110 protein-coding genes and 1 riboswitch (2 of these 111 cut by a window edge) are annotated in these 115,343 nt (G+C 35.7%); of the genes, 53 read left to right on the plus strand and 57 right to left on the minus strand.

Annotation, left to right across the window (positions count from 1 at the left end):
- Positions 1 to 869: the 3' portion of a YafY family protein gene (locus tag KBP46_RS20225; protein ID WP_062674073.1), read on the plus strand. It extends 85 nt beyond the left edge of the window; the window shows 869 of its 954 coding nt (coding positions 86–954); its start codon lies beyond the left edge, outside the window; it ends in the stop codon at positions 867 to 869.
- A 160-nt stretch (positions 870 to 1,029) separates the two neighbouring features.
- On the opposite strand, the gene KBP46_RS20230 is transcribed toward KBP46_RS20225, so the two are convergent.
- Positions 1,030 to 1,521, minus strand: coding sequence for a DinB family protein (locus KBP46_RS20230; protein WP_062674075.1), 492 nt, complete (start codon positions 1,519 to 1,521; stop codon positions 1,030 to 1,032).
- A 169-nt stretch (positions 1,522 to 1,690) separates the two neighbouring features.
- Here KBP46_RS20230 and KBP46_RS20235 point away from each other — a divergent pair, with 169 nt between their 5' ends.
- From KBP46_RS20235 to KBP46_RS20260, 6 genes are all read left to right on the plus strand, one after another.
- The gene (locus KBP46_RS20235) at positions 1,691 to 2,275 is read left to right on the plus strand and encodes a hypothetical protein (RefSeq protein WP_216444011.1); all 585 of its coding nucleotides are present in this window, start codon (positions 1,691 to 1,693) and stop codon (positions 2,273 to 2,275) included.
- Between the two features lie 345 nt (positions 2,276 to 2,620).
- The gene (locus tag KBP46_RS20240) at positions 2,621 to 5,041 is read left to right on the plus strand and encodes a TonB-dependent siderophore receptor (protein WP_216444012.1); all 2,421 of its coding nucleotides are present in this window, start codon (positions 2,621 to 2,623) and stop codon (positions 5,039 to 5,041) included.
- A gap of 180 nt (positions 5,042 to 5,221) precedes the next feature.
- Entirely contained in the window at positions 5,222 to 5,791 is a 570-nt protein-coding gene (locus KBP46_RS20245; RefSeq protein ID WP_041461407.1) for a cob(I)yrinic acid a,c-diamide adenosyltransferase, read from the plus strand.
- Positions 5,781 to 6,428, plus strand: coding sequence for a thiamine diphosphokinase (locus KBP46_RS20250; protein ID WP_216445509.1), 648 nt, complete (start codon positions 5,781 to 5,783; stop codon positions 6,426 to 6,428). The genes KBP46_RS20245 and KBP46_RS20250 overlap by 11 nt, the downstream gene beginning before the upstream one ends.
- A gap of 179 nt (positions 6,429 to 6,607) precedes the next feature.
- Positions 6,608 to 7,483 (plus strand): tyrosine-protein phosphatase, encoded by an 876-nt coding sequence (locus tag KBP46_RS20255; protein ID WP_216444013.1) that lies wholly within the window; start codon positions 6,608 to 6,610, stop codon positions 7,481 to 7,483.
- Between the two features lie 122 nt (positions 7,484 to 7,605).
- Positions 7,606 to 9,000, plus strand: coding sequence for an arginine decarboxylase (locus KBP46_RS20260; protein ID WP_062674083.1), 1,395 nt, complete (start codon positions 7,606 to 7,608; stop codon positions 8,998 to 9,000).
- Positions 9,001 to 9,082: 82 nt separating this feature from the next.
- Here KBP46_RS20260 and KBP46_RS20265 read toward each other — a convergent pair whose 3' ends face one another.
- Entirely contained in the window at positions 9,083 to 9,742 is a 660-nt protein-coding gene (locus KBP46_RS20265; protein WP_120232041.1) for an HAD family phosphatase, read from the minus strand.
- Positions 9,743 to 9,954: 212 nt separating this feature from the next.
- Between KBP46_RS20265 and speB the strand changes: the two genes are divergently transcribed.
- The 3 genes from speB (at position 9,955) to KBP46_RS20280 (ending at position 12,642) form a co-directional block, all read left to right on the plus strand.
- Positions 9,955 to 10,812 carry an agmatinase gene (gene speB, locus KBP46_RS20270; RefSeq protein ID WP_123279304.1) on the plus strand — a complete coding sequence of 286 codons (858 nt, stop codon included), beginning with the start codon at positions 9,955 to 9,957 and terminating at the stop codon, positions 10,810 to 10,812.
- 70 nt (positions 10,813 to 10,882) lie between these two features.
- Complete coding sequence (locus KBP46_RS20275; protein WP_123279305.1) at positions 10,883 to 11,725, plus strand: methylated-DNA--[protein]-cysteine S-methyltransferase; 843 nt, start codon at positions 10,883 to 10,885, stop codon at positions 11,723 to 11,725.
- A gap of 308 nt (positions 11,726 to 12,033) precedes the next feature.
- On the plus strand, positions 12,034 to 12,642 hold the full coding sequence (locus KBP46_RS20280; protein ID WP_123279536.1) for an alpha-ketoglutarate-dependent dioxygenase AlkB: 609 nt from the start codon (positions 12,034 to 12,036) through the stop codon (positions 12,640 to 12,642).
- A gap of 173 nt (positions 12,643 to 12,815) precedes the next feature.
- On the opposite strand, the gene KBP46_RS24165 is transcribed toward KBP46_RS20280, so the two are convergent.
- From KBP46_RS24165 to KBP46_RS20300, 5 genes are all read right to left on the minus strand, one after another.
- Positions 12,816 to 13,607, minus strand: coding sequence for a CocE/NonD family hydrolase (locus KBP46_RS24165; RefSeq protein ID WP_367397904.1), 792 nt, complete (start codon positions 13,605 to 13,607; stop codon positions 12,816 to 12,818).
- Complete coding sequence (locus tag KBP46_RS24170) at positions 13,577 to 14,674, minus strand: CocE/NonD family hydrolase (protein WP_367397886.1); 1,098 nt, start codon at positions 14,672 to 14,674, stop codon at positions 13,577 to 13,579. The genes KBP46_RS24165 and KBP46_RS24170 overlap by 31 nt, the downstream gene beginning before the upstream one ends.
- 237 nt (positions 14,675 to 14,911) lie before the next feature.
- Positions 14,912 to 17,680, minus strand: coding sequence for a TonB-dependent receptor (locus tag KBP46_RS20290; protein WP_216444014.1), 2,769 nt, complete (start codon positions 17,678 to 17,680; stop codon positions 14,912 to 14,914).
- Positions 17,681 to 17,776: 96 nt separating this feature from the next.
- On the minus strand, positions 17,777 to 18,196 hold the full coding sequence (locus KBP46_RS20295; protein ID WP_062674092.1) for an SH3 domain-containing protein: 420 nt from the start codon (positions 18,194 to 18,196) through the stop codon (positions 17,777 to 17,779).
- A gap of 6 nt (positions 18,197 to 18,202) precedes the next feature.
- A complete protein-coding gene (locus KBP46_RS20300) occupies positions 18,203 to 18,691 on the minus strand; it encodes a BON domain-containing protein (protein WP_062674094.1) in 489 nt (162 codons plus the stop codon).
- 220 nt (positions 18,692 to 18,911) lie between these two features.
- Here KBP46_RS20300 and KBP46_RS20305 point away from each other — a divergent pair, with 220 nt between their 5' ends.
- A complete protein-coding gene (locus KBP46_RS20305; RefSeq protein ID WP_047434424.1) occupies positions 18,912 to 20,162 on the plus strand; it encodes a dicarboxylate/amino acid:cation symporter in 1,251 nt (416 codons plus the stop codon).
- 6 nt (positions 20,163 to 20,168) lie between these two features.
- Positions 20,169 to 20,891, plus strand: a complete 723-nt coding sequence (locus KBP46_RS20310) for a phytanoyl-CoA dioxygenase family protein (protein WP_216444015.1) — start codon at positions 20,169 to 20,171, stop codon at positions 20,889 to 20,891.
- 46 nt (positions 20,892 to 20,937) lie between these two features.
- On the opposite strand, the gene KBP46_RS20315 is transcribed toward KBP46_RS20310, so the two are convergent.
- Both KBP46_RS20315 and KBP46_RS20320 read right to left on the minus strand, forming a co-directional pair.
- A complete protein-coding gene (locus KBP46_RS20315) occupies positions 20,938 to 21,708 on the minus strand; it encodes a hypothetical protein (RefSeq protein ID WP_216444016.1) in 771 nt (256 codons plus the stop codon).
- 19 nt (positions 21,709 to 21,727) lie between these two features.
- Positions 21,728 to 24,529 carry a GH92 family glycosyl hydrolase gene (locus KBP46_RS20320; protein WP_123279310.1) on the minus strand — a complete coding sequence of 934 codons (2,802 nt, stop codon included), beginning with the start codon at positions 24,527 to 24,529 and terminating at the stop codon, positions 21,728 to 21,730.
- Positions 24,530 to 24,622: 93 nt separating this feature from the next.
- On the opposite strand from KBP46_RS20320, the gene KBP46_RS20325 reads away from it, so the two are divergent.
- Positions 24,623 to 26,965 carry an outer membrane beta-barrel family protein gene (locus KBP46_RS20325; protein WP_216444017.1) on the plus strand — a complete coding sequence of 781 codons (2,343 nt, stop codon included), beginning with the start codon at positions 24,623 to 24,625 and terminating at the stop codon, positions 26,963 to 26,965.
- Between the two features lie 137 nt (positions 26,966 to 27,102).
- Here the strand turns inward: KBP46_RS20325 and KBP46_RS20330 are convergent, their stop codons facing one another.
- A complete protein-coding gene (locus KBP46_RS20330) occupies positions 27,103 to 27,558 on the minus strand; it encodes a hypothetical protein (protein ID WP_062674104.1) in 456 nt (151 codons plus the stop codon).
- A 150-nt stretch (positions 27,559 to 27,708) separates the two neighbouring features.
- Between KBP46_RS20330 and KBP46_RS20335 the strand changes: the two genes are divergently transcribed.
- Together KBP46_RS20335 and KBP46_RS20340 are read left to right on the plus strand one after the other, a co-directional pair.
- Positions 27,709 to 28,815, plus strand: coding sequence for an Mrp/NBP35 family ATP-binding protein (locus KBP46_RS20335; protein WP_062674106.1), 1,107 nt, complete (start codon positions 27,709 to 27,711; stop codon positions 28,813 to 28,815).
- A gap of 47 nt (positions 28,816 to 28,862) precedes the next feature.
- Entirely contained in the window at positions 28,863 to 29,111 is a 249-nt protein-coding gene (locus KBP46_RS20340; RefSeq protein ID WP_002977212.1) for a NifU family protein, read from the plus strand.
- A gap of 131 nt (positions 29,112 to 29,242) precedes the next feature.
- On the opposite strand, the gene KBP46_RS20345 is transcribed toward KBP46_RS20340, so the two are convergent.
- From KBP46_RS20345 to ppk1, 6 genes are all read right to left on the minus strand, one after another.
- Positions 29,243 to 29,635, minus strand: a complete 393-nt coding sequence (locus tag KBP46_RS20345; protein ID WP_216444018.1) for a DUF3060 domain-containing protein — start codon at positions 29,633 to 29,635, stop codon at positions 29,243 to 29,245.
- 92 nt (positions 29,636 to 29,727) lie between these two features.
- Positions 29,728 to 30,555 (minus strand): Sir2 family NAD-dependent protein deacetylase, encoded by an 828-nt coding sequence (locus KBP46_RS20350; protein WP_123279313.1) that lies wholly within the window; start codon positions 30,553 to 30,555, stop codon positions 29,728 to 29,730.
- 92 nt (positions 30,556 to 30,647) lie between these two features.
- A complete protein-coding gene (locus KBP46_RS20355; protein ID WP_216444019.1) occupies positions 30,648 to 33,686 on the minus strand; it encodes a choice-of-anchor I family protein in 3,039 nt (1,012 codons plus the stop codon).
- A gap of 285 nt (positions 33,687 to 33,971) precedes the next feature.
- Positions 33,972 to 34,625, minus strand: coding sequence for an NAD-dependent epimerase/dehydratase family protein (locus KBP46_RS20360; RefSeq protein ID WP_062674115.1), 654 nt, complete (start codon positions 34,623 to 34,625; stop codon positions 33,972 to 33,974).
- Between the two features lie 333 nt (positions 34,626 to 34,958).
- Positions 34,959 to 35,843, minus strand: a complete 885-nt coding sequence (locus KBP46_RS20365; RefSeq protein WP_062674117.1) for an exopolyphosphatase — start codon at positions 35,841 to 35,843, stop codon at positions 34,959 to 34,961.
- Positions 35,840 to 37,912 (minus strand): polyphosphate kinase 1, encoded by a 2,073-nt coding sequence (gene ppk1 / locus KBP46_RS20370; RefSeq protein ID WP_062674120.1) that lies wholly within the window; start codon positions 37,910 to 37,912, stop codon positions 35,840 to 35,842. Before ppk1 ends, KBP46_RS20365 begins: the two co-directional genes overlap by 4 nt.
- Before the next feature lie 241 nt (positions 37,913 to 38,153).
- Between ppk1 and KBP46_RS20375 the strand changes: the two genes are divergently transcribed.
- The 4 genes from KBP46_RS20375 to KBP46_RS20390 all read left to right on the plus strand — a co-directional run bounded on the left by KBP46_RS20375 (position 38,154) and on the right by KBP46_RS20390 (position 42,731).
- Positions 38,154 to 38,858, plus strand: a complete 705-nt coding sequence (locus tag KBP46_RS20375) for a hypothetical protein (protein ID WP_216444020.1) — start codon at positions 38,154 to 38,156, stop codon at positions 38,856 to 38,858.
- Between the two features lie 201 nt (positions 38,859 to 39,059).
- Positions 39,060 to 40,955 (plus strand): molecular chaperone DnaK, encoded by a 1,896-nt coding sequence (gene dnaK / locus KBP46_RS20380; protein ID WP_216444021.1) that lies wholly within the window; start codon positions 39,060 to 39,062, stop codon positions 40,953 to 40,955.
- A 490-nt stretch (positions 40,956 to 41,445) separates the two neighbouring features.
- A complete protein-coding gene (locus KBP46_RS20385) occupies positions 41,446 to 41,808 on the plus strand; it encodes a hypothetical protein (RefSeq protein WP_216444022.1) in 363 nt (120 codons plus the stop codon).
- A 14-nt stretch (positions 41,809 to 41,822) separates the two neighbouring features.
- The gene (locus KBP46_RS20390) at positions 41,823 to 42,731 is read left to right on the plus strand and encodes a LuxR C-terminal-related transcriptional regulator (protein WP_216444023.1); all 909 of its coding nucleotides are present in this window, start codon (positions 41,823 to 41,825) and stop codon (positions 42,729 to 42,731) included.
- 218 nt (positions 42,732 to 42,949) lie between these two features.
- Here KBP46_RS20390 and KBP46_RS20395 read toward each other — a convergent pair whose 3' ends face one another.
- Positions 42,950 to 44,788, minus strand: coding sequence for a hypothetical protein (locus KBP46_RS20395; RefSeq protein WP_216444024.1), 1,839 nt, complete (start codon positions 44,786 to 44,788; stop codon positions 42,950 to 42,952).
- 1,054 nt (positions 44,789 to 45,842) lie between these two features.
- On the minus strand, positions 45,843 to 47,357 hold the full coding sequence (locus KBP46_RS20400; protein ID WP_216444025.1) for a hypothetical protein: 1,515 nt from the start codon (positions 47,355 to 47,357) through the stop codon (positions 45,843 to 45,845).
- A gap of 848 nt (positions 47,358 to 48,205) precedes the next feature.
- Between KBP46_RS20400 and KBP46_RS20405 the strand changes: the two genes are divergently transcribed.
- The 6 genes from KBP46_RS20405 to KBP46_RS20430 all read left to right on the plus strand — a co-directional run bounded on the left by KBP46_RS20405 (position 48,206) and on the right by KBP46_RS20430 (position 55,929).
- Positions 48,206 to 49,648, plus strand: a complete 1,443-nt coding sequence (locus KBP46_RS20405; protein ID WP_216444026.1) for a LuxR C-terminal-related transcriptional regulator — start codon at positions 48,206 to 48,208, stop codon at positions 49,646 to 49,648.
- 828 nt (positions 49,649 to 50,476) lie between these two features.
- Positions 50,477 to 52,435, plus strand: coding sequence for a hypothetical protein (locus KBP46_RS20410; RefSeq protein WP_216444027.1), 1,959 nt, complete (start codon positions 50,477 to 50,479; stop codon positions 52,433 to 52,435).
- A 340-nt stretch (positions 52,436 to 52,775) separates the two neighbouring features.
- Positions 52,776 to 53,483, plus strand: a complete 708-nt coding sequence (locus KBP46_RS20415; protein ID WP_065119644.1) for an aspartate/glutamate racemase family protein — start codon at positions 52,776 to 52,778, stop codon at positions 53,481 to 53,483.
- Between the two features lie 175 nt (positions 53,484 to 53,658).
- Complete coding sequence (locus KBP46_RS20420) at positions 53,659 to 54,162, plus strand: hypothetical protein (protein WP_216444028.1); 504 nt, start codon at positions 53,659 to 53,661, stop codon at positions 54,160 to 54,162.
- The gene (locus tag KBP46_RS20425; RefSeq protein WP_216444029.1) at positions 54,129 to 54,479 is read left to right on the plus strand and encodes a hypothetical protein; all 351 of its coding nucleotides are present in this window, start codon (positions 54,129 to 54,131) and stop codon (positions 54,477 to 54,479) included. The genes KBP46_RS20420 and KBP46_RS20425 overlap by 34 nt, the downstream gene beginning before the upstream one ends.
- A gap of 340 nt (positions 54,480 to 54,819) precedes the next feature.
- A complete protein-coding gene (locus KBP46_RS20430; RefSeq protein WP_216444030.1) occupies positions 54,820 to 55,929 on the plus strand; it encodes a heparan-alpha-glucosaminide N-acetyltransferase domain-containing protein in 1,110 nt (369 codons plus the stop codon).
- A 77-nt stretch (positions 55,930 to 56,006) separates the two neighbouring features.
- Here the strand turns inward: KBP46_RS20430 and KBP46_RS20435 are convergent, their stop codons facing one another.
- From KBP46_RS20435 to KBP46_RS20460, 6 genes are all read right to left on the minus strand, one after another.
- On the minus strand, positions 56,007 to 56,360 hold the full coding sequence (locus KBP46_RS20435) for a dimethylsulfonioproprionate lyase family protein (RefSeq protein ID WP_123279325.1): 354 nt from the start codon (positions 56,358 to 56,360) through the stop codon (positions 56,007 to 56,009).
- Positions 56,361 to 56,379: 19 nt separating this feature from the next.
- Positions 56,380 to 56,799, minus strand: a complete 420-nt coding sequence (locus KBP46_RS20440) for a DoxX family membrane protein (protein ID WP_216444031.1) — start codon at positions 56,797 to 56,799, stop codon at positions 56,380 to 56,382.
- A gap of 155 nt (positions 56,800 to 56,954) precedes the next feature.
- A complete protein-coding gene (locus KBP46_RS20445; RefSeq protein WP_216444032.1) occupies positions 56,955 to 57,746 on the minus strand; it encodes an AraC family transcriptional regulator in 792 nt (263 codons plus the stop codon).
- 191 nt (positions 57,747 to 57,937) lie between these two features.
- On the minus strand, positions 57,938 to 58,705 hold the full coding sequence (locus tag KBP46_RS20450) for a GLPGLI family protein (protein ID WP_120232018.1): 768 nt from the start codon (positions 58,703 to 58,705) through the stop codon (positions 57,938 to 57,940).
- Positions 58,706 to 58,764: 59 nt separating this feature from the next.
- Positions 58,765 to 59,034, minus strand: a complete 270-nt coding sequence (locus tag KBP46_RS20455; protein ID WP_114822606.1) for a hypothetical protein — start codon at positions 59,032 to 59,034, stop codon at positions 58,765 to 58,767.
- 215 nt (positions 59,035 to 59,249) lie between these two features.
- Positions 59,250 to 59,825, minus strand: a complete 576-nt coding sequence (locus KBP46_RS20460; protein WP_123279328.1) for a hypothetical protein — start codon at positions 59,823 to 59,825, stop codon at positions 59,250 to 59,252.
- A gap of 84 nt (positions 59,826 to 59,909) precedes the next feature.
- Between KBP46_RS20460 and KBP46_RS20465 the strand changes: the two genes are divergently transcribed.
- Positions 59,910 to 60,422: a thioredoxin family protein gene (locus tag KBP46_RS20465; RefSeq protein ID WP_216444033.1), complete on the plus strand. Its 513-nt coding sequence runs from the start codon at positions 59,910 to 59,912 to the stop codon at positions 60,420 to 60,422.
- Between the two features lie 36 nt (positions 60,423 to 60,458).
- On the opposite strand, the gene KBP46_RS20470 is transcribed toward KBP46_RS20465, so the two are convergent.
- From KBP46_RS20470 to KBP46_RS20485, 5 genes are all read right to left on the minus strand, one after another.
- Positions 60,459 to 61,088 (minus strand): hypothetical protein, encoded by a 630-nt coding sequence (locus tag KBP46_RS20470; protein ID WP_216444034.1) that lies wholly within the window; start codon positions 61,086 to 61,088, stop codon positions 60,459 to 60,461.
- Between the two features lie 130 nt (positions 61,089 to 61,218).
- Positions 61,219 to 61,815, minus strand: a complete 597-nt coding sequence (locus KBP46_RS20475) for a hypothetical protein (protein ID WP_216444035.1) — start codon at positions 61,813 to 61,815, stop codon at positions 61,219 to 61,221.
- A gap of 137 nt (positions 61,816 to 61,952) precedes the next feature.
- The gene (locus tag KBP46_RS20480; RefSeq protein WP_216444036.1) at positions 61,953 to 62,348 is read right to left on the minus strand and encodes a hypothetical protein; all 396 of its coding nucleotides are present in this window, start codon (positions 62,346 to 62,348) and stop codon (positions 61,953 to 61,955) included.
- A gap of 51 nt (positions 62,349 to 62,399) precedes the next feature.
- Positions 62,400 to 62,531, minus strand: coding sequence for a hypothetical protein (locus KBP46_RS24070; protein WP_262486817.1), 132 nt, complete (start codon positions 62,529 to 62,531; stop codon positions 62,400 to 62,402).
- A gap of 82 nt (positions 62,532 to 62,613) precedes the next feature.
- On the minus strand, positions 62,614 to 62,970 hold the full coding sequence (locus KBP46_RS20485; protein ID WP_216444037.1) for a hypothetical protein: 357 nt from the start codon (positions 62,968 to 62,970) through the stop codon (positions 62,614 to 62,616).
- A 523-nt stretch (positions 62,971 to 63,493) separates the two neighbouring features.
- Between KBP46_RS20485 and KBP46_RS20490 the strand changes: the two genes are divergently transcribed.
- The 5 genes from KBP46_RS20490 (at position 63,494) to KBP46_RS20510 (ending at position 67,833) form a co-directional block, all read left to right on the plus strand.
- The gene (locus KBP46_RS20490; protein ID WP_216444038.1) at positions 63,494 to 64,507 is read left to right on the plus strand and encodes a nucleoid-associated protein; all 1,014 of its coding nucleotides are present in this window, start codon (positions 63,494 to 63,496) and stop codon (positions 64,505 to 64,507) included.
- A gap of 61 nt (positions 64,508 to 64,568) precedes the next feature.
- Positions 64,569 to 65,531 carry a hypothetical protein gene (locus KBP46_RS20495; RefSeq protein WP_216444039.1) on the plus strand — a complete coding sequence of 321 codons (963 nt, stop codon included), beginning with the start codon at positions 64,569 to 64,571 and terminating at the stop codon, positions 65,529 to 65,531.
- 320 nt (positions 65,532 to 65,851) lie between these two features.
- Positions 65,852 to 66,058, plus strand: coding sequence for a hypothetical protein (locus KBP46_RS20500; RefSeq protein ID WP_216444040.1), 207 nt, complete (start codon positions 65,852 to 65,854; stop codon positions 66,056 to 66,058).
- Between the two features lie 67 nt (positions 66,059 to 66,125).
- Entirely contained in the window at positions 66,126 to 66,980 is an 855-nt protein-coding gene (locus KBP46_RS20505) for a GLPGLI family protein (protein ID WP_123279334.1), read from the plus strand.
- An 82-nt stretch (positions 66,981 to 67,062) separates the two neighbouring features.
- Entirely contained in the window at positions 67,063 to 67,833 is a 771-nt protein-coding gene (locus tag KBP46_RS20510) for a cyclase family protein (RefSeq protein WP_216444041.1), read from the plus strand.
- 67 nt (positions 67,834 to 67,900) lie between these two features.
- Here the strand turns inward: KBP46_RS20510 and KBP46_RS20515 are convergent, their stop codons facing one another.
- The 6 genes from KBP46_RS20515 to KBP46_RS20540 form a co-directional block, all read right to left on the minus strand.
- Positions 67,901 to 68,653, minus strand: a complete 753-nt coding sequence (locus KBP46_RS20515; protein ID WP_120232010.1) for a succinate dehydrogenase/fumarate reductase iron-sulfur subunit — start codon at positions 68,651 to 68,653, stop codon at positions 67,901 to 67,903.
- Positions 68,654 to 68,665: 12 nt separating this feature from the next.
- Positions 68,666 to 70,582 (minus strand): fumarate reductase/succinate dehydrogenase flavoprotein subunit, encoded by a 1,917-nt coding sequence (locus KBP46_RS20520; RefSeq protein ID WP_216444042.1) that lies wholly within the window; start codon positions 70,580 to 70,582, stop codon positions 68,666 to 68,668.
- A gap of 11 nt (positions 70,583 to 70,593) precedes the next feature.
- Positions 70,594 to 71,250, minus strand: coding sequence for a succinate dehydrogenase cytochrome b subunit (locus KBP46_RS20525; RefSeq protein WP_216444043.1), 657 nt, complete (start codon positions 71,248 to 71,250; stop codon positions 70,594 to 70,596).
- Positions 71,251 to 71,266: 16 nt separating this feature from the next.
- Positions 71,267 to 72,697, minus strand: a complete 1,431-nt coding sequence (locus KBP46_RS20530) for an anion permease (protein WP_062674169.1) — start codon at positions 72,695 to 72,697, stop codon at positions 71,267 to 71,269.
- A 20-nt stretch (positions 72,698 to 72,717) separates the two neighbouring features.
- Positions 72,718 to 73,884 carry a porin gene (locus tag KBP46_RS20535; protein ID WP_216444044.1) on the minus strand — a complete coding sequence of 389 codons (1,167 nt, stop codon included), beginning with the start codon at positions 73,882 to 73,884 and terminating at the stop codon, positions 72,718 to 72,720.
- A gap of 150 nt (positions 73,885 to 74,034) precedes the next feature.
- On the minus strand, positions 74,035 to 75,084 hold the full coding sequence (locus tag KBP46_RS20540; protein WP_062674173.1) for a linear amide C-N hydrolase: 1,050 nt from the start codon (positions 75,082 to 75,084) through the stop codon (positions 74,035 to 74,037).
- A 375-nt stretch (positions 75,085 to 75,459) separates the two neighbouring features.
- Here KBP46_RS20540 and KBP46_RS20545 point away from each other — a divergent pair, with 375 nt between their 5' ends.
- The 3 genes from KBP46_RS20545 (at position 75,460) to KBP46_RS20555 (ending at position 79,275) form a co-directional block, all read left to right on the plus strand.
- On the plus strand, positions 75,460 to 77,658 hold the full coding sequence (locus KBP46_RS20545) for an ATP-binding protein (RefSeq protein ID WP_216444045.1): 2,199 nt from the start codon (positions 75,460 to 75,462) through the stop codon (positions 77,656 to 77,658).
- Positions 77,659 to 77,678: 20 nt separating this feature from the next.
- Positions 77,679 to 78,230 (plus strand): biliverdin-producing heme oxygenase, encoded by a 552-nt coding sequence (locus tag KBP46_RS20550; protein ID WP_216444046.1) that lies wholly within the window; start codon positions 77,679 to 77,681, stop codon positions 78,228 to 78,230.
- Between the two features lie 118 nt (positions 78,231 to 78,348).
- Positions 78,349 to 79,275, plus strand: a complete 927-nt coding sequence (locus KBP46_RS20555) for a malate dehydrogenase (RefSeq protein WP_034699354.1) — start codon at positions 78,349 to 78,351, stop codon at positions 79,273 to 79,275.
- A 164-nt stretch (positions 79,276 to 79,439) separates the two neighbouring features.
- Here KBP46_RS20555 and KBP46_RS20560 read toward each other — a convergent pair whose 3' ends face one another.
- The gene (locus KBP46_RS20560; RefSeq protein ID WP_216444047.1) at positions 79,440 to 79,781 is read right to left on the minus strand and encodes an enoyl-CoA hydratase; all 342 of its coding nucleotides are present in this window, start codon (positions 79,779 to 79,781) and stop codon (positions 79,440 to 79,442) included.
- 10 nt (positions 79,782 to 79,791) lie between these two features.
- Positions 79,792 to 80,175: a helix-turn-helix domain-containing protein gene (locus tag KBP46_RS20565; protein ID WP_062674179.1), complete on the minus strand. Its 384-nt coding sequence runs from the start codon at positions 80,173 to 80,175 to the stop codon at positions 79,792 to 79,794.
- 124 nt (positions 80,176 to 80,299) lie between these two features.
- On the opposite strand from KBP46_RS20565, the gene KBP46_RS20570 reads away from it, so the two are divergent.
- Positions 80,300 to 81,310, plus strand: coding sequence for an NAD(P)-dependent alcohol dehydrogenase (locus KBP46_RS20570; RefSeq protein ID WP_216444048.1), 1,011 nt, complete (start codon positions 80,300 to 80,302; stop codon positions 81,308 to 81,310).
- Between the two features lie 104 nt (positions 81,311 to 81,414).
- On the opposite strand, the gene KBP46_RS20575 is transcribed toward KBP46_RS20570, so the two are convergent.
- The 6 genes from KBP46_RS20575 to KBP46_RS20600 all read right to left on the minus strand — a co-directional run bounded on the left by KBP46_RS20575 (position 81,415) and on the right by KBP46_RS20600 (position 84,954).
- On the minus strand, positions 81,415 to 81,966 hold the full coding sequence (locus KBP46_RS20575) for a putative glycolipid-binding domain-containing protein (RefSeq protein WP_216444049.1): 552 nt from the start codon (positions 81,964 to 81,966) through the stop codon (positions 81,415 to 81,417).
- Between the two features lie 112 nt (positions 81,967 to 82,078).
- On the minus strand, positions 82,079 to 82,321 hold the full coding sequence (locus KBP46_RS20580) for a hypothetical protein (RefSeq protein ID WP_228432430.1): 243 nt from the start codon (positions 82,319 to 82,321) through the stop codon (positions 82,079 to 82,081).
- Between the two features lie 70 nt (positions 82,322 to 82,391).
- Positions 82,392 to 82,928 carry an N-acetyltransferase gene (locus KBP46_RS20585; RefSeq protein ID WP_216444050.1) on the minus strand — a complete coding sequence of 179 codons (537 nt, stop codon included), beginning with the start codon at positions 82,926 to 82,928 and terminating at the stop codon, positions 82,392 to 82,394.
- A 17-nt stretch (positions 82,929 to 82,945) separates the two neighbouring features.
- The gene (locus tag KBP46_RS20590; RefSeq protein WP_120232004.1) at positions 82,946 to 83,338 is read right to left on the minus strand and encodes a VOC family protein; all 393 of its coding nucleotides are present in this window, start codon (positions 83,336 to 83,338) and stop codon (positions 82,946 to 82,948) included.
- Between the two features lie 20 nt (positions 83,339 to 83,358).
- The gene (locus KBP46_RS20595; protein ID WP_216444051.1) at positions 83,359 to 84,144 is read right to left on the minus strand and encodes a hypothetical protein; all 786 of its coding nucleotides are present in this window, start codon (positions 84,142 to 84,144) and stop codon (positions 83,359 to 83,361) included.
- A 15-nt stretch (positions 84,145 to 84,159) separates the two neighbouring features.
- The gene (locus KBP46_RS20600; protein WP_216444052.1) at positions 84,160 to 84,954 is read right to left on the minus strand and encodes a hypothetical protein; all 795 of its coding nucleotides are present in this window, start codon (positions 84,952 to 84,954) and stop codon (positions 84,160 to 84,162) included.
- A 95-nt stretch (positions 84,955 to 85,049) separates the two neighbouring features.
- On the opposite strand from KBP46_RS20600, the gene pafA reads away from it, so the two are divergent.
- A complete protein-coding gene (pafA, locus tag KBP46_RS20605; RefSeq protein WP_216444053.1) occupies positions 85,050 to 86,696 on the plus strand; it encodes an alkaline phosphatase PafA in 1,647 nt (548 codons plus the stop codon).
- Between the two features lie 60 nt (positions 86,697 to 86,756).
- Here pafA and KBP46_RS20610 read toward each other — a convergent pair whose 3' ends face one another.
- Together KBP46_RS20610 and KBP46_RS20615 are read right to left on the minus strand one after the other, a co-directional pair.
- The gene (locus tag KBP46_RS20610; protein ID WP_216444054.1) at positions 86,757 to 87,887 is read right to left on the minus strand and encodes a tetratricopeptide repeat protein; all 1,131 of its coding nucleotides are present in this window, start codon (positions 87,885 to 87,887) and stop codon (positions 86,757 to 86,759) included.
- A complete protein-coding gene (locus KBP46_RS20615; RefSeq protein WP_216444055.1) occupies positions 87,884 to 89,500 on the minus strand; it encodes an AraC family transcriptional regulator in 1,617 nt (538 codons plus the stop codon). Before KBP46_RS20615 ends, KBP46_RS20610 begins: the two co-directional genes overlap by 4 nt.
- Before the next feature lie 154 nt (positions 89,501 to 89,654).
- Here KBP46_RS20615 and KBP46_RS20620 point away from each other — a divergent pair, with 154 nt between their 5' ends.
- The 3 genes from KBP46_RS20620 to KBP46_RS20630 all read left to right on the plus strand — a co-directional run bounded on the left by KBP46_RS20620 (position 89,655) and on the right by KBP46_RS20630 (position 94,217).
- A complete protein-coding gene (locus tag KBP46_RS20620) occupies positions 89,655 to 90,968 on the plus strand; it encodes a T9SS type A sorting domain-containing protein (RefSeq protein ID WP_216444056.1) in 1,314 nt (437 codons plus the stop codon).
- Between the two features lie 137 nt (positions 90,969 to 91,105).
- Positions 91,106 to 91,284: riboswitch (cobalamin riboswitch) on the plus strand.
- Positions 91,285 to 91,315: 31 nt separating this feature from the next.
- Entirely contained in the window at positions 91,316 to 93,142 is a 1,827-nt protein-coding gene (locus KBP46_RS20625) for a TonB-dependent siderophore receptor (RefSeq protein WP_123279350.1), read from the plus strand.
- Between the two features lie 19 nt (positions 93,143 to 93,161).
- On the plus strand, positions 93,162 to 94,217 hold the full coding sequence (locus tag KBP46_RS20630) for a DUF5074 domain-containing protein (RefSeq protein ID WP_216444057.1): 1,056 nt from the start codon (positions 93,162 to 93,164) through the stop codon (positions 94,215 to 94,217).
- Between the two features lie 158 nt (positions 94,218 to 94,375).
- On the opposite strand, the gene KBP46_RS20635 is transcribed toward KBP46_RS20630, so the two are convergent.
- From KBP46_RS20635 to KBP46_RS20685, 11 genes are all read right to left on the minus strand, one after another.
- On the minus strand, positions 94,376 to 95,794 hold the full coding sequence (locus KBP46_RS20635) for a CCA tRNA nucleotidyltransferase (protein ID WP_216444058.1): 1,419 nt from the start codon (positions 95,792 to 95,794) through the stop codon (positions 94,376 to 94,378).
- Positions 95,795 to 95,831: 37 nt separating this feature from the next.
- A complete protein-coding gene (locus KBP46_RS20640; protein ID WP_216444059.1) occupies positions 95,832 to 96,176 on the minus strand; it encodes a nuclear transport factor 2 family protein in 345 nt (114 codons plus the stop codon).
- 106 nt (positions 96,177 to 96,282) lie between these two features.
- Positions 96,283 to 96,831, minus strand: coding sequence for an L-threonylcarbamoyladenylate synthase (locus KBP46_RS20645; RefSeq protein WP_216444060.1), 549 nt, complete (start codon positions 96,829 to 96,831; stop codon positions 96,283 to 96,285).
- A gap of 299 nt (positions 96,832 to 97,130) precedes the next feature.
- A complete protein-coding gene (tnpA, locus tag KBP46_RS20650) occupies positions 97,131 to 97,559 on the minus strand; it encodes an IS200/IS605 family transposase (RefSeq protein WP_216444061.1) in 429 nt (142 codons plus the stop codon).
- Positions 97,560 to 97,799: 240 nt separating this feature from the next.
- A complete protein-coding gene (locus tag KBP46_RS20655) occupies positions 97,800 to 98,312 on the minus strand; it encodes a DinB family protein (RefSeq protein ID WP_062674210.1) in 513 nt (170 codons plus the stop codon).
- A gap of 84 nt (positions 98,313 to 98,396) precedes the next feature.
- Positions 98,397 to 98,849 (minus strand): GNAT family N-acetyltransferase, encoded by a 453-nt coding sequence (locus tag KBP46_RS20660; protein WP_216444062.1) that lies wholly within the window; start codon positions 98,847 to 98,849, stop codon positions 98,397 to 98,399.
- Positions 98,850 to 98,916: 67 nt separating this feature from the next.
- Positions 98,917 to 100,056, minus strand: coding sequence for a cystathionine gamma-synthase (locus KBP46_RS20665; protein ID WP_216444063.1), 1,140 nt, complete (start codon positions 100,054 to 100,056; stop codon positions 98,917 to 98,919).
- A 129-nt stretch (positions 100,057 to 100,185) separates the two neighbouring features.
- A complete protein-coding gene (gene gldC / locus KBP46_RS20670) occupies positions 100,186 to 100,509 on the minus strand; it encodes a gliding motility protein GldC (protein ID WP_034695059.1) in 324 nt (107 codons plus the stop codon).
- A 31-nt stretch (positions 100,510 to 100,540) separates the two neighbouring features.
- Positions 100,541 to 102,742 carry a thioredoxin-like domain-containing protein gene (locus tag KBP46_RS20675; RefSeq protein WP_216444064.1) on the minus strand — a complete coding sequence of 734 codons (2,202 nt, stop codon included), beginning with the start codon at positions 102,740 to 102,742 and terminating at the stop codon, positions 100,541 to 100,543.
- 9 nt (positions 102,743 to 102,751) lie between these two features.
- On the minus strand, positions 102,752 to 103,654 hold the full coding sequence (locus KBP46_RS20680; RefSeq protein WP_062674217.1) for an ABC transporter ATP-binding protein: 903 nt from the start codon (positions 103,652 to 103,654) through the stop codon (positions 102,752 to 102,754).
- A gap of 133 nt (positions 103,655 to 103,787) precedes the next feature.
- Positions 103,788 to 104,771 carry a gliding motility protein GldB gene (locus tag KBP46_RS20685; protein ID WP_174525199.1) on the minus strand — a complete coding sequence of 328 codons (984 nt, stop codon included), beginning with the start codon at positions 104,769 to 104,771 and terminating at the stop codon, positions 103,788 to 103,790.
- A 52-nt stretch (positions 104,772 to 104,823) separates the two neighbouring features.
- Here KBP46_RS20685 and KBP46_RS20690 point away from each other — a divergent pair, with 52 nt between their 5' ends.
- The 7 genes from KBP46_RS20690 to KBP46_RS20720 are packed head-to-tail and all read left to right on the plus strand — an operon-like array spanning position 104,824 to position 108,833.
- Positions 104,824 to 105,462 carry a leucine-rich repeat domain-containing protein gene (locus KBP46_RS20690; protein WP_216444065.1) on the plus strand — a complete coding sequence of 213 codons (639 nt, stop codon included), beginning with the start codon at positions 104,824 to 104,826 and terminating at the stop codon, positions 105,460 to 105,462.
- Between the two features lie 10 nt (positions 105,463 to 105,472).
- Complete coding sequence (locus KBP46_RS20695) at positions 105,473 to 106,000, plus strand: GNAT family N-acetyltransferase (RefSeq protein ID WP_216444066.1); 528 nt, start codon at positions 105,473 to 105,475, stop codon at positions 105,998 to 106,000.
- The gene (locus tag KBP46_RS20700) at positions 105,997 to 106,530 is read left to right on the plus strand and encodes a GNAT family N-acetyltransferase (RefSeq protein ID WP_062674222.1); all 534 of its coding nucleotides are present in this window, start codon (positions 105,997 to 105,999) and stop codon (positions 106,528 to 106,530) included. The genes KBP46_RS20695 and KBP46_RS20700 overlap by 4 nt, the downstream gene beginning before the upstream one ends.
- A gap of 12 nt (positions 106,531 to 106,542) precedes the next feature.
- Positions 106,543 to 107,334 (plus strand): NAD(+) synthase, encoded by a 792-nt coding sequence (nadE, locus tag KBP46_RS20705; protein WP_062674224.1) that lies wholly within the window; start codon positions 106,543 to 106,545, stop codon positions 107,332 to 107,334.
- Positions 107,335 to 107,359: 25 nt separating this feature from the next.
- Entirely contained in the window at positions 107,360 to 107,863 is a 504-nt protein-coding gene (locus KBP46_RS20710) for a ribonuclease domain-containing protein (RefSeq protein WP_216444067.1), read from the plus strand.
- A gap of 41 nt (positions 107,864 to 107,904) precedes the next feature.
- On the plus strand, positions 107,905 to 108,528 hold the full coding sequence (locus KBP46_RS20715; protein WP_216444068.1) for an archaemetzincin: 624 nt from the start codon (positions 107,905 to 107,907) through the stop codon (positions 108,526 to 108,528).
- Positions 108,525 to 108,833 (plus strand): barstar family protein, encoded by a 309-nt coding sequence (locus tag KBP46_RS20720; RefSeq protein ID WP_062674228.1) that lies wholly within the window; start codon positions 108,525 to 108,527, stop codon positions 108,831 to 108,833. Before KBP46_RS20715 ends, KBP46_RS20720 begins: the two co-directional genes overlap by 4 nt.
- Before the next feature lie 222 nt (positions 108,834 to 109,055).
- On the opposite strand, the gene KBP46_RS20725 is transcribed toward KBP46_RS20720, so the two are convergent.
- Positions 109,056 to 109,538 carry a cytidine deaminase gene (locus KBP46_RS20725; RefSeq protein WP_062674230.1) on the minus strand — a complete coding sequence of 161 codons (483 nt, stop codon included), beginning with the start codon at positions 109,536 to 109,538 and terminating at the stop codon, positions 109,056 to 109,058.
- 100 nt (positions 109,539 to 109,638) lie between these two features.
- Here KBP46_RS20725 and namA point away from each other — a divergent pair, with 100 nt between their 5' ends.
- The 7 genes from namA to KBP46_RS20760 form a co-directional block, all read left to right on the plus strand.
- On the plus strand, positions 109,639 to 110,691 hold the full coding sequence (namA, locus tag KBP46_RS20730; RefSeq protein WP_216444069.1) for an NADPH dehydrogenase NamA: 1,053 nt from the start codon (positions 109,639 to 109,641) through the stop codon (positions 110,689 to 110,691).
- Positions 110,692 to 110,721: 30 nt separating this feature from the next.
- On the plus strand, positions 110,722 to 111,000 hold the full coding sequence (locus KBP46_RS20735) for a DUF2752 domain-containing protein (protein ID WP_062674234.1): 279 nt from the start codon (positions 110,722 to 110,724) through the stop codon (positions 110,998 to 111,000).
- Positions 111,001 to 111,289: 289 nt separating this feature from the next.
- The gene (gene tssD, locus KBP46_RS20740) at positions 111,290 to 111,694 is read left to right on the plus strand and encodes a type VI secretion system tube protein TssD (protein ID WP_002977458.1); all 405 of its coding nucleotides are present in this window, start codon (positions 111,290 to 111,292) and stop codon (positions 111,692 to 111,694) included.
- Between the two features lie 147 nt (positions 111,695 to 111,841).
- On the plus strand, positions 111,842 to 113,773 hold the full coding sequence (locus KBP46_RS20745) for a type VI secretion system Vgr family protein (protein WP_120231988.1): 1,932 nt from the start codon (positions 111,842 to 111,844) through the stop codon (positions 113,771 to 113,773).
- A gap of 1 nt (position 113,774) precedes the next feature.
- A complete protein-coding gene (locus tag KBP46_RS20750; RefSeq protein ID WP_156106421.1) occupies positions 113,775 to 113,945 on the plus strand; it encodes a hypothetical protein in 171 nt (56 codons plus the stop codon).
- A gap of 61 nt (positions 113,946 to 114,006) precedes the next feature.
- On the plus strand, positions 114,007 to 114,981 hold the full coding sequence (locus KBP46_RS20755; RefSeq protein ID WP_228432434.1) for a DUF2931 family protein: 975 nt from the start codon (positions 114,007 to 114,009) through the stop codon (positions 114,979 to 114,981).
- Between the two features lie 34 nt (positions 114,982 to 115,015).
- Positions 115,016 to 115,343: the 5' portion of a DUF2235 domain-containing protein gene (locus KBP46_RS20760; protein ID WP_062674240.1), read on the plus strand. 1,085 nt of this gene lie beyond the right edge of the window; 328 of the gene's 1,413 nt are visible here — the first part of the coding sequence; its start codon is at positions 115,016 to 115,018; its stop codon lies off the right edge, out of view.

The following is a 115,343-nucleotide window of genomic DNA, read 5'->3' on the forward strand; positions in this document are numbered from 1 at the left end:
ATCTGGCTGAAAAGTTTGATGTAAGTATCAGAACTATTTACCGTGATGTAAAAACCCTGGAAAATGCCGGTATTCCTATTGTGGGAGAAGCTGGAAACGGCTATTCTTTAATGGAAGGCTATAAGCTTCCTCCGATTATGTTCACCAAAGAAGAAGTGTTAAGTTTCATTACCGCTGAAAAGCTGATGCAGAAATTTTCCCATCAAAGTCTGGGGAATCATTATCAGGCTGCGATGGAAAAAGTACGTTCTGTACTGAAATATTCTGATAAAAATCTGATTAAGAATATTGAAAAGCAAATAGATGTTTTCAGTTTTCATACAGATTCCGGAGATTCACTGAAAAACGTAATTCCTATTATCCTGGAAAGTATTGCGGAGAAAACCCAGCTCAATATCAGATATAAGACGGTAGATGGAAGAGTGAATAACAGAACCATTGAAACAGTCGGGATGTTTTTTGAATTTAATATCTGGTACATCATGGCATACTGTACCCTGAGGAAAGATTTCAGACAGTTTCGTATCGACAGAATTCTGGAAATCTCAAAAACACAGAATCCTTTCCTGCAGGAATACGGACAGGTAAATGATTACCGTAAAAAGTCAAATGGAAATAAAGTTAAAGCCAAACTTCTGGTTGACAAAAAGATCATGAATCATTTGGTAAATTCTAAAAAATACTATGGATTGATAGAAGAAGTAGAAACCGAACGGGGGATGGAACTCACTTTTGAAACAGAATGGATCAGTGATGGATTTCCCCGCTGGCTCATTACTTTTGCAGATTATGCTACCGTTCTGGAGCCGGAAAGTCTTCGCATCCGTTTGAATGAACTGCTTGTAAAAATGGTTGAAAGACATCAATAATAAAACCCCAACAAGACTGTTGAGGTTTAAAGACTTAATTGAGGCAAATAAATGAAATGGTTTAAGGAAAAGGCAGAACTGCAAAAAAGTCAATTTGTTGTGTCGCAAAAAAAGATATAAGTTTTGGTTACCCTTTCTGCAATTTTACCTTCTCAGTGCATTAAAATCTCTCCCAGAAGAAAGGGGGTTCAATTCCTAAAGCTCTCAGATAAACGTATCCTTGTCCACGGTGATGAACTTCATTATCTACAAAATAAAGAATGTTCTGATATACCGGAAATTCATATTGTCCGAATAAATTGAAAGTCTCCTGAAAACGTTCTTCAGAAATCTGATTGAAATAATGGTTGATCACTTCCGTTTCTTCATCCCATTTTTTCAAAATTTCTTCCTTGGTTTTCGGATTAAAAGCTTCTTCACTATAAGCTTCCATATTTCCTTCCACAATTCCTTTTAAAGCAGGCCCGCCAATGCTGATCAGTTCTACTGCCAGTTTTGCAAATGGTCTCATTCCGCCTACAGAAAATTCAAATAGCTCTTTTTCAGGAAAAGATTCAATCACTCTTCTTGTAAGATTTCTGTGTCCTTGCCAATCTTCTAATAGCTGTTCAGATGTCATGAATTGTTTCGTAGCTGTTGCTGTAGTTGTCATAATGTATTTGGTTTGTTTGTTGTTGATACAAAGGTAAGAGAGAGTTATGACAACAGTTTGTCAGTAGGATTTCGTATAATAAAAAAATATTTTTTTTTCTTAAAATATTGATCCCTACTTTTGCGTTAGAAGAAAAGTATATTAATAAAAAACCGCCATTATTAGAATTATGAAGAAGTATATTTTGCCTGTTATTACTGCTTTTTTATTAGTATCATGCAATAAGATAGAGGAAAAAATAGATCAGACCGTTCAGAAAACAACTGAAACTGTACAGCAAAAAACACAACAGGTGGTGGAAGAAACCGTAAAGAAGACGGTCAATGAATCTATCAATTCTTTAACCAACTCTGAGGATGTTAAGTTTAATACTGTTTTCCCAAGTACTGGAGCATCTATTGTTTCTGAAGAAAAAGGAAAGAAAATCAAAATTCCCGGAAGGCCTGAAGGATATATTTTTAAATATAAAGCAGATATTACAGTTTTACTTCCGTTTTTAGAAAGCCAGCCTACTTCTGATGAAAATAAATCTGATAAAACTGCCCGTAAGATCGATGGCCAGAATATCATTGATAAAATAAGTTTTATATCGAAATTTCTTCCTGACAATACTTTTGATACCCGTATTCTGGAAGATATTAAATCTGATAAAAACATTCAGTATTATAAACTGAAAAGATTTCCGAACAGTAGTACTATTATCTACAACCCAAAAAATCAGACCATCATACAATACGTAGAGGTAAATAAATAATTTGGATATGGCCGGTTTCTCCCGGCCATTTTTTATTTTCATTCATTTTTCAGTCATTGAGAGCTATAGCGAACCCATCTCAACCCATTGAAAATTACGTTTCAGAACGAATAAAATCATGTTTATTTCTGATGTTAGCTAATTAATTTTTTTATGCAAATGTGACATTAATGATTTATTTTTTTTCATGTTATTAATAAATCAATTTACGTTTCGTGTATTAATTTATGATTTAATGAAATGGCATAGTTTTCGTAAATATTAAATAAGATTGTTATTAAATTTTTTATTTTTGTGTTTAATGTTGATTTTTTCACTAGTTTTATTGAATAATTAACAATTAACATGAAGGAAAATTTATTTAATAGAAAAATCTATGTCTTAGTATTAAGCGGAGCTGGTGTTATGGGATATGCTCAGGACAGCATAAAACAAAATAAAATAGATGAAGTGGTGGTTACTACGGGTAGAACAAAGCCCAGAACCATCATTACCTCAGCAATTCCTATTGATAATATTTCCGCCGTACAATTAAAATCCACAGGTCAGGTTACTTTTGACAAAGCTTTAACCTATGCTGTTCCCTCTTTTAATTCATCACAACAAACTGTTTCTGATGCGACAGCTCACTTTGATCCGGCAGATTTAAGAGGATTAGGACCTTCCAGAACCTTGGTTTTGGTGAATGGTAAAAGAAAAAATCAAAGTGCTTTAATTTATGTAAACGATACGCCGGGAAAAGGTGAAGTAGGTACAGATCTGAAAAGTATTCCTTCAGCAGCCTTACAAAACGTAGAGGTCCTGAGGGATGGAGCGTCTGCACAATACGGATCTGATGCTATTGCAGGGGTCATTAATATTATTCTTAAGAACAGTGTAGGGAAAAGCACTGTCAATGTTTTTTCAGGTATTACTTCAAAGGGAGACGGTTTTAATATCGGAGCAGATTTTAATACGGGAATCAAAGTAGCAAAAACAGGAAGTCTGAATCTTACATTCGGATTTTCCTCTCAAAATAAAACAAACCGCGCAGGTTCTGTTACAAAAGATGAACTTTTTGGCGTGGATAATGCCTGGACCCAGGCCAATCCCGGTTTAGGAATGATTATAGGGCAGCCGGAGACCAAAGTGGGCAATATGTTTGTGAATTTTGAATTGCCAACAGGTGAAACAGGCAAATTTTATGCTTTTGGGGGTACGACTTACAGAAATGGGACCAGTTTTGCTTTGTATAGAACACCTTATTGGGTAACTTCAGATTTTGGTTTATTAACTCCAAAAGGGCAACCTTACAACGGATTTCAACCGGAATTTAAAACAGATGTTTATGATTATAATTTAACTTCCGGATGGAAAGGTATGTTTGGAAAATGGAGTTTTGATGGAAGTGCAACCTTTGGTTCTAATGCCGTAGATTATGCTGTAGCAAATACCATTAATACTTCTTTAGGAGCAAATTCACCAACTTATTTTAAAGCAGGTGGGCACCAGTTCAGTAACATTATAGGAAACGTAGATATCAGCCGGGATTTTGGTGCGCTTGTTTTAGGAGCCGGAGCTGAAGTACGTAATGAAAATTATCAGGCAAAAGCAGGAGAAGAAGCATCTTATATAGGAAGTGGTGCAGAATCTTTTCCAGGACTGCAGCCTCAAAATGAAGTCAATAAAAACCGTCAGAATATCGGAGCTTATTTGAATGCGGAATGGGATGTTACGAAAAACTTATTAGTTGGAGGAACGGTGAGGTATGAAAATTTCAGTGATTTCGGAAATAATGTTTCATGGAAAGGAAATGCAAGGTATAAATTACTAGATGATAAATTGGTTTTCCGTGGATCTGTTTCTACTGGATTCCGTGCTCCTTCATTACACCAGATTTATTATTCTAATGTTCAAACCAAAATTACAGGGAATACGGTTGCTAATCAGGGTACTTTTAATAACGACTCTCAAATTATAAGATCTGACCTTGGGGTACCTAAATTAAATGCTGAAAAAGCCTTTAACATTACAGGAGGATTGGCCGTAAAACCTTTTAAAAACCTTACTATTACAGCAGATTATTATAGAATAAAAATTAAAGACAGGGTACTTTTCTCTGGAGATATTGGATACAAAACCGGTGCTCCGGGAAGTCCGGACCTAACAAACCCTGTAGAAGTAATATTAAACAATAATAAAATAACCTCTCTGAAGTTTTTCACCAATGCTGTGAATACGGTAACTGAAGGGGTAGATTTTGTAGCTAATTATTATACTTCTGCTATTGGCAAAGGAAAACTGGGAATTATTGCTGCTTTCAATTATAACGAAACTAAAATAGTAGATAATATTGCCGTTCCACCGATTTTGGCTCAAAATGGTTACTCAGAAAACTTTTTTGATAGAAAAGAACAATCCAGAATCATCTCTGCAAGACCAAAAACAAAAACGATTCTGAGTCTTTCGTATGACATTACCAAGTTTAATTTTAACCTTAATAATACATATTTTGGTTCGGTTACATGGCAGCATGCCACGGATCCTGCCAAAGATCAGACATTCTCTGGTAAAGTAGTTACAGACATCGTTTTAACCTATAAAATCACGAATGATCTTAAAGTTTCCGGAGTGGTAAATAATTTATTTAATATTTACCCGGACGTCATAGACAGCAAAGGAGATGTAGTGACAGATCTTGGAGGAAGATTCAAATATCCGTGGGAGGTCAACCAGTTTGGATTTAACGGAACCACTTTTCAGCTTAATGTTAATTACACTTTTTAATATATAAATAAATAATTAGTGCTTTAATATAGGCAAAGTAACCCCAAAAGATATAAAAGCCATCTACGCAAATACTAACTGACATTAATTTCTAATGTCAGTTTTATTTTTTAAGATAGAACAGGAAGTTATTACTACATTTTACTTTTTACATTGTATAAAAAAAGGTATTTTAGTACTATGAAAATTTATACAAAGACAGGAGATAAAGGTCAGACTGCATTGTATGGCGGAACAAGAGTTTCCAAAGCCAGTGCAAGAGTAGACAGTTATGGAAATATAGATGAGCTGAATTCATTCATCGGAATTGCAAAAAGCCATATCGAAGATGAAGAAGTGTTGAGACAGCTGAAGAAAATCCAGTTTGATTTATTCACTGTAGGTTCAGAGGCTGCAACCCCTGTGGATAAGCTGATGCTTGCCAACGGGAAATCACGTCTTCCGATTATTATTTCAGAAACAGAAATTGAAGAGCTGGAACAATGGATGGATGCTTTTGATGAAAAGCTGGAACCGCTTCAGTATTTTATCCTGCCAGGTGGAGGAAAACCGGCAACTTTTTTACACGCAGCAAGAACCATCTGCAGAAGAGCAGAACGTTCACTGGTATTTCTGAATGAATCAGAAGAAGTGCGTCCCGAATTGATTAAATATTTAAACAGGCTTTCAGATTATCTTTTTGTATTGGCCAGATATATTTCAAAACTGAACAATGAACCGGAAGAATACTGGAATCCGAATGAGAGATAAGGCATTACTTTTCATCAACGGTGATATTCCAAAATCATTACCCGATCCGGAAAATTATGGTTTGATTGCCTGTACAGACGGGGCTTTCCATTATTTAAAAAGAATGAGCTTTCCTTTGGATAAGCTGGATTTTATTTCCGGTGATTTTGATTCTCATTCCGGATCAGATGAAGATATGTATGAAGGGAAATTTATCCTTACGTTAGATCAGGAAAAAACAGATTTTCATAAAGCGTTGGAAATCATTCAGGAAAGAGGTTTTTCAGAAGTTGATGTTTTTGGAGGAAGTGGAGGCGAACAGGATCATTTTCTGGGAAATCTTACTGTTGCCTATGGATTCAAAGAGCAGATAAAAATAAAATTTTACGATGAATTTTCAGAGTATTATTTTATTCCCCATTATTTCACACTAAAAGGAGTTAAAAACAGAATGATCTCTCTTTATCCGTTTCCATCAGTGAATAATATCACAACAAAAGGTCTCAATTGGCCTTTGACCAATGAAAGTCTAAGCATCACTTCAAGAATAGGAACCCGGAATTTCGCTGTTGAAGATGAGGTTTCTATAGAGTATGAATCAGGGGATGTCTTGTTTTTTGTAGGGATCAAGGAGATTGAATATCCGGCAATTTATTAGAGTGATTATAATCAATAGAAATGGGCTTTACCCATTGTAAAAAAAGACTGTCATTAAACACAAATTACACCAATGTTTTTCACAAATGGCACTAATATCATATCCATAGGAACGGGCTTCAGCCCGTTTAATAAAAATACAAGAATCCATTGGCTTCAGCCAAAACTTATTAAAAACCATTGAATAAACTAATCAAAATATCAGTTTTTACCATTTCATTATGCTGTATTTTCTCATGCAGAACACAGCATTTTGAAACACCCGAATATGGAAAAAATGAAACTGAAAAAGTAATTCATATCAAGAAAGTAATTAATTTCCGTACGGTAGGAAATATCAAAAATGCAGATGGAAGAACTTTAAAAGAAGGAAAATTTTACCGGAGTGCCCATCTTCATAAGCTTAAAAAGAAATCTTTTGACGATTTTGAAAAACTCGGGATCAAAGAAATTATTGATCTTAGAAACTCAAAGGAAATTGCTGAAAAACCGGATCAGCTACCTTCAGAAACGGATTACAAAAAATATTCAGCGTTTGAAGATGAAGGAGATCAACTGGCTCAGGCCAAGAAGCTCGTTCTTAAAGGCAAAGTAAACGCTTCCGACGCAGATAAAAGAATGATTGATTTCTATCGTGAGTATGTGACAGAAAACCCGGAAACGATAAAAAAGATTATTACAGAAATTCTGGAGTCCAAAGATCCGATTCTTTACCACTGTACCGCAGGAAAAGACAGAACCGGAATTACCACCGCATTAATTCTTACCATTCTGAAATTTGATAAAGAGACTATTTACAACGAATATCTTTTATCCAATAATTACAGAAAAAATCTTGTTCAAAAAAGATTACGCCTTGCCAATACCTTACATTTCCTCTATCCTAAAATGGATTTACAGGTGCTGGAAAAATTGAGTTGGGTAGAAAAAAGATATCTTGATGCAGCTTTTGAGGAGATCAATAAAAAGTATGGTTCTACAGATGGCTATATTCAGCAGGTATTAGGGATTTCAGATGCCAAAAGGAATGAATATATTCAAAAGTTTACGTATTGATTATCAGAGATAAATTTCTACAAGATTCAATATTGGGTGTTTATTTAAAATTATAATAATTTTAACACCTAAAAATGAAAGTTTTTTAGCAATTTTGCATTTCTTAATTCACTTGTTTAGAAATGAAAATAAAGTACTCGGAACTTATTGATCAGACATTATATTTTCCTACGGAGGAATTTAATGTTTCTGAGAACAATTTGTTGTTTCACGACGTTCCACTCATGGACGTAGTTGAACAATTTGGCACTCCGCTAAAGATTAGCTATCTGCCGAGAATTTCTCAAAATATTCAGAAAGCAAAAAGCTGGTTTAAAGAAGCTTTTGAAAAAACCGAATATAGAAAGAATTATACCTACTGCTACTGCACAAAATCCAGTCATTTTAATTTTGTATTGGAAGAAGCATTGAAAAATGATATTTCAATAGAAACTTCTTCTGCTTATGATATGGATATTGTAAAGTCTCTTTATGAAAAAGAGAAAGTAGATAAAAATATTGAAGTTATCTGTAATGGTTTCAAAACTGATGATTATTTGGCAAAGATTTCAGATATGATCAACAGCGGTTTTGAAAATATTACTCCGATTCTTGATAATTACAGAGAATTGGATAAACTTACGGAAAGCATCGATTCTACCTTTAATATCGGAATCAGAATTGCATCAGAGGAAGAACCGAAGTTCGAATTCTATACCTCAAGACTAGGAATCGGATATAAAGATATCATTCCTTACTATAGTCAGAAGATCGCAGAACATCCGAATGCAAGATTGAAAATGCTTCACTTCTTCATCAATACCGGGATTAAAGATACTTCTTACTACTGGAATGAATTGTACAAATGTCTTCGTGTATATGCACGTTTGAAGAAAATCGCTCCTGAAGTAGATTCATTGAACATCGGAGGTGGTTTCCCAATCAAAACTTCTTTGAACTTTGATTATGACTATCAGTATATGGTAGAAGAAATCGTTTCTCAGATCAAAAAATTCTGTGAAGAAGAAGGGGTGGAAGAACCTAATATCTATACTGAGTTCGGAAGCTTTACCGTAGGGGAAAGTGGAGCAAATCTTTATAAAATTATTTCTCAGAAACGTCAGAACGACAGAGAAAAATGGAATATGATTGACTCTTCTTTCATGACCACTCTTCCTGATACATGGGCAATTTCAAGACACTTTATTATGCTTCCGCTTAACCGTTGGGAAGATACGTATGAAAGAGTATTCCTTGGAGGACTGACTTGTGACTCGGATGATTATTATAACTCAGAACAGCATACCAACGCAATTTATTTACCGGTCTTCAGTGATACAAAACCTCTGTATATCGGATTTTTCCACACTGGAGCGTATCAGGAAACCATCGGAGGATATGGTGGAGTACACCACTGTCTGATGCCTCAGCCAAGACACGTCCTGATTCAGAAAGATGAAAACGGTGAATTGCAATACGAAATTTTCCGTGAAAAACAGGAACCTGAAGATGTATTGAAACTTCTTGGTTATAAATAATTTTACAATCATAGAAAAGTCAATTGGCTTTAACCAAAACTTATAGAAAACAAAAGCTCTCAGATTCTGAGAGCTTTTTTATCTAAAAATATTTTGAAATTTTGTCCAGTTCCAGATCTTCATAATCAGAAACTACTGTATCTGCTAACGTGTAATCCTGATTTTTAGAATGTGGACTTCTGTATGCGGCACAGAAAATTTTTGCTCTGTGAGCTGCCAGAATTCCGTTGGTAGAATCCTCAATCACCATACAGTTTTCAACAGGTTCTCCGGCCATTTCTGCCGCCAGTAAGAAAACTTCAGGATGAGGTTTTGATTCTTTTAAATCGGCGCCGCTAATCTTTCCACTGAAATATTGCTCCAGTCCGAATTTTTCAAAAACCATATTGATGGTTACCATCGTTGCAGAAGAAGCCAGAATCAGCTTGACTCCATTTTCGTGATAATGCTCGATCAGTTTTCTTACTCCCGGAATTAAGTCAAACTCATCATCATTATCAAAATAATCTTTGAAATGAGATCTTTTGATTCCTGCAATGGCTTCATAAGTCTGATCTAAATTAAATTCATTAATCAATGTCTCAGAGACTCTTTTGGTGGAAGCACCAGTAAAAGAGGTGTAAAGCTCCTCGGAAACTACAATTTCCAGTTCGTCAAAAGTTTTGAAATAAGCTTTTCTATGTAATGGTTCCGTATCTACAATGACTCCATCCATATCGAAAAGTACAGCTTTTAAAGGCATATAATGAGTTTTATACAAAAATAGCTATTTGAGTCGAGAGTGGAAAGGGAAGAGGTAACAGATGATAGGTTTTAGGTAGAAGATAATATACTATGAGTGGTAAATTCTGATCCTCATAAACTCTCCTACACTCTTACTCTCCAACTCATAAACTCTTTGTATCTTTGTGGTCAATATTTCAATTTTAAAACATTAAAATTTTTAAATAAAGCATGAGAACATACGCAGGAATTCCCGAGGAAAACGCAACGTTAGAGAATTCGAAAGTAATGTTGGTAACTGTTCCTTATGATGGAACTTCAACATGGGGGAAAGGAGCTGATAAAGGTCCGGAATTATTCTTAAACGCTTCCGAAAACATGGAGCTTTACGATATTGAAACTCAAACAGAACCTTACTTACAGGGAGTTTACTTGGCAGGAGAAGTTTCTGAAAATTCTTCACCGGAAGCAATGACGGAAGCGGTTTATCAGAAAACAAAAGAACTTTTGAACAATGATGGTAAATTATTTACTCTTTTTGGAGGAGAGCACTCTGTTTCTATCGGTTCTATCCGTGCGATAGGAGAGAAGTTTGAAAACCTTACTGTTCTTCAGTTGGATGCTCACACAGATTTACGTCCTGAGTTCCACGGTTCTACTTCCAACCATGCTTGTGCAGTTTTTGAAGCGAATCAGAAGCATAATTTGGTACAGGTGGGAATCCGTTCTATGGATATTGAAGAAGCGCAATATTTACCTGAAGGAAGAGTATTCTTTGCTCACGAAATTGCCAACAACGAAAACTGGATCAATGATGTATTGGAGAAAGTATCAGGAAATGTTTATATCACAATAGATTTAGATGCTTTTGATCCTTCTATTGCTCCATCTACAGGAACTCCTGAGCCAGGTGGATTACAATGGTACCCAACTCTGGAATTATTAAGAAAAGTATTTGAAAAATGTAACGTAGTAGCATTTGACATTGTAGAATTGATGGATTCTCCAATGGCTAAGCCAACGGCTTTCCTTTCTGCGAAGTTATATTACAAAATGCTTGCTTACTACGATATTTATAACAACAACTAATATTCCGCAAGAATCGGATTTTTTCTGCCGTATATTCTTTGGAAATTTGTGAGGTAAAAACAATAATATGATGTCCACACAAAGTCAGATAGATTATAACAGAATTGCCAAGGCGATAGAATATATCCAGAGCAATTTCAGGCTTCAGCCAAGTTTGGAGGAAGTAGCAGAGAATATTCACTTGAGCCCGGCTCATTTTCAGAAGATCTTTACAGATTGGGCAGGAACAAGTCCGAAAAAATTTTTACAGTTCATCAGTCTTGAACATGCTAAAAATTTATTGAAGGAAGAAAAAGCAAGTTTGTTTGATACCGCTTATGAGACGGGCCTTTCCAGTACCAGCAGGCTTCATGACCTGTTTGTAAAGATTGAAGGAATGTCTCCGGCAGAATATAAAAACGGAGGAAAAAGCCTCAGTATTCATTACAGTTTTTCCGAAAGTCCTTTCGGGAATTTATTAGTAGCTTCTACAGAAAAAGGAATCTGCTATATGGCTTTTGAAGACGATAAAGAAAAAGCATTCGGGGAACTGAAGCAAAAGTTTCCCAATGCTTCTTTTATTGAAAAACAGGATACTCTTCAAAAGAATGCACTGTCCATATTCGATAAAGACTGGACAAAACTCAACACAATAAAACTACACTTAAAAGGTACCGATTTTCAGTTGAAAGTATGGGAAAGTCTATTGACCATTCCGATGGGAAAGCTGTCTACGTATGGCAGCCTGGCAGAAAAAATTGGGAATCCTAAAGCTTCCAGAGCTGTTGGAACGGCTATCGGAAGTAATCCGGTTGCATTTCTTATTCCATGTCACCGCGTGATTCAGTCTACAGGGCATCTGGGAGGTTACAGATGGGGAAGTGATAGGAAGCAGCTTATTGTAGGTTGGGAAGGATCCCATATTTACTCTTAAAATATTTTATCACAAAAGGCACAAAAGGAATCTACATTATTAAGTTTTGGCTAAAGCCAATGGATTAGATTATTTTTTTTAATGGGCTTAAGTTCTTTCCGATTGATATAAAATTCGTGTCATTTGTGAATAACATTGGTGCCATTTGTGTTTAATGAAAGAATCTTTTGTGACTTTTGCGGTTGAAAAATATTAAATTTAAATTTCGACTAAAGTCTGTTTCTATTGATATAAAATTCGTGTCATTTCTGAAAAAACATTGGTGTAATTTGTGTTTAATAATAAAAACATTTAATTAGAAAACTATGATGAGTCTCTTCGAAGAAATATCAGATTATCCACTGAATATCCTTCCCCATGATGGAACTGTTCATTATTACGGTAAGGTTTTCTCCAAAGAACAATCAGATTTTTACTATGATTATCTGCTCAGCCAGATTCCGTGGGAAAATGATGAAGCACTGATTTTTGGAAAATTAATTTTAACTAAAAGGAAAGTAGCCTGGTTTGGAGAAAAAGCTTTTGAATATACCTATTCGAAACGAACAAAATATGCCCAATTCTGGACTCCCCAATTACTGGAACTGAAGAAAAAATGTGAAGAAGTTTCGGGCGAAACCTACAATTCATGTCTGCTCAATTTATATCATGACGGAAGCGAAGGTATGGCTTACCACAGCGATGGGGAAACAGATCTGAAGAAACATGGAGCTATTGCCTCTTTAACCTTTGGAGCGGAAAGAAAATTTTTATTCAAACATAAAGCAACCAAAGAAAAGGCAGAAATATTCCTCGAAAACGGAAGTTTATTAATTATGAAAGGAACCACTCAGGACCACTGGCTTCATAGACTTCCACCCACTACAAAAGTGAAAACTCCAAGAGTCAACCTGACTTTCAGAACTATTGAAGAATAGTTTTTAAGAGAATATTTATCCACAATTTTTGTTTATTACCTTTATCAATAGAAGTGGGCTTTAGCCCACTTAAACAAAAAGAACAAAATCATCGGGCTTTAGCCAAAACCTAAAAACAAAAACTTCAACTCCTCAAAAATAAAAGAGCTGTTCAAACGAACAGCTCTTTCAATTTATTTTAAAACATCAGCTTCAATAGAGCTGTCGTTATATACTTTGATAAATGCCTTGGTGTAATCTTCTTTATTGGCAAAATTCGGGTTATCCATAAACTTTTGTGGATTGATGGCGAAAAGTGGGAACCACGTACTGCTGATCTGAATCTGGATTTTGTGTCCTTTTTTGAAGGTATGAACCACATCCTGAAGTCTGAAGTTTACAGCCGTCTTCTGGTTAGGAACCAAAGCTTCTCCCTTTTCTTTGGTATTTCTGAATCTTGCAGGCATGATCTCACTTCTTACCATCTGGTGATAGTTCCCATAGATAACACCTTCTTTCTTTTCTGCCGGCTTGAAATCTTCAGGATAAACATCAATTAATTTTACGGCAAAATCAGCATCTGTAGAAGTGGAAGCAATATTCAGTTTAGCCATAATCTCTCCGGCAAATGTAATATCATCAGTCAGTACATCGGTAGTAAAAGTTAATACATCTGGTCTTCCTACAGCAAATCTCTGATCTTCTGACATATAATTTTTTGGAGTGAATCCATTAAAATCTTTTAAGTGATCTGAACTCAATACAGGATTATTAGGATCACTGTAATATTCAGAATAGCCTTGTCCTGATGATTTTTTCAGGGTTTTATCAGCCAGATAAAAATTCACTTTCTGAGCATTTTTCGGTGGGTAAGAAGCAAATTCTTTCCATTCTTTAGCACCGGTATCATACATCAGCGCTTCAGGAAGTCCTGCATCTTCTTTGGTATTGCCTTTCAGGTAATGATTGAAAAATTTTGTTTCAATATTTTTTGGTAGTAAGTAGCAATACTATCTCCAAAATACGTTTCACTGTGGAAATGTTTTCCCTGCTCCTGAGACCAGCCGCCATGGGAAAAAGGTCCCATAACGATGGTGTTTTTAGCTTTAGGGCTTGTCTTTTCAATAGTTTTATAAATATTCAGAGGACCAGAAAGATCTTCTGCATCAAACCATCCTCCGACAGTCATTACAGCGTGGTTAATATTCTTCAGGTGAGGAAGAAGACCTCTTTTCTGCCAGAATTCATCGTAGTTGGTATGATTCATAATTTCTGTCATGAAGAAATTATTCTTGTAATATTTTTCATATCCATCTTTCAGCGTACCCATATCTCTGTAGAATTTCAAACCGTCTTCAGAAGTCTGTTTGATGAAAGAATCCATATACCATGCCTGCTTTTCCGGTTGTGTTTTCTGAACGCCAAAAACAGGAAATGTTCTGAAATAGCCTAGCATAAATCTTCCGTTGTGAAGGAAGTCGTCATTCCAGAAATCGGAAATCGGTGCCTGTGGCGAAGAGGCTACCAAAGCCGGATGCTGTGACAATGTTCCTACAGCAGTATAGAATCCCGGGTATGATGTTCCAAACTGGCCTACTTTACCATTGTTATCTTTCACATTTTTCAAAAGCCATTCGATGGTATCATACGTATCCGTACTTTCATCAACATCTTTTTTGGTTTTGCGCTCCACCTGTGGAGTCATATTGGTAAAAGTACCTTCACTCATATATCTTCCGCGCACATCCTGATACACGAAAATATACTTGTCTTTCATAAGGTAAGTGTTGGGCCCTACTTTTGTTTTATATTCACTCTCTCCGTACGGTGCAATGCTGTAACAGGTTCTCTGCATCAGGAACGGATATTTGTTTTTGTTCGATATATCTTTAGGGATATATACCGCTGTGAAAAGTTTCACACCATCACGCATTGGAATATAAAATTCTTTCTTGGTGAAATTGTCTTTAACGAAGGTATCTTTCTGTTCCGTTTTCTGAGCTTTTCCAAGAATGAAAAAAAGAATACATAATACTGAAATATGGATTTTCATAAAAAAAATTTACCGCTAATTTAAAAATAAAAACATGTTTATTAATAATCTTGTTTAAAAGGTTGTTGTAAAAACCACCCCGTCAAAAATTCTTTGAATTTTCGCCACCCCTCCGTAGGAGGGGAATATTATATCTTCAGTTGTAACGGAGCTCAGGATTATATTTCAGGTTGCCCCATAGAAATAGCCGGAAAGATCCGGCCATTATCAAAATATATACAGAAGTATGATGTTGCTTTACTTCGTCTTTTTACCTGCAAATTTATTCAGTTTCATGCTGATGGAGAACATGATGTATCTTTTCAGGATGAGATCTTCACGGTCTTCAAAATAAGAATCGGTAATGGTTCTTCTCACGCTTTGATTTTGATTTAAAACGTCATACACCTTTACTTTTGCTGTAAACTGTTTTTTATAGAATGAATATCCAAGGCTGGTATTCCAGAAGTAGAAATCTTTTTTAAAGCCCGGAGCAATATTGGAATTGGTATTGTATTCAAAATCGTTTCCAAATACGAGATTGCCTTTCAGCATATAATTGGTCAGTTCAAGTTTTAATGACTGATTCGCTGTATTTACATTGGTTACATTATAATTGGTATAATTGGAGAAACTATATCCAAGTCTGTAAGAGGGCTTGATCGTCATTTTATCTTTAATTTCATAAGTAAGATTAAGACCTGGGTTTAGATTATAAGAATTGCTGGTGAAAGATTGTCCATCAATAAAACCGTTATTGTAAGCATAATTCATGGTGAATCTAGGATTGATAATAAGTTTATTATTCTTCCATTTCAATACTTTACTGAAACCTCCGCCGGCATTGATGCTTTTATTTCCGCTTACGTTGTCATAAGTGATCACCTGTTTTCCTGCATTATCATAGGTGGAAAAATTGATGATATCATTATTTCTGTACGTAAAACCAATATTGAAATAGTAGCTGAACTCTTTCACTTTATTATAATTATTGAAATATAAATAAAGATTGTTAGTCCAGGTATTTTTTAAGTCAGGGTTTCCCTGATAGGTAATCAAAGGATTGGATTCATCTTTATAAGGAGTCAGTTGTTCTGCTGTCGGAATGGTGAAGTTGGAATAGTTGTAAAAGCTTAAGGTTTTTCCTTCAGTCAGCTGATAGTAAAGGTTCACATTATATTGGGGCAGTACAAAATTTTTCTGAAGGTCATATTGCTGGCCGTTATAAATAGAATTTACCTTCATATCCGAAATATCAAGATTCATGGAAGCCCAGAAATTCAGTTTCTTTTTGCTAATCTGGTAAGTCAACTCAGGAGATATCTGATTGATTCTTTGCTTCATATTGTTGGATAAAAGCTGATTGTATTTAGTATAATCTCCTGTTGTATTATCAAAATCATTTACATTTCTCAAATCTCTGGAAGATCGGGTTTCATATTTCAATTCAAAACTTACACTTGAAGAATCGGAAACAGGTTCTGTATATCCGGCAGTAAAATTGAAACTGCTGTTCTGATTTTTATTTTTGGCTAACTGATCCCTGTTGTCTTTTGTGGTTGCATTAGTTTGATAGAACGTATTTTGAGATTGGTTCAGGTTATCTCTTTTAGATTCAGAAATGGAACTGTTCATATTAGCGGAAACCGAACGGCCTTTTTTCTTGAATTTTTTAGAAAAATAGAGGTATGGATTGAATGAATTGCTTTCCGAGTCATTAGTTGAATAAGTATTACTTTCATTTACAAGTTTACCATTATTTAAAGTAGATGAACGTGAATTATTAAAATTGAAACTGCTGTTTTTCGTAAATCTTGGAGAAAGATAGATACTCGTCATAGAATCCAGCTTGATTTTAGCCGAAGTATCAAAGCTGTATTGTTTGGACTCATTTTCACCATTGCTTTCAGAATTGGTTTGAAGCGTGTAAGTAGGGAGAAGGGTAGATCTTGAAACTTTAGATCTTGTTTCCGTATTGGAATCGGAATGCATCAGGCTGAAGGAATCCAGATCGGCATCTTTTCCCAGCTTGTCACTGTAGTTTAACCCAATTGTTGTAGACCTTTGAATTCCTTTCGTACCGCCTCCCTGGTTATAGTAAGTCATATTTCCTACCGTTGAGACAGATCCTCCTTGCATCATCCAGGCATTCCGGCCATTTCCCATACTGTCAAAAACCTCATCTCTGGAGAATCCCTGAGAGTTGATATTATTGGAAGAAGCCAATAGGCTTATTTTGGTATCCCCTTTAAAATAACTCACCAGTCCACTTGCTTCATACCGTTTATCTGATCCATAGCCAACCGTAAGTCTTGTCAGTAAACCTTTATTTTTCTTTTCATCAATATTAAAATTGATGGTGGTATTCTGAGATTTGGCTGCTTTTCCGCTGAGTTCTTCCTCCTTGGTTTTAGTGGTGGTGAACTGAATATTCTTAATAATATCTGCGGGTAAATTCTGAAGAGCAATTTTACCGTCTTTATCAAAGAAAGGCTTTCCATTGATCATGATCTGGTCTACTTCTTTGCCATTCACGGTAATCTTTCCTTCATTGCTGATTTCTACACCGGGGATTTGCTTCAGAAGCTCTTCAATTTTACTGTCTGGGCGTACTTTGATAGCAGCTGCATTAAATTCAATAGTGTCTTTTTTAATTTTTACGGGTGAAACGGTGATTTTTACTTCATCAATTTTATTTACAATACCTTGCTTCTCCAGCTGAATATCTCCCAGAGATAACGACTGATCTATTTTTTCGAATTTTTTTGAATAGGAAGATAATTTATCAGCATCAATTTTGAGAATGGAAGGTTCTTTCATATCATCAATCTTCAGCGAGAATTTCCCTTCCCTATTGGTTGCCGTATAATTGATAATGGATGAATCTTTTTGTTTCAAAAGATAGACGGTGGCATTTTCTATCGCTTTCTTTTCGGAATCGGATATTTTTCCGTCAATGTGTAACTTTTGGGCGTGCAGAATAATGACAGTGAACATCAAAGTCAATAGCAACAGAGTTTTCTTCATTAGTTTTTTTTTCAGAGCCGTAAAAATATAAAAACATCCCAAAGTTGGGATGTTTCTATGCTTTTTTTGTGAAAATTTATTATTTTTTAATAAAAATTATGCTCTTAAATATCTTGAGTAAGCATATCCTTCCTGGCCGTCAGCATTTTTTACTTTCCACCAGTCATCAGAAGTTTGCTCAATAAGAGTTACAGAAGAACCTTTTGCAGCTTTACCTACAACGGCAGCTTCAGTAGAAGGTTCCTGTCTGATGTTAAGATTAGATTCTTCAGTAGCCACTGTTAAAGAAGCACCTGAAGCCAAACCTGCAACCTGTACATCAATATTGATATCTGAAGCAGAATAAGTAGAATCAATAGCTCCCAGAGCATTCCATACAGCATCTTTAGCTGCAGTATTGGAAGCATTTCCGGAAACATAAAGAATTCCGTCCTGCTCCTGAACCTGAAGATTGGAGATCCCTGCAGACTGTGCCGCTGAAACTACACTTGAATATTTATCTTGTAATTGGCTCATCTTAAATTATTTTACGATTAGGTTGTTGTTATACTTTCCGATTTTCAAAGCATCTACAGATTCCTTGATTTTTCTGGCCTGTAAAGCAGAAACATTTCCTGTAAGAGTAAGCTGTCCGTTGACAACTTCCACTTTTACAGAAGGGAAATCCTTCACTGCATCCTGAACTTTTTTCTGAACAGCAGGATCTACAGCAGATGCCGTTTCAACTGGTGCTGCAGGTGCAGGAGCTGCTACGGTAGACATATCCATTACGTCTTTTACTCCGCTGATGGCTTTTAATTTAGCAATCATTGCGTCTTTAGACTGTTGATCTGCGAAAGTACCGCTTAAGTGAGCTACACCTTCTTTTACTTCAACAGAAGCATTGGGATTAGAAGTTACTATAGTTGTAGCCTGAGTCTGAAGGTCGGCATCAGAAACTTTCTTTTTACAAGAAATAGCACCGAAAGATACAGCTACAGCTAATGCAGCCATTGCAATAGTTTTTTTCATATTGTATATTTATTAATGTTGTTATACACTCAAATGTAATAATAAAATTTGTACCAAAAGAATAAAAAGTCAATAAATGTTTCTTAATTTTTTTACAATATTTTCTAAACCAGGGTTTTAATTTTTGGGGATTAAAAACTTAATGTAAAATTCAACTCTATAGAAGAAAATCGTCTGCCAATTGAAAAACCATTATATTTGCGCAAATTGAACTATATATATGAAAGGACAGAATAAACTTTTTATAGCAATTATCATTGCCCTTCTTCTGGGAGTAGGAATCGGAGGTATTGTACACGTGAGCTATCCAGATAGTGCAGAACCCTTTTCTAAAAACATAAAACTGTTGGGAACGGTTTTTATCAGATTGGTACAGATGATTATTGCTCCATTGGTTTTTACGACATTAGTAGTAGGGATTGCCAAAATGAGTGATATCAAAATGATTGGAAGAGTAGGTACAAAAGCCATGCTTTGGTTTATTTCAGCTTCTCTGATTTCCCTTTTTATCGGGTTGATCCTTGTTAACTGGCTGGAGCCGGGACATGTTACCAAATTACCAATTCAGGATGTCGCTTCTGCTGACGAACTTCTTAAAAGCAGCAAAAGTTTTTCCATGGAAGATTTCGTAAAACACATGATTCCTAAAAGTTTATTTGAAGCCTTCGCTACCAACGAAGTACTGCAGATTGTTGTATTTGCGGTGATGTTTGGAGTTGCTTTGGCTAATCTGGGAGAAGAATATGCTAAACCAGTTGTGAAACTATTTGATATTATTGCTCACGCCATTCTTAAAATGGTAGGGTATATCATGTGGTTTGCTCCGCTTGGAGTATTGGGAGCTATTGCAGCGGTAGTGGCCACCAATGGTTTTGAAATTTTTAAAGTATATGCTATTTATTTAAGAGACTTCTTCTTTGCTATAGGGGTTCTTTGGCTGGTCCTTTTACTGGTAGGATATTTCATCCTAGGAAACCGTCTTTTTGACCTTTTAAAAAGAATTAAAGAACCTTTGCTAATTGCTTTCTCTACAACAAGTTCAGAAGCAGTATTCCCGAAATTGGTGGAAGAACTGGAGAAATTCGGGTGTAACAGCAGAGTAGTTTCTTTTATTTTACCATTAGGATATTCATTCAATCTGGATGGAAGTATGATGTACATGACATTTGCTTCAATCTTTATTGCTCAGATCTACGGAATCGAAATGACCCTTGGACAGCAGATCACTATGCTTTTGGTACTAATGCTTACGTCAAAAGGGATTGCAGGAGTTCCAAGAGCTTCTCTGGTAATTATTGTGGCAACATGTTCAATGTTTGGTATCCCGCCGGAAGGTATTGCTTTGATTTTACCAATTGACCATTTCTGTGATATGGGTAGAAGTATGACCAACGTACTTGGAAATACGCTGGCAACCACAGCAGTTTCAAAATGGGAAGGGCAGTTAACTGAACCATTAGACAAAATTTAAATATCAATGAGTTTAAACAACTTAGAAAATCATAAAAGCCATATTGAAAAATATGGCTTTGCTGTTATCAATGATGTGTTTTCGCAGAAAGAACTGGAAGACATCAACCTTGTTCTGCAAAATATAGACACTTCAAAAGAAAATTTTAGAAAGTCTGAAGACCTTTTTGCTATCAGGCAGTTCTTAAAAGAAGTTCCGGAAATCAAAGATCTTGTGTTTAATGAAAACATCCGGAAAGTGGTGAAAGAAATCTTCGGTGAAAAATATTTTGTGGTTAAAAGTATCTATTTTGATAAGCCTGAAACCTCCAACTGGTATGTAGCCTATCATCAGGATCTTACTATTTCTGTGGATAAGAAGTTGGAACTCGCTAATTTCGGACCTTGGACCACCAAACAAAATCAGTTTGCGGTACACCCTCCACTCAACGTTTTGGAAAATATCTATACCATCAGAATCCATCTGGATGATACCGATGAAAACAACGGAGCGCTGAAAGTGGTTCCAAAGTCTCATGCAAAAGGCATTTACAGACCCGAGACTATTGATTGGACTGTAGAAACAGAAGAAATCTGCAACGTAGAAAAAGGGGGAATTATGCTGATGAAACCTTTAACGCTTCATGGTTCCAACCGAACCACCAACGGAAAGAAAAGAAGAGTCATCCACATCGAATTTTCTGATATGGAACTTCCGGAAGTCCTGCAATGGTCGGAAAGAATGAATTGAAAAATAAACCCTTCTTCAAAATTCTGAAGAAGGGTTTATTTTAGTATTAATCACAGGAGATGATTTCACCATACGGCTTGTCTATATTTTCTTTATGATAGGAGAGAAATAGCAGGCCTTCTTTAGGGTTGGGATCCCAGAAAGATGTTGGTGTGGAGACTTTCATCTTTGTTTTCAGTATATTTTCAATCATACTATCCTTACTTCCAAAAGTTGTAACAGGAGTAATTTCCTGAATTTTTGATGTATCATCTATTTTTACTTTATAGATAGCAAAAGACTGCTTAGGCTTGAATCCACTGATCTTTGATAAATCAGATCTATATTCGGTTCGAGTTTCATCATAGCAACGGGTAAACTGTAAGCCTATAAACCTGAATGTATTATTATTTAAATAAGTAAAGGCTTTTTCCAGATTTTTAAGCCACGATTTTTCATCTTTTGTTGGTTTATTTTCCAGTTTTGATTTTGGAGTACAGGATGAAATGGAATAGGTGTTATTGTATTGGTTTAAAAAGATCAGATATCTTTCATTGGGCAGGACATCAATTTCACAAGCTCCGGAATAGGAATTTCCAATGAGTCCTCTCACATTCATTGTTTTGAATGTTTTAGCTCCCTTATATACTTTTTCAATTTCAATATCTGCTTTATAGGATCTTTGCTCAGTATTTTCGTCATATACTTTCAAAATTCTGATAATACCTACAAATTCAGAATTTTGATAATTGTGTGCTAAGGTTTCATATACACATTTACAAGCTGAAACTTTTATAATACTTAAAAGTAAAAAGAGTAGTAATGATAATTTTTTCATAGGTGTTGTTTTTGTTTTTTTACTTCACAGCAATCTCATCAATAAAGATATAAGCATCACCGCCTGCTCCCTGATGCCATTCCGGAAGTTTTCCGAAATAGTAAGCTTTTACTTTAATATATCGGGCTTCGGTAGGAAGAATTTCTGTTGAAAAGTCTTTGATCTGTACTTTTTCATCCTTAGGATCAATAGTATTGTCAACCGTTTTCAGAAGGACAAAATCTTTTCCGTTCATGGAGGCGTAATATTCTACTTTTTTAGGCATTATAATCCATGCTTTGCTGTCCTGAAGGTAAGTGGAAGATAATGATTTTATGTTCTTAGGGGACTTAAAATCAATGACTGCCTCAAAATTTTGTCCCTGATATCCGTGCCATTCCCCTTTTCTCCAGTTAACATCCCCTCTGATCCCGTCAATAAGAGCAAGGTTTCCGGTAGCGCTGTATTGAGGAGTTACTTTTGACAGGATATTAATATCCCAGTAATTAGGTCTTCTGTTGAAGTGAGCAGTGGTTACAGAACTTTTTTCCCCGTTTCTTTCAGCATAAGCCATTACCTGAGTGGTTTTGGTGATGGAGAATTGTCCTTTATAAGTAGAGAACGTCTTTCTTTTATTGCTGTCACTTTCATCTATCGTCATGTAGTACACTTTGTCATTGGCATTAAGTGGAGTGATTTCTACCTTGGTAGAAAAATCAAAAATTCTGTCTGCAGCAATTACTGGTGAAGCGGTTTGTTCAGCATATTTAAAATCTTTAGCCGATTTCACATTTTCGAATCCCAGTTTTTTAAGTTCAGCTCTGCCGGTAGTTTTGGTAATTGTTCTGGTAGTACCGTCTTCAAGATGAATTTTAATTTCGTCAAAATAAGGCGTTGTGGTTTCCCATTCCGGTAATCCCGGAGTGACAGAATAAATTCCCATTGAGCTTAAAACATACCATGCACTCATCTGGCCACAGTCTTCATTTCCGATAAGGCCGTCAGGTGTATTTTTATAAAAATTATCAAGGATGTATTTGATTTTTGCATCTGTCTTTTCTGGCTTATCAACGAAATTATATAAATAAGCAATGTGATGGCTTGGTTCATTTCCCTGGGCGTATTGTCCTATCAATCCTGTGATATCCACTTGTTCTCTTCCCGTTGTTTTATCAGGTGCTGTAAAAATAGCATCAATGAACTGTTCAAATTTTTCTTTTCCGCCATGCGCTGCAATAAGCCCCGGAATATCCTGCTGTACAGAATATGAATAATGCCACGAGTTTCCTTCCGTATAATTGTTGTTAACTTCTCTCGGATCAAAAGGCTCATACCAGTTCCCGTTTTTTCTTGGCTGCATAAAACCTGTTTTTGGATTGTAAAGGTTTTTCCAGTTCTGAGAACGTTTCATGAAATACTGATAGTCTTCTTTCTTGCCTAAAATTTTCGCCATTTGAGCAATACACCAATCGTCATAGGCATATTCTACTGTTTTGGAAACACTTTCATGCTCGTCATCTATGCTGATATAATGATTCTGTTTGTAAGCATTCAAACCAAAAATATCCTGCATGGCAGAACCTTTTGCAGCCTGAAATGCCTTTTCATAATCAAACCCCTGAATTCCCTTAGCCATAGCATCTGCAATGACGGAAACAGAGTGATAGCCAATCATACATTCTGTTTCGTTGGAAGCCAGTTCCCATACCGGAAGTTTTCCTCCCTGTTCGTATTGTTTAATGAAGGTATTGATAAAATCAGCAGTTCTTTTTCTGTCAATTAAAGTCATCAGCGGATGAGCGCCTCTGAAGGTATCCCAAAGTGAGAATACGGTGTAATAATCAAAACCATTGGCGGTATAAAGCTTGTTATCTCTGCCTCGGTATTTTCCGTCAACATCCATATTGATGTTCGGTTGTGTGAAAACATGGTAGAGTGCAGTATAAAAAACAGCTAATTTGTTTTTATCATCAGATTTCACCTCAATTTTGGAAAGTTCTTTATCCCAATTCGTTTCTGCCTGTTTTTTTACTGCTTCAAAATCATTAGATGTTCCTTCTGCCAGCATATTTTTTACTGCTCCTTCATAGCCTGTAGGCGAAACAGAGACTTTTACATTGATCTTTTCTCCTTTTTTAACATTAGCTGAAAATGCCAGAGCAAGTTTTGTCCCCGTAAAAAGATTGTCTTCTTCTTTTCCATTGGTGTCTTTTTTTGAAATTTTCATAGGCTTTGAAAACTCAATTCTGGCATAGATGTACTGATTGGTAGCCCATGCTTCACTTCTTCTGAAAACTTCAATGGTTGTATCATCAATAATCTTTACTTCACCTTCCAGAAGCTTATCTCTGTGGTTGAGGTCTAAAATGATATTGGCATTTCCGGCATTGTTGAAAGTGTATTCATGATACCCGACTCTTTTTGTCGTTGTAAGGCGAACATCAATATTATTTTTATCTAATTTTACAGCATAGAATCCTGCTGTTGCTTTTTCATTTTTATGCGAAAATTTCGAAGAATAGTCTTTGCTGTTCAGGCTTGGATTTCCCATAGTAGGCATCAGCATAATGTCTCCATAATCAGAAACTCCTGTACCATTTAAATGCGTATGAGAAAAACCATAGATAACAGAATCCGAATAATGGTATCCGCTGCATCCGTCCCAGCTTCCGTCAATTCTGGTATCGGGAGAAAGCTGTACCATTCCAAAAGGAACAATCGCCCCTGGAAAAGTGTGGCCATGGCCTCCGGTTCCTATCATGGGATTGACATATTGGGAATAATTCTGTGCGGAAATAATTTGAGTAATACATATGGAAAATGCAATAAGCCCTTTTTTCATGTTTTGATTTTAAAGAACGAAGATATTGAAAAACAGTAAAAGAGATGTAATAAAAGGCATTTACGATTTGTCTTATTAAAAACAATATAATTCATGAAGAAGATAGTACTAGCTGTAATCATGCTGTTGCCCGCTATTGCTTTAGCTCAAAGTATAAAAGGAAAGATCTCTCAGGCTGGAAATGCTGTTCCCTACATTGAGGTGATTGCCGTAAAAGATCAGAAAAAACACACCTCCATTTCAGACGAAAAAGGAAATTACTCTTTGAAACTTTCAGAAAATGGAAACTATAGTATCAGACTTATACAGGATGGTATTGAAATATCCCATAAAGATATTGCTATTAACGGAGAAGTGAAACAGGACTTTTTTATTGAAAAAAAGAATGAAAAACAAATCGAAGGGGTTACGCTTACTGCCAGAAAAAAACTGATTGAGAGAAAAGCAGACAGATTGGTTTTCAATGTATCCAATTCTGTTGCCTCACAAGGAATGGATGCTGTGGATGCTCTTGCGACAACTCCTCTGGTTAAAGTAGATGATAACACCGGAGTTTCCATCGTTGGGAAAAGTGGGGTGGCAGTAATGATTAACGACAGAATTCTGAATTTGTCAGATGCTGAACTGGTTACCTATCTCAAAAGTCTCAGATCTGAAAATATAGAAAAAATTGAAGTCATCACAGCACCTCCTGCCAAATATGAAGCACAGGGAAACAGCGGATTGATCAATATTGTTTTAAAGAAAAATCAAAATCTGGGATGGAGTGGAAGTTTGACCTCCAGTCTTCAACAGCAGACTTATACCGGGAATTCAAACAGTGTAACCGTAAATTATCAGAACGAAAAACTGCGTTCTTCCTTAAAGTTGAGACAGAATAAAAATGAAAAGCATTCCTATGAAAACTATTGGATAGAAGGTACAGATGGTCTTAAAAGCAATGATGACAGAAGAGATTTCGGGGATGGACTGGGGGCCAATTTAAGTTTGGATTATCAGTTAAGTAAAAAGTCCAATGTCGGATCTATTTATGATTTCGGATTCGGACATTCCAATATGGATATCAGAAATACTTCAAACTATTTCCAGAATGGGATTTATACCAATACACTACTGACTGATGCACAGCACAGAGCTACAGGAAGACAACATACGGCCAGCGCGTATTATGATCTGAAATTCGGGAAACAGGATAATAAACTGAGTATCACAGGGAATTATTTTTCCAATACTCCGGAAACAATTATTGATTTTACTACAACAGAGAGTTCGGGAGGCAGATTTGTGGTAAAATCGCCTTCTATGGTAGATTATAAAATTTATTCCGGGCAGGCGGATCTTACATTGCCTTATCAGTTTGCAAAGACAGAAACTGGAGTGAAATTCACCAATTTTGATAATAACTCCAGTATATTTTATCAGAACTTAACGAACGGACAATATATTACAGATCCTTTGAAAAGCAATGAATTTGAATATAACGAAAAAAATTATGCAGCTTATATAAGTTTTGAAAAGTCATTCAACGAAAAATGGTCGGCAAAAGCAGGTTTACGTTACGAATATTCGGTGGTCAACGGAAATTCTTTAACTTCCGGACAGCAGACTGAAAATTCGTATGGGAAATTTTTTCCAACGGCCTATATCAGCTATAAAAGCAATGAAAACCATACTTTCAACCTGAATTATTCCAAAAGAATCAATAGACCGGGATTCCGAGCGATCAATCCCTACCGCTGGTACATCAATATCAATTCTTATTTTACCGGAAATCCTTTCCTGAAGCCCTCTATCAATCATAATTTTGAACTTTCCTACGTGTACAAAGGAAAATTATCGGCATCAGCTTATTTTCAGAGAACCGTGGAAGCATTTAGTCAGCTTGCCACCCTGAAAGGAGAAAACAGGGTGAGTACTTTTGAAAATTATTACAACCAGAACAGCATGGGAGTTTCCCTTAACTATTCAGATACTTTTTTCAAAAAATGGGAAGCGAATTACTCGGCCAATTATTCTTATATGAATACGGATGTTTTTGCAACCGATGCTCTTGCCAGAAAAGGGAATAGTTATGATTTCGATTTTCAGAATAATATATCACTCAATCAAAGTAAAACAATACAGCTGATTCTGAATTACTGGTTCCGTCTGCCTTCCAATTCCGGAAATTCCTATATGAAGTTTGCTGGAAATCTTACTTCAGGGGTGAAACTGAATCTTATGGAAAAGAGCCTTCAGCTGAATATATTTGTTTCAGATATATTAAAGCAAGGCAAAAGTCTGGGAGAAATTTATTATACAACAGGAACACATTCTTACAATAATTACTACGACGCCAGAAGACTTACTTTATCAGCAACCTATACTTTTGGAAATAAAAAAGTAAAAGGAATGGATCGCAATGTAAGGTTTGATGAAAAGAACAGAGCCAATTAATACTCTGACTTTAAATTGTTTTTGATGCATGCCATTCTGAATGAAACGGAGTGGAATGAAGAATCTTTTATTTTATGAGGTTCTTCATTCGTCAGAAATCGAAGATTCGATATAGTCAATGACAAAACAGAAAATTTCTACACTTCTCCCTCAAAGAAATCATTGAGATAGTCCTCTTTGTCTTTTTCTTCCCGTCCGGAACCCAGATATTTTTTCCAGGACTGAGATTCATAATATACAATGCCCATTTCCCAGACACAGTAAGTTGGAAGATGGGTTTTGTTTCTTTCCCATACTTCAAATTTTCCGGAACCATCATAATATACGCTTTCCCACAATTCATTTTCACTGCGCCATGTGCAGACTAACAGGAGATAATTTTCTCCACAGCGATGCATGATGACGAATCCCAGATCATCGATGTTTTTAAAATTTTCTTCAGCATTTTCAATACACAATTGTGCATTATCAATGTCCTGCCGGGAAACTTCCGAAGGATCACTTGCGAGGTCATACCATTTGAATTTCGTCTTTCCAATGGTAAATATTCCTTTTGGCTGTGCGTATTTGGAAGGATAGGTATTGGTTCTCATATCAATTGCTTTCTGAGGTTGGGTGTAATGTCAGGATAAAAATCACAAATAAGAAATTTTTAACGATCTGATTTATCACCTGATATTATAGATTTTATTGATTCTAAATTACCGAAAAAATCCGTAAATTTGTAAACAATTTATATTTATATGTTGACGAAAGAAAAGGTTCAGGAATTCCTTAAAGAAATAGAAGTAGACGATTTGGTGAATAATCTTCAGATTATGGGTAACGATGTTTATATTGACATGACTGCTCATTCACCTGCAATGCACGAAAAGAAAAAACTGGAGGCTGCCATGAAACAGGCTTTTGCCAGTGAGTTTGGAGAAGACATTCATTTAAAACTTAAAATCGTTTCTCCGGAGCCTAGTGAAATTCAGCAAAGTCAGATCAAAGGAAAACAAATTCCGGGAATTCAAAATATTATCGCTATTGCTTCCGGTAAAGGAGGAGTAGGGAAGTCTACCGTTTCTGCAAATATGGCAGTAACGTTAGCCAAAATGGGCTTTAAAGTAGGATTATTGGATGCAGATATCTACGGTCCTTCAGTTCCTACCATGTTCGATACAGAGGGACAGAAACCAATTTCTGTAGAAGTGAATGGTAAAAATCTGATGAAGCCTATCGAAAATTATGGAGTTAAAATGCTTTCAATAGGATATTTCTCCGGCGCTAATCAGGCTGTAGTGTGGAGAGGTCCTATGGCTTCAAAAGCTTTGAACCAGATGATCAGAGATGCTGCATGGGGAGAGCTGGATTTCTTATTAATTGACCTTCCTCCAGGAACAGGGGATATTCACTTGTCAATTATCCAGGAAGTGCCTGTAACAGGAGCGGTCATCGTAAGTACACCTCAGCATGTTGCATTAGCAGATGTAAGAAAAGGAATTGCGATGTTCCAGATGGAAAGCATTAACATTCCGGTTCTTGGATTGATCGAAAATATGGCATATTTTACACCGGAAGAACTTCCTGACAATAAATATTATATCTTTGGAAACCAGGGAGCACAATATTTAGCGGAAGATCTTGGAATTCCGGTGTTAGGAGAGATTCCATTGATCCAAAGCATCAGAGAAGCAGGAGACGTTGGAAGACCAGCTGCGCTTCAGGAAGGATCTAAAATTGCAGATATCTACACAGAAACTGCCAGAAAAATGGTAGAAAGTTTAGTGGAAAGAAATAAAAATCTTCCTCCTACTGAAGCTGTGAAGATTTCTACGATGGCAGGATGCTCGCCAAAAGCAAAATAATAATAATTTCAATAAAATTTGAAAAAACCGAATTGAACTGAAAAAATATGGAAACAAACATAACGCACGAAGATACCGTAACAAGAGTAATGGAAGCTCTGGAAAGCATCAGACCATTTTTGAATAAAGACGGAGGTGATATTGAGCTTATTGATGTGAAAGATAATCAGGTGTTTGTGAAACTTTTAGGTAACTGTTCCGGGTGTTCATTGAATTTTTCAACCTTAAAACTGGGTGTTGAAAATACAATTAAACAACATGCTCCGGAAATCGAAAAGGTAATCAACGTAGAGTAAAATATATCTGAGATATTTTTAAAAAGACAGGCTTTTTTAAGGCCTGTCTTTTTATTTGCATATTGAGTCCACTAAGCCTACCAAACCCGTCAGGTTTATGATGAAATTTTTCAGACTCAAAAAAAATGTTTTTATTGTTTTACAACTTTGTTTCCTACCCCTTCTATAGAAACATCCGGCTTTCCTGATTTTGTTCCGGAAGTCCGGTAGTAGACCATATTGCCGCCACCTTCCATGGAGATTTTATCCACTTTATCGATGTATACTTTATTACCTGTTCCTGAAACCGTAATTTTTTTAGCACTTCCTTTGACTGTTAATGTGTTGTCGCCACCTTCTACCTCAACAACGCCTCCATTGAGAGCGTAATTCAGCTTGTGGCCCACACCTTCTACATGTACCACCTTATCGCTTTCTGTTTTTTCTACTCCTTTTGTAGATTCTACTTTTCTTGATTGCGAAAATGCAGTAGCTGTTCCCAGCAGCAGGAAACAAAGAATTCCTGCAGTTTTAATATTTTTCATTGTGAATTGGTTTTTGTTGAGGATAAATATAGATATAAAATGCTTTTTTCAAGAATTTTAAAAGTTAAATCATCATAAATAATCAGGTTGCTTCAGGAGACGGTTTTTGTAATAATTTCTTTAACTACCTTTAATACTTCAGTAGATTTTTCCCGGATGATTAATGCATTCTTTTTATTTTTGATCAGCTCAGTGAAGTTATTGTCTTCCATATTAATGTCTACGATAAAAGCTCCATACTTGAGTGCGGTTTCGGCAATGGCAATAGGAAGGCTCGTTGCTCCGGAAGTACCAACAATAAAAAGAACACCACTGTTTTTGGCAATTTTAAGTGCACTGAATTTTTTGTTCGTTTTTTCATCATAATATTCATCAAACCATAAAATATTCGGGCGCATCCAATGCCCGCAATGAGCACAGGTTAAAAGTTCTTTATCTTTCGCGGTAAGATCTTCATCCAGATCTTTGCTTTGTATGTCCACAGGCAGATCCATAATTTCTTTACATCCGTTTGAGCATTTAATCTCCCGGTTATTCCCATGGATTTCATAGATTCTTTGGCTTCCGGAACGGCGGTGAAGGTTGTCAATATTTTGGGTAAGCAGATGAAATCTGTCCTGAAGTTGAGTTTCAATATCTGCCAATGCAAAATGACTTTCGTTGGGAGAAGCATTTTCAAACATTTTTTTTCTGAAAAGAGAATACTGCAGAACTTCTTCCGGATGCTGTCTGAAATAACGTAACGTTCCAAATTCTTCAGGCTTGTGAAACTGAGTTCCTTTTACCCAAATTCCATCTATTCCACGATAAGTAGGAATACCACTGTCTGATGAAATTCCTGCACCGGTAAGAAATGTAAAGAGATTTCGTTTTTCTTTATGCCAGACTTGTTGAATAATATTCTCTAATTGATTTTCCATTGTGTTATTAAAAGTTTAAAACTAATGAATTTTCCAGTAACAAAAAAGCCCCGGAATCTCCGAAGCTTTTTCAATCAACTAAATATTATATTTTATCTTACAATGACTCTTTTGATCTGTCCTTCCAAAGTTTTTACAAGATAAACTCCCGTAGAAAGGTTAGCAGTGCTTATGGTTAAAGCATTCTTTTCTTTCCCGATCAATTTTCCGGACATATCGTACAATTCATAATCCTGTTTTCTGTTAAAATAAAGAGTATTTCCTTTGTTGACAGGATTTGGGAATATAGTAAAGGTGGCCTGTTCGGTTTTTATTTCACCTGTTCCTAGTGTTGCAGGCGTGGCCACTTCATATATGGATAAAGTTCCGCTGATTTCGTTGGCGATAATCACATAACCTTTATTGGTTGTAGTGTTTTCAGGAGCGATGTAGATAATTCCTTCAGGACCATTATCACCTCCGTATGCTGAAGTAGAACGGGAATTTTTGTAGTCTGTAAACGTAGGGGTATTAGGATCTGTAATATTATAAACCATAACACCACCAGTTCTTTCTAAAGTAATGAAAGCATACGTCTGGTCATTGATTTTTCCTAATGCTACTCCTTCCGGTTCCGGACCTTTGGCGCGGCTTCTGTTTTTAGTAGCGTTAGACTCATTATCCGCATTGAAAATCAAAGGATGATAAGCTGAAATATATCGTTCAAACTGATCTCCGCTGTCATATACAATCTGTTTAGTATCAGCATTGAAAATAGAGAATGAACGGGCCCCTAAAGCTGCCATTTCTTCAAACTCTGCATCTCCATCCATATTTCCTGTAGCAGATGAAATCCTGAATCTGCCGAGGTTATAGGAAGCTTTTAAAACATTGGCATTCGGAAACAATACAGGATCTAAAATATAAGTGCTTGCTCCCACAGTCGTTCTTTCGCTAAATCCTGAAAGATCCTTTTCATCACCTTCATTAGCGGTTACAATATAGTTGGTGTTTCCTACTTTGTAATTTTGTACTGCATCCGGTACATAATACGCTTTTACCGGCCAGTTGGCGATTAGAACCTCACCATTATTGTCTGAAGCATCAAATCCGTTACCCGGAAGACTCATGTCTTTTTTGCCCAATCCCCAGATACCTGTGATCGTTTTGGTAGCCAGATTAATTTCAGCAATGGCATTATTTTCCTGAAGGGTTACCCAGGCTTTCTGACTGTCGGCACTGATGGTTACATATTCAGGTTCCAGATCCTGAGAAAGGGTATTATTTGTTCTTACTTTTCTTAAACCGGTAGCGGTTAATGCTGCTACCTGATTATCAAAACTATTAAAATTAAGTGTCGTTACATTACTTTGGGTAAGATTTCCAACACCTCCGGAAATGTCAATGATACTAATAGTTCCTTCAGGATCTACAGTATAAGCGTCATTAGGCTCTCCTTCGTTGGCAGTAACTACTTTTGTTCCGTCAGGGGAGAATGTTATCATATCCGGTAAAGCTCCTACAGTTACCTGCTTAAGGAAATTTCCATTGATGTCAAAAAATACCACAGATCCATTTTGCTGAGGATCAGTATTGGGAGAGGCGGCTGCAATAATTCCGTTTTTCACAGCGATACTTGTGATCCCACCGTAAGGAGCCATATTCACTGTTTTTATGACTGAGGGTATTGAAGGATTACTGAAATCAATAATATCAAAAACATCCGTAATGGAGCTGATCGTAAATAAACGTTGTGTTGACGGATCATGAACTACAATTTCCGTAGAGCTGCTATTATTTCCTGAAGGATCAAAACTTAGAAGATAATTCAGTTGGATCTGATGGGAAGGAACCGGAGCCGCTTTATCATTATCTACAATATAAACCGTTGCAGAATTGTCTCCTGAAATAGTAGCTCCAACAGGATTTTCAAGGCTTACCACAAAATATTCAGCCTGCTGTTCTGCCACTGTGTCATCAATAATCGGAATATTGACGGTATAACTCGTTGTAGATGGAGTGATATTAATAGTTTGATTAGTTAAAGTAAAATCATTACCGTCAGCTGTACTGAACGGTGCTGGCTTTACAACCAGATTCACTGTAGAGGTAGAAGGATTGGTAATATTGATTTTAAATGCAAGATTTCCTGAATTTTCATTAACTTTGATGAAATTCTTTTCTAAAGAAATTGCTGTTCCGGCAGTGGTAAAAGTACTGGAAGTAACGGCAGTAAGCCCATTATCATTGAAATCTTCTACCATATTGGGCTTGAGAGCCAGATAATAAGTCTGCCCTGGCACTAGTCCGGAAGTTGGGATTACAGTGATGGTATTGTTGCTGAAAGTTGTAGTGAACGGAACTTGTGTACCTGTAGCATTTCCAAGACGGAATTCAATAAGATTTTGTGCATTGGAATTGTTGAGTGCAGAATTATCAGTTAATCTTACATTTTCATTGAAAGATAGGGTTGGATTTACAGTCGTTGAAGCGTTATTGATATTATGGGCAGGCAGGTAAGTGACTGTTGGTGGAGTAGTATCAACATTTCCTGCAGGAGTGGCGTCCACCGTAAAGTTGTCAAAACGATTGTTTCCTCCTGTTCCGCCTCCCGTTGCGGAAAATTCTACCTTTAATTTAAAGTTAGGGTTGTTGTTGGCTCCCTGTATAGTGGAAAAATCCAATGTAACCAATTGTGGATCGGCATCCTGAGGATTCACCGTCTGAAACTGCATAAAAGTGGTTCCGTCGGTGGAATAAGACCATGTCTGTGTTCCTGCTCCCTGACCGGATCTTCTGGTGGTGAACTTAACAACGATGTTATTATAGCCCGTTGTAGGAAGATTAAACTGTAAAGCCCCTCCAATCGGATTATTGAATCTTAAATGGGTTCCGGAAACATCACCGTTTCTTGCATTTAAATTTTGCAGACTAAAATTTTGTCCGGTACCTCCGACAAAATCGATGACACTTGTTCCTCCTGCTATAGGTGCAAGAGAACCGTTCACCATCGTAGAAGCAGGGGTAGTAACTGTAGCTGCAGAAGTATTATCGTTAAAATTCCAGTAATGAATCAGTGTCTGTCCGAAAAGACCGCTCTGAAAGAAGAATGCGGCAATCACAGACCCTTTTAATAGGTAGTTGTTGATCATTTTTTATTTCAATTAGATAAATACAAAAATGAACTTTATACCTTGCAATTATTTTAATGGAACTTTAAGAAATGTTTAAAAAATAGGTTTATTTCCAATAAAAAATAAAAATTATGTGAATAAGAAACTTTATAGTGAAATTATTTTCCTGATTTTCCCGAAAATTTAAAATCGTTCTTGATTTATTTCCTTCCAAAGGATGTTTCTGCATATAAAAATATCCTGAAACAGCAGTCACAAGCAAGAGTACAAAAATAACCAGAACAATTCTTTTTAACATGTCTCTCATAGCGCTAAATTTTTAATATCTCTAATTTCTAAAGTAGATGTAGGGTATCCTTTTTGTGTCACATTGATCATTGCTCTACCCACTTCGTGTAAAGTTAATGATTTTGACTGAAAAAAAATAGGAAAAATCCAAATAAAAGGTTTAAAAAACCACTTTACATTGGTTTGACCCTCAACAGGTTTCATGAATCCGGGACGGAAATTATAAGCTCCTCTGAAACCCATTCTTTTCAAATCATTTTCTGTTCTGCCTTTTACCCGTGCCCACATCAGTTTTCCACTCTCCGTACTGTCTGTACTTGCCCCGGATACGTAGTTGAACACCATTTCAGGATTTTGGTTCAAAACAGCTTTGGCAAAGTGAAGCGTTGTATCGTAAGTGATTTTGGTATATTCTTCTTCCTTCATGCCAACGCTGCTGATTCCGGCACAGAAAAAACAGGCATCATAACCTTTCAGTTTTTCATCATGAAGATCTATTGAAAGGAAGTCAGAGACAAGGTATTCTTTCAGCTTGGGATGTGTTTTCCCGGAGGGTTTTCGGCTTATACTCAGGATTTCAGAAACATTTGGATTTTCAAGACATTCCATTAAAACACCTTCGCCTACCATTCCTGTTGCTCCTGTAAGAAGTATTTTGATTGGGTTCATTGCTTTGCTATTGATATGGGTATGACGGATGAGGATGAGGTTTTACTTTAATTTTTTTGATAAAAGATAAAAGATAAAAGATAAAAGATAAAAGATAAAAGATAAAAGATAAAAGATAAAAGATAAAAGATGTTGTCTTAAATGTCCGGATTCAATAATTCAATAGGGGTGGGCTTTAGCCCGCCTTAAAAAATGAGCCACCTTCTCTTGGCTTTATCCAAAACTTAATAATAGAAATTGCTTCGTCACATTGTTCCTCGCAATGACATGGAAATGTTTTTAAAATAGAAAACCAGCTCAAAAATGGCTGGCTTTCAATCGTATTGTTTGTTGTTACTTTTTATGTTGCAGCTGACTGTAAATATTATGGATCAATCCGTCTGCTACGGAAATTTTTGGAACAAAAATTTTGTTGATATCAGACCACGACATCACATTGTTGAAGACGCCCAGGGCGTGTACCAGTACATCAGCACGGTCTTCTCTCAGGTTGTAGTTGGTCATTCTTTCTTCTACGGAAAGCTCATTGAATTCTTTGTAAACCTTTTTCAGATGAGACAAAGACATCGGTTTTCCGTCTTTGGTTTTACTCATAGAGAATACTTTGTTGATATTTCCTCCGGAACCGATAGCAACAATTGGCTTTTTGCTGACAATATTTTTTTTGATCTCATCCTTCATTTCTTTCCAGTTGTCCATAGTCACAAGATTATTGAGAAGACGGATCGTTCCGATGTTGAAAGATTTTTCATAGACCATTTTACCATTTTCATAGAAGGTAAGCTCTGTAGAACCTCCACCAACGTCAATATATAGATAGGCAAATTCTTTATCAAGACCTTCTGCAACATGATTTTCATAAATCAGGGTAGCTTCCTCATCACCGGAAATAATTTCAATATTGATTCCTGATGTATCTTTTACCAGATTGATGATATCATTACCGTTGGCAGCATCACGCATGGCACTGGTAGCACAGGCTCTGTAATGATCTACTTTGTATATTTTCATCAGGTCACTAAAGATCTTCATGGAATCAATGACCATTTTCTCTCTCTCCGGACCAATTTTTCCGATGGTAAAAACATCCATTCCCAGTCTCAGAGGAATTCTGAGAAGGTTGAGCTTGATGAATTCAGGCTTTCTGTTGTTGATCTTTACTTCATTGATAAGAAGGCGGGCTGCATTACTCCCTATGTCTATCGCTGCTATCTTCATTTCTTGCTTGTTTTAGCTTTTAAATATTTATAGGTTTCTATTTGTGATCGGCATTCGTGTTTATCATTTCTTACGTATTCATTGCTCAGTTTTTTGTCTAAAATCCTTGCCTTTACGTTATCTTTAAGTTGGATGTCCAGAATGTCTTTTAATTCCTTCTTAAGGTTTTTATCAGTGATTTTAGCGGCTGCTTCAATTCTGTAATCCAGGTTTCTTGTCATCCAGTCTGCGGAAGAAATGTACATATCCTCGGCCCCTTTATTGTAAAAATACATGACTCTGGCATGTTCAAGATATTCGTCTACAATACTGATGGCTTTTATTTTTTCTCTGAATTCCTTTTGATTGACGGCACAATAGATCCCTCTTACGATCATTCTGGTCACCACTCCGGCTTTGGCAGCTTCATATATTTTTTCAATCAGAGCACGATCACTCATTGAGTTGACTTTAACGATGATTTCTGCTTTTCTTCCTGCCTTGGCCTCTTCGATTTCTTTATCAATATGGTGAACAATCTTTTCACGCATAAACTGAGGGCAAACTAATAAATTTTTACAAGTTTTCAAAATAGGAATAAAGTCATCTTTCGGTTTTTTCAATACATTGAATACTTTATTGATATCCGCCATGATGCCGCGGTCAGCGGTCAACAGCAGGTGATCACCATATATTCTGGCTGTTTTTTCGTTGAAATTTCCGGTACTTACAAAGCCATACTGAATGGTTTTATTGTGGGCTCTCTTTTTGATGACACAAAGTTTGGCGTGTACTTTTTTATTAGGAATTCCTACAAGAACAGTAATTCCTTCAGGCTCCAGCATGTCTTTCCATTCCAGGTTGGATTCTTCATCAAATCTTGCCTGAAGCTCCAGCATCACAGTCACTTCTTTACCATTTCTGGCAGCGTAAATCAGAGCATTGATAATTTTTGAACTGCTTGCCAGACGGTACGCTGTAATTTGTATGGATTTTACATCCGGATCCATAGCGGCTTCACGGAGAAGATCAATCACCGGATTGTACTTGTGATAAGGGAAGGTAAGGAGTACATCTTCTTTTAAAATTACGTCAGTCACCCTTCCCCCATGTTCAAATGCCTGATGCGTAAAAGAAGTTCTTTCTACAGGTCTTTCATACTTTTCAAAAACATCAGGGAAATCCATGAAATGTTTGAAATTATGAATTTTTCCTCCAGGGATGATGCTGTCTTTCTTCGTTAAGTTCAGTTTCCTGATCAAAAGTTCCAGCAAAGCTTTATCCATATCTTTATCAAAAACAAAACGGGTGGGCTTCCCTTTTCTTCTGTTTTTAAGACCTTTTTCTATTTTTTCTGCAAAGTTGGTTCTGATATCATTATCCAGATCCAGTTCTGCATCTTTTGTTACTTTGAATGCATTGGCTGCAAATTCATCATATCCGAAATAAGAGAAAATATGCGGAAGGTTAAAGGTAATCACATCTTCCAGTAACATGACATTTTTTTCTTCCGGATCTTCCGTTGGCAGCAATACGAATCTTCCCACAAAGCGGGATGGAATTTCAATAATGGCATAATTGCTGGAATACTGCCAGTCTTTTTTTCTCATAGCCACTCCCAGATAAAGACTTTTGTCTCTCAGATAAGGCATAGGAGTATTTTCGTGAAGGAGAATCGGGATCACATTGGATTCTACCACTTCATCGAAATATTGTCTCACAAATTCTTTTTGGTTGGCTGTCAGGTTTTTGGCATTCTTAATAAAAACTTTATGATCAGCCATTTCGGTCTGGATTTTTTTCCAGGTTTTATCGAAATTCAGCTGTTGTCTCATCACAACTTCATTGATTCTTTGAAGGATCTTGGATGGCGGCTGATAAAAAGATTCGGCAATCACTTTTTCCTTAAAATCCATGGCGCGCTTTAATCCGGCAACACGCACTCTGAAAAATTCATCTAAATTGTTGGAGAAAATTCCGAGGAAACGTATTCTTAAATGTAAGGGAACTTTTTCATCCATAGCTTCCTGCAAAACTCTTTCATTAAAGGCAAGCCAAGTAATATCTCGGGGATTAAAGTGTATTGACATTCTAAATGTGTATATTTTATCAAAAATAATCATTCGTACAGATTCTTCCTCTATTTCTTAGGTTAAACTTTGATTAATTTTTAAAGGTTTGGTGAGTTATTCTTTGTGATTTTCGATTTTCCTTATAAAGTAATTGGTTTTCAGTGGTTTTTGATATATTTATATCACGAACTATTTGCCATTAATCAGGATATATATTCATTGGAGAAAATGCTTTAAAGAATTATAAAAATTTGTAACCATGAAAAAAATTACGATTATACTTCTGCTACAGTTATTTGGTTGGGGATACAGTCAATATGTAGAGGTCTTGGAAAAAGGAAATTTGGAAAACCTGTCTCCTCAGAAATTTATGATTCCTTTACAGAATCAGGAAAACTATAAATCTGCTTTTTTAGGACGATATAAAGCTTATTATCCCGGTACCTACCTCGGACATTTGTTTACAGCTATTAGCGATGAAGCAAAGAATGCAGGGGCCAATGCCTATTATATTGTGAGTTTCAAAGAAGGAGATAAACAAAATGAGTCTGAACTGATATTGGATACTTATCATATCCGGGATTCTGATATCAAAGATCAAAGTCTGCTGATTGAAAAAAATAGAATTTATATTATTGGGGAACCCGTTTTAAATAGTGAAAATACGTCAAAGTTTAAAGTAAACGGAGCCAGAAAAGAAGTAAAAGACAATACATTTGCAACTGTAGTAATAAAGGAAAATGAAGAGGTTAAAATAGTAAAAGGAGGAATTACTGGAATGGCAGTATGGGTAAAATGGAAGCCGGAGCAGTTTAATAAATTCTACAGCTTTTCAGGCATTGGAATAGACGGTGCAGGTTTTGGAGCTAATGGAATGGGAGTTGGCATTAATACTGGAAGGATATATTCCGTAGATCCTGACCTTGGGTATTTTTTAATCCGGGTTTTAAAAGAAAGTAAATAGTATCTTTCACCTCATAGAGGAGAAGTTGACATATCTTCATACATAAAAAATGATTTTTTTTCCTGAATATAATTTCAAAACCTCGATTTTATCGGGGCTTTTATTTTTATTGTGTCATTTTGTCATAATTTTTTGAATGGTACAGATATTGAGAAATTGAGAGTGTAAATTAAATTAAAAATAGAAAAAATATAAAATATTATGAGTAAAATAATTGGAATTGACTTAGGAACAACCAACTCTTGTGTTGCTGTAATGGAGGGTAAAGACCCTGTTGTTATTCCTAACGCAGAAGGTAAGAGAACTACTCCTTCTATCGTAGCTTTTACGGAAGACGGAGAGAGAAAAGTAGGTGATCCTGCAAAAAGACAGGCTGTAACGAATCCAACAAAAACTGTTTACTCTATCAAAAGATTTATCGGAACCCACTTTAAAGATGATGCTTCTGAAATCACAAGAGTACCTTATAAAGTAGTTGCCGGACCAAACGATACAGTAAAAGTAAAAATCGACGATAGAGAATATACTCCACAGGAAATTTCTGCAATGACTCTTCAGAAAATGAAGAAGACTGCTGAAGATTATCTTGGACAGGAAGTAACAAGAGCGGTAATTACTGTTCCTGCATACTTCAACGATGCACAAAGACAAGCTACTAAAGAAGCAGGTGAAATTGCAGGTCTTAAAGTAGAAAGAATTATCAACGAGCCTACAGCTGCAGCGTTAGCGTATGGACTTGATAAAAACCATAAAGATCAGAAAATCGCAGTATATGACCTTGGGGGTGGTACTTTCGATATCTCTATCCTTGATTTGGGAGACGGTGTATTCGAAGTATTATCTACAAACGGTGATACCCACTTGGGAGGTGATGACTTTGATGATGTGATTATCAACTGGATGGCTGATGAGTTCAAATCTGAAGAAGGTGTAGATTTAAAAGCTGATGCCATTGCTCTTCAAAGATTGAAGGAAGCTGCTGAAAAAGCGAAAATTGAATTATCTTCTTCTCCTCAGACTGAAATCAACTTACCATATATCACAGCTACTGCTACAGGTCCTAAACACTTAGTGAAGACTTTAACAAAAGCTAAATTCGAGCAATTATCTGCTGATCTTGTAAGAAGATCTATGGAGCCTGTGGCTAAAGCATTAAAAGATGCTGGTTTATCCACTTCTGATATCGACGAAGTGATCCTGGTAGGTGGTTCTACAAGAATCCCAATCATCCAGGAAGAAGTAGAAAAATTCTTCGGTAAAAAACCATCTAAAGGAGTAAACCCGGATGAAGTTGTAGCTATTGGTGCAGCAATCCAGGGAGGTGTATTGACAGGTGATGTAAAAGATGTATTATTACTTGACGTTACTCCACTTTCTTTAGGTATCGAAACAATGGGTTCTGTATTCACAAAATTAATTGAAGCTAATACTACGATCCCAACTAAAAAATCTGAAGTATTCTCTACAGCTTCTGATAACCAGCCGGCTGTAAGCATCAGAGTAGGACAGGGGGAAAGACCAATGTTCAACGATAACAAAGAAATCGGTAGATTTGATCTTCAGGATATCCCACCAGCACCAAGAGGAGTTCCTCAAATTGAAGTAACATTCGATATTGATGCTAACGGTATTCTAAGTGTATCTGCTAAAGATAAAGGAACTGGTAAAGAGCAGTCTATCAAAATCCAGGCTTCTTCAGGTCTTTCTGACGAAGAAATCGAAAGAATGAAGAAAGAAGCTCAGGAAAACTCTGCAGCGGATGCTAAGAGAAAAGAAGAAGTTGAAATCTTCAACAAGGCTGATGGATTGATTTTCCAGACTGAAAAACAATTGAAAGAATTCGGTGAGAAACTTTCTGCTGACAAAAAAGCAGCAATCGAAGCAGCTCATGCAGAATTAAAAACAGCTTTTGAAGCTAAAAATGCTGATGACGTAAAAGCTAAAACTGAAGCGTTAGATGCAGCTTGGATGGCCGCTTCTGAAGAATTATATGCAGCAGGTCAACAGCCAGGTGCTGATGCAGCAGGTGCTCAGAATGCAGGTGGAAACGCCGGAGCTGAGGATGTACAGGATGCTGACTTCGAAGAAGTAAAATAATTATTGATTTAATAAATAATAAATAATAAATAATTTAAACCCGCTTTAAACTTTAAAGCGGGTTTTTTATGCATCTATTTTTCCATTCATCTTTTTGTACCCTTTCTAATATTTATATTATTTATAACTCTTCAGAAGATTTCTTAGTTTGAATTAGATTATTATTTTACCGAATAGCAATTAAAAAGATGTAGATAAAAAGCAATATGGTTTAAGAAAAATATATGATATATAAAATATGTTTCCTATTTAATTAATTTAATGCTATTTTCTAAAAATATTTTTATTTTAGCATGTAATGAAATACTTTCAACACATATTTCAATTTTTATTTACAGTTGGGTTTCTTTTCTCATCTGGACTCCTGTTTTCCCAAGATCTTAAATATAAAGAGTATGACTCAATTCTTTTGAATACGCCTAAAGAAATGGGGAAAAAAAATATTCCCAGAGAAAAAATTATTCTTTGGAATAAGGAGATGTTAGAAAAAATGAAAAAAGAAAACTATGTGAGAGGAATAATTTGGGCTCATATCAATATTGCCAATCAATGCTGGAATTTAGGAAATGGAGAAGAAAGTATAAAAAATCTGAATGCAGCAGAGAGCATATTACATAAAAACGAAAGCGAGATTGATTTTTTTACAATTGCTAAGCTCTATCAGGAATATTCGCAGGCCTATTATGTCATGAAGCTGTATGATACAGGTCTGAAGTATAATTCTAAAGGGGGATATTACGGAAATAAAATTGAAGATAAGGATAGAAGGGGTAAATTTTTATCTTACGTGTATACTACAAGAGCAAATTTTCTTTATGAAAAAAAGATCTGGATTCTGCGCTCTATTATTTAAAACAATCCTCTCTATTGTATGAAAGCTTAAGCACGACCTCTCAAATTGCTAATCATTATATTGAATATCAACCCAGCCAAAATTCTGCTAAAGCCTATCTTGGTCAGGGAATGGATATAATAAGCAAAAAAAAACATGACCCTAATGATTATCAGATATCTGTCTTTTATTACTATTATGCACAATATTTTTTTAAAGAAAAAAATTATGAAAAAGCAATCGTATTTTTAGATAAAGCTCTTGAATACAATAAAAAATTAAAAACGATTGAGCATACTAAAAATATATACAAGCTTTTAATATCATGTTATAAAAATTCGGGTAATTTAGAAAAGGAGAAAGAATATCTGGAATATTATATAAAATTAAAAGACAGCCTGGAAAACTCACAAGCCAAAGGTGTAGAGTTATCTATAAAAACAATAGAAAAAGAAAAAACAGAAGAAAATAAAACACTCAAAAAAAAGATATTTATTTATAGCAGCATTATAATTTTTTTAATTTTGTTAGTATTGGCTTATTTATATTATCAGAATCATAAAAAAAAGAAAGTAATCTTAGAAAGCAAAGAAATAATTTCCAGAAAAGAAGATGAAACCAAAGTATTGGAGAGAAGAATTTCAGGAGTACATGAAGATTTAATTCAATTGGCTAAAAATAATGATATTAGTTTTTTGGAAAAGTTTCATGAAGTTTATCCTAATGTTTCTCAAAAGCTATTGGCGATCAATCCGGATTTAACTAAGGATAATCTGGCATTCTGTGCTTTAATCTGGTTAGGATTCTCTTCCAAAGACATTGCTGAGTTTACTTTTATGCAACACAGATCTGTACAGATAAAGAAAAGCAGATTGAGAAAAAAACTCAACCTCGGATCAGATGTGAATCTTTATCAATTCCTTAAGTCTCTGGTAGATAATTAACGAAATTTTATATCTGTTTTACATATTTTGTAATCAGTAATTCTTAAATCATCTCAATAAAAAAACTTTGTTAATCATTAATCTCGGGTATTAATTAAAAGGATTAGTTAATAAAGTTAAAATCTGATATTTATTTTATTGATTCAGGAAAATAAAAAAGGCCTCTTGAAGTTTCCTCCAAAAGACCTTTATAGTAATTATTAAATCTTTTTTTTGTATTAATTATCTTTAACAAAAGCTGTCGCAGATATTGAGCCTACACCCCAGTTGAAGTTTTGTCCTGAAGCTGCCCACATATTAAACCTAACTGGATGATTTGTACTTTCAACATATCCATTTAAAGTATAAGTTATTATAACAGGAGAAGCGCTGGTATTGTTATAGGTTTCAGAATATTTTCCAACGGTAGAAACCATTTGAGAACCATTACTGCCTTCAGGAATAGTATATTTTCTTGAGCCTGCTGGCTCTTCTCCGCCGTTTCTGATAAAGCGTACACCATAATAGCCTAATTCATTTGAAGCTGTATTTGTGGTGCCGACCGGAACATTATAATCCACAACAATTTTAGCTGTGCTATTGGCAGGAACTGTAACGGAAACAGACAATCCCAGATCAAGATCATTTATAATAACACCATTTCCCGTTGCTAGCTGATCTACCGGAAAGGTTGCTGTATCAGTAAAAACCCCTAAAAGCTGATAGTCAGTTGTCTGAGGAGCTAATTTACTCCAGCTAGGAGCTGTAGAAGTTCCAGAATTATAATAAACCCCCTCTCCATAAGGAGCTAATCCTGTGTTGGAATTATAAACCATAAGCGCTTTTGCAGGAGAAGCAATTGTAGATCCATCCGTCATAGATGTTAATGATACCCTGGGCAGTAAAAAACCTCTATTGGTTGCATTGAGCTCAAGTAATGCTGAATTATCAGGAGCACTGGTGCCTACACCAACATTTCCACCCATTGGATTGAGTACTAAAGGAAGACCTGCAGCTGAACTTTTATTCTGGCTTGAAATATATGATCCATAAGGAGAGTTTGCATAGGTTCCGAAATCCAAAGCATGGTTTGTGCTCCCGTCAACCCGAAACGTGGCATTGGTAGTTGCTGTACCCAGTGCAGAAGGCTGGGCATTGCTCCCAGCTACCACCATTTTATTAGTGGGAGTTATTGTTCCGACTCCGACATTTCCAGCTGGAGTGATTGTCATTTTTTGGGTATTGTTGGTAGTAAATCTCAGATCATTAGCTGTAGTGGTTCCTACAGATACTACACCTCCTCCGATATAGGATTTAAAATTAACGCTACCATTAGTGTGATTCAACCCGAAGCTATTATCAGGAGTACTGATGGTAAGTTTGGTATCAGGAGTAGTGGTACCTACTCCTACACGGCCATTGGCTGCATCCACAGATAAGGTATTTCCATCTACGGAAAATGCATTGGTTTGCGTCCCTGTGAATGCCAAGGTATTGGCTCCCTGTGTTACCGTTCTATTTCCCGTAAGGGTGCCATCAGTGTTATAAATATTGACAGAAGAACCTCCTCCGGAACTACCATCAATAGACTTCCAGGATGAATTGCTGAAAATAAATTCCTGTGCTTTACCATTAGGAACAGTAACGCCATTCAAAATAGCCCCAAATCCACCTGTGGTATTATTGTAGACAATAAGGCGCTGACCTGCATTAGGAGCAACAGGCGCTGTAACAGCTACGTTTGTAGTAGCTGCTCCTGTAAGCTGTACCAAACTTACATTAGCTGGGATTGTAACGGCATTACCTGTGACAGCCAATGGCGTTTCACGGTTGGTAATTGCTCCGTTCACATCCAATGTGGTGCCGGGATTGATAACACCCAGCCCCAGATTACCATTGGAAGTTGTCACCAGGTCATCTTTAGCCTGAGCAGCAGTAGGTGTCCCGGTTGTTGGATTATTTTTTAATCCATCAATATTAAATACTCCCTGAGGATTGGTTGTATTAATTCCGACCTGTGATTTAACCACCATAGAGAAGGTGGTGAGCAAGCCTGCTAGTAATATTTTTTTTTTCATAAGTATAAGAATTAAGATTAGAACAAATTAATATCTCCTTGTTTAAAACTCTATCATATCTAAAATGTATCCATACTGATTAACATCTGGCTGTCAGATCCATTTTTTTACTTCTCTGTTTTTATTTCGATGGTTAAAACAAAATAAAATCATGCTTTATGGTATTGCTTTTTCTTTGGGTTTAAACTTGTTTCATAATATTCATAAATTATTATTTGTAGCAAAATAAATCTTATTTGAGCTATTTGTGTGTTTTTGATATACACCATATATACATCATGCATGCATTATTTGAGTGTAATACTTGTATTTTGTACTTTTAATTGTCATTATTATGTGAAATAATTAACCTTTTATACATTTTCTCTTTTTGATTTAAACTTTGGAATTGTTGCTGCATATTAACATTCTTTAGTCCTTTTTAAAGGTTTTTATGTTTCGGTTTAAAAAATATTTGTGATTGTAAAGGGATAAAAATTCTAAAAAGTCTGAATGTGATTACTGCACATTGTAATTGTAAAAATACAAACCAGGATGAGTAAGTCTCAGAATACTAATAATTATCCCGGCTTAATAATATTATTGACATATCTCTTTTATTAACACCAGAGATTAATATGTAATAAAGGTTTTCTTATTAATAGCCTCCGACAGGCTCAGGGTGGCAACCAAAATTTTTAAGCGTTATCAGGCTGAGCCCGTCGAAGCTATTATTAAAGTTGTTTAAACTTTACAAAACTACAAAAGTCACAAAATGTTTCATTTAAAAATACCTTTGAGACTGTGGGAAAGCTCACATAAGGTGATATTTAGGCTTCGCTCAATAGGCAAAGATTTTCACCAAGCTTAAATGGACTTATTATACATAAAGTTTGAATCTAAAAAAATTGAGAGTCTAAACTTTTGTGTCTTTTGTAGTTAAAAATAATAATATAAGAGTTTAAACGGCTTCATTACTAAAAGGGACAGGTCGATAAATCAAATACTCTTCAAAATATTTTTTGAAGAGTATTTGATTCCGGATATGTTCCGGATGATTTCATTATTGTTCCGGCTATGGAACCGGTGAAGCTGTTGCTGCTCCGACGCTGCTGCCTCCAAGGTTATAACCGCCATCACTCAAAATAGTCATTTGTTCGTTGGAAATGATCAACAACCTGACTCCCCAAACAAATGAACTTCCTGATGTACTACTTGCATTAGGAACATCTGCATAAATTCTCCATGTTCCGTTCTGCTGAAAGGTATATATATCTGGTACCTGAAAATCAAAACTGGTAGATCCATTACCTTTAAAGCCAGCAGTGGTGCTGCCGTGATTGTTGGTGTCAAACCCCACCACAATAGCAGTATATGAAGAAACAGGTATTTTTGTATCAAAATTAGAGATGAAATCTCCATTCGGGTTTGTAAAGGTATAATATTTAAAATACATTTTTGAAACAGGGCCTATTTTACCCCAGTTTGGTGCTGCGCTTGTTCCTCCGTTATAGTAAATTCCTTCTCCCTGAGACGACATGGCTGCATTGTTGTTATATACCATAAGTCCTTTTGCGGGTGCGGGAACAGTACTGGCATCTGATGTGGATGAAAGGGATACTCTTGGAAGTAAAAGCCCTTTATTGGCAGCATTAAGATCCAGCAAAGCCGAATTATCAGGAGTATTAACTCCTACCCCGACATTTCCTGCAGGAGTAATGGTCATTTTTGTATTGTTATTGGACATCAGGTTCAGATTATTTGAAGTGGTGGTCCCCAGATAACCTGCTCCTCCTCCGATATATGTTTTTAAGTTCACTGTCCCATTGGTATGATTTAATCCAAAGCTGTTATCTCCTGTACTGATGGTAAGTTTAGTGTCGGGTGTGACGGTACCTATACCTACATCTCCTGCTGGAGTAATAGTCATTTTTTGAGTGTTATTCGTTGTGAATCTCAGATCATTAGCAGTAGTGGTTCCCACGGAGGCTACTCCTGCTCCGATATATGTTTTTAAGTTCACTGTCCCATTGGTATGATTTAATCCAAAGCTATTATCAGGCGTACTGATGGTAAGTTTGGTATCAGGTGTTATGGTACCAAGACCTACACGATCATTGGCAGCATCTATAGATAGGGTACTTCCATCTACAGAAAATGCATTCGTCTGTGTTCCTGTAAATGCTAAGGTATTGGCTCCCTGTGTAACGGTACGGTTTGCTGTAAGGGTACCATCCGTATTGTAAAGATTAGCAGCAGTTGAATTTGTTGGGTTATGTAGCTTTGTCCATATGGTACCATTATAATAATAATAGCCAACGGTATCAATATTTAAAGCAGTACCCGTAGCAGTACCTGTAGCAATACTGTTTACATAGATAAGGGTTGATACCGGAACTCCGGTCATGCTCTGAGCTTTTTGTCTGTCTACCCTGGGAATAAGCAGTCCTTCTACTGTTGTACCAGTACCTGTGCTGTTTTTAGCTGTCACATCAAGGGTTGCGGTGGGAGTTGTGGTATTAATCCCCACCTGTGATTTTACCAATGAAAAAGTAGCAAGCATCCCCACTACGAATAAATTTTTTTTCATAATATATGTTAATTAATTATCTCTTATATCAACAATTATAATAGCAACGAAGATATTACTGAACTATCTACATGTTTTACTTATTATTGATTTTGCAAAGGTAATGTTTGGTGAAGTTTGTAAAGCGTATTATATACTTACCATAGATACAACATGGGTATATCATAGGTACATCATTTGCGTGTTTTTATTGAAAAAAATAAGTGATAAGAGGAAAAATTATTAATAAATTAAACCTCTACGTAGTGAATTAAAAAGGAGGATGCTATCTTTACTTTTTGTCTTGGTTGCTTTTTATCAGCTTACTAAAAGAGGTTGAAAATGAAGATTGGTTTATCATTATAATTTCAAATCACGGTTTATGGTGGAGAAATGAATGTGTTATTGATTTAAATTAATAAAGAGACAGATAAATATGTTGATTCTGTACGGAATTTTTTTGCTGCCAGGTGGAAATAGGTGCTTTTATAGCAGATGTCGTGAAGTTGTATCATGTGTTGTGAGTCTTTATTAATGAGTATTTAGATGTATGATGTATGTGTGATGTATGTTGTTTTTATGTATTTTTTATTACTTTTTTTAACCTTGTGAAAAATAAAATAGATACGTGTATAAGAAAAGTTACCCACTGATCTCCTCGTGAGATTTTGAATTTTGCATAAAAATTAATATCATCCGGAAAAGGGTGAATTTTATAATAACTGTATTACATGGAACGGAAAATTGTGATGGATAGGGAAGTATTGCCATGTTTTTTTCTGTAATAATTATGCCTTAATCAGTAGTTTTTTATCTTCAATTAACTATTTATTATTATGTTCTTTTTAAAAAAAATCAATAAAATAATTTTGCTTTCCTTACTACTGTGCTGTTCGGAATTATTGTCCCAACACTATACAGAAAGTAATATTGATACTTTACTGATAAAAACAAACGAAGTACTTCGGACAAGAATATCCGATGATGATCTTATTCGTTGGAATAAACGCATCATAAAAGAAGCAATCCGGATTGGCTACCGTGAAGGAGAGGCAATAGGGTATACCAATATTGCCAACCGGTTGATATTTGGAGGTGATGTAAAGAAGGGGCTGGAATATTTAAAGAAGGCTGAAGATATATCCAGGAAAAGCAATAATAATTTTCTTTTTGGTAAAATTAATCAGGAGTATGCCCAGGTTTATAGTAAAATGGATGTGAGCAGGTTGGCTTTGGAATATAATTCAAAAGCGATGAATTATGGTTTGAAGCTGCGAAAAGATAACCGGGACTGCCGCCTGTTTTTACGCTATGTCTATTCAACCAGATCTGTATACATGTATAAGATAAAACACCCTGATTCTGCCATTATTTATCTTCATAAATCTATGAAAATAGATGCAAATCCTCTCGATATAGCTAATATTGCACAACACTATACTTTATTTGAATCGAAGCCTGATTCTGCTTGGTATTACTTTCAAAAAGCTTTTACGATTTTAGAAACCAAGAACTTCAAACATAACAAATACCAGAGAGCTGTTGTTTTACAGAACTATGGGGTATTTCTGCACAGTCAGGGAAAAATCAGCGAGGCTATCGATTCAATTAAGAAATCGATCGGGCTTGCAAAACAGGTCAATAGACCCAAGCTTATTCTTGACAATTATAAGGAATTGTCTACACTTTATAAAAAAGAAGGTAATTCTGATAAAGAAAATGAATATCTGAACAAATCGATCTTATTGCAAGACAGCTTGGATGCCAACCAAAACCAAGCCATAGATCTTTCCATTAACATATTGAATAAAGAAAGGGAAAATGAAAAGGCTCAACTTAAAAATGAAAATAATACCGCTTTGTGGTATAGTGGTATCTCCATGTTTTTAGTTATTTTAATTGCTGTTTATTTTTATTTGCGTATAAGAAAAAAGAAAAAGAAGCTTGCGGAAAGCGAAAAAATAATTATTGAAATAGGAAAGGAAACAAAAGACTTAAAAAGAAAACTCAGTGAAAATTATGAGCATATTATTCAACTTGCCAAAGAAAAAAAGGTTGATTTTTTTCCAAAATTTCAGGAAACCTATCCGGAGCTATATAAGGAATTGTTAAAAATAAATTCTAATCTTTCCAAGTCGGATTTAGCTTTTTGTGCTTTGATATGGCTAGGCTTTTCTTCAAAGGAAATTGCACATTGTATCTCTATGGAGCACAGATCTGTACAGACAAAAAAATACAGGATACGGAAAAAACTGAATCTGGAAAGCGAGACAGATCTGTATCTTTTTTTCAGATCTATAACGGAGCCATAAATTTTGAATAGCATAATGAAACATTCAGCCTTGTATTATATAGATTTTCATTTTATATCTATTAATTTAATTAATGCCAACTTTAAGAAAATGTTTTTTTATTATGTTATAAATAATCTATTATTTGATTAAGGGGATAATAGGATAGAATTTTTTTTCAGGTACTTGAGATTCTGTCATTACATTATTTTCTCTTCTGAGTTATCGTCAAGGAATTTAATACTTTTTCTTATCATATTGGAATTTTGAGTTTTTAATAAATTTATCATAAAAAGAATGTAGCTGCTGAGCTTTCCGGTTAGCTTTTTCATACCGATTAATAAGCAGCTTAAGGATAATTCTCTCAATTAATCAAAATGTTTCTTTTTTGAATGGTAATAGATGTCCAATATCATTTCGGAACTTTACTGTCTACTTTTACTTCAGGCATATTAACCAGTTAATTTGATCATTTATTATTTGGGAGCAATACTCCTTATTTCTATGATTGAAAAAAAATAAATAACTGTTTGTTATATTATTAACTCTGAATACAGACGTTTTCAATTTGCTTTTTGTTAAGTATAAACAAGTAATTTATTGTAATTTTTATAAAAAGATAGCAGGTATATTAAATATATTGTTTTTGTGAATTAGTAATGCTTTTATATGAGTTTTATAGTATTTGAGATGTGATGTACTATTGATGTATGCGAAATGCATGTGTGTTGTATGGTTCTATTTTGAGCTTCATTTTAAGTGTTCTAATATTGTTGATGTTATTTATAACATTATTCACACACAAATGATTTTTTTAATATTAACTAATTTTTTAAAATTAATTCACAAATGATGAAAAAAAATTTATTACTAACAAGTATGTTTGTTATCTTTTCCCTGTTGGCCAAGTCACAAGTGGGGATTAATACAGCGAATCCTCAGGGAATACTTAGCGTTGATGGGCTAAAAAATAACCCACCCACAGGAGTACCTACCGCAGCTCAGGCTAAAGATGATTTGATGATGTCCCCCAATGGTAATCTGGGGATTGGTACAATTACTCCCGGTACAACATTGGATGTGAACGGAGCGATTACCAATCGTGAAACAACATTGGATGTTACAGGTAATTCTGTTACTATTCCAGCTAATGTAAGTCAGGTACAACTTACGGGGTCAGCTACCGCTGACATAGCTGTTGTAGCCCCTGCAGCTCCTAATGCTGGTCAGCGCCTTATTGTCTACAATAATACCACAGGTGGGTTTGGGGCTACTTTGAATGGCGTTACTGTTCCCAATGGTAAAGCTTTAGAATATATATACAGTAACTCTGGATGGAGATCTATTAATGGTGGTTCAGGGGGTGCTTCTTCTGTCAATATTTATAATGCGGATGGTACTATTACTGGTCACAGAAGAGTAATACAGGGAGGAAATACCTTAGCATTTACAGGTACAAAGACCAATGCATTTTCTGTGGATGGAAGTACCTTTTCTGTGGATGCGGCTAATGACCGTGTAGGTCTCGGCACCACAACACCCGATACCAAACTTACTATCAGTACACCAGATAATAGCTTTGGATTGAATCATACCAATGGTACAGTTAATTTTAAATCCTATATCGGAGGAGGTGTAGTTTCTGTGGGGACCACTACTGCTAATGATCTGAGATTTACTACCAATAATACTCAGAAAGTGAGTATTACCTCAGACGGAAATGTTGGAGTAGGGACTGTGACCCCCACTAATAAACTGGTGGTAGCTGGGAGCAATGCCCAGCCTTCTGCACTGGGTACAGCAACTACCAATGCCACACTTCGGGTTGATGGAAACAGTAATCATGCTCTTGATTTCGGAACCTATGCAAACTCTCCTTATGGATCTTATATTTCAAGCCAGAACAAAACAGCTACTACAGGACTTCCTCTGGTGTTAAATCCAGCGGGGGGGAATGTAGGTGTTAACACAACCCCGGGTACAGCAATGGATGTGAATGGAGCGATTACCAATCGTGAAACTGTACTAACTGTTTCTGGTAATAATGTTACCGTTCCGCCTAACGTAAGCCAGGTACAGCTTACTGGTGCTGCTACAGCAAATGTGGCTATTTCGGCTCCAGCAGCTCCAAATGCGGGCCAGAGACTGATCGTTTATAATAATACCACAGGAGGATTTGGAGCTACACTGGATGGCGTTACCGTTCCCAATGGTAAAGCACTGGAATATGTTTTCAGTAATTCTTACTGGAGATCTACCGATGGGGGTACTGTTGGAGTAAGCTCAGCTAATATTGGAGATATTAAGGCAAGTTTTTCAGTTTCTGATCATAACGGATGGGTAAAACTAGATGGAAGACCAACAGGTGGTCTGACTACTACTCAAAGAGCTGCGGCAAATTCTTTAGGTTTTGCATCATATATTCCTAATGCCAGTAACTCTTACTTAGTACAGGATGGTACAAGATTGGGAAGTATTAACAGTAACAACTCCCGTATAATAGCAAGGAATCAATTGCCTGATTTTCAGTTATCCGGTACAACCAGTTCTGCTGAGCCTACTATAAAGTATGATATTATCAATAACAATGGTAGACCAGCAACTGATACTTATTCATATACCTTCTTAGCTGGAAAAATTGGTACAGGTACGAGAAATCTTGATCATGTTAATACTAATGTATTATACCAGAATCCGCACTCCCATTCATTTAACACAAATAGTGTAAACGGTGGTGTAGCGCAGCAGTCCATCAATATACAGCCTCAAAGCTTAAGTGTGAATATGTTTGTTTATTTAGGGAAATAAGTAGCATATCTTATCAATAAAATATAGAAATGTAAGATCTGTAATTTAGTAAATAGAAAGATAAGGATTTCTTATTTGTTGAAAATCTGCAATATAGGTTTTTGATATGAGACCATTTTCAAGATATAAAAATAAGCTATGCTTTTTGGTATAGCTTATTTTCATTACGAATATAATCTGCAATGGATCATAGCCTAATTTTAAGGTAATTGAAATTAGGAATGAATAATTTAAAGATTATATGAAATATTATTAAGATAAAAATAAAAAATACTTCAATTAATTTATGTTTAATTACAATACAAGTTCTATAGATAATCATCAAAATATGCAGCATCCTATGTTACGAAAATTAGGTCTTATCGGAGGTCTTTCCTGGCATTCAACGCTGGAATATTACATGTACCTGAATCAAACCATCAATGATCATTTCGGTAATAATACAAATCCTCCTCTTGTATTAGTAAATCTTGATCAGTATTGTATGCATCAGTTACAAAAGTCGGATCAATGGGATGCAATAGCAAGAATGCTGATTGAGGCTTGTGATCAGTTGTATAAAGCCGGAGCATCTGCCGCAATGTTTTGTGCCAATACACCTCATAAAGTGTATCATGATGTGCAACGACATAGCATGATTCCCATACTGCACATTGGAGATGCAATAGGCGCTGCAGTCCGGAAAAAAGGGCTCTGTAAGGTTGGGCTTATTGGAACAATATTTACCATGGAGGAGCCATTTATTGCAAAAATCCTAAAAGATAAATATGATATTGATATAATGGTACCCGACCAAGAGAAAGACCGAGAAAAGCTTCATACCATTATACAAAAAGAACTGTCTCTTGGTATTTTAAAGCCTGAAACAAAAAAATACATATTGGATCAGATTGCAATTCTGGAATCAAAGGGTGCGGAGGGTATTATATTAGGATGTACTGAATTTCCCCTTATTATAGGGCAAAATGATCTGAATATACCGATATTCAATACCACATTGCTACATGCTCAAATGGGAGTAGATTTTATCCTGAGATCTGAGTTTTAATATTTGTTTAAAGAGTTTTTAATTGTTTAATTTAATTATATATATTATGGAGAAAAAGATTTCGTTATCTGCTATTGCGACATTTATTTTACTTGTCATGGTAAGTTTGTCCGCAAATTTGACAGCGCAAAAGGTAAGTCCGACTATTGATTTTTCAGCATATAAAAGACTCAAGGTGAAACCCAGTGAAGCTGACCCTTCAGTAAAGAATTGGGACAGTGCGCATCGTGTAATTTATGACAAGGCCATTAAAAACAATAAAGTGTTGTTATGGCTTACGGGAACCGGAGGATCAACTGATCATGTTCCTCAGAGCTTTTTTAAAACTGTATTGGACCAGGGATACAGAATTATTGCACTCTCTTTTATGAGTGCACCTGGAGTTTCGCAGGTCTGTAAAGGTGATTATTTGAGTCAAAATGTTGACTGTGCTGCTGAGTTTCGTAGGAAACGTATTTATGGTGATAATACTTTTCTGCCTATTCCGGATCAGTATCAGGATGCCATTATCCCTCGCCTGACAAAACTTTTACAGTATTTGTCGAAAAATGATAAAGAGGGTGTCTGGTCTCAATATCTGGATCAGAACACAGGTAAACCTCTTTGGAGCAAAATTGCCATCGCTGGTCAATCCCAGGGGGAGGAATGGCAGAATTTATTGCCCAGCATGAGTCTGTAGCAAGAATTATCAGCTTTTCTGGTGGCTGGGATTACAGTGATTCTAAAACAAAAAAAATTGCAGGCTGGTACTCTCAAAAACTGGTGACATCACCCCAAAATGTTTTTGCAACCTACCATGTGAAAGAAGGTGCTGCAACAGAGCTAGCGAAAATTTGTAAAGAACTTCATATTCCTGCAGAGAATGTTTTTGCTTTAGATCAGCCTATTAGTCAGCAATCCAATAAGCCTGTTCATGGTAATCCCTATCATACGGAAGGTATTAAAAATCCGGAGTATAAACCGATCTGGATAAAAATGCTTGGTTCGGGGCTATGATTTCTAAAAGATCACATTATGGTTCCGAGTTATAAGTTTAGATATGATAAAAACTCTTCCTGACGGAAGAGTTTTTTTATTAAAGGATAGTGAGTATTAACCGTTTCACTTTCGGACAATTCGAGGGAAAATTACATACTTGAACGTTGGAAATATTATTCTAATTAATAGTGGATTAAGTATTTAATTATTACTGTTTTATGAAAATTGATTCATGAATTATGAGAAGTGGTTTTAATTTGTATATTTGATTTTTATTTAGAATAAATAAAAATATAATTTAAGAAAATCATTAATGAATACAATTTTGTCCATCTAATCCAAATTCTCATTAAAAACTATGGAATCACAAAACAAAAGAATCCTTACTCTGGATATAATAAAGGGTATAAGTGTCATCGGAATGATCATTATACATACTTTATTGGTGTATGCCAATGTAAAATCACAATATGAAACAGCTGTCGGCAGTTTTATTGTTTTTCTTGGAAGGGGAACTTCCATTTTTCTGATCTGTATGGGAATTACTTTCATGACTTCCAGCCATCAAAGTCTTAAAAGTGCATTAAAACGAGGCGTTTTACTGGTATTTGCAGGCCTCTTGATGAATTTTATGAAGTTTATGATTCCTGTCATTTTTAATTTTGCTCCCGATAATTTTATTCAGAAATACGGATGGCATGCACCTATCGAGCAACAGTATGTATATCTGGTACAGTTGGGTGATATTTTACAGCTGGCGGGGATGTCTTTATTATTTGCCGGCTTTATCAGGGCGTATGTGAAAAATAAATATATCATTCTGGCATTAGGTTTATTCGTTGCGTTGATATCCAGAGAGGTAAGCGGACTTACTCTTGATTATCCTGTGATCAATTATATCCTGGATCTTCTTTTCAATACCGATTATCCTGCCTACGTGTATTTTCCTGTTTTTCCATGGATGGCTTTTATCATCATCGGAATGTTTTTCGGGAAATGGTTTCAGGAACTGAACTACGATATCAAACAAATATTTAGAAAAATGCTGTATGTAGGATTATTGTTCATTGCTATAGGAGCACCGCTGGTTTTTCTGTATGGAGATTATAATTACAACGGTTTTTATCATATGGGTCCTGGAGGTGTTATTTATTTTGCAGGCTGGACTTTACTATTTTTATGGTTAATCAATACCATGACTACCAAAGTTAAAGAAAATGGTTTTATACGTGTCTTAAAATACTGCAGTAAAAATTTAACCTCAATGTATATGATCCAATGGATACTGATCTCATGGGGAAAAGGAATTTTCGGATACAGACAACATGAAATTGGATATGTATCAGTACTTATTCTATTCTATATCATGCTCACATTTTCAGTACAGACTTTGGTAGATATTATAAGAAAGAAAAAAACATTAATAGATTTCAATTCACTATCACCGGACAAAACAGCTTTGAAATAATAAATCCAACCCTATTTTTTTGAATTATAATAAACCACAGTAAAAAAGTTTTACTGTGGTTTTATCTGGCTATCAGCCTAAAGAATTTCCACTTCTTCCGGTATAATAAAAAGAATGATACAGCCCTGCTCTGACTTCACGGCATGTTTAAAATTTGGAGGAGTGTATAAATAATCACCACTTTCAAGCCGGGCTCCTGCAATAATTGCATCACCTTCCATGATAAACAATTCTTCTCCTGCAGGATGATTGTGATAAGGATAGCTGGCTCCTGGTTCAAATTTTAAAAGAATACTGGTAGAACGTTTTTTTTCAGGATCAAATTTCAAAGATTTTACAAAAATCCCTTCATAATGAATCCCTTTCTCAATTAAAGGCTGCCATTCTTTCTGTTCTGTTTTTACGATGTAATCGTGGATGTTGGTGTTCATAATATGTAAATTTTAATTGTTATTGATGTAAAAGTTGGTCTAAACTCCATACGTAACGGGGAAAAGTACGCAGAAGAAACGCTCCGGCACTGAATGCGAAGACTGAATAGTCCAGAGGCTCTTTAATTCCAAAAGAAATGCTCATGGCTATTGCGAAAAATAAAGTGAGAATAGAGGCGTACGTTGCCGTTCTTTTTATCTGAAAACCTAAAAGAAGCAGGATTCCGATTGACAGTTCAGCAATGGTAGATAATATTGCAATAATGGCTGCCCAAGATTGTGGTAAAAATGAATTGGTTTCCGCGGTATAATGAACAAAATTTTTCCAGCCGGAAGATTGTGCTCCCCAAAGATTCATTCTGCTTGCCACAGCAGATAAAAATCCGACAGCCAGAGCAATTCTTAATAAAAAAACGGCGGCATCCTGTTGCGTTTTCATACGTATAATTTTTAGGTTTTAATTACAGTACAAAGTTCAGCGAAAGCCGTTGCCTAAAGAATAGACAATTCTGGAAAAAGCATATAATATCTGAGGGAAGAGGGAAGTTAATAAGAGGCTGTTAATTTTTTTTCTTCAGACTGAAACTCCTTTTTTTACATTTCCTTTACCGCTTTCTGATACTCTTTTGGAGAACGTGAGGTATGTTTTTTAAAGAAGTTTGAAAAATAGAAAGGATCATTAAAGCCTAGCTGGTAGGCGATTTCTTTTACGGTAAGTTTTTCGTAGAGTAAAAGTCTTTTGGCTTCGGAGATGGTAAGACTGTAGATCACATTCTGAGCCGTTTTGTTGGTATGAAGTTTTGAAATCTCATTCAGTTTGGCTTCAGTAGTTCCAAGAAGATTTGCAAAATGAGAGACCTGATAATTGTCTTGGAAATGATCTCTTACACTTTCAAGGAATTTTAAAAATAAAGCATCCGGTTTCCAGATTTCATCACCATTGGCAATTTTACTGCGGTTTATTTCCACCAATAGCAATTCAACCATAGAATGCGTAGAGATCAGATACTGGTAAGGCTGTTCCTGAATTTCTTTTTCAATAACATTCAGCGTTTCAGTAAAAAATGAAGGGTTTTGTATAGCAATCATTTCATTCATTCCAAAATGACAGAAGAGACCATTGTGGAAAATAAGCTCAATATCATTGTCGCTTTTACAGAAATAATCCAGCGTGAATTCCAGAGCAATCACTTCTCCTTTCACCGATTTTAACTGATGAAACTGCCCTGAGGTAATCGTTACAACTTGCCCGGCTGCCATGATGAAAATATTTTCATCAATCAGAATTTCTGCATTTCCGGACTGGCACCAGAATAAGGTGTATCTGATGACCCGTCGCGGTTCAGGATATCCTGCCTGGTTGGAGTATTTTCTTATTTCAATCATTTCAGATCTGTTAAAAGGTGAATATCAAATTGATGTAACTGGATGGAACAAAACGGATATTGTAAAAATCCTTTTGATGAAGCTACAACTGTAATTACAGGTACACAGCTCACTCATAATGCTAGCTATAATGATGTATAGAAATAATGAGTGAAAAATAAAACACCTGTAAATTCAGGTGTTTTATTTTTTTATTCTAAAGAATTGTTATATTTCCTTTTATTGTCCTCAATCATTTTTCTATACTCAGGGTTATTAATTTTACCTTGATAGGGGTCATTCATATATTCTTTTCTCTTTGTTATAAATTGATCTTTGGATACAATTAACCCTTTTTTTTGCTCAATGGGTAAACTCGTTTTATTTATTGATATAAGTTCAAAACCTATATAATTATTCACCTCATTGATCTTTAATATTAATCCAGGAAGTCCTCTAAATTTGTATGGACCATCACTTATCGGAATATCATAAGTAAACCAAGCTATAAAATTTTTTCCTCCTGCACTTACAACTGCTTTATTACATTTATAGCCGCCAATAGTAGAAGTGCTTTTATTATCAATTTGCCAGTCAAGTTTATCAGGACTCTCATAGGTGTAATAATTTCTTCCTAAATAATTTGATATATAGGTTTTGTTTTCATCCTTATATACATTATGCTTTACCTTAGATTTTGGAAGAGAGCCGGGATCAACAATATTTCCGGTCTTCATTGCATCTTCCAGTTTTTTCCCAAAACCATCCACTGCAGCCTTATAATTTTCACTATAATATATAGATTTTTTCCCATTAGTGAGTAATACCATAGGCTCATTAATTGTAGATAATTTATCCAAAGTATCTTGTACAAAAGTATATTTATACTTTACTTCGATTTCCGAATAATCTTTTTTTTCTTGACCTCTCACATAGTTAAAACAAAGAAATAACAAAAAAATTCTAAAAAGTGGTTTCATAGGTACTCAAAATATTATAATTAAATAGGCTGTTAAAAGACAGCCCATTATTTTTTTCATTACGTCATTGGATTTTCATAACTGGAATGTCCACAATCTTGATTGTTATACATTTCCCATTCGTTGTAAAGGCAATCACTTGAATCAAATTCAGAATCAAAAACTGTTTGATAAGTAGTTCCACAAATAGTTTTGATAGTCACCAAATACCTTGTAAAGGCTGCAATTTGCTGTTTTTCCTTTTTTGACTCTAATTTGTTAGAAGTGCTTTCTTTAGCACAAACAAGTCCAGCAACCATAAATGCTGAAAGTAATAATACTTTTTTCATAATTATATTTTTTAAATATTTAACAATTTAAATATAAAATTATTTTTCTAATCACCAAATGTGGAAAACCGTAAGGATATTAAAAAGATTTTAAGTCTTGTTTAAAGCTCCTTTAAATACTCTTTAAAATAAAACTATTATCCAACGAAAATTCGGCGGGTATAGTAATATTTTTTATACTTTTGGTTTTGCCGATTATATTGAGCAGATAAATTTTAGTTTGATTTTTTATTATCAATTTTTTCTAACTGCTTTTTAACTGCATTGATATTTTCTTCCGTAAGTTTCCCATAACCCAGCTCTTTGATTTGGTCTAATTGTAATTTTGATATTTCATCTTGCTTATCTTTATTTTTTAATAACTGATCCTGCAGCGAAATATAATACTGGGTAGAGTATACTTCATCTTTTAAAAATTCTGAAATATTTTTATTTTTTCCAACACAGCCTTGAGTATATTTCATAATCAAAGGATTGGCGGAATAAAATGTATAGATATCTAAAAATCTTTTATCATTTCTTTTAAATAGTTCCTGACCAGCATAAACCCTTAAAGAATTGCTTCCATTCATTGCGAAATAATAGAGTTCATCGTTACTGGCTATTTTGGCAACTTTTTTAAATTGATTATAAATTTTGCTTTTTTCACCTCTAACTCCAATATTAGGAGACTCTGCATATGAGACATTGTCTAAAGGCTGTGCCAGTTTTTTTACTGCTTCAGAGACCTGAGCATTAGATATTGTAAGACTAAACGTGAATAGAAAACAGTAGAAATATTTATAGCTCATTATTTATAATAATAATTAAAGTTAAATAAAATAACTGAACGATTAAATACCTAAATTCGTTTAAATTTTAAATAAAAATTCAGAATGAAATACTCTAAAATTATTATCGTTGCAACCTTGTTACTGTTCCAGTTGGGAGCAGCACAGGAAAATGCAGATGTTGTATTAAATAAAGCTTTCACAGAAGCTAAAGCAGGAAAGAAAAATGTTTTACTGGTGTTCCATGCTTCATGGTGCAAGTGGTGCAAAATGATGGAAAAGAATATGGATCTCCCTGAAACCAAACCTATTTTTGATAAAAGATTTGTCACCGCATATGTAGACGTGCAGGAAAGAGGTGATAAGAAGAGCCTTGAAAATCCAGGCGGGCAGGAACTTATGAATAAATATAAAGGCGGAAACGCGGGGCTTCCTTTCTGGCTGATTCTAAATCCAAAAGGAGAAGTATTGGCAGATTCTTTTGATGCTAAAGGAGAAAATCTGGGATCACCTGCGACACCGGAAGAAGTAACCACTTTCATTGCCAAGCTGGGGAAAGCCTCAAAACTAAGTAATGAAGAGTCACAGATTATAGAGAAAGTCTTTGTAAAGAAATAAAAATAAAATCCCGGGAATATTACCTGGGATTTATTTTTATAATGAAGGTACATGAAGTTTATTATCTTTCCATATTTCTTTGATGGAATCATTGGTTTCTATTCTTTCTGGAATAAATTTTTTGTCGATTTCATCAAATGCTTTTACATACGATTTAAAATCACCCACATTGAATTTTTCATAATATTCAATGTCTTCACTAGAAAATAGAAGTTCCCAATTTTTTTGTGTTTTCATATGCTTATACAGTTCATAATATTTAATTTTATTCATAATCTTTCCCCGTATACTGCTTAATGCCATATCCTGAGCCGTGACCACGCATCCCATTTTCTGATAATAGATTAAGGTAAACTTAGAATAATAACGGTATAAATCTACAATCCTTTTGTCATTTCTATCTATAAGAGAAGATATTGCATTGATTCTTATAAATGTACTTCCGTTAACCGCCAAATAAAACAGTTCATCATTGGTTGCTGTTTTATCAATTCCATTATACATTTCGGATAATTTGGAATACTTGTCTGTATCATAATCCTCTTTAATCGTTAAGTCAAAATATTCTTTATCTATAGGGTCGATAAGTTGTTTTAGCTGGTCGGAAATCTGGGCATTGAATAAGTATAATGAAAACAGAAAGAATAGTGAAAATTTTATTTTCATGGTATGGTTTATCAATAAACGATCTTTGACATATATTATTATAGAAGGTTTATCAATGAAAACTTCCTGGATCTTAATAAGACAGGAAGTTTTTTTAGTTTAATAATTAAGAAATGAGGGGTAACTACAATTATTTATAAGAATATTCAATATTGCTCCATAAAACCTGATCTCCTGTTTTGATCATTTCAGAAGGAGTAGAAAATATATTGACAAAAATATTTTCGTATTGGGTGGTCCCAAAATGAGCGCTTTTAGTAATCAATAGGGCGTCATGATCATCTCGGGGGACTTTTTTAACATATCTGTACGTTCTTTTTAAAGTGAACGAAGAAGTGTCTTTATGGAAATCACCAATGTAAGTTGGCTTATTATTGTTATTCTCTTTGATCATTACAGAATCATTCACCATGGTAAAACTGTAAGTAAAATCTGTAGTTGAGGTTTCTGACAGCAACTTGATAGTCTTGTTTTTAAGATCAAGGCTTATTTTTTCCCAGGCGGGTTCCTGATACAGACTCCAATACTTGTTGAGATAAGATTCATCCGGAGTAGATTTTTCTCCTTTTGCCCCCTGGTACAACACGGTATTTTTTACAACATAGCTTTTAAATTGAAACTGGTAAACATTTTTATCAACAGGTCTCGGATCATCAATCGTATTGTCATTATTCTCACATGAGATCATCGATAACGACAGCATCGCAATGTAAAATGGGTATTTCATCGGTACTTTTTGCAAAAATAGGCCTTTTACACGGACTTGTGAAATAGAATAGGATGAAAATTCCCTGTAATAGGCACCAAAAGTAAAAAGACGAAAGAGCAAATGTATGGATTCGCCTTTTCGTCTTTTAATTTCATTTATTTTCCAAGATACATCTGATCCTGCTTCTGTTGTTCATTATAAATGATCTGAAAGCTTACAGGCATATATTGGTAAAGAAGTTTCCAATGTTGGATCTTTGCATGTTTTTTAAAACTTTCGAAAGATCTTACAAAAAGGTTTTCAATCATGGTTCTTACATAAGAATTCCCGTTTCTGTAGATCCAGTCCATCAACTTAATGTGATGGGCAATGATATTGATCTTCGATTCCTGCAGCAGGTGCTTCAGATAATTCACGGTAGCCTGCATGATCCCGGCGAAATTGTCCTGTACAGACAGCTGGGTGATTTCATTGCGAAGTGGCGGATAGAAAAATTTTAAGTATTCAACAGCTATTTTTTGATTAATAGTTTGCATTTGTACTTTCATCATAATTAAGAATTTTTCAAACACTTTATATTGCAGCGAAATGTATACCAAAATTTAAAGACAGGCAGCAAAAATAAATACTCCGACGATCACAGCGATGTGAGTGAGTAATATTTCTGCATTGTGCCTGTTAGTAGTGGTTTTCCAGGTTTTCCAGTCTGAAATTCTTCTGATTTTATTTTTCATAATCTATTGATTGTGAGTTATTTTTATTTTTGTTTAATTTAAACACTTTGTAATGAAACGGATAAAAAATGTAACAAAACGGTTATATGCCGTGAGTGTAAATTTGTCTTGAATATACTTTCTGAAGGTTGGCAGAAATGTGACTAAAAATCACTTTTCTGTATTCCTCAGTGCAGAAAGCGGTACAATTGTCCAGAGAATAAATAAAAGTAGTTTCAATAGCATTCTTCAGTACCGTGTCTCCGTCAGTATAAATTTTGTCCATTTTTTGTAAACTTCTGAACAGCAGATTTCTGTCATTCTGGCGGATCATATTTTTAATACGTTCCGTAAACGTCCGGATAATGCTGTATGAGTTTTGAATTTTAATTTCTTTTACTTCGTTTTCAAAATCGGGAACCACATCAGTGATTTCCTTTACGGCTTGTAAATAGTTCATCGTATTATATTTTAATGGTGATAGTGTTCGAGCATTTTGATGAAGGCTCCAAAAATGAAAATGGTTAAAAAAGCAAAAAAAAGCATATGATAGGGCTTAAGCCATTTTGGAGTTGCAGGTCCTTTGCTTTTTAACCTTCTGAGCTTGTCGATTCTGTTTAAAGTCTTTAAGTCCATTTTTCTATGTTTTCAAATCATGATGCCAATGGTATTCCGATGAAAATAGAATGTAATTAATATGTTGGTAATTAATAAATTATGATTTTATAGTTGAGTTTTTTAAACAAAAAAGCCTGTCAAAATGATAAGGGTTTTATCAATTTGGAAAAAATAAAAAGACAAAAATTGCTGCTATCACACCTTCTTATTAATCTGAGGATTGATAATTCCCATCCTTTGGAGGGGGGGCGAAAATTCAAAGAATTTTTGACGGGGTGGTTAAAAGAGAGTAGTATAAAATGACATTTTTTAAGTTTCGCAGTAAGGATAAGAATGAATATCTTTGCAGTCCAAATATTCAGAAAATGTTTTCAAAAATAATAGTACACAGAGTCGGGAATAAGATCAACGGAGATTCGCTGACACTTTCCCAGGAGGAATTGAAGCTGGAAGAAGGAATGGCAGAAATGCTTGAAGACTACTTTTTAGGTTCTTTTAAATCGGAAGAAACCTTCCATTTTTACAGTGACACTTATCTGGTGAATAATCCGGTGTACAGTGCAGTATCTGAAATTTTTGATGATAAATCCAAGTTTATCTGGGAATCTGAGAATATTGCCAAACATCTTTTCGAGGCTGCTGAGAACCCGAGAGTTCAGAGTGGAGAGCTTTTCATCGTACTTTTCGAAGATGAAAGCGACCGTCCGGACAGAGTGGATAAAATCGGGATTTTTAAAACGGAGAAGAGAGAATCTTTCCTGAAAATCAATCCTTCTGAAGAGACATTTGATATTGAAAAAGATCAGGGTATTGGTTTATCCAAAATTGATAAAGCAGCTTTGATCTACAACAACAATAAAGAAACAGGATATGTACTTTCTGTAGTTGATAACAACAAAAACGGGGATATGTACTACTGGTTCGAAGATTTCCTGAAAGTAAAACAGCGTGATGACGAATATTTCCACACGCAGGAAGCCCTGATGGTGTATAAAGATTATATCACCAAACAACTTCCTCAGGAATTTGAAGTTTCCAAAGCAGACCAGGCAGATTTCCTGAATAAGTCTATCAATTTCTTCAAGGAAAAAGAAGAATTTAAGCTGGATGAATTTGCCAATGAAGTACTGGGTGATGAGCATGTAATTGAAAGTTTTGTGAACTTTAAAACAGATTACGAACAGGATATGCAGGTGAATATTGCCGAGGAATTTCCAATCAGTGAAGCTGCGGTGAAAAAGACACAGAGACACTTTAAAAGTATTATTAAATTAGATAAAAACTTCCATATCTACATCCACGGAGACCGACAAAAAATCGAGATGGGTGAGGATGATAAAGGAAAATATTACAGACTTTATTTCGAAAAAGAGGTATAAAAAGAAATCTCCGGTTCCATAATAATATCATAACTTTATTGCTGATTACAAAATAACAGCTATGAAATTGATGATCATTTTCTGGGGAATTTTTCTCTTTTTTTTCTGCGTTCCTTTTCCGATTTTCATTTATATGATGAGTGAAGAGCTGGCAACAGAACCGAGAAATTCATTAGCGGTGAGCTATGGGTATCTCGGCTTTTCTTTGTTAATATGGGGATATGTGATTATTTTCTTTATCAATAAGCTTTTCATTACAACTTTTAAAGAGAAAAATACGATAAAGTCTATTCTTAGAAACGGAATTCCAAGAGAAGCCAAAATCATTGATTATAAACTCCTCAAATACATTGCTAAGAAAAAGATGAACCTCATTCAGGTTACGCTTTCATTTCCTAATCTCAGCAATACGGTGATAGAACATAAAACGATGTTTCATGATTCTAAACCATACGAAAAAAGATTTGACGCAGGAAACAAAGTAAAAGTACTGCTGAATCCTCAGGCATCAAAGGAACCTTACTTTATTTTAAGCGATCAGAAAGTGGGATTCAATACATCAGGAATGATTTTAAGAATTGCGTTTCTTGTATTATTGATTGCTTATGTTATTGGCTTATACTCTTATTTCTATTGGAGAGAATCCTTTGATTTCGGCTGGAGGTTTCTGACATTCATGCACCCAATTATTTTCAGCGGGGTGATGACCATTATTTATGTCCTGGTTTTTCAGCTTATTTTCGGGAAGTTTTTAAAAAATACAAAAGAAGAACGTATTCTTTTTTCAGGAAGAAATGCTGAAGCCAATATCATCAGTGTAAGTGAGACAGGTCTTCTTGTTAATAATCAGCCACAAATCATGTTTCAGGTAAGTTTTAAAGATTTCAGAGGAACTGAACATATTGCGGTATATAAGAAAATTGTCAGCTTTCTAAAGCTCTCTTCCATTCCTAAACAGGGAACTATTGAGATTATGTATGATGAGGATGATCCGAAGAAGATTATGATTCCCAGAGGAGTTTAGGGAGTAAAAAGGCGAAATAGCAAAAAGGCAAAACCACTAAATCTGATAATATGACATCAGAAAAATTACATATTTTCAGACTTTAGATGTAAAGTCTCTGTTTGACATTGACTATTTAACATATAAAAAAATATCCAAATGAATTTTTTTTAATGAATGCATTTTGTTTAAGTAACAGGATAAAAATCAATTTAATTTTATACGGAAATTTTTAAGTAAAAAATATGTTTGTATCAGATAAACAATTACTTAACATAATGAAAAATATCCTTCATATGTGAATTAGTTGTATATATTTGATACTTACTAAAAACATATTTATGAAAAAATTTAAAAAAATGACTCGCGAAGATCTTAAAACTGTAAAAGGAGGTGAGGTTTGGATTGCAATTACCAAATGTGGTTTTACAGCAACGACTACTCAAGAATGGACCGCTGAACAGGCAAATACTTGGGTGGATGAAATTGAAAAAAATTACTGTAAAACTCCTACTTATTCTGGGTCTGATGCTCAACATTTAGCATAAAATAAATTGAGCACTCATAGTGGAGTCATTCTGCTATATGTGTATTTATAGATTAATCATACCTCTCATGAATTATCATAAAAAAATATTTCAGGTTTTAATATTCTTATACAGTGTCTTATATTATACCCAATCATACAAAGAAGATAGCTTAAGAGGTGAGTTCACGTATCGATTAAGAGCTAAGTTCGATAAACGAACTGACAATCAATATGAAGAACTTTTCACATTACAAGTGGGAAATAAACGCGCATTTTTTGCAAGTACTATATCATTGAAAGGAGATTCGGTAATGGAAAATTCAAGGGTTACAACAAAAAATTATGATGGAAGCATAACTCTCAGCTATAAGAAGGAAGCAGTTATTCCAAAAACAAATTTCAACTTTACAATTATACAATCAACTGAAGATATCCAGTATTTTGATTCTGCTTTCATGTCATTACTTATGTATAAAGAACCTGTAATAAAGAATTGGAAACTTATGAATGAGACCAAAGCAATTAATACAATTATTTGTCAGAAGGCAGAAGTTAAGTTTAAAGGTCGGAACTGGATAGCATGGTATTCTCCTGAAATTCCTTTGTCTTACGGTCCGATGAAATTTAATGGGTTGCCAGGGTTAATTATTAAAATAACAGATGATAGAGGTGATTATGATTTTGAACTTGTAAAATCTTCGCCTACTTCTATATTGAAAGGTAAATTAGTTAATATAAAGAAAAGTAGATATATTGGAGCTACAGAAACTACACAAGCGAAGTTGAAACAGGCGCAAAGAAATATTCAAGCTAATGTCACTGGTGTACTTGCAAGTTATGGAACAACTATTATACAGGGAGAGGAAATGCTAAAACAAAGACAGAAAGAAAGGGAAGAAAACAAAAAATACGAAAACCCACTAGAATTAGAAAAAGATTAGTAATGGCTGATCTTTTTTCATTTGCTAATATCTATTCGTTTTTTTGCCTTATTCATTATCTTTGTCTTCTTAGCTAAATCATATGAAAACAACACTTGTCGATCTGACAAAACCTATCCAATACAATGCAGGAGATCCGTGGTTCATGCGGGTGAAAATTAAACATAAAGCCCATAGAAAATCACATTGGCTGATTCGTCTGGCATTGAGGCTTCCATCAAGGCTTTTTCCTAAAAACTGGATAGGCTGGGCAGATGACACTATCAAAAATATGGGACTTCATGCGACAACACATATTGATGCTCCTTGGCATTATGGCCCTGTAGTGGAAGGGAAGCCTGCCAAAACCATAGACCAGATTCCGTTGGAATGGTGCTATGGAGAAGGAATTGTAATTGATTGTACGCATAAAGAAGATTTTGTTGCTATCACTGTTGAGGATTTGAAAAAAGATCTCTATAAAAACGGAATTACCATTCAGGAAGGAAATATTGTTCTGATCAGAACGGATCGTGACAAAATGATGGGAACTTCGGATTTTGTGGAAAAAGGCACCGGAATGAGTAAAGAAGCTACAGAATGGCTGATTGATCAGGGCGTAAAAGTAATGGGAATCGACCAATGGGGCTGGGATCTTCCTTTGAAATATATGGCTCAGAAAGCCAAAGAACTCAATGATCCTGAATTCTTCTGGGAAGGCCACCGCGTAGGCATCGAAAAAGAATATTTACACATCGAACAGCTTACAAATCTGGGCGCACTACCTCCATCCGGATTTAAAATCTGTGTATTTCCCCTTAAAATTGTTGGCGGTTCTGCTGCTCCCGCCAGAGTAGTGGCGATGATAGAATAAGAAATAAAAGGACGAATTTGAATTTACAAATTCGTCCTTTACTTATGATCATCTTTGCTTTCTCAGATTAATTTTTCTTTCTGAAAAACAAAGCTCTGTTGTATTCAAAATTCATTCTGGCAATATTCAGGACAGAAATTCCTTGTGGACATTCTACTTCACAGGCTTCCGTATTGGAGCAGTGCCCGAATAATTCCGTATCCATTTGAGTCACCATATCCAGCACTCTCTTGCTACGTTCTTCTTTTCCCTGAGGAAGGAGTGCCATGTGAGTGATTTTTGCAGAGGTAAATAAAGCTGCACTTCCATTTTTACAAGTGGCAACACAGGCTCCACATCCGATACACGCAGCAGAATCAAAAGCTTCCTCAGCCGTCTGGTGAGTCACCGGAATGGTTGTAGCATCAGGAGCCTGGCCTGTATTTACAGATACAAAACCTCCTGAAGATATAATTCTGTCAAAAGCAGAACGGTCTACTTTTAAATCTTTCTTCACCGGAAATGCTTCAGCACGGAATGGCTCTATCAGAATCGTTTCCCCATCTTTAAAGGACCTTAAGTGAAGCTGGCAGGTGGTTGTATTTTTCAAAGGACCATGGGCAATACCATTAATCATCATCCCGCATTGTCCGCAGATCCCTTCACGACAGTCATGATCAAACTCAACAGGTTCATCACCCTCAATAATCAGTTTTTCATTTAAAGTGTCCAGCATTTCTAAGAAAGACATGTGAGAATTCAATCCTTTCAGGTCGTAACCTACCAGTTTTCCTTCACTTTTTCTGTCTTTCTGTCTCCATATCTTAAGATGTAAATCCATAATTTTCTGTTTTTATTTGTAACTTCTTACCGTTGGCTGAATTTCTTCAAAGATTAAAGGTTCCTTAATAATTTCAGGTTCACCATTTTCACCTTTCCATGCCCATGCAGAAATAAATTGGTATTCTGCATCATTTCTCATAGCTTCTCCGTCCGGAGTCTGATATTCTTCTCTGAAATGAGCTCCACAGGATTCGTTACGGGTTAAGGCATCGTAGCACATCAGTTCTCCGATTTCGAAATAATCGGCTACACGACCTGCTTTTTCCAGTTCGGTATTCATTTTATCTCCCTGTCCGGAAACTCTTACGTCTTTGTAGAATTCCTGTTTCAATTTTCGGATTTCCTGAATGGCATATTTCAACCCTTCTTCATTTCTGGCCAGTCCGCAATAATCATAGAGGAGCTTTCCTAAAGTTTTGTGGAAGTAATCAACGGTTTTGGTTCCTTTAATATTGATAAAATCGTTGATCTGATCTTTAACGGCCTTTTCAGCCTGTTCAAATTCAGGAGTATCCGGTGAAATTTTTCCGGTGTGAATTTCATCTGCCAGATAATTGGCAATCGTGTAAGGCGCAATGAAATATCCGTCTACAGACGCCTGTAAAAGAGAGTTGGCTCCTAATCTGTTGGCTCCGTGATCGGCAAAATTAGCTTCACCTAAAGCAAACAGTCCGGGAACAGTAGTCATCAGTTCATAATCTACCCAAAGACCACCCATTGAAAAGTGGGCAGAAGGAGAGATCATCATAGGTTCTTTATACGCATCATAACCTGTTATTTTAAGATACATATCGAATAAGTTTCCATATTTTTCTTTAATCTTATCTTTTCCCTGTTCCTGTATTGCTTTGGAAAAATCAAGATATACTGCATTTTTCAAAGGCCCGATCCCGAACCCGGCATCAATTCTTTCCTTGGCGGCACGGGAAGAAATATCCCTTGGAGCAAGGTTTCCGAAAGCCGGATATCTTCTTTCAAGATAATAATCCCTTTCATTTTCCGGAATGTCATTGGGTTGTCTTGTTTCCCCTTCTTTTAATGGAACCCAGATTCGGCCGTCATTACGTAATGATTCAGACATTAAAGTCAGTTTGGACTGATAATCTCCGGATTGCGGAAGGGAAGTAGGGTGTACCTGAATCCAGCTTGGGGAAGCCATTAAAGCTCCTTTTTTATGGGCTCTCCAGATGGCAGAACCGTTACATCCCATGGCAAGGGTTGACAGATAATAAATTTTTCCGTAACCTCCGGTTGCCAATATTACAGCGTGGGCGGCATGTCTTTCAATATCTCCTGTGTCTAAATTCCTTACGATAATTCCTCTGGCTTTCCCATCAACAGTAACCAGATCCAGCATTTCATGTCTTGAAAATAATTGCACGGAACCTTTTCCAACCTGTCGCATTAAAGCCTGATAAGCTCCCAGAAGAAGCTGCTGCCCCGTTTGTCCTCGCGCATAGAAAGTACGGCTTACCTGAACTCCTCCGAAGGATCGGTTGTTCAGATATCCGCCATATTCCCGCCCGAAAGGTACACCTTGTGCAACAGCCTGGTCGATGAGGTTCAAAGAACATTCTGCCATTCTGTAGACATTGGCTTCACGGGCTCTGAAGTCTCCTCCTTTTAAGGTATCTACAAACATTCTGTAGACACTATCACCATCATTTTTATAGTTTTTGGCGGCATTCACACCTCCCTGTGCTGCCACAGAGTGTGCTCTTCTCGGGCTGTCCTGAAAACAGAATGATTTTACATTATATCCCATTTCCCCTAAAGAAGCTGCGATTGAACTTCCCGCCAATCCTGTTCCTACAACAATCACATCCAGTTTTTTACGGTTGGCAGGGTTTACGAGTTTTGCTTTCTTTTTATAATTTTCCCATTTATGTTCCAATGGGCCTTGTGGTATTTTTGAATCTAAAATCATAATCGTTCCTTTTAATGATAAGTGAAGAATACATACACAGGCATCAATGCAAAACCTACGCAGATAATGATTGAATACGTAATCCCGATAGTTTTGAACCATTGTACAAACTTAGGATGATATAATCCCAGAGTTCTTACAGCACTATGGATCCCATGAATCAGGTGATAGCATAAAGCGATCATTGATACAACATAAATGATAACGTACCACCATTCTTTAAAGACATTCACTACCAGAATGTAGAGGTCTTTATTTCCGTTTTCATCCAAAGGAGGATTTCCGAATTTATAGATATACCAGAAGTTCTGGAAATGGATCACCAGGAAAATCAGAATTAATGTTCCCAGGATTCCCATATTTCTGGAAGCCCATTTGCTAGCTCTTCCACGTCTGTCCGTTTGATAACCGCCTCCTGATTTTTTATTTTTTAAAGTAATCATCAGTCCGTCTACTGCATGCAGAATAATACTGGCATATAAAACGTAAGAGACTATTTTGATAATGATATTTCCTGATAAAAAATGCGAATAAGCATTAAACTGCAGGTGCGCTTGTTCTTGTGGAAGAAAAAGCTGAAGATTTCCAAGGAAATGAATCAACAGGAAGAATCCCAAAAAGAGTCCTGTAAGGCACATCAGCATTTTTCTTGACAGTGTTGATAACATATTTTTGATTTATTGGTTAATAATATCCTAAGACTTTCATCCACAATCCTCCTACAACCATATAAATGATCAATAGAACGATTCCAATTTCAAGACCTCTGAGCCACCAGACTTTCAGGTCAACATATCCGCTTCCGAAGAATACCGGAGCCGGACCGTGGCCGTAATGAGTAAGTACCCCGTAAATTGAACCCATGAAACCAAGCATCATTGCCAGTAACATTGGTGGGATTCCTAAAGAAACACCGACACCCAGCAAGGCAGCATACATGGCCGCTACGTGAGCAGTAGCACTGGCAAAAATATAATGACTGAAGAAATATACTACAATAATAACCGGGAAAGCTACCTGCCAGCTCAAACCTCCAATCTGTACTTTGATAAGGTTACTGAACCATCCAATGAAACCTAATTCATTTAAAGAACTTGCCATCATCACCAGTACAGCGAACCAAACGATCGTATCCCAAGCTCCTTTTTCACCTTTTACATCTTCCCAGGTTAATACTGAGGTTAGTAGTAATAATGTTAATCCGATAAAGGCTGTAGTAGTAGCATCAATAGAGAGTGCTCCTCCAAATATCCAAAGGGCTAACAGAATGAAGAATGCCAGCAGCATCAGCCATTCATTTCTTGAGATAGGCCCCATTTCTTTTAATTTCTGAGCTGCCATTTTAGGAGCATCACCCGTTTTTTTCAATTCAGGCGGATATAATTTATACAATACCAAAGGAACGATAAAGAATGCTACTGCACCCGGAATAAAACCTGCTGCTGCCCATGACATCCAGGTAATATCAATACCAAGGTTGGCTGCAAACTTCTGACACATCGGGTTACTGGCTGTCCCGGTAAGGAACATGGAAGAAGCGATCAGGTTCATGTAATAACTGTTCAAAGTCAGGAATGACCCTAGCTTTCTATGGGTTTCCGGCTTTTCAGGAACAGAATCAAAGCTTATGGCCATAGACTTCATGATCGGGTAGATAATTCCACCTCCTCTTGCTGTGTTACTAGGAATAGCAGGAGCAAGACAAACATCGGCAAGTCCTAATCCGTAAGCCAATCCCAGTGAACTTTTCCCAAAAACTCGGATGAATAAAAAGGCGATACGATTTCCCAATCCTGTTTTGATAAATCCTCTGGCAATAAAGAATGAAATCCCGATCAGCCAGATTACTTTATCTCCAAAACCGGAAAGCGCTTTGGTAATAGATTTCCCCGCATCTCCCGGAGCAACTACCTGCGTAAGGGCTGTAAATCCAATGGCCATCATACACATTGTTCCCATTGGAGCAGCTTTTAGAATAATTCCTAAAATAGTTGCCGCAAAGATGGCAAACAGATGCCAGGCATTCTCTGCAACACCTTCCGGAGCAGGAATGAACCATATGATCAACGCAACAACAAATGTGATCGCTACGTTTTTAATATTAATTTCTTTCATGATACTAACTATTTAATCGTTTAAAACCTACTCTGTACCTGTACAATGAATAGATTATTGTTGTATTGTGATGTGTTTTCCACCTGATGTTTGTAGCGGTCAAACTGTACTCCCAGCTGAATTCTTGCTCCATAATTTTTCAGGAATTCCAATCCGAACATCGGGGTAATCGTTTGTCTTGGGTTGGAAGCCATTCTGAAATTCGTATCAAGGTATTCGTAGCGGCAGGATAATTCGAAGGCGCTGAGATTTTTGTGGTTGATCTCATATCTTAGATTCGGAAGAAAATAAGCACCGCGGATAAGATATTGGTCAGGATTATCAGGACGTAATTCAGGTGCAATGGAGTTGTATAGAACGTGATTGGTTGCCTGTTTGGCTTCCAGCTGCATATCAAGGCTCCATTTTGGATCAAACTGGATCAGTGAACTTAGATCTACGCCCAGCGCATATACTTTTTTGCTGAAAACTTCTCCGGTACCTCCATTCAGACCTACATTGAAGTGGTATTTTTTTGATAATCCGAAAACCAGACGGGTAGAATACTGTTTTCCGTTGTCATTATCATTGATCTGGTTTTTTCCATTTCCATTCACTACTGAAACAGCATATTGGAAAGGAATTTCTCCCAGTTGAAGTTGCCCTGTAGCAGACATCCCGATCTGGAAGCTTGTCCAGCCCAGTTTTCCGAATTCTGTGTATTGATTGGACCAGTCTAAAGACTTAATAATGTCAATAGGATAGGTCTCCTCGATACCGAACCAAGGTCTGAACTGTCCTACAGTAATTGCTAATTTGGGATTGAAAGTATACTTCAGGTAAGCATTTTCAAGAACTCTGCTTTTGGGATCATTTTTAAAATCGGCAAGGTTGGCCAAAACAACAACTTCCGTACGTTTACTGATCTGTGCCCGAACCTGAACCCTCATGTATTTGAGCATGAAATTATTATCAGTTCCGGAACCGTCGGTGTGATGAAGTCCGTTAACATCTACATCTTTACTCATTCCTACAAGGTAACGTGCCTGAAAAAGGCCTTTGATCTGCAGTTGCGGATATTTTACATTGTCTTCTGCCTGTGGAGGAGGTGTGGTCTTCAGAGAATCCTGATTTTGTGCATAAGCTGATAACCCACAGGCCAGCATACACAGGATCAGGCTTTTCTTTTTAATCGAAAAAAAGGCCATATCTATTTTTGTTTTTTTATTGTGAACTCTATTTTACCACAACTGCTTACTTATCCCCTCAAATTTTTGATTTTTAGTATTTCGTCTAATCATAATGGGGCATACTTAGTTCAATATCTACTAAGCACGAGTATTTTTTGTGGTTAAAATCTATTTTAATCCTAAGAACGTGAACGGTGCAGACTCTTTAAATTCTGCATTGGATTTTCCGTTATAAGTGCGGTTATTGCTGAGGTCAAGTTTCATCACTTTTCCTTTAGGGCTTAAATCAAAATCTTTAAGATCTACCCAAAAAGTGTTGGGAGTGAAAACCGTTTCAAAATAATACACCAGGTTTTTCTGATCCGAAACAGAACGCCATCTTGTTGACGAAATATTAGGTTCTGTTGCAGAAGTGATTCCATAAGGAACAGAACAGTTTCTGATCACACTGAAAACACTGGCTACTGCTGTGCGGGTATCTGCAGTCTGAGGAATCGCATTGATATAATAAGAAGCTCTTACAAAGCGGTCTGCAGCACGGTTTGTTCCCGGAAGCATAACCGTTCCCGGAATGCCCTTCCAGTAGTTGTTAAGAGCAAGCTGCTCTTCAAAAACCGGAGAGTTGGTCATTACCGTATAAGATGGATCATGATGAATAACCAATTTTCCATCAATATATTCAAAAACAGCATTGTCTCCTGAAGCGTCGGAAATGGAAAGATGAACCGTTGTAAATCTTTCTGTTCCAGGAATATAATCACTTACAATAACGAAAGGTTCTTTTCGGGAGAATTCTACGGCCTCTTTTACTGTAGCAAAATTATCAAGATAATATTGTGCCCATAATGAAATGGCAATTCCCTTTTTACTTCCTTTTCCATCGAATTTTGGGTATTGGGATTCTCCTAGCCAGAGCAGGTTAGCTACCAGTCCCTTTTCATTCATTCCGTCTGCTGAAGCAATATCCCATGAAGAGCTGATGAGGCTGCCGTATTTGGCGGTCCATTTTACAGATTTTGGGCCTACGAGTCCGTTGCGGTCTATTCCTTTCGGGAGAACCCATAAGTTAGCGGGGATTTCGTCACGCCAGTCCATAGAACGAGCTGTAATAACAGTATTCTGGGGGCCTTTGTAAACTACCCTTGTACAGGCTTCTGAAGGATTCCATAATCCTATAGAGAGGATCAGAGAAAATAAAATTAATGGGAACTTTTTCATAATAGTATTATTTAAATTTTATATTGAATTCATTGAGAATAATTCAATGGATTTTTATCATATTCATTATTTGGTGATATAAATTTAGCAAAATTTGTTTAAATAAAACAATTATTAAGGTTAATAATATGTAATCCATGTTATGAATCATGATTAAAGAGTGCATAACCTGATTATTGGATTTTTTTTCGTATATTTTAGATATTTGACATGAAAAAGGGGGAAAAATGAAGAATGTTTGAATGTATTTTTGATTCTTTTTTTGCTGTAAATTTCTCATAAATACTTGGTGGAGCAGACTTTAAATTTAGATACCACAAAGAAGAAAGCTGTTTGAAAAAAACAGTATATTTGATATATAGACTGAAAAGATATATGAATTTTATAGAGTGCCATGAAGAACCTATCCATATTCCGGGTTCTATTCAGAGTTTTGGTTATTTGATTGGCATTGATGCAGAATCCCATACCATTACTTTTTTTAGTAGGAATATTGCGGATTTATTTAAAGTCGGAAGTTCAAAAGAACTGTTCGGAAGAAAAATTACTGACTTTCCTGAAAGTTTTCAGAGCATTATTGATTCAGAAATCTATATGTCACTGGACAAGTTTACCAGACGTAAAAATGAAACCTATTTCGATAAAATTTTTATCAATGATAAAGAGTATCATTTTTCTGTTTTCAGAAGTGAACTTTATATCTTTCTGGAGTTTGAAGAAGTAATCATTAATCCCAATAAACGGATCTCCAATAAATATGATAACTTTTACATCATTGATAATGAAAAGGAACTCTGGAATCATCTTCTGGAAACGCTTTCGAAGGTGATCAACTATGATCGGATGATGGTCTATAAATTCATGATGGACGGTTCCGGAAAAGTAATTGCCGAAAAGAAGAATGAAAACATGGAAAGTTTCCTTGGGCTTCATTACCCGGAGTCTGATATTCCAAAGCAGGCAAGGGATCTTTATCTTAAAAAAAGAAAAAGAATCTTCAGCAATGTGTATGCGGATACCGTTCCTATTTTAAGCAAAAGCGCAGAGAGCATTGATCTCACTTTTTCAGCATCAAGAGGGATGTCACCAGTCCACGGGCAGTATCTTAAAAATTCGGGAGCAGCTTCAAGCTTCAGTGTTTCCATTATTATCGATGACCATCTTTGGGGATTGGTTACCTGCCAGAATGTGGAACCCAAACATATTGATCTTGAAGACAGGGTGCAGGCCGGAATTTTTACAACACTTGCTGCCAATGCTTATTCATCTTTTAAATCAAAAAGCGAACTGAATTACCGTTTGGAGCTGAATGAGAAAATATCTCAGCTGAAAACGGAATTTTTGAAACATAATCATCTCTTTGATTCTCTTATTGAATGTAAAAAAGAGATCAAAAATTTACCTGAAGCAGACGGACTTGCTATTATTTCGGATGAAAATATAATTACAGACGGCAACACACCTGATGTTGAAACATTAGGAAGAATTGCAGAATGGGCTCTTGGGAATACTGATGAGCGTATCTACGTGAGCAGAAGCTTTCTTAAAGATCACGGTAAAGAACTTGAATTGACGGATAATGCGGCAGGAATTGCCATCTATTTTATTGAAAGAGATAAGAATGAAATGCTGATCTGGTTCAGAAAAGAGTTTGATGAACATATCAACTGGGCAGGAAATCCGGAGAAAAAAATAGAAGTGTTTTCTCAGAATGGAGAGGAAAAACATATGATATCACCAAGAACTTCATTCCGGATTTTCACAGAAAATATCAAAGGGTATTCTAAAAGATGGAATTCCAGAAATGTAAGTGCTGTACAGGCTGTAAGGGATTTGATTTTAGAAACTTCCCATAAAAATTACAACGCCATCAAAAGGCTTAATGATGAGCTTAAAAAAGTAAATGAAGAACTTGACAGTTTTTCTTACACCATCTCACATGACCTTGGTACTCCTCTGACCGTAATGAAACTAAATGCACAGATGCTGTTGGGAAATCTTGCTGCTGATGCTGAAAAAAGTAAAACCAAGATCAATTCAATTATTGAGGAAATCGACAATATGGCGGAAATGATGCATGATGTGTTGCAGCTCAGCCGAGCCAAACACAGCGAAATACAGCTTGAAAGCCTGAAAACAGCTCATACAATTGAGAAAATTTCCGAAAATGCCAAGATGACCTATGGCAGCCCGAACAGTGAAATTATCATTAAAGAATGTCCTGATGTACTGGCTGATAAAACCATGCTTCATCAGGTATTTCTGAATATCATCAACAATGCTGTAAAATATTCTTCCCATAAAGAGCTTCCGAAAGTGGAAATTGAAGGGGCAGAGGACGGGCAGACCATTATTTACAGAATCTCAGACAACGGTATCGGTATCCCTGTGGAGGAGAAGCATAAAATGTTTAAAATCTTCAACCGGATGGATAATGCCAAAAAGTTTAAAGGAAACGGAGTAGGGCTGTCTATAGTACACCGCATCATGAAAAGATTGGGAGGAGATGTAGATTTTGAAAGCAATAGTGAAGGGACTTCCTTTATTTTAACGTTCAAAAAGCCTTATATTTGAGAAACTTTTAAAACGTATTTATGGTATCAGAATATCTAAAACAGAATACAGCAGAGTATCACGATGCAGCAGAAAAACTTTTTAATTCTGAAAAGATTTTCAACAAAACTTTCACTTTAGAAGACTATAAAAAAATCATTCATACCAATTACCTGATGCTTCTTCACAGCGAAGATAAAATATTCAGAAGCCTTTCTGATAAGTATGCAGAAAGACTTCAGCTTGATGCGAGAAAGAAGCTTTCACTTATTGAAAAAGACCTGCAAAGTCTTTCTCTGAAAAATCAGGAAGTTTCTCATCCCCTAGAGTTCAATAACGAACATGAAGCACTTGGAGCGATGTATGTGATTGAAGGTTCTACGCTTGGTGGAAATGTAATTGCAAAGCAACTTTCCAAAACGGAGGGTTTTGATGAGGTAACTTTCAACTTTTTCGGATGCTATCAGGAAAATACGGGGCCAATGTGGAAAAACTTCAAGGAAGTTCTGGATACAGAAATCGCGGAAGAAAACTATAGTGAAGTGCTTTCCGGGGCGAAAAAACTATATATGTTTTTACTGAACGTTAACTAATTTATTTTAATTCTAATTAAATTCCTGAAAAATTGCTCAATTTTTCAGGAATTGTTAAATTTGGGGAGTTTCAAATTTAAACTTAACTAACAAAAAATAATTTTTAAAAAGTAACAATATGAAAGTAACTGTAGTAGGTGCAGGCGCTGTAGGAGCAAGCTGTGCAGAATACATCGCAATGAAGAACTTCTGTTCAGAAGTAGTTTTGGTAGACATTAAAGAAGGGTTTGCTGAAGGGAAAGCAATGGATTTGATGCAGACCGCATCTCTTAACGGATTTGATACGAAAATTACGGGTACAACAGGAGATTATAGCAAAACTGCAGGTTCTCATGTAGCAGTAATCACTTCAGGGATTCCAAGAAAACCTGGAATGACAAGAGAAGAATTGATCGGTATCAATGCTGGTATCGTGAAAGAAGTTACTGAAAACTTAGTAAAACATTCTCCGGAAGTAATCATCATCGTGGTTTCTAACCCGATGGATACTATGGCTTACCTTGTTCACAAAACTTCAGGTCTTCCTAAGCACAAAATCATCGGAATGGGTGGTGCTTTAGACTCTGCAAGATTCAAATACAGATTAGCTGAAGCATTAGAAGCTCCAATTTCTGATGTTGACGGAATGGTAATCGCTGCTCACAGTGATACAGGTATGCTTCCATTATTGAGCAAAGCGACAAGAAACGGTGTTCCTGTAACTGAATTCTTAAGTGATGAACAACAGAAATATGTCATCGAAGAAACTAAAGTAGGAGGAGCTACGCTTACGAAATTATTAGGAACTTCAGCTTGGTATGCTCCAGGTGCAGCAGTTTCTGTAATGGTTCAGGCGATTGCATGTGACCAGAAGAAAATGATCCCTTGTTCTTTAATGCTTGAAGGAGAATACGGACAAAACGATATCTGTCTTGGTGTTCCTGCTATTATCGGAGCAAACGGAGTAGAATCAATTGTAAACGTAACTTTGACTGCTGAAGAGCAATTGAAATTCGCTGAAGCTGCTAATGCAGTAAGAGAAGTGAATGGAGATCTTAAATTTTAATAAGTACCTGCTTTAAGCACGAATTAAAATAATAAACCCCGGCTGTTTCAAAGAAACAGCCGGGGTTGTCTTTTGAGCAATATTGAATCATAACTTTTGAACCATTCAAGAACGGAGAATTAAGGTTGATAAAGAAAAATCATTGATTTTTTAAGCTTGATGGTTTAATGGTTTCTCTCATTAGCTTCAGTTTCAATATATCCGATAATTTTATTCCAATCTTGGCTTAAGAAAAACATTCCGTAATATTCTTTTCCAAGTACACTTATAAATCTTAGTTTATTCCCAGAATAATTTTTCAGATTGGAAACCAAGGTTTCCACCTGTTGTGATAATTCATAGTTTCCATTTTTATGAGCACTATATTTTCTGATGGTGTACACGCCAATCATATTTTCTCTCTCAAAATTATTGCTGTTGCTTATCTTAATTTTATATTCTGTAATATCATCAAGAAATTTTCTTTCTTTTTTAATTAAAGTAAATGCTTCTTCAATAGTTAACATGTCAATGTTTTTATTTCATAGATCCCGGAAGAATTCTAACTTCATAGGGAATATTCTGTTTTCCCCAGCTGCAGAGCTGGTGCATCACTTTTGTCAATTCTGATCCGCTGGGTGTAATATGATATTCAACTTTTAAAGGAACTTCATTGAATATTTTCTTGGTAATCAGATTTGATTTAACCAATTCATTGAGTACAGAAGATAATACATTATCTGAAATTCCAACCAACGCTTCTTTCAGTTGGGAGAATCGGGAGACATCACAAGTGATTAATAATAAGACCTCTGCTACCCATCGTTTACCAATAATTTTTAGTACTTTATTCAGGGTACATCTGTCGTCCAGATAATGTTCATTTATTGAATTGGTAGAACTCAGCTTCTTTTTACTCATACTCATTTATTTATTAGTAGCTCACAATGGGCTACAAGTGATTTCCGGTGATTTTTTCAACATACATTTGTCTTATAAAATTACGGTTTTTAGTCTATAGTTTAATAATTTAAAAATCAGTAAAATGAAAGCATATCAGGTAAGCAAAGAGTACAGTATATCTTCTCTTGAGCTGGTGGATAAATCCTATCCAAAGCTTTTACCCAACGAAGTATTGGTGAAAATGAAAGCCAATTCTCTTAATTACAGAGATCTTATGGTCGTAACAGGCTTTTCTTCGTGGCAGCCTCCCGTAGGAAGAATACCGGTTTCTGATGGAGTAGGTATTATTGTTGAAAAAGGAAGTGAAGTAACAACCTTGGCTTTAAATGATCGTGTTGCCGGATTATTTTTACCTAAATGGATCGATGGAAAACTGACAGATGAAAAAATAGGCGGTTCTCTTGGCGGTGCAAAAACAGATGGTCTGCTGCAGGAATATGCCATATTTGATCAGAATGAAGTCATTAAAGTTCCCGATTTTTTAAGTGATGAAGAGGCTGCAACGTTACCTTGCGCAGGACTGACGGTCTGGCATGGCGTGATTGAAAAAGGAGATATTAAACCAGGGAGTACAGTTCTCATCCAGGGTACAGGAGGTGTTTCTCTGTTTTCTGCTCAATTTGCTTTAATGGCAGGTGCAGAAGTGATTTTGTTGTCAAGTAGTGATGAAAAATTGACTTTAGCTGAAAAAATGGGGATTAATCACCTTATTAATTACCGCCAAATTCCCGAGTGGGAAAAGAATATCATGGATATTACCAGTGGAAGAGGAGTAGACCATATTGTAGAAGTGGTAGGAGGCCGTAATATCATCAGATCAATGAATGTAATTGCCCTTGATGGAACCATTGCTGTTATTGGTCTGATGGGTGGATTAAGTGCTGAGCTGGATACAGCGAAAATTATGTCCAGACAAATCAGGCTGCAAGGAATTGAAGTGGGTTCTAAAGAAATGTTTAGTCATATGAATGAAGCTTTGGCAGCACATGGGATACATCCTGTTATTGATAACGTATATTCTTTTGATGATGCTAAATCTGCTTTTTATCATCTGGAAAAAGGTGCAACAGGAAAAATTGTGATAAAGTATTAGGTTTTACTTCGAAAAAGACTTGTTGATATCAACAAAAAAATCACTGGAAAAACAGTGATTTTTTATTTTTATTTAGGAATATGAGTTGGACTCGTTTCAGCTTTTCAAAGTTCTGCTATCTTTTCAAACAGTTTAGGATAAACTGTTACTAATCCAGTTTCATCGATTGAAATCTCTGCTTTAAAATCATTTTCTAAATTTTCATATAGGTATTTATTAACAGATGTCCGGGTATATTGCTGCTGTACAGGTCTGATATGATGGTTTAATACATCAATATAGAGGACATCAATTTTCTGAGAACTGTTTTCTGAAAGCTTTAAATTGTTGACGGGTAAAGTGTTGGTAAAGGGGGTCAGAGAAATATCTATGAATTTAAAATTATTGAATTCCGGATTTATAACATTGTTAATTTCCCATTGGTCCTGAATTCTTTTTCCGGCAAGTGTCCTTTTTACCTTATTGATCTCCGATTCGATCAGGAAGTCCTGAACGATCCAGGCTTTATCAATGTGAATTTTATACTCTATACTATATATTTTATCTTCAAGACAGCCGATGATCTTTGATTCTACAGTGTAATTTTTATCATTGGATAATAGATTGAAATATTCAAGGGACTGATAATAGATTCCTTTCCAGATCAATGTTTTCATATTATATGATTTGACGTATTATTAAGAGATGCAAGTTAATGAATGCTATGGCTGGTTGCAAAAAAGAGCGGTAAAAACCGCCCTGAACAAAATTTTATCTAACAAATATTTTTTACATATAAACACATCCGCATCCTGTTTCCCATTCCTGGCACAGGCGCATAGGTTCAGTACAGCCAGGGTCACCGCCGCCGCCCTCAGAAACTCTGTAGCATGTACCACCACTGCAATAGTATGAACCTATAGTTGGCGGACAATTGCCATCCATATCACACAATGCATAAGGAGTGTCTCCACCACTAATCAACACAAGCTGATTTCTCTTTAATTTTTTTAAATTTTTCATAGTAATCATTTTTAATTTGTTGATTACTAATGTAAAAAAAATTAACACACCAGCAAGTGTTTTAATGAATGTGGTAAAATTACTCTATATCTAAAGTCATGAAAAGTGCAATTTCCTCTGGATTTTCATACAATCTTGTATTCAGTCCGGTAATATTGAATCCCATTTTTCTATAAAATTGTATTGCAGGATAATTGGTATTCTGTGTTTCCAGTTCAATCACTCTGGAGTTCAATTTTCTGGCTTCTTTAATGGCGCTTTTAATCAATTTAATTCCGATTCCCTGTCGTCTGTATTTTTCGTTGACCAGGATATTTTCAATATAAAAACTATTGTTCCATGTTCTTTGTTCACAGATAATCCAGCCTGCCAATTCTTCATTAACAAAAGCACCGAAAGAATTTCCCTGTTCAATGATGGTATTCAATTCTTCAAGATCTTCAGAAGTCGTTTCCCATATTTTGTGGTAAGGCAAAGACTTCTCTTTTAAAATAAACTCAAAAGAACCTCCAAACTCAATAGAGGAAACCACATATCTTACATCCGTTGTATACCCGTTATGTCCCCAATCCATACTTGGATTAGAGGTTAGTTTTTGTAATTTTTTTATTTCCACCCTTCCATATTTTTATTTTAGTGAATTTCAGTACAGATTTCTATTAGATAATTGTTGGGATCTTTAATATAAGCTGTTTTTTGTCCCCATGGTTTTAAAGCAATATCTTCATAAAGAACAGCGCCGTTTTGTATTGCCTTTTCTACCAAAGCCTCTACATTATCTGTCGTAAACCCAAGTTCCATTCCGAAAGGTTGGTCTTCAGTTTTTGCCGTTATAAATCCTTTTTTAATATTGGACTGAGCCAGGCTCACAGAAGCGAATGAGAGACTTGTTTCTCCGCTCAGGAGCTCACCATAATCTTTTTCGGGAGTGATGAATTTTATTTCAAAGCCAAAGGTGTTTTTATAAAAGCTCATAGACATTTCTACATCTTCTACATAGAGAATGACATACTTGAATTTGATCATATGATTGAATTTAAATGTTTTTATTTCTTGTTGATAATATATTCTTCATCTATCATCAGTTTTATATGAGGCCCATGTAAAGGATACTCTTTAAAACTTCCAAAATGACCGAAATGAAGAGGGTATTTCTGGCTAAGCTGCCGCACTTTACGTCCAAATGAATTGATGTCAACCTTTTGAATGGTTTCTTTTTTCTGTCTGCCATTGGTGAAAAAGAGCATCAGATTACAATGATCTTTAAAATCAAAATCATTATAATAAAATACATGAAGGTTTTCTTCCGTGGATATCTGCGACAAATCATTAATAAGATCTTGCTTATACTGCAAAGGCAGATTACAATCAATTCTGGCAGCATAATTTTCTGCATTGCTTTTTTTGAAGTCGGAACCCACCATCTGAATGAAACGGTGCTCTATATTTTTGAATTCCTCTCTTTCCGGAGGATAGTTTTTGCTGGATTGAATGGTAAAAGGAAGACTTGCATCCAATAATACTGCATTTTCACGGATCAATAATTCTTCAACCTCTTCAGCAAACTGAAAATGAAAATCAAAAAGCATATGGTCTCCAATATTGATGATGATTTGATTTCCATCGATATTCAGGTGTAAATATGTTTTCTTGAAATCTGATTTTAGTGCTTCCAGTTTAGGAATAAAATCATCTGTATTTTTAACCTGGATTCTTGCTGCCAGTTCAGCAGGAGTATCGGCATGTCCTCCAAGTCCAGGAAAGAATTTGAAAAACTGAAAGTCATATAAATGGTCTGGGAATTTGAAATACCAGTATACGCCTACTATCATTGGTTATTAAATAATTTAGAAATTAAAAAACTGTATAAATTTTGATAATCTGGATTTGAATTCAATTTTTTCATAATCTTTATCAGGATTATATATTTTAATGTCAACCTTATTTCTATCTTTGATTACAAGCCCGGAATGATTTTCAAGGTTTGAATTAATTTGTTCCAATAGTCCCAATTGGAGCATCACATCTAATATTCTCTCTCCATCCGCAAAATCTTCATAAATATTAACGGGAAGAGGATGATAGTCAGGCGTAGACTTAATATAACGAGAAAAAAAATAAGGATCAAGATCCCCAAATTCCATCCCAAAAATAAAAGGAACTTCAATCTGCTGTTTTGTAGTTACATTTTGAAAATGACAATGAAAACCATGAAGGAAATATCTCCATTTACCTACTTTTCCACTCTGAGTTCTTCTACTTCGACCTTTGAAATAATTAAAAGCAAGAAAAGGGAAATCTTTGTTTAGTTTTACTTTCTTCTTTTCAAAAAATAAACAGACCAGTTTTTCTCCAAGTTTTCTGTAGTCTTTTGCACACTGTACAAAAAATAATTGGTTGGCAATTATCTCTTCTTTTGTAATGAGTTTCTTTACTTCAATTTTAGGCTCCATCGAATGGATATCTATTTGAAAATGAGGAAGATTTTTCGTTAATTGTTCACCATAATCCTCTCTGATATGATTGATTGGATGATCAAAAACTATTCTGATTATTTTTTGTCGAGGAATATTTCTGAGGTAATCAATACAAGGAAGCTCTTGTATCGATTTAGCAGTTATTACATGAGTAGTTCTTTCCAAAACATTAAATCAATGATTAGTTCAAATTTAAATAAAATTTCACACTCCAAAACTTTCAAAACCCTTAAATTTGTTGTCAATAAAAATTTACTTGGATGCTTAGGAACATTTCAATTGCGGCAGCTACTTTATTGTCCGTAGTTACAATCAATGCACAGAAGAACAGAAATACTCAACTGGAAAGACCCAAATTAGTTGTTGGTCTGGTAGTAGACCAGATGCGTTGGGACTATTTGTACCGTTTCTACGGTAAGTATGGGAATGATGGTTTTAAAAGACTTTTGAATACAGGATATTCTTTGAATAATGTACATATTCCTTATGTTCCTACCATTACGGCTTTGGGGCATACATGTATCTATACAGGATCTGTACCGGCTATTCATGGTATTGCCGGAAACGACTGGACGGATAAAGAAACAGGTAAAGGAGTTTATTGTACCGCGGATGAGAGCGTTCAGCCGGTAGGAACTACCAATACAAAAACAGGAAGCCACTCTCCGAAAAATCTTTGGTCTACCACAGTCACAGACGAATTAAGACTGGCAACGAACTTTCAGGGAAAAGTTGTTGGTGTCTCTTTGAAAGACCGTGCTTCCATTCTTCCTGCAGGCCATACTCCAAACGGAGCTTTCTGGTTTGATGACAGTACAGGAAATTTCATTACCAGTACATGGTATATGAATGATCTTCCACAGTGGGTAAAATCATTCAACTCTCAGAATCTTCCTGAGAAATTAGTAGCGAATGGCTGGAATACTTTACTTCCAATCAACGAATATACAGAAAGCGCACCGGACAATTCTCCTTGGGAAGGTTTGTTGGGAAGTGCAAAAACACCTACTTTCCCTTACAGTAATCTAGCAAAAGACTACCAGACTAAAAAAGACAATATCCGTTATACACCTTTCGGAAATACTCTGACTTTAAAATTGGCTGAAGCTTCTGTAGAAGGTGAAAAACTAGGTGGAGATAATATCACAGACTTTTTAGCCATCAACCTCGCATCTACAGATTATGCAGGACATAAATTCGGACCGAATTCTATTGAAGTAGAAGATGTTTATATCAGACTAGATCAGGATTTGGCAGAATTCTTCAAATATCTTGATTCAAAGGTAGGAAAAGGAGAGTACACCGTTTTCCTTTCTGCTGACCATGGTGGAGCACATTCTGTAGGATTCCTTAAAGAACATAAAATCCCGACAGGTTTCTTTGGAGAAGATGCGGAAAAGAATCTGAACCAGAAACTGAAAGAGAAATTCGGAGCCGATAAACTGGTCAACGCCATTGATAACTATCAGGTTTATTTCGACAGAAAAGTATTGGCAGACAAAAAGCTTGAATTGGATGATGTTAGAAACTTTGCTGTAAAAGAAATTGAGAAGGATCCTACCGTTTTATATGCTGTTTCTGTAGACAAAGTTCAGGAGTCAAGCATTCCGGAGCCTATCAAACAAAGAATTATTAATGGAATCAACAGACAGAGAAGTGGGGATATCCAGTTAATTTCTCATGATTCTATGCTTCCACCATATTCTAAAACAGGAACTACACACAGTGTATGGAATTCTTACGATTCTCACATTCCATTAATCTTTATGGGTTGGGGAGTGAAGCAGGGAGAAAGCAACAAAGAATATCACATGACAGATATTGCTCCTACGGTATCTTCCTTATTGAAAATCCAGTTTCCAAGTGGAAATGTAGGAAATCCGATTACCGAAGTTATTGGTAAATAAATTGAAAATTTCAGATCATAAAAAAACATCCCAATTTGGGATGTTTTTTGCTTTCATAGCTTACGATGTTCTTATCATTTGCTGTATCTGTTTATGAAACTTCTTATTCTGTTTTCTGATTTTTATAATAGAATATAGAAGCAAAACGATCAAAATGCATCCCAGAAGAACTGAAGCCATTTTAATATAACGATAATGAGATTTCAGTTTCTCACTTTTCAAAGCTGTTTCCTTGTTGTGGTTGTCGATCACCTGATTAATAGATTTCAGTTCATTCTGCTTTCTTTTAAATCTCATTTCCATGTGTTTTTTGTTAAACTGCTGATAGAGATTCTGTTGTCCCATAGCAAGATAATTCTCAGCCAATTCTTTATAAAGTCCTTCGTTCAGGATAATATCTCCGGTATTTTTAGAAAGATCCTCAGCTTTTAGTAAAAGGCTTATCGCTGTTTGATTTTCATGTCTTTGTTTGTGTATTTCAGCAATTCCTTTCAAAGCGAATGCTTCCAGACTTTTACCATAATTCTTCCGGGCATAGCTGACAGACTGTAAAAATGACTCTTGTGCCTTGTCAATCTCATTAAGGTTCAGATAACAGTACCCAATATTGTAGTATACCACACTCATATTGGAGTAAGTGGTTTTCTTTATGGGAACCTTTTCATAATTTCGTATAGAAATCAGGAATTTTTCCAGAGCAATTTCTGAATTAGACTGACTTTTATATACCATTCCTCTTATTGCGTAGCTTGCAGCCGTTTCAATATATTTCTCCGGATTTTTTTCAGGAATTTTTGCAATATACTGTTCTGCCTCATTCAGTGTTTCTAAGCATTTGTTGAAAAGTTCCATTTGCTGATATTGGATCGCCACTGAGATGAGAACACCTGCCTGGCTTCTGGCATCATTGGTTTTCTGAGACAGTTCTTTTGCTTTTAAAATATATTGTAAAGACTCTTCAAAATTTCTTTTAGCAATATTGGCTGTTGAAAGCAGCATATAAAGATTAATGGAAGTTTTGATATCATGAGATTTTTTTAATAATTGTTCTCCGATTGTGATGGTATTATCGGGGTTGTCGTAAATTTCAAGTTTGGCCTTTCTTAGTAAGATACTATCAGGTGTCTTTTGTGCCTTCATACCATTACAAAAGGCAACTAGCAACACTATTATTTTAAAAATTAATTTCATAAGGCTTTTGTTTTACTGATTTCCTGAATATAGGCATTGGGAGACATTCCGGTAACAGATTTGAAAACAGTAGTGAATGCACTGTGTGATGAGAATCCTGAATATTCTGCCAGATAACTTACTTTATAATTAAGAAAAGTAGAATCAGTTCTTAATAACTGTACAATATGATTGATTCTAAGCTTGTTAATATATCCGTTGAAGTTTTTTTCCTTATTATTAATAATTTCTGAAAGGTATTTTGTATTGATTTCCATTTGAGAGGAAAGCAGAGACAGAGACATGTTTTTATTCAGAAACCGGTCGGATTTTTCAAATTCTTCCAGCTTTTGGAGAATTTCATCTTCTTTTTCCCTGGATATTTTTGTTGTGCCAGGATCTTTTGTCGCTGGAGTTGTTTTGTGTAAAATGATGGGTTGAGATTTTTGACTGATCTGTTTTTCAAAGAAATCAAACTGTTTTTTTAAGTCTTTATTTTTACTTTTTATGAGTAAAAAATAAGTAAGCAAAACCAGAATGATCAAAGATAAAATCAGGATTAGAAACCAGAAAGATCTTAGAAGCAGATGTTTCTGAAATTCAATATTTTTATTTTGATTGGTTTCCACAAGCTTCACAAGGTATCGTATTCCTTCTTTTGAGCTGGAATCTGTTTTTGTTTTTACATCATTGTAAAGTTTATTGTACTGATGGTATTTTGCATCATTATGTAGTGCGTAGTAATTACGGGAAAGTGATTCGTAGATTTTAATTTTTAAATTATTAAAAGGAAGATTTTCAATCAATTGAAGACCTGCTTCCAGTTTTTCAATAGCTGTTGCATAATCTTGTCTCAGAAAATAATATTGGGAGAGGTTTTCATAGGCCAGAGCTAAAAGAAAAGGTTGGTTTTTCTGATGTTCAAGATCTGTAATAATACTGTCTATAAGGGTTTTATATTCAGGTAGTTTATTTAGTTTCAGCAGATAGGAAGATCTGAAAATTCTGTTTTCAATTGTTAAAATTCTATTCTCTTCATTATAATCGCCAAGGTATTGATTACTCTGATCTAGAATTTTTAAGGCTTCAGGATAGTTTCTGTTGATTCCCGAGTTCAATGCCTGAAGCTGATATAATTTTGAAGTGGTAATTCTTAATGCCGGACTATTGCTTTTAAGAAGCTTCTGATCAGACAAGAGATGAGAAATAATTCTTTTCGATTGATTGTACAAACCCAGATTCTGATACTGATCGGCAAGGTTATAATCACTGAAGACCTGCATACAATAAGAAAGATCGTTTTTCTGATCAGGCTCTTCTTTTTGAGCGAAAATATTGACAGATTGTACATATTCCCCCTTCATGGCAAAAGCTTGTGAAATAATATTTTGAAGTACAATTTTGTGTTCCGCGTTTTGATCACTCACAAGAATTCCCTGGGTATAACTTATGCATTCGTCAGGATTCTGATATAATTTCAGAAATGCTTTATCTGCTAACATATTGAAGTCCGGACCGGACTGCCCTTTGGTGGTAAGGGAGCAGAAAATAAAAATAAACAGTAAAGTTTGAAATAATTTTTGTCTCGTTAATTTGCTTTTTGTGTTTTTTTGAATAATTCTGGTAAAATCCATATTCAAAATATTGTTTTGTATCTATTTAGTTATCAGTCTTGTAAATAATAAGTTCTTTTAAAATTCACGAATTATGAAAGCCAATTTCTTTTGGCAAGGTGAATATTGTATTAATATTGTTTTCACCAATTCGAAACGCTAAATATAATAAAATATGAAAAATTTTTACAAAGTATCAATGAAAATGTTGACAGCTTGTCTTTTTCTGAAATTTGGTTTTGCAGAAGCTCAGCTTACGGTAATAGGTTTGGGAAATTATAATGTAGGGGCAGTCTCTGACAATGGAGTGGTAAGCATGCATACAAGCGCAGGAGGAATATATAAATGGAATGCAGCAGGAGGACTTGTACAGATAGGTTCTATATCAAACGGTTATCCGGCAGCGGGTAGAACTGTTGTTTCGAATGACGGAACCAAAATTTCGTCCTCTATAACAAATGCAGCAACGGGATTTAATGAAATATCAACCTATGATGTAGCTACTTCGACCTGGGTAAACAGAGGCGGGCTTGTTCCTACAGGATGGGACGGTAGTGTAAGTTCAACCTGGGGGATGACTACCAATGGAAGCACGATTGTAGGTTTAGGTTTTCTTACTGCTGCAAACGCACATGCTGTGAAATGGGATGAAGTAAACGGAATGGTAGATCTGGGAAGTATCGTTGCAGGACGCAGCTCCAGAGCAAACGCAATCAATGCGGCAGGAACAGTAATTGTAGGTTGGCAGGATGAGCCAAACGGAACAAGAAGTGGGGCTAAATGGCAGGATGGAGTAGAAACTTTTATTACTGATAATAATGGAAATAATGTAGGGGAAGCAGGAGGAATTTCTGCAGATGGAAATACAATCATAGGCTCAGCAAATCCTAATCCCTATGTCTGGAATGCTGCAAGCGGACTTACTTACATAACGCATCCTAATGCTTCTTTCAGCTTCAAAGGAGGAGCAACAGGAATTTCTGCGGATGGAAAAAAAGTAATTGGGTATTATAGAGCATTTGGAGCACCTCCTATGTCAGGGGAAGGTTTTATCTGGACTTCTGCTACCGGAAGGATCAATCTGAATGATTATGCAGCCTCTTTGGGAATTGCAACGAATGGAGTAACCATGGGGCTTCCCTTGGCCATTTCACAGGACGGAAAGAAAATTGCCGGATCAGGGACGAATGCTTCAGGGCAGATGATCGCTTTTTATCTGGATACTTCTCAATTTTTATCGGTGAATGATGCAGTGAAAGAGAAAAATAATATGGGTGTCTATCCTAATCCTGTGACTGATATTCTATATTTTAAAGGAACAGGAAAAATAGAGAAAGCCGAAATTTATAATATGGTGGGACAAAAGGTAAAATCATTTGATTCGGTAGAAGGGCAGATTGATGTTTCATCCCTGTCAAAAGGAGATTATATTTTGCAATACTCTATGAAGGGAGGAAAACAAGAGACTTATAAATTCATTAAAAAATAACATATATAAATAGTAAAGTAGTGGGATGAATGGCTGTTTTCAATATTGAAAGCGGCCGTTCTTTTTTGTGTATATAGCAAAAGGATAGCATGTTTTGTATAGAAAAGTCTGGTTTTTGGTGAATACATATAAAAAACTATCTTTGCAAAAATTTTGGTTTCCAGTATTTTGGAATGAAAAGGGAATCGGGTGTAACTCCCGGACTGTCCCCGCAACTGTAAATCGCAACTCAAGTTTCTGCAAAAAACCACTGTTTAATAACGGGAAGGTGCAGAATGCGAAAGTCAGGAGACCTGCCGGAATTATAATTAAAAAACATATTGCTTTCGGAGGAAAAGTAAAAAAGTATGGATATAAAAAGATCTTTAGTACTGCTTTTTTCATCTTATGGCTGTTTTCTTTTTGCACAAGAGAAAGCCATCGATACTGTTTATGTCTTCGACAATCAGATGAATAGGGTGAAACTTTTTCATCCCGTAAAAATAATTTCGGCAGAAGATGCTGAGAAAAACTCCAGTAATCTTTCTGAACTTCTGAGATTTCAGTCACAGGTTTTTATCAAAGAAAATGGCCGTGGTGCCGTTTCTTCACCTTCTTTCAGGGGAACTACCGCTCAGCAGACTGCTTTTGTGTGGAATGGAATTAATATCAATTCTAATTTTCTGGGACAGGGAGATATTAATAATATTGCTTTGTTCGGCTATGATCAGATTGGTATAAAAGCTGGTGGTGGAAGTGTAGTATATGGGAGTGGTGCCATCGGGGGAAGTATTCACCTGAATAATACCCTGGATTTTAATAAAGGCTTCCATGGTTCTTTATTTTCTGAAGTGGCTTCTTTTAATACCTATAATAACTTTATAAAAGGTTCTTACAGCAATGATAAGTTCAGTTTTAAGGCTTCTGGAAATTATTCTGTAAGTGAAAATGATTATAAGGTAAGTGACCTGAACTATATCAACAGAAACGGAAGTTATTACAATACAACGTTCAATGTAGGAGCATCCTATAAAATCACAAACGATCATAAAATTTCGTGGCAGAGCCAGTTTTTTGATTCTTCACAACGCTTTCCTGTATATGAAGAAACGGGAACAAAAACGAAATATAAAACTCAAAGTGTAAGAAGCCTTCTTTCCTGGGACTGGAACAAAACAAAGTTCAGTAATTCCCTTAAAGCAGCTTATACGGAAGAGAATTTTCAATTTTTTGGTTCGTTAAATCAGCCTAAATCAAGTAGTGGAACCGGGAAAAATTATATCTTTAAAAATGACTTTAATTATTTCCTGAATTCAAAGTGGAATTTTAATATCATAGGAGAGTTTCAGGTTAATAAAGGAGAAGGATACCAAAACGGAATATCCAGCGTCAGCAGAAATATTGGTTCTGTTTCAGGATTGTTAAGATATTTTGCAACAAAAGATCTGCGTTTTGAGGGTGGATTCAAGAAAGATTTTGTGGAAGATGTGAAGTCACCGTTGATGTATTCGTTCTCCGGAAAATGGAGTGCAGCAAAATGGTATGATGTAAGCCTTAATGTATCAAAAAACTTCAGATTTCCATCCTTTAATGATATTTATTATGAACCGGGAGGAAATAAAGACCTGAGACCGGAAACCTCTACCCAGCTCGATATGACGAATGTGTTCAAAGCAGGAGATTTCAGACTTACTTTGTCTCCATACTATATGAACATCACAGATCTTATTGCATGGCTTCCAACGGCTAAAGGATACTGGCAGGCATTCAATGTCAATAAAGTTGAATCCTATGGATTAGAATCCCAACTGTCCTTTAGCAAACAATGGGGTAATCATAAAATCCGGGCCAATGCTGGATACTATTATGCAAAGTCTATTGATAAAGAAACGAAAATGCAGAGACCTTACGTTCCTATGCACAGAGGAAATGCCAATATAGATTATGAATATGGTTTCTTTAAACTTTTCGCACAGGGGCAGCTGAATGGCGTTACGTATACTACAAGTGACGAAAAAAGGTCAGATGCCATAGATCCTTATTTTCTTTTAAATATGGGAATCTCTGCAACTTTAGCCAAAAAATATACCTTAGGGTTCAAAGTGAATAATCTAACCAATACATACTACAAAACGGTTTCTTTCTATCCTTTACCCAAAAGAAATTATAGTGTGTATGCAGCAATAAATTTTTAAAAATTAAAATTGATTAAATATGAAAATAACTAAACTTTTAACTGTATTATTTGCAGTAGTGTTATTGTTTAACATTTCTTCATGTTCAAGTAGTTCTGACGAGATTGAAGTTTCTCCAATCACTTATCAGAACGGATATTTTATCTCTAATGAAGGAAACTATAACAGTCAGGGAGCTAAGGTAACATTTGTGACAAGAAATTTAAGCCTGAAGCAAGACGATGTATATGGTTATAACAACAACAAAGAGATTCTTGGTGATGTTCTTCAGACGATTGGTCTTAACGAAAACAAAGCTTATCTTGTATTGAATAACTCTAATAAAATTGTAGTAGTAGACCGTTATACATTCAAAAAGTTAGGAGTAATTACAGATCAGCTTGATAACCCAAGAGGAATTACTTTTGCTAACAACTTCATCTATGTTGCTAATACCAACTTTACTGCACATACTCAAAGTATAACGAAATATAAAGCTTCTGACTATTCATTTGTAAGTAAAATCAATATGACTGAAGTTTCTGATAAAACAGTAGAGGCAGGAGGAAATGTTTTTGTACAGAATGCTTCATCAGGGTACGGAAATAAGATTACTTATATCAATACTTCTAACGATGCTAAAACTGAAATTACCGTTCCAAATGGTCAGATTGGAAATACAGTATCATACAAATCTAATGTTTATACAATTTCTTCAACAGCTACAGATTCTTATATCTATAAAATTTCAAGTACCGGAGCGCTTACACCGGTAATTACGTTGACAGGAATTCCTAATGCTACGAACCTTCAGATTGATAACGATAAAATCTACTTCAGCTCTGCCAATAAAGTATATACAACGAGTTTGGCTATACCTGTAATTCCTGCAACTCCATTATTAACAGCTGCAGATGGCGGTCCTTACTTTACACTGTATGGATTTAATGTTATTGATGGAAGGATTTTTGCATCAGACGTTAAGCAGTTCACACAGGATAGTGAAATGGTAGTATATTCAGCAGTTACAGGTGCTCAGATCAGTTCTTTTAAAACAGGAGGTATCGGTGCTAGTGGAACATACCTGAATCCATAATGTGTGATAACATATAAAGAAATAATTTTTTATTTTTTCATCATTTGTGTTTTTTTCCGGCCGGTTTCGAAGAAACCGGCCGGCTTTGTTTCCCTAGGGAAACAAAAAAAACTGCGGGATGGAACATCCCGCAGGTTTTATATTTTATATCAGTTGAATTATAGGGTTAACCCGAGTTTTTCAGCCTCAGCAATCACAAATTTTGTTGCTTCTTCTTTTTCATTAGGAATTTCACCCTCAAGAATAGCCTCTTTTACCTTCTCTTTTAGAATTCCGATTTCACGGCCTGGCTTAAGGTGAAACATTTCCATAATCTCTTCACCGGTAATAGGAGGTTGAAAGTTTCTTACCTGATCTTTTTCCTCTACTTCTTTGATCTTTACGGCTACATATTCAAAGTTTCTTTTGAATTTCTCCTGCTTTTTAGAGTTTTTAGTGGTAATGTCTGCCTTGCAAAGCGTGAAAAGATCTTCAAGATTTTCTCCGGCATCAAATAAAAGTCTTCTCAATGCAGAATCTGAAGCATCATCCGTGATCAGTGCGATAGGTCTTGACGAAAGTTTCACCATCTTCTGAACATATTTCATGTCACTTCCCAAAGGTAATTTCAATCTCTGAAAAAGTGTTTTTACCATTTTTGAACCCAAAAATTCATGTCCGTGAAACGTCCATCCTGTTCCTTCTAAAAACTTTTTCGTCGGAGCTTTTCCAATGTCATGAAGAAGGGCAGACCAGCGAAGCCAAAGATTATCGGTATTCACCGAAATATTATCCACTACTTCCAGCGTATGATAAAAATTATCTTTGTGAGTTTGTCCTTCTACTTCTTCCACGCCTTTCAATTCTATCAGTTCAGGAATAACCAGCTTCATAAGACCGGTTTGTTCCATTAGTCTTAATCCGATAGACGGTTTTTCAGACAACATTATTTTGTTGAACTCTACCATGATTCTTTCCATAGAAACGATCTTGATTCTTTCTGCTTCCTGCTGGATCGCTTTCAAAGAGTTTTCCTCAATTTTAAAATTTAAAGTTGAAGCAAAACGTACTGCCCTCATCATTCTTAATGGGTCATCAGAATAAGTTTGAGCAGGTTCTAACGGTGTTCTTAAAATTCCTTTTTCAAGATCTTCGATTCCATTGAACGGATCAATCAGTTCTCCGAAGTTTTCTTTATTTAAAGAAATAGCCATCGCATTGATGGTAAAATCTCTTCTTTTCTGGTCATCTTCCAGGCTTCCGCCCTCCACTTCCGGCTTTCGGCTGTTTTCTGTATAGCTTTCCTTTCTTGCTCCCACAAATTCAAGTTCAAGTTCTTTGTACTTGATCATCGCGGTTCCATACGTTTTGAATACAGAAACCTTTAATTTAGGATCTATATCCTGAGCTACATTCTGAGCAAGCTCAATACCGCTTTGTTCCGTTACAAAGTCTATATCTGTAGAAGCTTTTCTGTTCATCAGAAGGTCTCGTACATAACCGCCCACTATGTATACAGACTGGTTATTCCTTTCTGCTGCTTCAGAAATGATTTTAAATAGTTTTAAATTCTTATTTTGATTAAGATTAATTTTCATCGTTAATAATAGTGACAATTTCTACGTATGTTATCCATTAGTCATAATGAGCATACATTCTACTAATTTTTTCCTCTTCATTAAAAAACATAACTTCAACAGCATGTTTATCCATAATCGACTTATAAAATAATGCTACAGAATCTACTCCCGCTGTGGAATGTTTCAGATCAAAATGAAGGTCCGGAAATTTATCCAATGCCTTTCTCCAATATTCACGAACAGCTTCTTTTCCTTTTAAAGAACTTTCTTTACCGCCCGTAGCCAGTGCAATCATAGGAGTTGTAATCTCAATATCATCTGAATAGTGGGAAAGTATATCCTCCAGATCATGAGAATTCCACGCATTGATCCACATTTGAGCAAATTCGTGATGATTCATAGCAAATAGTTTATGAGTTGAGTTTGCAAAGATAGAATTAAAAAAAGAAATCCTGCCGATATGAACTGACAAGACTCTAAAAAGTAAACATAAAAGTTCAGAATTCTTATTCTCTAAGAACTTTTATTCTGTTGTCATTCCATATTTTGATCACCGAAGAACCTGAGTATTTTGAAACTTTTTCTCTGTTTTCTTCCACTGCATAATCTACAAGGCTGATCATCTCCTCAGAAATATCAGAGAATTTTAACGGACTTTTTTCACCACTGAAGTTGGCAGAGGTAGATACCAGAGGTCTGTTCAGCTTTGTTATCAGTTTTTTACAGAAATCATTTTTTACAAGACGAATTCCGATGCTTCCGTCTTCTGCAAGAAGTTCTTTAGGCAAACCTCTTGGGTTTTCATAAACAATTGTTACCGGTTTTTCGCTAAGATCAATAATTTCCCACGCCATTTCAGGAACATCCACAAGATCCTGAAGCCTTTTCTCAGATTCCACAAGAATGATCATGGATTTATTTTTTTCGCGCTTTTTAATGTCAAAAATTTTATTGACCGCTTCTATATTGGTGGCATCACAACCAATTCCCCAGATAGTATCGGTAGGATAAAGAATTGTTCCGCCGGATTTTAATATTTCGATAATATGTTCCATAATTGTATGTGAGTTCAAAGAGTGGATAAAGGTAAAAAATCTGTAAATTTTGGACAAAAAAATGGGGTTTAAATATGATCTTGTTGATCGGTTTTGGCTAAAGCCAATGGAATTTATATAATTTGAAAACGGGCTAAAGCCCATTCCTATTAATGATTGTAGTATGTTTAGAGTTAAATAGGATTATTGATTTAATTAAAAAAAAAATACGATGAATTTTAGAGATCCAATTCAATAGAAATGGGCTAAAGCCCATTTAAATAAAAGAAATAAATCCTCCGGCTTTAGCCAAAACCTACTTAGTTTTTTAAATTATATCTTTCAATAAATTCCTTATATTCCTCTCCAAAGCTTTTTTTCTGATGATGCTTTTCCTGATTTTTAATATAATTTCTTACGCTTTCTATCATAGACTCAGAAACTGATACAGCAAAATATTCATCTTGCCATGAGAATTTTCCTAAAGTAAGTTTATTTTTATTGATCCAATGTGAAGATTCACCTTTTAATAATTGTACAATTTTTTCTATATTCTGATCAGATCCCAGAGAAATAAGACAATGACAATGGTCAGAATATCCATTAATCATATCTAAGAATATACCTTTTTCTGTAGCATATTCTTTAATATGTTTCCAGACTTTGAGACGTATGTCGAATGTATTGAGAAAAGAATCTCTGTTTTTTGTAGAGAAGACAAGGTGAATGTAGATTTTGATAAAAGCCATTTGTGTTGTTTTATCAAAAATAATATTTTTTAGGTTTCGGCTAAAGCCAAAGGAATGGTATATAATATCAAAACGGGCTAAAGCCCGTTCCTATTGATGCTTATAGCGTTATTAAAGATAATGTGATGAATTTAGGGATATTATTCAATAGAAATGAGCTTTAGCCCATTTAATCCTGAGATGAAAATCATATGGCTTTAGCCAAAACCTAATTCAAAAGTATTTTTTAATTTCTTTCTACTACATCCATCCTAATTTTGATAAATACCTTTCCTCAATAATATTCAGGTGGTGGTAATTGTGCCCTACAATTAGTTTTCCGATGGTTTCTACAGTAATTTCATGACCATTGGCGGTACCTGTATTCTGTAAAGCTGAAGGGTGAAGTGTTTCTAATAGAATCTGGGAAGACTTCCTTACCAGTTTGTATTCTTCCAAAAGGGATTCAAGTGTTCTTTCGTTTGCAAAAGATTGGTCTGCATATCCGTTTTCATCAAATCCGGGAAGGTTGTTTTTCTCTCCTCTGGCGAAAGCCAATATTCTGTATTGGAAAACTCTTTCGGTATCAGATAAGTGGAGTAGAAGACCTTTCAAAGTCCATTTTCCTTCGGCATAAGCAAAATTTGATTGTTCTTCAGTAAGATTGGAATAAATTCCGATGGTTTTGTCTGCGGATATCTGCAGTTCGTTAATCCAGTTTCCTGATGGAATCTGATCTAAATATCTTTGAATGTATTTTTGAAAATCGGTCATATTATTTTTTGTTTGGGTTTCGGGATTCGGGATTCGGGATTTGAGATAGTGAGTGTAATGTATTAATTACTCAGTACCCATTGCTCATTGCTCATGATTAGTCCACTCGTAGAAATTCACGGAGTCATACAGCTTAAAGCCACAGGCAGGATAGAGTTGATTTCCGATGTCATTGCTTTTTCCTGTTTCTAAGAGGATACCACATGCTTTTGAGAAACGGCAGTGTTCTTTGGATTCTTCAATTAATTCTTTAGAAAAGCCTTTTCCTCTATGGTTGTCATTAACATACAGATCATTTAGCAGCCAGTAGCGCTGCATTCTTGTTGATGAAAATATGGGGTATAATTGTACGAAGCCTGTCAGTTTTCCATTTTCTTCCGCAACAAAAATTTCAGAATCTTGATTTTCAATCCTTTCAGAAAGAAAATTTGTTGCTGCAGGAATATCTGATGCTTTATGGTAAAATATCCTGTACTGATCAAACAATTCCGCCAATTGCGGTAAGTCGGAAAGAACTGCTTTTCTTGTATTTTTCATAGTATTAGTGGTGTTATAATAAAATGAGAAAGATTAGATAATCCTTCTCATTTTATGCTTATTAAAATTAAGAAAAAGCTTTCTCTAAATCTGTAATAAGATCTTCAGCATCCTCAATACCTACACTTAAACGAACAAGATCGTCAGTGATTCCCAATTCAGCACGTTTTTCTGCAGGAATTGAAGCGTGTGTCATCAAAGCAGGGTGGTTAGCCAAAGATTCTACTCCTCCTAAAGATTCTGCGAGCGTGAAAACTCTTACTTTTTCTAAGAATTTGATAGCATCTTCTTTCTTTCCGGATTTAAAGGTGAATGAAACCATTCCTCCCGATTCCTTCATCTGAGATTTTGCCAGTGCATATTGAGGGTGAGATTCCAATCCTGGATAAATTACTTTATCTACCGCCGGATGAGTTTCCAAATATTTTGCTACTGCAAGACCGTTATCAGAGTGTCTCTGCATTCTTAATGCCAATGTTTTGATTCCTCTCAATACCAGGTAAGAATCGTGTGGTCCTAAAATACCACCACTCGCAAACTGAATGAAGTGAAGCTTATCTCCTAACTCAGCATCTTTAGCAATAAGCGCTCCGGCAATCACATCAGAGTGTCCTCCTAAATATTTTGTAGCAGAGTGCATTACAATATCAGCTCCCAAATCAATGGGTCTCTGGATATAAGGTGTTGCAAAAGTATTGTCTACCGCCACTAGAATATCTTTCCCTTTAGCAATGTCTACAACAGCTTTGATATCAACTAACTTCATCAATGGGTTAGTTGGAGTTTCTACCCAGATCAGTTTTGTTTTATCCGTAATAACATCAGCAATTTTAGAAGCATCATCAAAATTCACGAAAGTAAACTTCAGTTGATATTTTTCGAAAAGTCTTGTAAACATTCTGTAAGTACCTCCGTAAAGATCATCTACAGCAATTACTTCATCACCTGGGTTTAATAATTTTAAAACACAGTCGATGGCAGCAAGACCAGAACCGAAAGCTAAACCTCTCGCTCCGTTTTCAATACTTGCCAAAGAATCCTCTAATGCCTGTCTTGTAGGGTTAGCGGCTCTTGAATATTCATATCCGGAATGTACTCCCGGGCTTTTCTGTGCAAATGTAGAGGTTAAAAATACAGGTACATTTACAGAACCTGTTGCAGACTCGTGGTGCTGCCCTCCGTGAATTACTTTTGTATTAAAATTCATAATTTTTTGCTTTAAGCTGGAACATTAAGCATATGAGTTTAATGTTCATTGTTTTTTATTAAAAGTTGCTCTAGCTGAGTACAAAAAGCTTACCGCTTACTGCCTTCAGCTTATTGCAATTGTATTTTTTTACTTAATGGCAGATTTTACCGCAAATTCTTCTGCAATTTCTTCCATCCACTGCGCTACATCCTCTTCACCTGTCGCTCTCTGGTATGTACTTCCTAAAGATATTAAAATCTGGTGGATAAACATCTTCATCTGGTCTACAGGCATTTCTTTGGTCCAAAGATCAATTCTTAACGCTTCTCTTGTCTTATCATCCCATACAGAAATCATGGTTGCTTTTGTATCTTGTTTGTCAATACCTCCATCCTGAGCGTTCCATGTAATATTTTCCGGTACGTGATTTTCATCAAGCTCTACATCTATCGTAATCTGAGTCTTTCTCATAACTTTCTTTTGTTTCTAATTTTGTGCAAAGTTAATACTTCTTCAGCTTATCTAAGGCTTCTACAAAATTATCTTCATCAGGAAATGGACTATTAAAGTTAAAAATTTTACCTTCAGGATCTATAATGATAAATCTTGGAATAGATTGTATTTTGTACTTATTCATAAACTGCTCTGCATTTTCAAGCCAGTATTGTGGAATATTGGATGGTTTTGTCTTGAGATAATTCAGCCATTTTGATTTTTCCTGATCTAAGCTGATTGAAATAAACTGGATATTTTTATCATTTCTATATTGATAACTTCTTGTTTCAAATACAGGACGAATTTGCTTGCATGGACCACACCAACTTGCCCAAAAATCTATTACAATATATTTTCCTTTGTATTTTGAAAGATTTTGAGAACTTCCATTATCCTGCAGAAGTTTCAGCTCTGGGAAAGGTGATCCTTTCTGTGAAATATTGATCTGTTCAAGCTTTGAATAGAGCATTTTTTTATAATCAGTACCGTTTACTTTGCTAATCTCAGCTGCAAAAAGCTTGTTTCTGAATGCACTGTCTGTTTGTATTTCAATACTTTTTAATAGATGCTTTGATAATAGCTGATCTTTAGTTTTTCCTTGAGGAAGCAAATTGATTTTAGCAAATAAAATACTGTCCGTATTAGAACGTTGATCATCATCTGTAAGCATCTGATCCAGTTTATATTGCAGATAATCATCATTTTTACTTAAAAGCGGAGTGGGTTTCAAAATATTTTCATTGAGTTCATTCAGAAATAGTTTTGGAGGAGCAAATTTAGGATCAGACCATGAGGTCATTCTTCTGTAATTATTGATTTCATTAAGGTACTGAACTGCCATCAGCTGTTTTCTATATGCCTTATAATCTTCTGAAAGACCATTGTTTTCTGCATTTGCATAATGATCTAATTTTTTTTTATTGTCATCCCAGTCAGATAGAGCTAATTCATAAAATTTTTCAGGGTTATTATTTAAATTCTGATTTTCCAGTGCGAGCCAAAAGTCTATTCCGAAAGAACTCTCAGTTTTATTATAAACCTGATCAGATTTTCTGTTAGATTTTAAGTTAAATGTTATTTTGGTGTTATTTAATTTAATGTCAAAATCAAACCAGTCACCATTTCCCATCACAACCTCAAGTTTTTTATTGCCAATTTCAAGAATGTACTCATCTAAAGGAAGATTTTGAGAGGTAGACCAGTTGAAAGTATTATTTTTAACAGCAACCGCTCCAATTTTTTTATGAAATTCCTTTGAAACAATTTTCACAGAATCAATTTTAAGATCCGTTTCCAGTGTTCCTGAAATAGAAGTTTCTGATCCAACGCTTGTATAAGGTTTTGGTTTTTGTATAAAATAGAGTAGACCTGTTCCTGCAATTAACAGAACCGTTGAAATGACAATTTGTTTTTTATTTTTAAGAAAAGCATTTTTAAACCCTTTTTTACTGTACCAGAAATATCCGATAACCAGGAAAACAGCCATCCAGAAAAAGCTTATATACTCTGAGTGAGAAATAAAATAATTCAGATCCCTTATTTCAGGAGCATTCCAGAATGTATATAACGAACTGTATGGATTAAAGAAAAAACTCTTTTTTTCCACTATTGAATATATATTGGAGCCCAATCCTAATATACCAATAAGAAATGACCATATAAACCCCTGGAAAACTACAGAGAAGCATAACTGTAATGCCGCAATTCCCAGGATAGCAGCGAAAATTCTTATCCAGGTCTTAAGCATCCATAATACATCAAAGGTCAATAACTTTGCAGGATTTGGATGAATATAATATTCTGCGAGTGATAAAATTATATTAAAACTAAAATAGGAGAAAATACAAATGAAGCTCAGGGATAGTAAAATAATATATTTCGAAATATAAAGCTGAAATTTATTGACAGGCTGTGTCTCCATCAGTTGCCATCCGTTATTTTTATGATCCGTTTGAGCAATTCTGTTTGCTGCAATGATCAGAAATAAAAGCAGAATGAAAAATGTAAAATATTTCAAAGGGCTTCCACTTATGGATTCTTCAAAAATGGAATATTTAAGTGATTCTTTAGCGATGGGATCCGGACTTAACAAAGACGGAATAAAATTGATGAAAGGTATTAAAGCTCCTAAGATAATAGCCGTATAAATTAGCCCTAAACCTTTTATTTTTAGCCATTCTATATTGATAGCTGTGATTAATTTTTTCATTTGTGTAATTTAATTTTTTGTAATTTCCATAAACCATTCTTCCAAACCTGCGCTGCTTTTGATTTCAAAAATCTCGGCATGGTTTAAAACCAGTTTTTTCACAAGGTCAATAATATCCTCCTTTGATTTGGACGTAATTTCTATCGTATTCTCATCAATTAATTTGGGGGAATAATTCTTCGGAATTTCATTCATATGCTTATGGGCATGATTCAATCCGATTTTGATGTGATTGTATCGGTACAACTCATTCAATTCTTTTATGCTTCCTATAAATTTTATTTCTCCATGCGAAATAATAGCAAGATGAGTAATCATTTTTTCAATTTCCTGCAATAAATGGCTTGAGATCAATATCGTTACACCTTCTTCTTGGTTAAGCTTTATCAATAATTCACGGATTTCCAACATTCCATTAGGGTCCAGGCCATTTACCGGTTCATCCAGAATCAGAAGTTCTGGTTTCCCCAAAAGAGTCATTGCAATGGAAAGTCGTTGTTTCATTCCTAAAGAATATTTCTTCATTTTCAGATTTCTGTTTTCCCATAAATCAACCAGATGCAATACCCTTTCACATTCTGTTTTCGGAAGATTTCTTAATTTTGAAATGATGATCAGATTTTCCCAGCCGGACAAATGGTCATAAAATGCTGCACTGTCAATAAGACTTCCGATTTTACCAAACCCATTCGGATAAAACCCGGAAAGGTTTTTACCAAAAATCTGTATACTGTTTGTTTCATCGGGTATCCCTCCAATAAGTAACTTCATTGTTGTGGATTTTCCTGCTCCGTTGGCACCCAGGAAACCAAAGATGCTACCCTTGGGTATAGAAATGCTGAGATTTTTCAGAATTTTCTTATCCTTTGAAAATCCATAGTTTAAGTTTCGAATTTCAATAATGTTTTTCATATGTGATTGTATTTGAAACAAAAGTATGCAATAAAATAGTAGTATGCAATACAAAGTAGTATTGATGTTTAAATTCTACTTAAAAAAATCCTTTAGTGTAAGCTAAAGGATTTAAATATTTAATTTTATAGAATTATTTTAACTTTGGTTTATATCCTGATTGATTAAAAATCGTGGTAGCATCCATTTTCAGGAACTCCGTTAATTTTGTTTCAGGTTTTTCCTTAAGATATGCCTTGCAGATCTGCCATCCCGTAAAAATTCCGATTTGTGGGGAAGATTCATTGTCTATTTCTGTATAAAACTTTGAGAATGGTCCTGGTGAAATAAAACGTTCTCCCAATCTTGGATCATCTCCAAAGATCAGATTACTTTCTACAAAATAATTCCAGATATTGGCTTCATTACTTGTTGCCCATTCATACTGCTTTTGGGTATAATTCATTTTCAGATAATCGGGCGTATCCGGAAGAAAAGCATCCTGAAGAATCATTACTTTTCCGTTAAGAATAATCTGATCAATAAATTTCTGGTGATCAGGAGATTCGGTGACAATATTTTCTGCAAAAAGCTGTGATACTTTCGGAACAATATTCTGTGGGTTCATCGACTTTTGGAAATATAATTCCAATCCTTTATAGTTAGCATTTCCGTCTCCCATAAAACCGGTAACATCTATGAATAAAAGATTACCCTTTTCATCATAAAATATGGGGTCCTGAACCATCTGTAAGGCAGATGAGAATAAATATACTTTGGGATTTTTAAACTGCGGAAAGTAATATTTAATATGCGAAAATAGGCTTTGTAGCTCTTTTTGCAGCTTTGCCTGATCTATTTTTCCAATAGCTTCCTTGTAGATTTTGATCTCTTCGGCATCAGCTCTTCTTTTTCCGAAATCGGCATCAGAAACACTTCCCTGAAACCATGGAAATTGAGTTTTAAACTGATCCAATGGAATATTCGGATTGTAGAATTCTTTGGAAATATCTGTGATGTCAACTTTTTCGGCAGTTTGTTTAACTTCTACCTTCCATTGATTTTCAGGTTCTTTTTTGCAGGAAATAATTCCGGCAGCCAGAAGAGAAGAAAGTGCAATATATCTAAAAATCTTCATTATTTTTACATGGAATTTAAGTTGACAAAAATAAGGATTAAATACACAATTCATGATGAAAATTAAAATATTTACAGTTATCTTTATTATTTTGGGACTTTCTCTTCTCTTCGGACAAAAGTTTGAGTTTAATGACAAAAACTTTGAAAAAGCAGTACTGGAAAATTTTGATCTGAATAAAAACGGAATACTTGAATCTCAGGAAGCCGTAATGGTCACCAATCTGTTCCTTGTTCAGAAAGGAATTACTTCCACGGAAGATCTGCGCCTTTTTAAAAATGTAAAAATGATTATTTTGGATGATAATACGATTTCTAATATTGTCATAAATGATCTAGATCAGCTAGAATTGTTTTCGTGTACAGGATGCAAAATCTCTTCATTCAAAGCAGAGAATCTTAAGAATTTAACGGCGTTATATCTGGATAATAATCTACTGCAAAACATTTCGCTGGCCGGAATTCCAAAAATTGACCAATTAACATTATCTTTAAATCAATTAAAAGAAATAAACCTGCTTCAGTTGAAAACAGTAAGAAAACTGAATCTGGAACATAACAAGCTTCAAAAAATTGATATTTCCGGTAACCTGGCCTTACAAACCCTTAATATAATGGGAAATAAGATAAGAGAAACAGATATAAAGAAGGGTGCTAAAACTAACGTAACCATTTTTGGAGCTGAAGAATAAACTAATAATTATGATGATAGAAACAGAACGACTGGTTTTAAGAAAACTTGAAGAAACAGATTTTGAACGTATGTTTCTGATGGATTCCGACCCTGAAGTAATGAAATATCTGGGTGAACCTGTGGCAACAATGGAAGAATCAAAAGAAGTAATTAAGATGATTCAGAAGCAGTATGAAGAAAATGGAGTTGGAAGGCTTGCTGTTATTGAAAAAGAAAGTGGCTTGCTGATAGGATGGTGTGGCTTAAAATTAATGACAAAACCTATCAATGGCTACATTAATACCCTTGATCTTGGATACCGTTTTATTCCCGAGTTCTGGGGAAAAGGATATGCCACTGAAGCAGCTAAAAGAATGCTGGAATATGGTTTTAATGAACTCAATGCCAATGTGATTTATGCTTATGCTGATTTCGGAAATACAGGCTCAAAGTATATTCTTGAAAAGCTCGGTTTTGAAAATACGGGAAAGTTTGAAGAAGATGGAATATTGTGCTCCTGGTACGAACTGAAGCGTGAAAAATACAGTAAAAAATGATAACAATACGGCAGGAAGAAAAAAAAGACCATCAACAGGTTTTTCAGCTTACGGAAGAGGCTTTCAGAGAAATGGAACACAGTGATCATCAGGAACAGTTTCTGGTAGAAAAACTAAGACGTTCAGAAGCTTTCATCCCGGAATTATCTTTGGTGGCAGAAGATGAAAAGGGTACAATTGCCGGACATATTCTGTTTACTAAAATTAAAATTGTCAACGAAGAAAAATCGTTTGCTTCTCTTGCCTTGGCACCTGTTTCAGTAAAACCGGAGTTTCAGAATCAGGGAATCGGAGCGAAACTGATTCTTGAGGGACATCGTATTGCGGAAGAATTGGGATATGAATCGGTGATATTGATTGGGCACGAAAAATATTATCCTCGCTTTGGTTACAAAAAAACAAGTAATTTTGGAATTTCTTTTCCATTTGATATTCCGGAAGAAAACGGAATGGCTGTAGAATTGGTAAAAGACGGATTAAAAGATAGAAAAGGAGTGGTAAAATACCCTCATGAATTTGGAATAGACTAAAAAATATAAACAATGCAGACACAAAAAGTAATAGATCACATTGTAAGCTGGTTAAAGGATTATGCTACAAATGCTAAAGTAAACGGATATGTAATTGGAGTTTCCGGAGGAGTAGATTCCGGAGTAGTTTCTACTTTAGCAGCAATGACAGGCATGAAAACACTACTGATCGGAATGCCGATCCGCCAGAAAGCTGATCAGGTAGATCGTGCACAGGATCATATGAATGACCTTAAATCCAGATTTCCCAATGTAGAAACAATATCCGTCAATCTTACGCCGGCTTTTGAAGAGATCTATAAAACCTTCCATGTAAACGATGAGGTATATCCCAATGAGAATTTGACTTTTGCCAACACAAGAGCACGTCTTAGAATGCTTACACTTTATTATTACGGACAGCTGAACGGGCTTCTTGTTTGTGGAACAGGAAATAAAGTAGAAGATTTCGGAATTGGATTTTATACGAAATATGGAGATGGCGGGGTAGATGTTTCACCTATTGCAGATCTTTATAAAACTGAAGTATACGAACTTGCTAAAGGATTGAATCTTATCAAAAGCATTCAGGAGGCTATTCCTACCGATGGCCTTTGGGATACGGAAAGAACAGATGAACAGCAGATTGGTGCTACGTATCCGGAACTGGAAAAAATCCAGAAAGAATATGGAACGAAAACAGCTGACGATTACGAAGGCAGAGATAAGGAAGTTTTCCAGATCTTCGACAGAATGCATAAGGCTGCGAAACATAAAATGGATCCTATTCCGGTTTGCGATATTCCTGAAGAATGGAGAGCATAGAATAGCATTACAATAAATAACAGGTATGAACGGTAAAATAAGATCTGTATTTTTTATATGTCTGGGGCTTCTTTTCGGAATGTCTGTGATGTACGTCTACAGGAACTTTATTGAAGATAAAAAAGAACAGTCAGGTTCTGCAAAAAAGGAAACGGTGAGTTATGGCAGTACTTCTTCGGATGGTAATTCCTCTGTCCAGGTTTCTATAGACCAGCTTACAGAAGAGAAAACGGTAATCAGCTATGTAAAGCAAAATCATAAGCTTCCGGATTATTATATCACTAAAAAGGAAGCAAGAAAAAAGGGTTGGAATCCTTCTCAAGGAAATCTTTGTGATGTACTTCCTGGAAAAGCTATTGGCGGAGATCATTTCGGAAACAGAGAAGGACGTTTGCCGGATGGAGAACGATACTTTGAAGCAGATGTAAACTATCATTGTGGTGGAAGAAATGCTGACCGTATCATCTACACTCAAAATGGTGACGTATATCTTACCAAAAACCATTATAAAAGTTTTGAAAAGCAATGACCAATGTATAATTTACATTGTAATTATTATAAATCTTAATTTTGAAAAATTATAGACTTTTTTACTTTATTATTCTTTTGATTCTGACCTACTCATGTTCAGAAAAGAAAAATATGATAGCGGAAAAAGCAGCAAAACCAGCTGTAACAATACTCATACAGCCATTTAAAGATATTAAACCGGAAACTGTAGCAAAAGTAGCTGAAGGAATAAGAAATGTATACCCGAATATTAAAGTTCTGGATGCGATAGAATTTCCTGAAAATACTTATTATAAAGAGAGAAACCGATATAGAGCCGATTCAATCATTAAGTTTTTGAATAAAGAAACAAAAGAAGGTTTTGTCACAATTGGTCTGACAGCGAAGGATATCAGTGCTACCAGAGGAAAGATCAGAGACTTTGGAATCATGGGGTTGGGGTATAGACCAGGAAAAGCTTGCGTGGCTTCAAGTTTCAGACTGAGTAAAGAAAACCGGGATGAGCAGTTTTACAAAATAGCCATTCATGAGCTGGGCCATACACAAGGGCTGCCACATTGCCCGGAAAAAATGTGTTTTATGAGAGATGCAGAAGGTAAGAATCCTACCAATGAAGAAACGGATTTTTGCAAAAAATGCAAAACTTTTTTAATCAATAAAAATTGGAAATTTAATTCAATATGAAGACAGTATATATAGATTTTACGGACATAGGTGACTATGAAGATTTTTACGCCCAGCTAAAGGAGAAAATTCAGCTTCCTGAGCAGTTTGGTGATAATCTTGATGCACTTTTTGATACGATCACCGGAGATATGGAAATGCCACTCCATTTAGAATTCGTCAACATGACTGTAGATCAGCTTGAGATTTTTGAAGACTTGCTGACTACCTTGGAAGATGCTGAAGAAGAAGTGGAAGATTTTAGTTTCAGCTATTATCTGGAGCAGTACGAAGACGAAGATGACGATGTAGAATCTGAAGAATAAAAAAAAAAAGGCTGTTCCAATACAGGAGACAGTCTTTTTTTATGCTGATTCTTGGCTTCTATAGTATTCAATTCTTTATTCTTTACCGTACAAACCTAACAGGTTTTGGAAACCTGTTAGGCTTATTATATCCTTTAACTGTAACCCTCATTTACGACTAATCAATGCGAAGTGTCAATGATTCAAACCTTGGCAAGGAGCTAAAAATCAGGTTTCACTTGGTTACAAAAACGTAGAATCAAAATAGAAAGGAAGAAGATCCTTCACTGCATGCACTTTTACAACCTCTTCATTCATACTCGAAAAATAAAGGTCGATATTTTCATTCTGCTTGGTCTCATATTCAATCAGACTCTGACGGCATGCTCCACAAGGGGGAATTGGAGGGTTTTTCTCATGGAATTCTTTCGGTCCGCCCACAACGAAAATCTTTTTTATTTTCACATCCGGAAAATTGGCTGCTACCCAAAAAAGAGTAGTCCTTTCGGCACAGAGTCCGGATGGGTAGGCTGCGTTCTCCTGATTGTTTCCGGAATAGATCTCTCCGTTTTCCAGTAATACGGAACATCCTACCAAAAATTGAGAATACGGTGCATATGCATTCTCACGAGCCGCTTTGGCCCTTTCAAATAATGTATTTTCTATATCGCTCAGCTCACTGCTATTTTTAAAATATTCGTAACTGATCTGTATGTCTTTTTTCATATATTGTCAACTAAAAAAGGGGGGTAAAATTAGTTCTTTTTAATGAAGTGGGCAATATTTTATTCTCCTGGGGAAAAGTTCAATTTTTTTAAGACTAAAAATGTTATACACACCAATAAAATTTAGGAATATAGAGTTAAAAAACAGATGGGTAATGTCACCTATGTGTATGTACTCATGTGAAAACGGAGAAGCTAACGATTTCCATTTTGTACACTACGGAAGCAGATCGCAGGGCGGTACAGGTCTTTTGATGGTAGAAGCTACAGGAGTAGAACCCAAAGGAAGAATTACCAATCACTGCATGGGAATCTGGAATGATGAACAGTCGGACAAATTACAGAGAATTGTTGATTTTGTACACAAAAATTCAGAAAGTAAAATAGGAATTCAGCTGGCTCATGCCGGACGAAAAGGGTCAACATGGAATAATATACAGATTCCTGTGGAAGAAGGTTGGGAAACGGTGGCACCAAGCCCTATTCCTTATCACCCTACAGAAAGAATTCCGCATGTATTGAGTACGGATGAGGTGAAGGATATCATTCAAAATTTTAAGAAAGCAGCCCGAAGAGCTGTGAAAGCAGGTTTTGATATTATCGAAATTCATGGAGCTCACGGATATCTGATCCACCAGTTCTTATCACCGCTTTCCAATATCAGAACAGATGAATATGGGGGAAGCTTTGAAAACAGAATCAGGTTTCTGATCGAAATTGTAGATGCTGTTAACGAAGAGCTGGATGAAAATACAGCCCTTTTTGTAAGAATTTCAGGAACGGAATATGCTGAAAATGGCTGGGATATTCATAGCAGTGTAGAACTGGCGAAAATTCTAAAAGAACATTCCGTAGACCTTGTAGATGTATCCAGTGGTGGAAATATTCATGGAGCGAAAATTTCAGTTTTCGAAGGGTATCAGGTTCCTTTTTCTTCGCAGGTGAGAAATGAGGCTGAAGTGAAGACAGGAGCTGTAGGACTGATTACCAAGGTAGAACAAGCCGAAGAAATTCTTCAGAAAGGGGATGCCGATCTTATTTTCGTAGCAAGAGAGATTCTGAGAAATCCTTATATTGCTGTTCAGGGATCTTTTGAAATGAAAGAAGACTGCTTTTTCCCACACCAGTATACCAGAGCCAAAATCTCTACTTAAAGATCGTAATAGTCTGTAAAAACAACAGAAATGGATATCAATGATTTTATGCTTACCTGTCCCAGTAAGAAGTTTTTAGGGGTAGAATGTCTCGGTTGTGGTGCGCAGAGAGCAATCGTATTGGTATTTGAAGGAAAATTTTCAGAAGCTTTTCAAATGTATCCGGCGGTATACACCTTATTGTTATTCTTTTTGATCCTTGGCGTGAGTTTCATCGATAAAAAAAGAAAATATGGTAATATTTTAATGATTTTAGTGATCATCAATCTTATTATTATGGTAGTTGGGTATATATATAAACATTATTAACATGAAAAGATAAGAGTTTAAGTGTTTGGTTGTGAGTGTTTTTTTTGTTTTGATCCTTCTGCCTTGTATTGATTAATGGGAGTTTGTGTAGAAAAATTTTAACATAAAGCATAATTTAATAGATTAAAATTCCTGTATTATTTTGTTGGATAGAATTTTAAAATGTCGTAGAACTACTACAATTTCTGAAACAGTGGCCTAAAAACTTTTTAAATTAGAACATGAACTCTATCTTTGTTATATAAATCCTATATCAGGGAAGAGTCGTTAATGATTAAAATTTAAGAATATGGCAGGAAATTCAAGAGGAATCTTAAAATTCAATGGAGGTGAAGGTCAGAAGTTGTTAAAGCTTAACTATAGCGTGTCAAGATCTACAGATGTTTCAGGACGTGTAGCATCTGATCCGTCAAACGCATTGATCAAAGTAACAATTGAAGCAACAGAAAAATCTGATGTGTTAGAAAGCTTATTAAACAGTAAATATAAACCCACAAGCGGAGAAATCAACTTTAATAAATCTCACGAAGAAGGAACATTGATCTCTTTGAAGTGGGAAAACGGATATGTAATCCAGCATGAAGTAGACTTTGATGCCATTGATAGTAATAATATGCTGATCAGCTTCGTAGTAAGTGCTGAAAGCATTACCTATGGAAATTCATCTTATGACGGACTTTGGCCAATGAGCTAAGTCTTTCATGAGCAAGAAATAAAAGACTGTCCTTATAAGACGGTCTTTTTTTACCTAAGACTATATTCTGCAGGATCTTTTGTTTTTATTTTTAAATTCTCTTTCTGTTGAATAATCGTTTAGAAAACTAATCAAATCACTAAAAATATGTCAAATACACCTGGAAACTCACAAGCGACGTCTTTTCGTCCGACGCAGAATGCAGATGGTATTTCCGAAAACCATCACACAGGTATCAACCGTCTGGTAAAACTTTCTCTTGTCATAGAAGGGAAAATTATCAAGTACTACAAGCATTTCAAGCTTAAGCAAAGTACCAGACGTCATCACGAATTTACGCTGACTTTGGCACACGATACTCTGGGAGACAGACAGACCCATTCATTGGAAGAAGCCAATAAATTCCTTGGAAAGCGACTTACAGCCGTTATTTCCTATAAAGATATTGACAACAGTCCGGAAAGAACCTTTGTAGGAGTAATTACCGGAGTGGGATTCAGTCAGGAACATATGAGTTTAGGAAATATTGTGCTTACAGGTTACAGCCCTACCATCCTTCTTGATGGTGCACCGCATATTCAGAGTTTTGGAGGAAACCAGCCTGTGAATGTAGGAATCATTGCTGAAGAGGTAATCAAGCAGGGAATTGATAAAAGCAGATTTGATGTCAGAGTAGATGCCAATAACTTCTCTCAGATTATCTATAGCAGCCAGTATGATGAAACCCATTATAACTATCTGGCAAGGATGGCAGAAGCTTATGGTGAACAGTTTTACTATGATGGTGAAGTTTTACATTTCGGAAAACTGCCTGCTCAGAATAAACCCATTACGCTTACCTATGGAAGCAGTGCCAATGAAATAAAAGTTGAGCTGAAAGCAGTACATACAAAGCCTCAATTTTACGGTTACAACAGTAATAAAAATGAAAAGCTGACGTCCGGTTCCACACCCATCAAACATGTAAGTGATCTTGCAAAAACAGCATACAGTCATAACGAAACTATTTATAAGACTCCGGCTCTGCAGATAGCTCCCATCAAAGCAACTACACACTTAGACGTGGAGTATTCTCAGAAAAGTGCAGCTGGAAGCGAAGCGGTAAATGTTTTTTCTGTTTCAGGAAATACAACAGTTCCTTTCCTTCATCCGGGTTGCGTAGCAGATGTCCAGATGCGTAAACAGGATTCTAATGAAACCTCTTATTTCACAAGGATAATGATTACGGAATCAGAACATGAGATTGACACAATAGGTCATTACAAAGGAAGCTTCGTAGGAATAGCAGCAGATACAGGATTTCTTCCAAAACCTGAGTACACCATTCCGAAAGCTGAGCCACAAACTGCCACTGTAATTTCCAATACGGATCCCGAAGGACAGGGAAGAATACAGGTAAGATTTGACTGGCAGACCAATGATACCACTCATTTTATCCGTATGATGAGCCCAGATGCCGGAGGAACCGATCAAATTACCCAAAACCGTGGGTATGTAGCGATTCCGGAAGTGGGGGATCAGGTGATGGTCAACTTTGTGCACAGCCATCCGGACAGACCTTTCGTAATGGGAGGAATGTTCCATGGAGGCGTAGCGTTGGGAGGTGGCGTTAACAATCATCTTAAGTCTATACAGACCAGAAGTGGAATCAGGATTCTCATGAATGACGAAGAAGGAAGTGTAACCATTCTTGATCCGAGTGGTAATACCTATTACATGGACGGACAGGGTAATATCAGCATGAAAGCACCTAAAAACTTTACTTTAAATGCAGGCGACAATATCAATATCACTGCAGGAAAAGAAATTTCAATAGGAGCAGGAGCAAGTATTACCAGTACAGCAAACGATAATATTGTTTCCATCGCAGGAAAAGATATGAAATTAACCGCTTCGGGAGATATTACGGAAACCTCCGACACCAGAACGGAAATGATTGAAAAAGAATTCAAGAGACAATCTGAAACATCCAATGAAATAGCAGGGGAAATTTCCATGTTCAGCGAACTGGAAAATATGACCATGCAGAGCGGAAAGATTGTAGAGTTCAACAGTGCTGAAAAATCAAAACTTTTCTGATATGGCGATCATCAAAACAGCAACCAACCTGCGCATAACAGTTAAGGATTCTTACCATCTGAGTGTAGGAAAAAAGGTTGAGAAAATAGCAAAGAAAATCAATGTGGAAGCACACAGAGATAACCTGGTTTTAGCAAGTAACAAGAAGATTATGTCCCATGGCCATAAGTAAGTACAACCTGCTGATTCTTTTTATATGGTGTTTTTCATTAACGAATTGTCAGAATAAAAAAATGGAAGAAAAATACAGTTGGCTGGGAACCGTTTCTGCACCGCAGGAATACCCGATGGAAGTGTATGAAGGAGCTATTGTTGCCGATGATTTTACTTACGGCTTTGATGCCATCTGGGGAACACAGAATACAGGATGGGGAAAAGAAGGAGGGACCATGAACGTCAATACTGAAAGAATGGATGCACCTCATGAACTGGAATTCACATGGTATTCTCTGGTAGAAAATAAATTCTACACCGGAAAATGGAATCTGGATAAAGAAAAGATTAAAAGCCTTTTTAATGAAGGATTTGTAGATCAGGATACGAAAAAGAAAGCTACCTACAACTCCTTTGTGGTAGGATTAGCTCCACAAGGAAGAGTTGTGCTTTGGATGAAAGGCCCGGGAAACCAGAAAGAAGTAGGTGCTTTTCAGGCTCATGATACCATTATCACCAAAGAAAAAGCATACGATAATGCTCAGTATATGTTGAAGGAAGGCTTTGCAGAAAGAATGTTGAAAGATCCGTCTTATAAGACATTCAAGCCGGAAGTTCGTGAGAAAATTGAAAAAGAAGGCTATCCTGCAGCAGATATTTATAACGTATACAGAGAGAAATACAACTGGAAACCTGTTGTGATTCTTCCTGAAGGAGCCACATGGATCGATTTTGGTTTTACCAATTATAATGGAGAGCAGGAAAATCTTTTTGACCAAAGTTTAAAAGAGAATACTTACAAAAGCAGAGCTATACCAAAATTCTGTGGTTTTTACTGGAAAGATAAAAATAACAACAGGTATGCGGTATGGATAGACGCTTTTGATGACAAAGAAATATTTGATCTGTTTCAGAAATCAGGAAAAGACAAAAACATTGATCTGACCATTAAAGTCAACGAAGATAATACCAAAGTTTTAGTGTCTTTAGAATCTGAAAAAGAAAAGCTGGCCGTTACCAAAGCAAAAATCAGGGTATCCCGAAAGATAGAATAATAGCATTCAATCAGTCAATTTAAAAACAAGAACGATGCACAACAATCAATTTGGAAGTTATACACCATCTGTATCCAAAGAGGAAGTACTGGATATTACCATTGGGATTTTTTTTGACGGAACCCTGAATAATAAAACCAATACAGACGAAAGAAAAAAGGGAACAGATGCCCATAAAAAACATGGAGGAGGAGCTAAAGACAATACCAGTTATAACAATGACTGGAGTAATGTAGCCCGCATGTGGGATAACTATGATAAAAACTTTGGTATTTATATAGAAGGAATTGGTACAGAAGATAAGAAAGGAGATGCTACCTTGGGATATGCTTTCGGAACAGGGGAAACCGGAATCAGATCAA

The sequence above is a fragment of the Chryseobacterium sp. PCH239 genome (assembly GCF_018924625.1).
In the GTDB taxonomy this organism is placed as follows: Bacteria; Bacteroidota; Bacteroidia; order Flavobacteriales; family Weeksellaceae; genus Chryseobacterium; species Chryseobacterium cucumeris.

What these genes read in the sequence shown, in the direction of transcription:
- KBP46_RS20230 (WP_062674075.1), bottom strand. Translation starts at nt 1,521, where the DNA reads ATGACAACTACAGCAACAGCTACGAAACAATTCATGACATCTGAACAG.
- KBP46_RS20495 (WP_216444039.1), top strand. Translation starts at nt 64,569, where the DNA reads ATGAAATTGATGATCATTTTCTGGGGAATTTTTCTCTTTTTTTTCTGC.
- KBP46_RS20410 (WP_216444027.1), top strand. Translation starts at nt 50,477, where the DNA reads ATGATGAAAAAAAATTTATTACTAACAAGTATGTTTGTTATCTTTTCC.
- KBP46_RS20435 (WP_123279325.1), bottom strand. Translation starts at nt 56,360, where the DNA reads ATGAACACCAACATCCACGATTACATCGTAAAAACAGAACAGAAAGAA.
- KBP46_RS20660 (WP_216444062.1), bottom strand. Translation starts at nt 98,849, where the DNA reads ATGAAAAATACAAGAAAAGCAGTTCTTTCCGACTTACCGCAATTGGCG.
- KBP46_RS20480 (WP_216444036.1), bottom strand. Translation starts at nt 62,348, where the DNA reads ATGATGAAAGTACAAATGCAAACTATTAATCAAAAAATAGCTGTTGAA.
- KBP46_RS20335 (WP_062674106.1), top strand. Translation starts at nt 27,709, where the DNA reads ATGTTGACGAAAGAAAAGGTTCAGGAATTCCTTAAAGAAATAGAAGTA.
- KBP46_RS20500 (WP_216444040.1), top strand. Translation starts at nt 65,852, where the DNA reads ATGAAAAAATTTAAAAAAATGACTCGCGAAGATCTTAAAACTGTAAAA.
- KBP46_RS20615 (WP_216444055.1), bottom strand. Translation starts at nt 89,500, where the DNA reads ATGGATTTTACCAGAATTATTCAAAAAAACACAAAAAGCAAATTAACG.
- KBP46_RS20415 (WP_065119644.1), top strand. Translation starts at nt 52,776, where the DNA reads ATGTTACGAAAATTAGGTCTTATCGGAGGTCTTTCCTGGCATTCAACG.
- KBP46_RS20635 (WP_216444058.1), bottom strand. Translation starts at nt 95,794, where the DNA reads ATGAAAATTAATCTTAATCAAAATAAGAATTTAAAACTATTTAAAATC.
- KBP46_RS20580 (WP_228432430.1), bottom strand. Translation starts at nt 82,321, where the DNA reads ATGATTACTATGAAAAATTTAAAAAAATTAAAGAGAAATCAGCTTGTG.
- KBP46_RS20720 (WP_062674228.1), top strand. Translation starts at nt 108,525, where the DNA reads ATGAAGACAGTATATATAGATTTTACGGACATAGGTGACTATGAAGAT.
- KBP46_RS24170 (WP_367397886.1), bottom strand. Translation starts at nt 14,674, where the DNA reads ATGAAAATCCATATTTCAGTATTATGTATTCTTTTTTTCATTCTTGGA.
- KBP46_RS20450 (WP_120232018.1), bottom strand. Translation starts at nt 58,705, where the DNA reads ATGAAACCACTTTTTAGAATTTTTTTGTTATTTCTTTGTTTTAACTAT.
- tssD (WP_002977458.1), top strand. Translation starts at nt 111,290, where the DNA reads ATGGCAGGAAATTCAAGAGGAATCTTAAAATTCAATGGAGGTGAAGGT.
- KBP46_RS20375 (WP_216444020.1), top strand. Translation starts at nt 38,154, where the DNA reads ATGAAAAAAATTACGATTATACTTCTGCTACAGTTATTTGGTTGGGGA.
- KBP46_RS20465 (WP_216444033.1), top strand. Translation starts at nt 59,910, where the DNA reads ATGAAATACTCTAAAATTATTATCGTTGCAACCTTGTTACTGTTCCAG.
- KBP46_RS20560 (WP_216444047.1), bottom strand. Translation starts at nt 79,781, where the DNA reads ATGTTAACTATTGAAGAAGCATTTACTTTAATTAAAAAAGAAAGAAAA.
- KBP46_RS20485 (WP_216444037.1), bottom strand. Translation starts at nt 62,970, where the DNA reads ATGAACTATTTACAAGCCGTAAAGGAAATCACTGATGTGGTTCCCGAT.
- KBP46_RS20310 (WP_216444015.1), top strand. Translation starts at nt 20,169, where the DNA reads ATGAGTTTAAACAACTTAGAAAATCATAAAAGCCATATTGAAAAATAT.
- KBP46_RS20735 (WP_062674234.1), top strand. Translation starts at nt 110,722, where the DNA reads ATGGATATCAATGATTTTATGCTTACCTGTCCCAGTAAGAAGTTTTTA.
- KBP46_RS20570 (WP_216444048.1), top strand. Translation starts at nt 80,300, where the DNA reads ATGAAAGCATATCAGGTAAGCAAAGAGTACAGTATATCTTCTCTTGAG.
- KBP46_RS20515 (WP_120232010.1), bottom strand. Translation starts at nt 68,653, where the DNA reads ATGGATTTACATCTTAAGATATGGAGACAGAAAGACAGAAAAAGTGAA.
- KBP46_RS20445 (WP_216444032.1), bottom strand. Translation starts at nt 57,746, where the DNA reads ATGATTGAAATAAGAAAATACTCCAACCAGGCAGGATATCCTGAACCG.
- KBP46_RS20365 (WP_062674117.1), bottom strand. Translation starts at nt 35,843, where the DNA reads ATGAAGATAGCAGCGATAGACATAGGGAGTAATGCAGCCCGCCTTCTT.
- KBP46_RS20235 (WP_216444011.1), top strand. Translation starts at nt 1,691, where the DNA reads ATGAAGAAGTATATTTTGCCTGTTATTACTGCTTTTTTATTAGTATCA.
- KBP46_RS20665 (WP_216444063.1), bottom strand. Translation starts at nt 100,056, where the DNA reads ATGAATTTTAATACAAAAGTAATTCACGGAGGGCAGCACCACGAGTCT.
- KBP46_RS20430 (WP_216444030.1), top strand. Translation starts at nt 54,820, where the DNA reads ATGGAATCACAAAACAAAAGAATCCTTACTCTGGATATAATAAAGGGT.
- KBP46_RS20750 (WP_156106421.1), top strand. Translation starts at nt 113,775, where the DNA reads ATGGCGATCATCAAAACAGCAACCAACCTGCGCATAACAGTTAAGGAT.
- KBP46_RS20250 (WP_216445509.1), top strand. Translation starts at nt 5,781, where the DNA reads ATGAGAGATAAGGCATTACTTTTCATCAACGGTGATATTCCAAAATCA.
- KBP46_RS20265 (WP_120232041.1), bottom strand. Translation starts at nt 9,742, where the DNA reads ATGCCTTTAAAAGCTGTACTTTTCGATATGGATGGAGTCATTGTAGAT.
- KBP46_RS20460 (WP_123279328.1), bottom strand. Translation starts at nt 59,825, where the DNA reads ATGAGCTATAAATATTTCTACTGTTTTCTATTCACGTTTAGTCTTACA.
- KBP46_RS20505 (WP_123279334.1), top strand. Translation starts at nt 66,126, where the DNA reads ATGAATTATCATAAAAAAATATTTCAGGTTTTAATATTCTTATACAGT.
- KBP46_RS20530 (WP_062674169.1), bottom strand. Translation starts at nt 72,697, where the DNA reads ATGAAAGAAATTAATATTAAAAACGTAGCGATCACATTTGTTGTTGCG.
- KBP46_RS20695 (WP_216444066.1), top strand. Translation starts at nt 105,473, where the DNA reads ATGATGATAGAAACAGAACGACTGGTTTTAAGAAAACTTGAAGAAACA.
- KBP46_RS20245 (WP_041461407.1), top strand. Translation starts at nt 5,222, where the DNA reads ATGAAAATTTATACAAAGACAGGAGATAAAGGTCAGACTGCATTGTAT.
- KBP46_RS20680 (WP_062674217.1), bottom strand. Translation starts at nt 103,654, where the DNA reads ATGAAAAACATTATTGAAATTCGAAACTTAAACTATGGATTTTCAAAG.
- KBP46_RS20700 (WP_062674222.1), top strand. Translation starts at nt 105,997, where the DNA reads ATGATAACAATACGGCAGGAAGAAAAAAAAGACCATCAACAGGTTTTT.
- KBP46_RS20280 (WP_123279536.1), top strand. Translation starts at nt 12,034, where the DNA reads ATGAGTCTCTTCGAAGAAATATCAGATTATCCACTGAATATCCTTCCC.
- KBP46_RS20675 (WP_216444064.1), bottom strand. Translation starts at nt 102,742, where the DNA reads ATGAAAAAATTAATCACAGCTATCAATATAGAATGGCTAAAAATAAAA.
- KBP46_RS20565 (WP_062674179.1), bottom strand. Translation starts at nt 80,175, where the DNA reads ATGAGTAAAAAGAAGCTGAGTTCTACCAATTCAATAAATGAACATTAT.
- KBP46_RS20455 (WP_114822606.1), bottom strand. Translation starts at nt 59,034, where the DNA reads ATGAAAAAAGTATTATTACTTTCAGCATTTATGGTTGCTGGACTTGTT.
- KBP46_RS24070 (WP_262486817.1), bottom strand. Translation starts at nt 62,531, where the DNA reads ATGAAAAATAAAATCAGAAGAATTTCAGACTGGAAAACCTGGAAAACC.
- KBP46_RS20360 (WP_062674115.1), bottom strand. Translation starts at nt 34,625, where the DNA reads ATGAACCCAATCAAAATACTTCTTACAGGAGCAACAGGAATGGTAGGC.
- KBP46_RS20355 (WP_216444019.1), bottom strand. Translation starts at nt 33,686, where the DNA reads ATGATCAACAACTACCTATTAAAAGGGTCTGTGATTGCCGCATTCTTC.
- KBP46_RS20440 (WP_216444031.1), bottom strand. Translation starts at nt 56,799, where the DNA reads ATGAAAACGCAACAGGATGCCGCCGTTTTTTTATTAAGAATTGCTCTG.
- KBP46_RS20300 (WP_062674094.1), bottom strand. Translation starts at nt 18,691, where the DNA reads ATGAAAAAAACTATTGCAATGGCTGCATTAGCTGTAGCTGTATCTTTC.
- KBP46_RS20330 (WP_062674104.1), bottom strand. Translation starts at nt 27,558, where the DNA reads ATGAGAACCAATACCTATCCTTCCAAATACGCACAGCCAAAAGGAATA.
- KBP46_RS20425 (WP_216444029.1), top strand. Translation starts at nt 54,129, where the DNA reads ATGGCAGAATTTATTGCCCAGCATGAGTCTGTAGCAAGAATTATCAGC.
- KBP46_RS20545 (WP_216444045.1), top strand. Translation starts at nt 75,460, where the DNA reads ATGAATTTTATAGAGTGCCATGAAGAACCTATCCATATTCCGGGTTCT.
- KBP46_RS20685 (WP_174525199.1), bottom strand. Translation starts at nt 104,771, where the DNA reads ATGAAGATTTTTAGATATATTGCACTTTCTTCTCTTCTGGCTGCCGGA.
- speB (WP_123279304.1), top strand. Translation starts at nt 9,955, where the DNA reads ATGAGAACATACGCAGGAATTCCCGAGGAAAACGCAACGTTAGAGAAT.
- KBP46_RS20745 (WP_120231988.1), top strand. Translation starts at nt 111,842, where the DNA reads ATGTCAAATACACCTGGAAACTCACAAGCGACGTCTTTTCGTCCGACG.
- KBP46_RS20540 (WP_062674173.1), bottom strand. Translation starts at nt 75,084, where the DNA reads ATGAAAAAGTTCCCATTAATTTTATTTTCTCTGATCCTCTCTATAGGA.
- KBP46_RS20275 (WP_123279305.1), top strand. Translation starts at nt 10,883, where the DNA reads ATGTCCACACAAAGTCAGATAGATTATAACAGAATTGCCAAGGCGATA.
- KBP46_RS20595 (WP_216444051.1), bottom strand. Translation starts at nt 84,144, where the DNA reads ATGATAGTAGGCGTATACTGGTATTTCAAATTCCCAGACCATTTATAT.
- gldC (WP_034695059.1), bottom strand. Translation starts at nt 100,509, where the DNA reads ATGAGAAAGACTCAGATTACGATAGATGTAGAGCTTGATGAAAATCAC.
- KBP46_RS20260 (WP_062674083.1), top strand. Translation starts at nt 7,606, where the DNA reads ATGAAAATAAAGTACTCGGAACTTATTGATCAGACATTATATTTTCCT.
- KBP46_RS20610 (WP_216444054.1), bottom strand. Translation starts at nt 87,887, where the DNA reads ATGAAATTAATTTTTAAAATAATAGTGTTGCTAGTTGCCTTTTGTAAT.
- KBP46_RS20295 (WP_062674092.1), bottom strand. Translation starts at nt 18,196, where the DNA reads ATGAGCCAATTACAAGATAAATATTCAAGTGTAGTTTCAGCGGCACAG.
- ppk1 (WP_062674120.1), bottom strand. Translation starts at nt 37,912, where the DNA reads ATGTCAATACACTTTAATCCCCGAGATATTACTTGGCTTGCCTTTAAT.
- KBP46_RS20725 (WP_062674230.1), bottom strand. Translation starts at nt 109,538, where the DNA reads ATGAAAAAAGACATACAGATCAGTTACGAATATTTTAAAAATAGCAGT.
- KBP46_RS20525 (WP_216444043.1), bottom strand. Translation starts at nt 71,250, where the DNA reads ATGTTATCAACACTGTCAAGAAAAATGCTGATGTGCCTTACAGGACTC.
- KBP46_RS20320 (WP_123279310.1), bottom strand. Translation starts at nt 24,529, where the DNA reads ATGAAAAAAGGGCTTATTGCATTTTCCATATGTATTACTCAAATTATT.
- KBP46_RS20470 (WP_216444034.1), bottom strand. Translation starts at nt 61,088, where the DNA reads ATGAAAATAAAATTTTCACTATTCTTTCTGTTTTCATTATACTTATTC.
- KBP46_RS20590 (WP_120232004.1), bottom strand. Translation starts at nt 83,338, where the DNA reads ATGATCAAATTCAAGTATGTCATTCTCTATGTAGAAGATGTAGAAATG.
- KBP46_RS20630 (WP_216444057.1), top strand. Translation starts at nt 93,162, where the DNA reads ATGAAAATAACTAAACTTTTAACTGTATTATTTGCAGTAGTGTTATTG.
- KBP46_RS20305 (WP_047434424.1), top strand. Translation starts at nt 18,912, where the DNA reads ATGAAAGGACAGAATAAACTTTTTATAGCAATTATCATTGCCCTTCTT.
- KBP46_RS20625 (WP_123279350.1), top strand. Translation starts at nt 91,316, where the DNA reads ATGGATATAAAAAGATCTTTAGTACTGCTTTTTTCATCTTATGGCTGT.
- KBP46_RS20340 (WP_002977212.1), top strand. Translation starts at nt 28,863, where the DNA reads ATGGAAACAAACATAACGCACGAAGATACCGTAACAAGAGTAATGGAA.
- KBP46_RS20350 (WP_123279313.1), bottom strand. Translation starts at nt 30,555, where the DNA reads ATGGAAAATCAATTAGAGAATATTATTCAACAAGTCTGGCATAAAGAA.
- KBP46_RS20690 (WP_216444065.1), top strand. Translation starts at nt 104,824, where the DNA reads ATGATGAAAATTAAAATATTTACAGTTATCTTTATTATTTTGGGACTT.
- KBP46_RS20510 (WP_216444041.1), top strand. Translation starts at nt 67,063, where the DNA reads ATGAAAACAACACTTGTCGATCTGACAAAACCTATCCAATACAATGCA.
- KBP46_RS20620 (WP_216444056.1), top strand. Translation starts at nt 89,655, where the DNA reads ATGAAAAATTTTTACAAAGTATCAATGAAAATGTTGACAGCTTGTCTT.
- KBP46_RS20645 (WP_216444060.1), bottom strand. Translation starts at nt 96,831, where the DNA reads ATGGAACATATTATCGAAATATTAAAATCCGGCGGAACAATTCTTTAT.
- KBP46_RS20575 (WP_216444049.1), bottom strand. Translation starts at nt 81,966, where the DNA reads ATGAAAACATTGATCTGGAAAGGAATCTATTATCAGTCCCTTGAATAT.
- KBP46_RS20555 (WP_034699354.1), top strand. Translation starts at nt 78,349, where the DNA reads ATGAAAGTAACTGTAGTAGGTGCAGGCGCTGTAGGAGCAAGCTGTGCA.
- KBP46_RS20240 (WP_216444012.1), top strand. Translation starts at nt 2,621, where the DNA reads ATGAAGGAAAATTTATTTAATAGAAAAATCTATGTCTTAGTATTAAGC.
- pafA (WP_216444053.1), top strand. Translation starts at nt 85,050, where the DNA reads ATGCTTAGGAACATTTCAATTGCGGCAGCTACTTTATTGTCCGTAGTT.
- KBP46_RS20400 (WP_216444025.1), bottom strand. Translation starts at nt 47,357, where the DNA reads ATGAAAAAAAATTTATTCGTAGTGGGGATGCTTGCTACTTTTTCATTG.
- nadE (WP_062674224.1), top strand. Translation starts at nt 106,543, where the DNA reads ATGCAGACACAAAAAGTAATAGATCACATTGTAAGCTGGTTAAAGGAT.
- KBP46_RS20315 (WP_216444016.1), bottom strand. Translation starts at nt 21,708, where the DNA reads ATGAAAAAATTATCATTACTACTCTTTTTACTTTTAAGTATTATAAAA.
- KBP46_RS20290 (WP_216444014.1), bottom strand. Translation starts at nt 17,680, where the DNA reads ATGAAGAAAACTCTGTTGCTATTGACTTTGATGTTCACTGTCATTATT.
- KBP46_RS20755 (WP_228432434.1), top strand. Translation starts at nt 114,007, where the DNA reads ATGGAAGAAAAATACAGTTGGCTGGGAACCGTTTCTGCACCGCAGGAA.
- KBP46_RS20490 (WP_216444038.1), top strand. Translation starts at nt 63,494, where the DNA reads ATGTTTTCAAAAATAATAGTACACAGAGTCGGGAATAAGATCAACGGA.
- tnpA (WP_216444061.1), bottom strand. Translation starts at nt 97,559, where the DNA reads ATGGCTTTTATCAAAATCTACATTCACCTTGTCTTCTCTACAAAAAAC.
- KBP46_RS20475 (WP_216444035.1), bottom strand. Translation starts at nt 61,815, where the DNA reads ATGAAATACCCATTTTACATTGCGATGCTGTCGTTATCGATGATCTCA.
- KBP46_RS20655 (WP_062674210.1), bottom strand. Translation starts at nt 98,312, where the DNA reads ATGACCGATTTTCAAAAATACATTCAAAGATATTTAGATCAGATTCCA.
- KBP46_RS20710 (WP_216444067.1), top strand. Translation starts at nt 107,360, where the DNA reads ATGAACGGTAAAATAAGATCTGTATTTTTTATATGTCTGGGGCTTCTT.
- KBP46_RS20550 (WP_216444046.1), top strand. Translation starts at nt 77,679, where the DNA reads ATGGTATCAGAATATCTAAAACAGAATACAGCAGAGTATCACGATGCA.
- KBP46_RS20640 (WP_216444059.1), bottom strand. Translation starts at nt 96,176, where the DNA reads ATGAATCATCACGAATTTGCTCAAATGTGGATCAATGCGTGGAATTCT.
- KBP46_RS20385 (WP_216444022.1), top strand. Translation starts at nt 41,446, where the DNA reads ATGAAAAAAGAAAACTATGTGAGAGGAATAATTTGGGCTCATATCAAT.
- KBP46_RS20535 (WP_216444044.1), bottom strand. Translation starts at nt 73,884, where the DNA reads ATGGCCTTTTTTTCGATTAAAAAGAAAAGCCTGATCCTGTGTATGCTG.
- KBP46_RS20395 (WP_216444024.1), bottom strand. Translation starts at nt 44,788, where the DNA reads ATGAAAAAAAAAATATTACTAGCAGGCTTGCTCACCACCTTCTCTATG.
- KBP46_RS20325 (WP_216444017.1), top strand. Translation starts at nt 24,623, where the DNA reads ATGAAGAAGATAGTACTAGCTGTAATCATGCTGTTGCCCGCTATTGCT.
- dnaK (WP_216444021.1), top strand. Translation starts at nt 39,060, where the DNA reads ATGAGTAAAATAATTGGAATTGACTTAGGAACAACCAACTCTTGTGTT.
- KBP46_RS20520 (WP_216444042.1), bottom strand. Translation starts at nt 70,582, where the DNA reads ATGATTTTAGATTCAAAAATACCACAAGGCCCATTGGAACATAAATGG.
- KBP46_RS20345 (WP_216444018.1), bottom strand. Translation starts at nt 29,635, where the DNA reads ATGAAAAATATTAAAACTGCAGGAATTCTTTGTTTCCTGCTGCTGGGA.
- namA (WP_216444069.1), top strand. Translation starts at nt 109,639, where the DNA reads ATGTTATACACACCAATAAAATTTAGGAATATAGAGTTAAAAAACAGA.